This is a genomic window from Cupriavidus sp. 09_S30 (genome assembly GCF_056930435.1).
On record NZ_JBXOWI010000001.1, the window covers coordinates 3,025,424 to 3,138,528 of the forward strand.

Genomic DNA, 113,105 nt, shown 5'->3' on the forward strand with positions numbered 1-113,105 from the left:
GCCTGGGCTGCCAGCCGGGCTACGACACGCCGCCCCCCGCGGCGCTGCCGCTGGCGCAGGCGGTGGAACAGTTCGAACGCGCCCTGATCGCCGATGCGCTGCGCCGCCACGACGGCAGCCTGAGCCGCGCCAGCGAAGCGCTGGGCGTGGCCAAGACGACGCTGTTCGACAAGATCCGGAAGTACGGGCTGCAGCAGCAATAGAGGCGCCGACGCTGTACTCCGGCAAATTGCGGGCGGGTGCTGACTGGCGGCGGCGGGTTTCGCACCGCGCCGGTTTGCTCCCTTCTCCCGCTTGCGGGAGAGGGGCCGGGGGTGAGCGCAGGCGCTGGCAAACGGCGACGTGCTGGACAACACCGACGGCTTCGTCGTTGTCTCGGCGTGCTGGACCACACCGACGGCTTCGTCGTTGCCTCGGCGTGCTGGATCACACCGACGGCTTCGTTGTTCGTGGCGCCTTGCTAGACCACCCCTCACCCCGGCCCTCTCCCCATGAGGGGAGAGGGGGGTCAAGACACTATGCTTGGCGATTGGCGTTGGCGCATCCTGTTGGCTTCGGCTGGCACCATTGGCGTTGGCGCATCCTGCCGGCTTCGGCAAGCGCGTTGGGTTTCGCCCCGCGCCGGTGTGCTCCCCTCTCCCGCTTGCGGGAGAGGGGCCGGGGGAGAGGGCAGGCGCTGGCAAACGGCGACGTGCTGACAACACCGTCGGCTTCATCCTTGTCTCGGCGTGCTGGACAACACCGACGGCTTCGTTTGTACGTGGCGCCTTGCTAGACCACCCCTCTCCCCCGCCCTCTCCCCATGAGGGGAGAGGGAGCCAAGACCTCGTATTTTGCCAACGGCGTTGGCGCACCCTGTCGCGGCTTCACCTCGCGCGACGAGCTTGGCCCCGCGCTGGTTTGCTACTCTCTCCCTATGAGGGGAGAGGGAGCCAAAACACTATGCTTGGCGATTGGTGTTGGCGCATCCTGCCGACTTCGGCAAGCGCGTTGGGTTTCATTCCGCGCCGGTTTGCTCCCCTCTCCCGCTTGCGGGAGAGGGGCCGGGGGAGAGGGCAGGCGCTTGCAAACGGCGACGTGCTGGACCACACCGGCGGCTTCGTCCTTGTATCGGCGTGCAGTACCACACCGACGGCTTCGTTTGTACGTGGCGCCTTGCTAGACCACCCCTCTCCCCAACCCTCTCCCCATGAGGGGAGAGGGAGCCAAGACCTCGTGTTTTGCCAACGGCGTTGGCGCACCCTGTCGCGGCTTCGGCTCGCGCGACGAGCTTCGCGCCGCGCCGGTGTGCTCCCCTCTCCCGCTTGCGGGAGAGGGGCCGGGGGTGAGGGCGGGCGCTAGCAAACCACGTACGGGCGCACGCAATTCCCACGTCTTCCCGCCATTCCATGCACTACACTCGATAAACTGCGTCGCGCAAATCGCGCCGTCCATCACACGGCGTGCAGCAGGCCATCGTCATGGCAGACCCGACCGAGTGGAGGGCCAGATGAGACACGCACCAGCAATCCTGGGCATGTTGTTGATGGCAGTCGGACAAGCGCAGGCAGACGATGCCACGCGCACCATCGATGGCGCCATCGCCGAAGCCACCGTGCAAGGTGGCGCCGGCTATCGCGCGCCGACGTCCAGCCCGCCGGAGGCAACTTCGGCAAGCCTGCACACGCCGCCTCCCCTTTCCGACGAAGCCTGCACCAACCTGCGCGCGCAACTCGCACACAGCGGCGCCGCGCCACGCGGCACCGGGCCGTCGCTGCTGACGACTGACGGCCAGTCGCTGACCGACATGGCCAACCGGCAGGAGCGCGAGGAACTCGAGCGCACCGTGCAGACGCGCTGCCACTCCTGAGACGCGGGCCAGCCGCGGCGCCGACCGGCACCTCGGCAGACGTCCGCCAGCCGGCCCGGCCGCTCGGCGCCGCGTTCCCTGCGCGCAATCTATTCGCCTATACGACGATTCGCAGAATTGCTGCCCGGCGCGCCGTATCCATCCGTTTTGCCGCCGACGCCCGCGGATCCGAGCTATTACTTGCTAAGTTAAGTGTTATAATTTTTATAACAGAATCACCAAAACTGCCTCCTCACCACAGCACGGTGGGGCAAGAACAGCAGAACAGCAAGAAATCAAGGGGTCTCGCGCATACCCGGCGTCTGCGACGTCGGAACGAACGACAGAGGGAGAAGGGAGTGACAAAGGAAGATCTGGACGCGTATTTCGCGTCGTTCGTCGGCATGACGGGCAATGCCGCGGCCGCGGTGTGGTTTTGCGAGGAAGCCCCGCACAATCTGCCGCCATCTTTCGAGCCGCCCTACCGCGGGCCGCTGCACGCGCAGGTATGGGATGCGGAATTCCTGCAGCGGCACCGCGAGCGGGTGCCGCAATGGCAGAACCACCACAAGATCGCCCGCATCCTGGCGGCCGCCACCGAGATCGTGCGCAGGCTGCCGATCGGCATGATCGATCCCGTTGAATACCTGTTCGCGGACCTCTACGGGCAACGGGGCAACGCCTTCAATCTCAGCCTGTTCCCCTTGCCCGCGCGCGGCGATCACAAGGCGCTGTGGGCCGCCTATCAACAGCGCGTTCCCCTCGCCCCTCGCCAGCGCTACCGAGACCTCTGCAGCGACGGTGCGCGCTTCCGCTTCATTGCCGAGCTGCGGCGCAAGATGCGGCCCAAGCTGGTCGTGTGCACGGGATCGAAACGCAATACGTTGTTCCTGCAGGCCCTGGGCTTCGAGGGCGTTCCGGCCGTGGATGTCGTCATCCAGCCCGCCGACCAGCCGCGCAAGCTGCAGGTGTACCAGCACGATGGCACAACACTGGTGCTTGCCCCTCCGCTGGCGGGTGTAAGCGGCCTGAGCTCCAATGTATTGTTGGAAGCCATGGGCCGCTACCTGGCGCAGTGGCTGGATGCGTCTGACCTGCACCTGTCCGACGACCGGACCGCGCCTTTCCCCCAGGACTACGCGCTTCTGCTTAAGGCGGCCTGAAGACCACAGCACCCGCCGGCCAGGTTGATCAGCCTGGCCAGCCTCCCCAGGCCGGCATCCGCCTCGCCCGGGAGCTTGAGCAAGAAGCGTTGGCGACAAGCGCACGAACGCGCTTAGGTCTACGCGAGAGTTGACGATAACGCATAAGGGAAGAGAAGGCCGGCGCTACCCGCGCTCGCACCGGTTCCGGCCCGGCTACCCGCCGGTCGCCGGCGACACCAGCATTGCAGGAGACGGCACCATCGGCAGGCATGAACGAACCCGGGAATCGGCAAGCAGGCCCTAGAGCCGCGCCACACCCGGCTGCCGCACGGCGCGCAAGCTGCCGGCAATGCCTACCCCCGATGCCACCCGTTCGACGGCTGCGTTCACCGCATTGCCGGGCAGATCGCGGGCGGCCGCGGAGATCTACACGCATGCCGATGCCGCCGCGCATCCAGACATTGCAGACATGAGCGTCGCGCGCGAGCCGGATCGGAAAGCCGGCCCACGCACGACGCATCGACATGTGTCCGGCATGCACCCAGCAGTTTGCAGTGATGGTTGCCAATGAGGACGAAACTTTGACCCGGCCAGCAGACATCTACCTTCGCTTCCTGCAACTCGCGGAGACGCTGCGCAGCCTGCCCGCGCTGCCGGCGCTCGACCCTCTGGAAGAACGCATCCTCGCCCTGGTCGCGCGCGCCCGGCACTGCCGCCAGCGCCTTTGCGTGCGGGACATGATGGCCATCCAGGAACTAGGCTCGCCCGCCACGCTGCACGCGCGCCTCAAATCCATGCGCCAGAAAGGCTGGATCACCCTGAGCGATACCGAGCACGCGCGCCGCAAGCAGATCGAGCTCACGCAAGCCGCGCTGGTCTATTTCGACAAACTGTCCGCATGCCTGGTGGAAGCCGCCGGCCGGGACTCACCCGAATCCGGCGGCGGCACGCCCTTTCAGGCGGCCATGCAACGCTCCGACCTGGTCCTGCCGATCGCATCCGACGTCGCCATGGCCGACCTCAACGCACCAAGCGGCGCAATGTCAGTCACGCCCCGGCAAGAAGGGAAATCCGCCGCCCGCAGCCACTGCGACAGATAGGCACCCAGCGCATCGAGCAGCACGTCCGAACTCAAGCCCTGGGCGCCGCCGAAGGTGGGGCTCAGCACCAGCGTCGTACCCTCATGCTGGTAGACCTGGAGGCGCCGCGGCGTATCGGCCGGCTGGAGGATCGCCTCTTCGGGGACCACCCCCTCAAATCCGAAGGCCCGCAGATAGTCATCCGCGAAGCGCTCGCCCAGGCAGAGCAGCACGCGCGGCCGATACTGGCGACGCACCGCCCGCAGGAAACGGAAACGGGCGCCGTCCCGGCACAAGCTCAGGTAGGCAGGCTTGGAGCGCAGCTCGGGCTGCCCATTGAAGGCCTTGGTCCAGGGCAACGTCGGATCCGGGCGGTCCGGCAAGGGAAACAGGTTGAGCTTGAATTCCCAACCGCGCGGCGCATAGAGATAGTCATCGAAATACTCTTGCGCATCGATGGACGTGCGTCCCGCCGGCAATACCGCCTCCCGCGCCGCCGCCATCACCCGCGCGATGCGATAGTGCGTCTGCCAGCGCGACATCTCGCGCTCGTAGCGGTGACGGAACGCCGTATCCCACGCGCCCGGCGACCACTGCGGCTCGAACGCCGATTCCAGTGGCACACAACCAGGCGGTGGTGAGCCATCACACACCCACACGGCGGCATCCGGATTGCCGCCCTCCATTCCCGCATACGACGCAAACGCGTTGTCCAGCTCCCGCACGGCTGAACACCGGAATCTGATTCTTTTTCATGCGACTCGACCTCTTTTACGCATGACCCCAGATGGGGCGCTGTTGGTCAGCGCCTCCGACACTTTATTTTTTTTGTGTTCGCGTAGCCGCCTGCAAGGCGCCCGCGCGCGTACCCCGACAACAGCATCCGCACCCCAACTCTCCTTCCGGAAGGTGTGCGGCCAACATCATTGCGCAGACAAGCCGTGCGCACCATCACCCGCTTGGACTATGCCGGCGCCCGCTACCGGACTCCCGGGCGCCATCCATCCAAGCAGCCCAGCCCGCGCCGCGGCCGTGCCGCGAGGCAAGCATCACGCAAAGTAGGCCTTGGCATAGGCATGTACGCCCGCGTCGGCCAGCACCTCCTCCGGCGTCAGCCATCGAGACGCCGCATGTTGCATCAAGGGCAATTCCGCCCCACCTACCGGCCAGCGCAACGCATAGGCCAGCACCACATAGTGCGTACTGCTGCCGGCCTCATTGGAGAAATTGGTGTCATAGAAGTGCGCATGGACAGCGCGAAACACCGGCCCCCCCGGACCCGTGCTGCCGCCCTGCGCCCCTCCTTCCACCTCGCCCTCCGCCAGCGCCGCCCCCTCCGCCACCCCCTGTGTGGGCTCCAACCCCAACTCCTCACACATCAGGCGCCGCAGCGCCGCCGATATCCGCTCGTCCTTACGAATCCTGCCCCCAGGCCCGGACCACCAGCCCTGTATTGCTGCGTCTGCCCAGCAGGAAGCGGCCCTGGGCATCCTCAACAAGCAGGTCGATGGAAACCAGGGGGAGGCTGGCGATCGCCTCGCGAAACACCGATTCTGGCAACAGCGCCGGGCCGGGATCCGATGAACCGGAGCGCGTGTCGCTCGAGTGAATACCTATTTCCATGGGAAGCCATTTCCGCCCTTTTCCGACCGGCCTAGTACCACTCCGAAGCAGGGTAAAGAGCAGCGTGCATCACCGGCAAACTTATGCCTCCATCACAATCTTCTCCAGTTTCCGCACTGCAATGCAGCCCTCAAATGGGGGGACATCTGGATGTGGCCGATCCGTTCGCGCCGGCGTGCTTCACCCGTCTCACCCACGCGGCACGGCTCAGCCACTCGTGGCGTGAATGCATCGCCTCTGCGCCGGCAGGCGGCGGAACGCCTGGAGCCGCAGGTCGGCGGCTTGTTGACTGACAGCTGGAACGTAACAAGGCGCCGAGACCGCATGGGAAGAAACAATGTCTTCAGGCCGGCCTACACGTACGACGCCGAGCCACAGGAACAAGCCTAGCGGTACCCGCCGATGCCCGCGCTGGAAGGCTCTAAGACGCCTCGCGACCTCCATCAGCCCTGTCAAGACGGATGTCATTGGCGCGCCTCCCGACTGGGTAAGTGCTCAATACGGCTACCAAACTTCGCTTGCTCGCATTCTGTCTAGGCGATTCTTTAAAAAAATTACATCGCCACGGCCTCCGTCTCCCGCTCGCCCGGGAATCGTCTCGGCGCGCAGTTTTATCCACTTCACCCCCGCCCACGTTGCGCGTGGCCGCAACATCGGCTTCCACTCGCCTCATTGCGGTCAACGGCAATAGCGCCCCTAGCTCGACACGCCGTCGACCTGCCGCAACGACCTGCTACGCCTTCCCCAATTCCGTCAGAGCCCCCCGCGCCCGCGCGGGCTTGAGCCTGGCGGCGGCGACACGCCGCTTGCTACCGGGCACGCCGGGCCGCCTTGCTCGTGCAGACGTTTCGCCAAGACGCCCCCGAAAAACCCATGGGAAACCCGTCCAGTGGGGGGTAAAGGAAGGCAGTCCTCTGATTGCGTCTTCCTCCACCATTCACTATCATCCGAAATCTGATAAAAATGACATTCTTGCTGATTTCTGCGAAACGCGGAAATATAGCATCTTGGTCGGATAGATAATTTCTGATCTTTTTTCTAAACGGGGATCACTTGTGGCTGCCGCCGGGTCAAGCGGCAGCGAATTCGTTTAGGAGCCTGAAATGACTATTGAACTCGGCAATGTTGCGGCACAGACCACCGCCCGGGTTCCCTGCTGGCACCCACAACGCGTCTTGGCCTTTTCCAACGCGGATGTGGAGTGATGGCATGACTTATATGCTGATTTCGCGACTGATCAACCTGCCACGGCGCCAGAAGCTGGCACTGATGGTTGCCGCCGATATGATTGCGCTGCCGCTCTGCTTCGTGCTGGCGCTGGTCCTGCGCAAAGGCAACTTCGACCTCGTCCAGCAGTACGGCGCTGTTCCGCCGCTGCTGACCGCCGCCCTGACACTGCCCGTCTTCTACCTCAGTGGCCTCTACCGCTCGGTCGTGCGCTACATGGACCTGAAGGTACTCTGGGTAACGGGCGTCAGCTTGGCCGCGCTGCTGCTGAGCACCTACTGCCTGTCTTTCCTGATCCGCAACGAGGCCCTGCCGCGCACCGGCCTGTCGATCTACTGGTTCATCGCCTTCGCCTACGTGGTGGCCTCACGCTTGCTCGCGCGTTCGACGCTGCGCCTGCGCCCGCCCGGCAGCGATACCGATAGCCCCACCAAGCGGATCGCCATCTTCGGCGCCGGTGAGGCCGGCTTCCAACTGGCCATCGCAATGCGCGCGAGCAGCGACTTCACCCCGGTCTGCTTCTTCGACCACGACGCCAGCCTGAACAACAAGATCGTCGCCGGCCTGAAGGTGCATTTCGCCGACACGCTGGCCGAACAGATCGAACGACGCGGCGTTGATGAGGTTGTGCTGGCGCTGCCGTCCGCGTCCCCGGGCCGCCGCCGCCAGATCGTGGATTCGCTGCGCGCGCTCCACATTAAGGTACGCACGCTGCCCACGCTGCTCGACCTGGTGGACGGCCGCATTACCACCCAATCGATCCGCGACATCAAGGTCGAGGACCTGCTTGGCCGCGAGCCGGTGCCGCCCGAGCACCATCTGTTCGCCAAGTGCACGCATGGCAAGACTGTGATGGTCACCGGCGCGGGCGGCTCGATCGGCAGCGAACTCTGCCGCCAGATCGCCACCCAGGAGCCGCGCAAGCTGGTGGTGTTCGACCACTCCGAGTACGCCTTGTACTCCATCGAGCAGGAACTGCGCCAAAGCTTTCCCCACCTTCGCCTGGTCGCCAAGATCGGGTCCGTCTGCGACGCCGAAGCCGTGGAATCCACCGTGCAAGGCAACGGTGTGGACACCATTTACCACGCTGCGGCCTACAAGCACGTACCGCTGGTGGAAAGCAATATGGCCGAAGGCATCCGCAACAATGTGCTGGGCACCGCCATCGTTGCCGAAATCGCCGACCGCTACAGCGTAGAGACCTGCGTGCTGGTCTCCACCGACAAGGCCGTGCGCCCACCTAACGTGATGGGCGCCAGCAAGCGCATCGCCGAACTGGTGTTCCAGGCTGCCGCGGCCCGCAAGAACACCCGCACGGTGTTCTCGATGGTGCGCTTCGGCAATGTGCTGGGCTCATCCGGCTCGGTGGTGCCGCTGTTCCGCAAGCAGATCCAGTCCGGCGGCCCTGTCACGATCACCCACCCCGACGTGATCCGCTACTTCATGCTGATCCCGGAAGCCGCCCAGCTCGTCATCCAGGCCGGCGCAATGGCAAACGGCGGCGAAGTGTTCGTGCTGGACATGGGCGAACCGGTGCGCATCGTCGACCTGGCGCGCACCATGATCGAAATGTCCGGGCTGCGCGAGAAGACCACGAACAACCCGCACGGCGACATCGAGATCAAGGTAGTGGGCCTGCGCCCTGGCGAGAAGCTGTATGAAGAGCTGCTGATCGGCGGCGAGGTCACCCCTAGCGCCCACGAGCGCATCATGTGCTCTCGTGAACATCGCCTGCCGGAAGACGAATTGCACGACAAGCTGGCCAGCCTGTTCGCGGCTTGCGACAGCCGGGATCCGCTCAAGATTCAGACGATGGTGCAGGCGATTGTGCCGGAGTATTCGCCATACTCCTCACTGGAAGGGCGGGCATCCAAGCCGGCTCGAAGCAAGCCGCATGCGCTGGTACCGCTTCCGATCGGCCTGAATATATTCGACAGCAGCGCAAGTAATAGCCGCGCGGTCGGTCATGTTGAGGCGAACCGAGCAGCCTAGTCAGACTCGTCAATGTTTATAAGACCCTGAATTCCATTCGGCCGACATGCATATGTCGGCCGTTCTCATATTTGGGGCTAGCAGCGGAACCATATGCCCCGGCCGGTCTCTATGCTCCGAGACCCTCTGCTCCTAACAGGCTGGCACATCATGGACAAAAAACGACGCTCTACTCTCACAGCACTCGGTGGCATCGGACTGCTAAGTAGCACCAATGCTCGTCCGGCTGATCTAACCCACGCCCTCACCAGCACCACATTCCAGCAAGGCGCCCCAGGGGCCGTCGTACGAACAGTCCAGGAGAAGTTGCGTGATTTCGTGTCACAAGCCGACTTCGACTCTGGAGAACCCAATAAGGCGGTACCGATTCAGGCCGCCATTGACGCCGTCAAATCGCGCCAGACCCTGAAGCTCGAAAATACTTCAATGCGCTATGGTGGGCGCACCATCACCTTGGAACCTGGCGTCTATGATTTCTCGACGTCCTTGGTATTTGACGGCGACACTCGAATTGTCGCGAATGGCCCCCCTGGATCCGTAATTCTGAGATATAGCGGATCGGGAAGCGCCATCCTAGTGAACTCCCAGCAACTCCATCTCAATAGTGCGCCTAACAACACCCGTTCATTCGAGATGGAAAATATCGCCCTGCTCGCAGAATCGGCGAGCGAAGGCATACGCATCGGAGCAAATACCAATCTGAGCGTCACTCTGAAAGGATGTGAAATCTTCGGCGTCAAGGGACCCGCGATCAACTGCGGAGATGCAGTATATTTTCTCGGCCTCCAAAACTGCAAATTCCGCTTCTGCACCGCACCTCTTTATGTCGGACAGTATTGCGATCTACTGACAATTGACGATAGATGTCTATTCTCTTCCAACCCGAACGGATCGCTGCTATTGGAGTGCCCGACATTCCTGATCACCAACAGCGATTTCGAATTAGGGGGAGGCCTAGCAAATATTCTGATACAGAATTCCCCCAATGTCCCTGCGCAAAATCGGAATGGCTTGATCCTCAAGAACCGCTTTGGCCCCGAAACGTCCAACAACGCCCCCCCTGTCCAATATGACATTGCACTTATAGAGAAAAATGGACTGCCGGTTGGCTCAGGTATGAGTGGCATAAGGATCTGGGCCAATGACCACTTCTCCGGGGGGCGTTTCCCCAAAAAAACTTCCCCAATACTCATCAATGCAAGAATAAGGCACTGCGATTTCCGGGCGGCCTTCTTCATCCCAATGGCGTTCGAGAATCCCTATTTTCTGGCGACCACCGACCTGACAACCATCTACGCAACCGGTTCGGTCTGGGATTCGCGAATTGACGACCGGCATCAAGTCCAGCCGGAACTGCAAGGGCTATTTGCCGTCGGAGACGATACCACAAGGCGCCAGTGCATTGCTGGTGGTGATCTTGACGAATTCCAAGTCGTGTACGCAAGCGGCTTCAAGAATTCTGCGGCAGGCAGTGCACCAAGCATTCTGCCCCTAGGCGCGTCATCCTCGCGAGCGAATTACAATAAGGCACTCGGGATTACGACCTATGCGATGAGAGTCGGCCTACCTACTATCGTCTCAACCAACGGCGAATATGTACGCACGCGGCTTGATACGTCAGGCCATCGCTATTGGGACCCCGTCTATATGGATTCCCGCGGCCATCTCACGCTGACGGACCCAGGCTCACCTGCATCCCTCCGCATCGGGCGGGTCGCTACGACCGAGCGAAGCGGCATGGTCATGGTGGACATCAGCAAGATAGACTGAGGGCACCCTCCTCAGTCATGCCCATTTGCAGGCAGGCGGAGCACTCCTTGCCCGCCTCGGCAGCGCTGGGGCATGGGCTCCAATGACCGCAGCCTACTTTGCGTTGCGGTCTGCTTTCCTGGGCAGAGTGCCTGTGGCAATGTTGACACCTTCCCTTTCCCCATTCCCGATGATCACCCTATAGTGCAAGACAGAAACTCCTAGGATATCCCCTCCAATTGTCCATATCTTTCGCTCCAACAGCTGCAGATACCCACCTGCAATCGGTATGAGTAAGATGCTGGCCAGCATCAGGCCGAGTTTCCCGATAGGGAGCTCCCGCAGCGGGACGCGAAGACGCCAGACCCGTGTGTTCGCAAAGGCAATCCCCACACCGATGCAAGCCCCAAATGCGACCTCAGATACCGTATGGTAATCACAGATCACTAGGCCAAGAACAACCACAGCTGCCACGATACATCCTACGGCGAACCCAAGGTTCTTTATCCGAGCCCCCCAAGGTAGGCCGATCAATGCCAAAAGGGACGGATATACTGCTGCCGTCCGCATGGCATGCCCGCTTGCGCTATAGAATCCAAGACTTGGAATTGACCATCCGCCGAAATCGTAGCTAAATTTTACGAGCAGTAGAATTCCAACTCCGACAGCAAATGAAATCAACCACCTGACTGCATTTTTCGAAGATTCAATAAGGAGCAATCCGCCGGCAATAGAGAGCGCCAGGGGTAAACAATACCTTGAATCCCCAAAGAGGATCATCATTTGCATACACTGTATCAATGACCCCCCCCAAACTGTCTAAAGTTGGATCGCACTTAATTCCCCAAGGCTTTCCGCATGACTGTCCGAACCACATCCTGCGTCTTTTCGATTTCCGCAGAAGTCAGCGTCGGGTGTACCAACAGCATCAAACTTGTCTCGCCCAGCTGCCTCGCGTTCGGGAGCCGGACCGAAGGTCTCCAAACAGTGTTATCGAATGCCCTTTCAAGATACACCTCTGAACACGAACCCGAATAGCAAGGAACGCCTAGCGCGTTGACTTCCGCCATGATTCTATCGCGCGACCAGCCATCGGACAGAAGCTCCGGGCGCAAGAACATATAGAATTTATACCAGGCATGTTTGATATGTGAGGGTGGCAGCGGGATCCGCAGAGCCTCATGTTCCTTGAATGCATTCGCCAGTGCGAGTGCATTTCTAGTACGATTCTCGTTCCAATTGGACATCCGTTTCAATTGGATAAGACCGACCGCTGCCTGCATTTCAAGCATGCGCCAATTCGTGCCGAATGAATCATGCAGCCAGCGAAAACCGGGGGGGTGGTCCCGCTCATATACGGCTTCCCAACTCTTCCCATGATCCTTATACGACCACATCCGTGACCACAACTCCCGGTTATTGGTCGTGACCATGCCACCCTCCCCCCCAGTGCTCATGATCTTATCCTGACAGAACGACCAGGCCCCGATATCCCCGATGCTTCCTACCGCTCGTCCCTTGTAATAGGCACCATGTGCCTGCGCACAGTCCTCAATGATCTTCAATCCGAACTTTCTGCCCAGTTCGACGATCGCATCCATATCACACGGCCACCCGGAAAGGTGCACGCAGATGATCGCCTTCGTACGAGGGGTTATCACCTTCTCAATCGATTCGGCGGTGATGTTCTGACTATCACAATCTACGTCAGCGAACACCGGGATAGCTCCCGCCAGAATGATGCAGGAGACTGAGGCCAGGAAGGTTCGACTGGTAACAACGACCTCATCCCCGGGCCCGATCTCAAGGGCCTTCAGGGCAACGTCAAGCGCAAGCGTTCCATTTCCCAGCGCGATCGCGTACTCTACTCCAGTCCACCGTGCGAATTCCCGCTCGAACTCCCGACCGATTCCTCCCGTCCAATAATTGACTTTGTTGGACATCAGGACATTTCGAACCGCATCCCCCTCCTCTGCATCGAAACTCGGCCATGGTGAGAAAGATGTATTCAGCATTACGCGCGTGCCTCCATAATACGACCGGGATTGCCTACCACCGTTACCCCGGGCGGAATACTCTTCGTCACCACAGCCCCCATGCCGACAACAGCCCCCGCACCGATGACAACCGGGTTTGCTGCCGTCCCTTGGCGGATAACCGCGCCGGTTCCAATATAGGCATGATCCTCGATGTGCACGTTGCCGTTGCATTTCACGCCTGGCGCAAATGTAACGAAGTCACCAATTACACAATCGTGCGCGACGTATGAATAAATGTTCGCGTGGAATCCGCGCCCTACTCGGATATTGCCGGTCAAAGTGACAAATGGACAGAGCACCGCCCCTTCGCCGAGATGGGCATCATCAAGCACAACCACGTTTTCTGCTGTAACCTCGAAGGCAGCGACCCCATCCGCCAGCGCCTGATTCAACAGCCGCTCCCGCGTCCTGCTATCCGCAATTGCAACCGTCAGTTCCTTGATGCTAGCATCGCTCTGCAGAAAGGCCTCGTAGCTGAGCACACGATGTCCATTGATATGCTCCCCACTCAGAGCATCGTCAATGAAGACCGCCTCCGCCCTTCCAGCGCCATCGCCCTTAAGCATTCGCCGCACTAGAGGCATGACTTCTCGCCCGAAGCCACTTGCACCGTACACGCCAACTATTTTCATTCCCTTCCCTCCACATGGGTTCCAGCCCCAAAACGAGGCATTGTTGCATTACCTTCCGCGCTGATTCCTTCCCGTATTAGCACCTTCCTCACGGTCATCCAGAGTATCTGAATATCGAGCCAAATGCTCCGATTATCCACATACCATACATCCAACGCAAATTTCTCGTCCCAACTGAGTGCATTTCTCCCATTCACCTGCGCCCATCCCGTGATTCCGGGCCGGACCCCATGTCGCCTTGCTTGCTCTGGAGAATATAGTGGGAGATACTCCATCAGTAGCGGCCTTGGGCCAACCAAGCTCATATCGCCTTTCAGAACATTCCAGAACTCCGGCAACTCGTCAAGACTGGTCGATCGAAGCAGACGGCCAAATCTCGTCAGCCGCTGTTCATCCGAAAGCAGTTCTCCGTTTGCACCCCTGCTATCCGTCATCGACCTAAATTTGATCATCGTAAATGGCTTTCCTTCGCGACCAGGCCGCACTTGGCGGAAAAGAATCGGGCTACCGAGGCGGCGCTTGACCTGCCATGCCAAGACTGCGAGAGGCAATGCGAACAGCATCAGCGCAACAGCCGCCAGAGTCACATCCATTAAACGCTTCATCTTAACATCGCCCTCTTTCCAAGTTTCTCGAATATATCGGCAAACTTCCTAACACCTACATCAAGTGCCAGATGCTCGAGATAGAAACTCCGCGCCCGCTCCCCCATTTCTCGTAAGTCGTCGGTACTCAACGAAGCCAGCTTCTCCGCGGCAATACTGATCGAATAAGCATCACCGGATTTCGCGTTCACACCGCCACCGGAAGCCAGTACGAGATCTTCAGCATCACCGTCAACAGCCATTAAGAGCGGTTTCCCCACCGCCATATAGGCTTGCGTTTTAGATGGGATGGTGATTTGGAATAGGGGATCTTCCCGCAGATGAACCAACAGCGCATCGGCACCCTCCAGAATCGGTCCGACTTGATTCATTGGAACCGCTGGCAAAAAGGTCACATTGCCAAGGCTGAGTTCTGCCACCAACTCCTTCAGGCGTGCTACCTCAACACCTCCCCCGACAAGAACGAAACTCACCTTGGATCCCTTCTCCTGAAGGATCCTAGCTGCTTCAACGACCGTATTCAGCCCCTGCGCTTTACCCATATTTCCCGCAAACATGATTCGAAATCGATCATCTCCTGGAAAGGCAGCGGGAAGGACCCCAGCACCGGATCTAAGTTTACCTTCGTCGGCCCAATTATAGATAACCTCGATCTTCTCGACTGGAACCCCCCGCTCGATCAACAACCGCCTGAAGCCGGGGGACAGGACAACGATCTTTGTAACGCGGCGGTAGACCCAGTTGCAGACCGAACCGATTCTTGCAAGAATTCTCGGGTTGCCGATCATACCGGTTGCCCTGAGCGTATCAGGCCACATGTCCTGAATATCGCAGAGCACCGGAATCCTATGCAGAAGCCCAATCAGGCTCGCGCTGATCCCGACCGAGAGAGGGGGATGATATACATATATAACATCGAACCTTCTTGCAATCCAGGCGCCAAATATCAGCGAAGTGAATCCGAAGCTCGCATAATTGAGCAGGCGCTTCATTGCTGACTGATCATGGCTTGGATATAGCGGGATCCGATTAATCTTTACGCCATCGACCGTTTCCTCCTGCCACCAGCGCATCCGATACCCAGGATAGATTTTCCCTCCCGGGTAGTTTGGATATCCTGTCAGTACCTCGACGGAATACCCGAGTTCCACGAGTTTCCTCGCGAAGACCATACCCTTCGGGGTTGGTTCAGGGTCGAACCATTGCGTGAGCAGCAGGATACGGGTACTCATAAATCAGTGCTTCCTCCAGACGACACGATTCACATAATCGGTGTAACTGTGAATGATGCGAACCATTTTTTCCGAGACATTCGGCATGCTGTAGTCACCGACCCGACGCAAGAGCCTTTCTTCTCCGGTGGGCTGCGCCTCCAGGATAGACAGGCCTTGCATTACCCTTTCGACCTCGAGTCCCACCATCATCACAGCAGCCTCTTCCATCCCCTCGGGCCGCTCGTGTGCCTCGCGCAAGTTGAGCGCAGCAAAATTCAATATCGAAGACTCTTCGTTTATTGTTCCGCTGTCAGAAAGCACCGCCTTTGCTTCTAATTGAAGCTTGTTGTAATCCGTAAAGCTGAGTGGTTTCAGTAACCTAACCTCCGGCGCAAAGTTCACCCTCATTGCATCAACGCGCTTCTTCGTACGAGGGTGAGTGGATACGATTACCGGCAACTTGTAGGTTTCTGCCACCGAGTTAATTACCTTGACCAGCTTAAGGAAGCATCCATCTGGCTCAATATTCTCCTCACGATGGGCACTCACCACGAAGAACCCCTGCTTACTCAATCCCAGCTTATCGATCACGTCCGAAGCACCGATTGAGTCTCCATAGTGACTGAGCACTTCCATCATGGGACTCCCCGTCTTGATCACCATATCTGACGGCAGTCCTTCGCGTAACAGGTATTCTCTGGCGATGGAACTATAAGTAAGATTGATATCCGCGGTATGATCAACGATACGCCGATTGACTTCTTCGGGCACACGTTGATCGAAGCAACGATTTCCAGCCTCCATATGGAACGTCGGGATCTTACGACGTTTCGCTGGGAGAACGGCCATGCAACTGTTAGTATCGCCCAGAACGAGTACTGCATCCGGATTTTCGGCAGCCAAGACCTCATCAACTGCCATGATCACTTTGCCGATCGTCTGTGCAGCCCCTCCTCCCGCAGCTGCGAGAAAATAGTCCGGCTTCCGAATCTTGAGATCTTCAAAGAAGACTTCATTTAGCTCGTAGTCGTAGTTCTGACCTGTGTGTACCAGAACGTGATCACAGTACACATCAAGTTTTGCAATGACACGGGAAAGGCGGATGATTTCCGGCCGTGTGCCAACGACCGTCATGACCTTTAGCTTCTTCATACGCCTCCTTCCCCTAGCTGGGCTGCATACGTATCGGGGCTCCCCCTATCGAAGACCTCGCTCGCCCATAGAATTGCCATCATTTCGTCATCTCCGATATTCGTGATGTCGTGTGCCCAACCCGGAATGGTTTCTACAATCATAGGTCTTTCGCCGTCGACGTCGACGACATAGGATTCATCCGTTAATATCTCTCTAAACCGGAATCGTGCCTTTCCCTTAATCACCAGGAATTTTTCAACCTTCGTGTGGTGATAGTGTCCTCCCCGAGTGATCCCAGGCCGGGCCATTAGGAACGAGAATTGACCGGAATCAGTCGTCTTCAGCATCTCCACAAAGACACCTCGCGAGTCCGCATGCTTGGGAATTTCGTAAGTGAACTTCTCGCATGGGAGATAGCTAACATACGTCGCGTACAAAGCACGCCTCAGACCATCGCCTACTCGGTCGACTTCCATGGTAGAGCGCCCCGCACTGAAGCCCTCTATGGTCTTCGCCAGATCACCCAAGGTTATCTGATATTGCGGAGATATCGCAAAAAGGCCATCATGACGTTCCAATTCACTGGGATGGTTCATGGCCGTCAAGAAAGCTTTCACCACATCATCGACATAGACCAGATTGAGAAGCGCCTGTGGATCCCTGATCTCTATGGGCAGCCCTCTCGCGATGTTGTGGCAGAAGGTCGCCACGACCGAGTTGTAGTTGGGGCGGCACCACTTGCCGAAGACGTTCGGTAACCGGAAGATATAGGCCGGGTTACCCGCCTCCCGCGCGAGATTGCGAACCGCTTCCTCTGCCCGCCGCTTACTCTCCCCGTAGGGATTCTCTAGAGCCGCCTGCGTCGATGATGCTAGAACAACAGGCACATTTCTTTTGAGTGCGCGTAGCTCATCGCAGATCAGGCGAGTGAAGGCAGTATTTCCCGACTCAAACTGTGAGGGTTCGGTAGGCCGATTCACTCCTGCCAAGTGGAACACGAAGTCGGCCCGAGATAGCATATCCTTCAGATCTTCGGGCGCCGTCTCCCTAGTCACGCAAAGCAACTCCACTTCCGGCTGCTCACCAAGCATCGTGCGCAGATTCTTGCCAATGAAGCCATCCGCACCGGTAATAAGGATCTTCATACCTTACTCCTCCGCCGAGGCATGCTCACCGCCAGCAATTCTCTTCATGAACTCGAGCTTGAGCAGCAGGCGCTCCATCCCCTCGACGTTTAGCCTTTTTGTATTATTCGAGTTGTAGTCCTCACCGTGGGTGACCTTCGTCAGACGGAGCTCGCCTTTCTCAAAAAATTTCTCGTAGTTGAGATCCCGGCCATCCGGCGGAACGCGGAAATATTCCCCCATGTCAATTGCGCTCGCCATCTCCTCGCGGCTCAACAGCGCTTCATAGAGCTTTTCACCATGACGCGTGCCGATGATCTGAATCGGGTGATTCGGCTTGTCCATGACGTTCAAGATTGCTTCGGCAAGAACTCGGACCGTAGCTGCCGGTGCCTTTTGCACGAAAATATCGCCGTTTTGACCATTCTCAAATGCATAGAGAACGAGGTCGACCGCATCGGAGAGTGTCATCATGAACCTAGTCATCTCGGGGTCCGTGATGGTGATTGGGGCGCCGCGGAAGACCTGCTCGATGAACAGAGGTATAACAGACCCCCTCGAGGCCATTACGTTACCGTACCGAGTGCCGCAAATTGTGGTCTTCGTGCCATCGAGATTTCGGCTAGCCGCGATCATGACTTTTTCCATCATGGCCTTGCTAATACCCATTGCATTGATCGGATAAACGGCCTTATCCGTGCTTAAGCACACCAACTTCTCAACGCCAGCCTCGATGGCGGCACTCAGAACGTTTTCCGTACCCTCAATATTCGTGCGAACCGCCTGCATAGGGTGGAATTCGCAGGATGGCACTTGCTTCAGCGCCGCCGCATGAAAAACATAGTCCACACCACGCATCGCAGCTGCGATGCTTCTAGGATCTCTAACATCCCCGATATAGAACTTCAGCTTTTCGCTCTTATAGAGCTTCCGCATATCATCTTGCTTCTTCTCATCCCGACTAAAGATCCGAATCTCTCGAATATCAGTAGGCAAGAACCGCTTCAAGACGGCATTTCCGAACGAGCCAGTACCACCGGTAATAAGAAGAATCTTATCGTTGAACATAGTTCCACCCCAAATTAGTATTAGTATTAGACCAAGGCAAGCACTTAAGAGGGTTGCGCCAACAGACGTCTATTCATTTCAACAACCGCAGCATCCTTCAATCTTTCAGAGGCGAAGCGCCGACAACACTCCCGCATCCATTCTCTATTTTCGCCGGAGAGTCGATTGAGCGACTGGAAGGCCCGGATGAACTCGCCTTCTTTTGCGAGCGGAATATCCCAGCCAACCCCCTTCTCCTCCAAATTCCTCCACGGCGTTTGGTCACTCAGCAAAATCGGGACGCCAGCGCACAAGGCCTCCGCGAAAACATGCCCGAAATTTTCGCCTCGTGTTGGCACAAATAGCAGATCGTAGTTCGCAATAACTTCCCTGACCCGTTCATTCTCCACCGCCCCCCGATAGGAGGCTCTGACATTCCCTGGCAACGTGCCAATAAGCCTCTCACATTCGTCCCAATATGCTTGCGATTCTATCGGGCCATAGATGTCAAAAGAGACGCGGAAATCAAGCCCCGACAAGATCCGGATCGCGTAATCGAGATTCTTCTTGGGTGAGATTCTCGAGAGAAAGCAAACGCGCAAATCCTGGCCGTCGCGCCCCCGCCTTGGAAATCCGCTATCTATGGATGCGTTCACCAGATTCGGGGCGATCCGGACCTGTCCAGCCACACCACCCAGCGCGCGCTTGATATCCAATGCCTCCAACTCTGTCGAAGCATGCCAGATAACGTCGCGATAGAGTCCACAAGACGCCATCAAATACACAAATGGCTTTTTCTTCCATCCTTTCAGCAGGTAGGCACCTTCTGAAAACTCTCCACGCGGGGCGACTATGGTCTGCACCTGACGAATAAGTCGTGCCCGCCTGAGAAGCAACGGCTTTACTGCAAAAACCGGGCTAAAGAAACTATTTAAATAAAGGATGTCATAGTCGACACTGCGCAATACTTCCAATATTCCGCGGAGCTTGCGACGCGCCGGGCTCGCATAATAGACCAGGGCCTTGCCAACTTGATTCCAGGCATCCACTGCTACCGATTGATAGGGATCCTCGTCTCCGAGATCTCTGTCGGTCGTGAAGATTCTGAAGTCATATTCTTCTGACAGTGCCTCAACCATGTTCGAGATCGACCTAATCGGGCCACCACCCCGAAAGCCAGGGAGATACATGCTAACAAACACTACGACGACCGGTCTTCTTTTTTCCATCGTGGCATCCCTTTTCTTTAACGCTCAATTATGAGCCCCAAAGCATTATCGCGTCTTAAATCGGATCCGCAATAGCGTGGCAACAAGAAACGACGCAAGAAGCGCACTAATGGACTGAACGATTCGCAGATTTGTAAGATGAAAATTCAACACCAAAAACCCGTAAAGATAAAGATTCACGGGACTCAAATTTGATTTCCTGAAAGCAACATAGGCCTGCCTGACGACAAAACCTCGGACGAACATAAACATAATGACGCCAAGACTGCCAAAATTCATAAATCCACCCCCGAAGCTCTCGGGAGGCCACGAACTCTGGAACATCTGATCAAATGCCATTGGGGGAAAGACACTATACCCATCGGCCAAGCTGCGAACATAGACACCATCATCGATTGGCGGGCGTCCACCATGAAAAGAGTGAGGTGAGATCAAAACAAGCAGGTCGCCGAACGCCGCACCAAACCAATAATCATGAAATGAGAAATATTTCATGATAAAGATATACGTATCAAGATAACTAACGTTTGACACAATATCGGAAAGGCTCCGTGTCAACGATGAAAGCGCGCCTACTCCGACAAATCGACTGGCCTCACCATCCCCACTTCGGACGATGAGCATGAGCGCAAAATAGGATGCAGCAGCAATCGCCAGCGGAATGGCCAACCTTATAGGCCTGCGGATTGGGCCGACAAAATTGACCCATGCCATAATGGAAAAGAGCAAGAGATACAGCGTGGTCTTCCGCCCGCCAAAGACCGAAAAAAGTGCAGCAACCATAATGAAGAGCAGCACCAACCCCCCCTTCTTCATCACACCAACACCATAGCGGCATCCATAGATATAGATGAGGATCAGGAGGAAAAGTGTGGTGTCCATGATCAGCGCGTAGCCGCCGGAACCCGCAAGCAGCGCCCCTCGACTCGACAGGTTCCCCAGCAGATACCCCAGGCCACCTGCGTGTTGCACACGCAAATACCAGGCGGACACGCCGATCACGAAAAGAATCAGTGTGAGCCGCAGGGTATCGGGTTTTCGCAGATTCACATTCAGCTTCAACAGCAAACCGGAAAGGAATGCCGGAACACGAATATAAACCCCTGCCAAGTATGCGACGAAACCGATCCCCTGCAAGACCGAATACCACATTACCCAATCGCCGAAGGATCTATTTCCAATATACGTATAAACACTTGAAGCCGCAGGGTCAGCCGCAAGCAATAACATGTACGGGATACTGGTAATTATGCCAATCATCGCAGCGAACTTTCCTGGAGTGAATGCCCCTGCCCCTCGCCTTTCGATGATCCAAGGCAATATATAAAATGCAAGCAAAACGCAAGCAGCAACCAGAATCATTACATTACTTCCTCAGCAGACTCGCTTCGCTGCCCCCGATTTTTATCCAGCAGGAGTCTCGCCTCAGCACCGACAACTATCCCGTTGGGGGGAAGGTCCTTTGTCACGACGCAACCTGCGCCAACCAAAGAATTAAGCCCCACCTGCCGACAACCATGCATAATGATTGCACCAGCACCTATCCAAACACCTGCATCAATTTTCTTGGGAATCAAAATCGGCTTACTCCTTGGGTTGTCTCCATGAGAATGCGAGTAGACAATCACGCCTTCTGATAGGAATGCACCCTTCGCGATAACTACCCCACCACTAAAGTCGAGTTTGACGCCATCATTGATATTCACATCATCGTGGAGCACCAGTTCCGACGCCTCGGACTCGGCACCCATCAGTACATCCCTTCCGATTCGGACATTGCAACCTATCGAGATATTGTAAGGCTGCGACAGCCAGGTCCCCCGGCCGACTCTCGATCCGCGCCCGAACTCCTTACATACCAGCCGGTAATAAAAGGTGGTAAGCGCATCGAGACTCCGAACTCTCACCGCTCGGAGCAGGCGAATAGCTTGGTATAGTGTTTTACTTGCCATCGCATTTCCAGGTAATTAATAGCGCCGCGGAAAGGCAGAAGCGCAGCGCAAATCCACCGGCGAGAGTAAGTACTGCAGCCGTGTACTGGCTCGACAGCAGGTTTTTGAACAACAAACCTGCGAGCAAAACAGAAATCAGCAGAAATGTGGCCATCAGCGCCAATCTACGCCTGTCAGTGCATATCGCATATGCATTGGCCAGATACCCTCCCGAATACCAGAGGGATGCAACTAGAGGCACAGTAAAGAACAATGATTGGTCTTTCAGCACCCAATCGCCAAGAAAAAAGGCTATCCAAGTGGGTGGAGTCAATTTCAGTGCCATGGCCACTGCAACATTCAACATCACGATAAAAACTACGGCCTTGAAGCATAGTCGCAGGACCGCTCCCTTATCGCGCTCGAGCGCCCTCGCGGCCAAGCTCGGCATATCTGCCTGAAGCTTCGCACTGGCGGCAATTCCGACCAGAACGGCGATTTGTGTAAAGATGAGAAATCGTCCGACCTGTTCCAGCCCTGCTGAATGCTCGAGCGAATAGCGCGGCCAAGCTATCACCCACGACTCAGCCCCTGCAGCAAACCCTACCGGAAGCATCCGGAGTAGTAAGTCTTTTATACTCGTCCAACGATGTGGGTTGGACGGCTCAGTATTCTCCGGGGCCGGCCTGAATCGGTAGGAGGCCACGACCGTCACTGCTGCGACACTGCCAACCAGAGCCATATACTCCGTAAATGAAAAATCAAAAGCCCAACTGACAGCACATGCCAACAGGATCGGCACAATTCTTGCCGCCGAGAAGAACGAAAAATTGAGCCATCGCTGTGCATGCTGGGCACCCCAGCAGTTGATTTCCAAAAGCGAGTCGCACCCTCGCGCGAGTGACATCAACAAAATTACAATCGCAAATGCCAGATATTCTTCGCGAGAACTGATCGAGTACGCCAGATAGCCCACCGTTGCCAGCCCTATGACCGCGAGGCGCACCAGTTTATGCAGGTGGAGACCATCTCCGCCCGCGACGAGGATCTCAAACCGCTGGGAGGATGAGAGATAGGCGATAATCGGGGCATAGACACCCAAGATGAGGGCATATGTCCCCAGCGTCGCCGGGCCATAGGCTTTTGAAACCCAGGCGACTTGGATGAATTGCGCCCCTGCGTACAAGAAGCTCGCGATGGCTATATTCAAACCACTCATTGAAAACTCGCATCTTCTGCCGCAGAGCCAAAACTCAGGTTACCGCAGATTATTCAGGTCACATACATATAGCGAGACAAACGCCTCCCATCCCCATCCGATCAATCCCTGCGCATGAGATCGCGCGTGTAAACTCTCTCAGCCACATCGGCCAAGTCATCTTCAAACCGGTTTGCGACGATGACATCCGAGATTCGCTTGAACTCCGAAATATCATTGACAACGCGCGCCCCCATGAATTCAGCCTCAGCCAATGCCGGCTCATAGATAACGATTTCGCGAACCCGATCCTTCAATCTCGCCATGATCCCCTGAACGGATGATTCGCGGAAATTGTCAGAACCACTCTTCATGGTCAATCGATAGATTCCCACCACATTAGGTGTAAGCGCCCAAACACTCTGCGCAATAAAATCCTTTCGTATCTTGTTGGCCTCGACAATTGCACCGATCAAGGTTTGCGGCACATTCTCGAAATTCGCCAGTAGTTGCTTAGTGTCCTTCGGGAGACAATACCCGCCATATCCGAACGATGGATTGTTATAGTGATCGCCGATTCTCGAGTCCATGCACACACCCTCGATAATTTGCCGCGCGTCGAGCCCGTGTGTGGCGGCATACGTATCCAGCTCATTAAAATACGCAACCCTCATCGCGAGGAAAGTATTGGAGAAGAGCTTGACCGCTTCCGCTTCCGTGCTCCGGATAAAGAGGACCGGAATATCTTTCTTAACCGCGCCCTGACACAGCAACTCCGCGAAAGTATGCGCGCAGGGCGTGGTATCGCCAACCACGATTCGGGAGGGATGGAGGTTATCGTGCAGCGCCTTTCCCTCCCGCAGAAATTCCGGCGAGAAAAATATTGACTTTATTCCAAACTCTCTTTTCACCCTCTCGGTAAAGCCGACTGGAATTGTCGATTTGATCACGATGGTGGCATCCGGATTGACGACGAGGACGTCCCTGATCACTGCCTCGACCGAACGGGTGTCGAATGCATTTGTTGCTGGATCATAGTCAGTCGGCGTAGCCACGATGACAAAGCGCGCATCGGAATATGCTTCCAGTGCACTCAATGTCGCCCTGAGATTAAGATGCCGACCCTGCAGATAGTTCTCCACCTCCGAGTCAACGATCGTGCTGCGTCTCTGGTTGATCAAATCAACGCGATCCTTGCTGATATCCAATGCAACCACTTCATGATTCTGGGCCAACAAGATTGCATTGGACAGTCCAACATAACCGGTTCCCGCGACTGCTATTTTCATTTAAACCTCGTTAAACCCCGACTTTGTGATCATGAACGCACCGATCAATTAATCCAATCGCACAGAGATCCCTTATTTTCCGGCATCATTGTTGGCTGGGGCGTATCCATAGTACGCATAGCGGTAGCGACCATACTTTGACCCGTATCCATAGCGGTATGCATTGACATCCAGGCCGTTGAAGATGACGCCCTTGACGTCAATATTGCTTTGGCGCAATTGTTTCGCGGACTCCGAAATCTCGCCGATGGTAGTACGCTCAAAGCGTGACACGAGGAAGACCGTGCCACAGCGAGCGGCAAGAACACCCGTATCGGCGACCGCCAGAACTGGCGGGGTATCGATCAGGACAAGATCATATTGATCGCTAACAGTCTCCAGGAGATTCACCATTCTTTCATTCAGCAACAGCTCTGCCGGATTGGGAGGCAGCACACCTGTCGAGATAAAGTCGAGACCGGGCGCGACGTCACGAGAAATAGCCACCTCGAGGGACGTGCGGCCGGCGATCACTTCCGAAAGGCCCTGTTGCCGGTCGAGACCGAAATACTGATTCAAATAACCCTTTCGCAGGTCTGCGTCGATAAGCAGGACACGCTTCCCACCGGCGGCCATGATCGCTGCCAGGTTGGCCGAGACAAATGACTTCCCTACGCCCGGTGTCGGCCCTGTCAACAGAACACGGTTGTTTGGGGCATCCATTATCGCGAACTGCAGCGACGTTCTCAGGCTTCGCAGGCTTTCAATCGAAAGATCATGAGGCAGGCTCTGCGCCAGCAGATGCACGCCGGGTTTCCTCAGGCGCGCCTCTTCCGCAAGTGACAGTTGTGCAAGCGAGAGCGGAATGGTGGCGTAGACATTCAACCTGGTGTGCTGCTCGATATCCTGTGGATCCGTAATTCCCCCAAAAAGCGCATTGCGTAGGAACGACGCGATCACGCCCAGAACGACACCAATCATCCCGGACAAGATGATCACGAGTGCTTTGCGCGGTGCAACCGGTTCCTCGGGGACGGGTGCGTTGTCGATCAGGCGGACGTTACCCACCTTGCCAGCCTTCACGAGCTTCAACTGCTGCATGTTATTCAGCAGCCCGATAAAGAGATCGTTATTGACCTGTACATCTCGCATTAGACGAAGAGTGTCCTGCTCAACGTCCGGAAGTACCTTCATGCGCTTAGTGATACTTGAGGATTTCGCCGCCATCACGGCGATCTGCTCATCCAATGCCTGAATCGAGGGATGATCGGGGCGGAATCGTGTAATCAACTCGGCTCGTTTCTGCTTGAGTTCGAGCAGACTGGAGTCCGCACTGACGCTCTCCTGCAGATACGCTTTGCTCTCTTCACTTAGATCAAAGGTTCCGCGCTTGTTGCGCATGTCGTTGTACTTTGCCTCTGCACGCTCAAGGTCCTGCTTCAACTGCGGCAGGAGTCCGCCCAGGAACGCAAGGGATTTCTCGGCCTCGGCAGATTTCCGTCGGATATTCTGCGCAACGTACTCATTGCCGATCTCATTCAGGATGCTTGCTGTCAGACGCGGATCGTTGCCATCCAGAGAGGCACCGATAATTCCGCTTTGCTTGCCCCGCTCCGCAATATTGAGCTGATCCTGAAGATCCCCAATTGTCTTCAGGCGGGAACTACGCACGAGGTTGAACTTCACCCCCGGCTTTGCATTCAGCTCCGTGACGAGAAGGTAAAAGTCACCAAGGCTCTGGCGCGATTCAGTCAATTCACCAATCTGCCCCTCGATTGGCTTATCGAGATCACGGTGCTCTACTCGAAAACGACCATTACCCAGTGCCACAAGCGTGAACTTCTCGTCCTCCATTTCCTTTGGTACATCAAACTGACGGACCTTGATGGACTCACGCCCCCAGGCATAGCCACCGAAGCCAAGAAATCCCGGCTCGGACAATCCCTTCGACCGCCGCGCAAACCACTGGCCAATCAGGGGAAAGTACCTCGGCTTCGCATCAATATAAAGCTGCAGGTTGTCGACGGCCTTCTCGACTACCATCCGAGATCCGATGATCTCTATTTCAGATGCAGCCTGAGTCTTCACATCAAACAAGCTTGACACATCGCCAAGCAGGCTTTTGGCATCACCCGGAATATCTTCAACCTGAATGAGAATATCGGCACGATAAACAGGTCTCGCGAGAAATGCATACGCAGCGCCGAGCACCATTACCAGTGCCGCGATCGATGCGATTAGCCATCGATTCGCTATGATGACATCCAAGTATCGGACGAGGTCGATATCATCATCTTGCATAGAAGTTGCCACAGGAAACGATGGAGGATTCTGATTCATATTTATCACTGCAAATTCTATTAACCCAGGGCTCGAATGCGCGGCACCCACGCACTCACACCGCGTTGAATCAACTCCAACGATTGCTCGAAACGTTCCCGCGATAGTTTGTAAGGATCGGGAACATCAATTTTCTCGAGTTCGCCCAGCCGAAACACTTTGCCCGTGGTTACGGGATGGCGTCGCTGCACTTCATGCTTTTGTTCGCCATCCATGACAAGAATTAGATCCGCCTGACTTGCCAGCACATTGTTCAGTTGCTGAGCACGATGAGAATGAATGTCCACACCGACCCCATCCATCAGATCGATGGCTACGGAGTCAGCAGGTTTTCCAACAAGCGCGCCCAAACCTGCGGAGTAGACGTTCAGCTCGGGCATCGAATCACGCAGCAACCCCTCCGCCATCGGACTACGGCAGATGTTGCCAATGCAGACGATCATGACGTTCTTGATCATTTCATTACATTGGCAGTGGAAGTGAAAAAGCTGCCAATCGGCAATAGCTGATTGACCGTGCGGGCCCAACGGGTGACGCCGGCGGTATCGACATAGACGACATCCTTCGGGCGCATTTCGAAAGCCTCGGCAAGCGCCAGAGACACCGGTGACTTACCATCCAGGTGGAAGACCTGCGCCTGTCCATCAACCTCCTTGCGGATGACGTAAATCTCCTTGGCATCCGAAGTGTTGGGATTTACACCGCCCGCCTCACCCAGAGCTTCACTCAGCGTCAGATGGCCGTTACGTGGCAGTACCGTGACGGGCTTCATTACTTCGCCGGTGACGAACACCTTGCTGTCCTCGCGCTGCTCCACACGCACGATGTCGCCATGGCGCAGCAGGATGCGCGCGGGATCAACGCCCTTAGCCAGCAATGCCGGCAGACTCAAGTGGTAGATCTTGCCATTGCGTGAAAGGCGGATGCGGCTATTGTCGCCAGTCAGTACATTCACGCCACCGGCACGATTTATCGCCTCCACGAGTGTCATCGGCACATCATCGATGTTCTGCGGCCCCGGCGTCTTGACCTCACCATCGATATAGACGCGCTTGCTGCGATAGGCCAACACTCGCACGGTGACCTGAGGCATGGTGACGACCTTATCCAGCCTCTTGCTCAGATCGCCGCGGATCTCATCCGCCGTCTTGCCGACGACTTCCACCTTGCCGGCATACGGAAACTGAATCGTGCCGGCCGCGGTGACAACGTAGCCCGGCACATTGGCCGCGCCGCTGTAGTTGGGAATGTCGTAGGCGTTGCCGATGGAGTAGGTCTGCGTGGGGAAGACCAGTTCCGGGTGGTCCCAGACCACGATGGACAAGATGTCGCTGGGGCCGACGCGATAGGGTTGCGGCTCGGCGAACAGCTCTTCCACGCCCTGGTTGGCGGCAGGGCTGTTTGCCTTCATCGCGCGCACCAGGTCGAGGGTGATCGGCGTCACCTTCGGCGCGGAGTCGGGATCCTCGGGGTTCAGGGGCCGTTGCGGGTCGAACCGCATGCCGGGGGCAAAGGCGCAAGACGCCAACAGGGGAACCGCGATCAGAGCGATGAGTCCTTTGCGGGCGAGTAAGATTCTTGACAGCATGAATACGTCTTCAGAGTTGACATGACGCCGAGCACACGCAAAGCGGCACCCGGCCATCGGCCTGGCCGACGGCTGCCTGTGCTGCGTCTTCACGTGTTCCCTGCCGACAACCTGCCGGCCAACTCGGCAACCACACACCCCTGGAACCGGCGCAAGAGCCGGATTGACCGGCCTGCCTGCGCGTGGGGGCCGGCGTGTGCTTCTTGTTGTATCGCCATCGATTTGGCGAATTTTATAACTTGGCGATTTTAGCATTTCACTTTAGGGCTGACCACGCGCGGCCACATCACCCTGTGTGAAATCGTAACTTTTAGGCGGCAATCACGTCACTTCCCTTGCCCTGGCGCCAGTTGCGGAAAGGCCGGGCAGGCGAAATTGCTGGCTTTAAAAAACAACACCCGAGTGGGTTAAAAAAAACGCACATCAAGTGAGAAAAAACGAGATATGTATCTGAAATGGCATATTCGACATCCGGCCAATTCCGGCCGATTCCGGCCAGCCCGAAAGGTAGCAAGCAATGAGGGGTTGCCCCACCCCACACGCAGGGGGATGAACTCATCGGTCGGTTGTGATCGCCGCGGATGGCCCGCGTGTGCGGTCCGTGCTGTGTCGGAGGCAGGTTGAGCGCTGGGGTGCGGCGTGGTGCGCCGGTCAGGCTGTCCTTCTGCTAGGTGCATGCGCCAGAGGGGCAGCTTGATAGGGACATGGTAGGCCAGCAGTTGCGCAGCCTAAGGTGTGGATTTGGCAGCAGGATCGAAACGGTGCCGTGCTCTACGTTCAGGATGGAGGTGCGATGGGAACCGCCTGCCAGCGCACGGAGACGCCCTCTCCTCCCAACCCTCCTGACGCGGGGGTGCAAGGCCTTGGGGGGATTTCGATAATCATTCGCAGCACCGCATGAACGCAATCCGAAAGCCCTGACGCCATGAACAACACACTCATCTATCTGATTGCCATGATGGCCTTTGAACTGGCCTGGTTCCTGCCATTCCGGAGCGTGTTCAAGCAGGCCCACTTTCATCCGGGGTACGCGTATCTGTCGCTGGTGCCGATCCTTGGGCCGCTCGCCTGCATCTGGATTCTGGCAGCCAGGCGCTGGCCGCTGAAGAACAGGCTCGTAAAGACCTACAGCTAACCCCCACGTCACGCCGGCGCGCTAACGCTTTGCCAGCGCCCGCCCTGGGCACTTCCTGCCCGGGGCGGGCTGAGGGCGCAATCCGCTTGATTGCCCTACCCTCTCTTGAGATGGCCTGCCGCGCTTGCGGCCGCTCAATTCCTCCCGCCAACTGGCGCCACCTGACAAATGGGTGCCTCTCAACGCCAGCGGAACTCTTTCAGTTAGCCCAAGCACGCAGCGACGCAAAGCCGCCATAGCCTCCGCTCGCGCAACCCTGCCGAACTCACCAAAAAACACATTTGTGCCCTTTCGCACAGAAGTGCTCAACAGCACCCTGTAACAATTCGTAGCCAGACCTCGCTTTTTCCCAAGAAGATCGTATTATTCGGAGCAATTCCCCCCGTACGGGGGGTTGTGTCAAAGCAGGTACATACGAAGAGCATGCACCGAACAGGTGCGATCGAACTGGGGACAGGGAACCCCGCGCGATACATGCCATTGCTACTCCCGACCATCGCAACGCGTCATGCGGATCCCGTTGGATTCGTTGAAGCCGGAGATGGATTTGTTGGATTTGCTGGATTTCCAGGGGTGATATTTATGACAACGGATACTGATGTGGCTGAAAAGCCATATTACAGCACGCGAACGGCGGCCAAGCTGCTGAACGTTTCGCTGGGCACGGTCCAGAAGATGGTGGAGCGTGGCGAGCTGGGTGCTTGGAAGACCAATGGCGGTCACCGGCGCATTCACAAGGAAACCGTGCACAACCTGCTGGCCACCCGGGTTGGCAAGGAGACGCCGGCTTCCGTGCATGAACTGGATCTGGTTGTCTTCCACCCCAATCACCAGGAAGCGCAGAAGATCCACACGCAGCTCGACAAGTGGGGCTTGCCGCTTAAGAGCGTGGTGGTGGAAGACGTGATCGACACGATCATCACCTCGGTCAGCAGCCACCCGCGTGTGGTGCTTTACTACCTGGACGAAGTGAATCCGGCCGAGATGGCCCGGATCGAGAAGCTGCAGCAGTTCTTTGTGAGCCAGCGCGTGGTGTTTGCCGTCATCACCAGCCGGCGCAGTTTCGAGGGTGTCACGGATGCACTGCAGCATCGCGGCATCATGGTGTTCCTGAAGACGCCGACGCTGGATGAAGTCAAGGGATTCCTGCGCGCGCAACTGATGATGAACGGGCGCACCGGCGCCTGAGCGGACAGCCTGGGGCCGCTGTGCCCCGCTGCGCCTACGGGGGTGCCGCGCGCCGGCAAGGCGCCAGACTGGCCGGGCGTTGATCCACCCGGCCAGCCCGATGCCCCCGTTCCCACCCCACTAGTTCGTTCCCGCTTCCACGGCCTGTCCGCGGAGCGGCCCGCTGAACCCCAACCGGACCGCCCCGCTCAGGCCGCCATCGCCTGGCCTAGCCCGGCTGCGCTGAGCCCAGCCGCTGCCGCCGGCGCTTCCCCCTCCTCCGCCATCACCCATCCGTACAGGTCGCGCGGATCGGGCGCGTTGGCTACCAGTTCCACGTACCGGCCGATATGCAGGGCATGCGCCTTCGCATGCAGCCAGCGCAGGGCCGAGTAGTCTTCCAGCGCAAACCCGACGGAATCGAACAAGGTGACTTCGTCCGGGTTCGTGCGGCCGCGCGCCTGCCCGGCCACCAGTTGCCATAGCTCGGTCACCGGCGTGTCCGCCGGCAATTGCTGGATTTCTCCTTCGGTCCGTGTCTGCGGCGCGTATTCGACGACGATGCGCGCGTGCCGAAGAATGTCCGGATGCAGTTCAGTCTTGCCCGGGCAATCGCCACCGACTGCGTTCAGGTGCACGCCCGGCCGAACCATGTCCGGATGCAGGATGGTGGCGCGCGTCTTGTCTGCCGTGGCGGTGGTGATGATGTCGGCCCCGCGCACCGCATCGCGCGCCGAGGCTGCCGGCAGGATGGCCAGGCCCGGCACGCCGGCCAGGTTGCGCACCAGCTTGGCGGTGGCGGCCGGATCAACGTCATAGGCGTGGATGGTGTGCACGCCCAGCATGCCGTGGAAGGCCAGCGCCTGGAATTCGGCTTGCGCGCCATTGCCGATCAGGGCCATGGTGGCGGCGCCCGGCCGGGCCATCAGCTTGGCGGCCAGCGCCGAGGTGGCGGCTGTGCGCAGCGCGGTGCCCAGGGTCATGTCGGCCAGCAGCAGCGGGAAGCCGCTTTCCACTTCAGCCAGCACGCCGAAGGCCATCACCGTTGGCATGGCGTGGCGGGCGTTGCGCGGGTGGCCGTTTACATATTTGAAGGTGTACTGCACGCCGTCGGTCACCGGCATCAACTCGATCACCCCTTCAGGTGAGTGGCTGGCCAGGCGGGCCGATTTTTCGAAGGCATCCCAGCGGGAGAGGTCTTGCTGGATATAGCTGGCCATCTCGGCAATGGCCTGCCCGACGCCGACATGGCGCACCAGACGGCCGACGTCGCCGGCGTCCAGGAAGCGTGTCATGGCGGATTCCTTCATGTTGGTCTCCTGTGCGTTCCCTTCGTACTGTCCTTGTGTTCCGTTCGTGTTCCGTATGCTCGCCGGTAGCCGCTGCGCGCCGCGCCAACTGGCGCCACGCTCAGGCGGCCGCCTGCTCCCCCGTGCTCGTGTCCGCCACGCGGGTGGCGGCGCTGCTGCGGTCCAGCCGCAGCGTCATGCAGTAGGCACCGCCGCCGGACAGCATGAAGGGAGTCAGGTCCACTTCATGCAGCCGATAGCCGCGCTGGCCCAGCTCGCTGCGCAGGTGCGGGGTGGTGCGGGTCATCACCACCTGGTCGTGCAGGTTGACGGCGTTCACGCTGAAGTGGCGCAGGTCCGCCTCGGTGGCCTCGATGCGCTGGCTGAGCGGCACGCGCCGGCGCAGTTCGCGCAGCGAATCTTCCGAGAAGGCGGGCGGGTAATAGAGGATCTCGCCGCCCGACAGCGGGCAGAAGCAGACGTCCAGGTGGTAGCTGTGCTCGGTGGCCAGTTCCAGCGCCACCACGGGCCGGTCGAAATGGGCGGATACCGCGTCGGCCGCGACTCTCGTGGAGCGCGGGCCGAAGCCGGCCCAGAAGTGGCCGCGCGTGGCATCCCAGATGCAGTCGCCCGCCCCTTCCTGGTAACAGCCTTCGGGCAGCAGGCTCACGTCGGTCAGCAGGCCGCGCTCGCGCAGGCCTTCGAAGATTCGGGCGAACGGCGCTTCCTCGCCGCGGCGCTGCGGGTAGCGGAAGCGCGCCAGCAAGGCGCGGCCATCCAGTACCACGGCGGCGTTGGCCGGGAACACCATGTCCGGCTGGCCGGCGGTGCCCTGCGCCACCTCCACGGCAAACCCCGCGGCCTGCAGCGCCTCGCGCAGCGCGCCGAAGGCATCGACCGCGCTGCGGTGCATGCCTTGCGGGTCACTCGCCCACCGCGCTGGATCCATCCACGGATTGATGCTGTAGGAAACATCGTAGTGGGTCGGATCGACCAGCAGGATAGTGGCTTGGGTCATTGCGCGGCTCCTTTCGTTGTCAGTCAGGGGTCAGGTTGGGGGCTGGGGAGTCGTGTCCGGTCCCGCTTGGCCTGACTGAATTCTGGGAGATGACGGCGCTAACTAAAAGGGAGCAGAATGAGCAAAACGCGCTGCACATTTAGCAGATTGCTAGCGCCTTCTGGCACTTTGCCAAGTACCGTCTGAAACACACCGGAAGCCGGCTCCATGGACGACACCGACCGCCAATTGCTCTCCCTGCTGCGTGACAACGCACGCATGCCGGTGACCGCACTGGCCAAGGCGCTGCGCGTGTCGCGCGCCACCGTGCAGAACCGCATCGCCAAGCTGGAACAGGACGGCGTGATCGTGGGCTATACGGTGCGCCTGAAGCCCGAAGCCGAGCCGCACCGCATCCGCGCCTGGATGACGGTAGCGGTGGAAGGTAATAAATCGCGCGAGGTACTGCAGGCCCTGCGCGGCGAGCCGAACGTGCAGGCGCTGCACACAACCAATGGGCGCTGGGACATCATTGCCGAGCTGCGGGCGGATTCGCTGGAGGCCTTCGACCGGACGCTGGATAGGGTGCGGATGATTGAGGGGATTTCGGCGACTGAGACGAGCATTTTGCTCAGTACTTACAAGTTGTAAAGCTTTGCGGGGATTGCCTCGCTAAGCTGGGCGAGTCGCTGCATCCGCAGCGATGGGGTTTAGCAGCCCGACTGAAAAGGATGGACGATCGCCAAATGGCGGTATTCTTTCGTCCATCGCGCCCGCGCGCGTCCATGCTTCCCATGGGCGGGCCCTGGCGGGGGAGCCTCCGGGCTCGCCGGTCCTTTTCGCCGGTCTGCTAACCCTGCCTTGCGCCCGCCCACCCCGATTAGCAGCGGGGAGCGGCATTCGACCGCACGAAAAGGAGGCATTCCCATGCTTCGATCTTCGCTCGCCCTCATGGGGCTATCGGTACCACCACGGCAACCCACACCACAAAGCGCTCCCACGCCAACAAGGAGGGCCCGCCATGCGTGAACACAGCCACAGCAACGTCACCGTCAGCCACAGCGGCTCTGCCGTCTGCGTGACCACGTGGTACGCGCTGGAAACCCCGCTGGAAGTCGCCGCCGACAAGGCCGCGCAACTGCACAGCTTGCTGTTCTTCCTGCGCGACTACGCCGCCAGCAATGACAACTTCGGCGAGCTGTTGCCGGCCATGCACGAGGGGATTCTCTCTGTGGCGGTGGGGTTGGCGCTGGAGGCGCAGTTGTTGAGTGAGCTGGCTGGCATGGGGGAGGACGAAGGCTGAACCCAAATCGGCCGATCCTGACCATCGTCGCGCTCATCGTCGTCTGACACCGGTAGAAGGAGGCGTGTGAATCGCCAAAAAATGACCATTTTGACCACAATTGACCACTTTGGACCAGAGTAGTACGCTGTGATCATTGGCACGATGTTTGTGCCGGGGGAGGCCGTCGTAGAAACGACAACTCGTTTCGCGGGCTCCCCTGCTCCCGGTTGCCCAGGGAGCGGTCAGCAAGGAGATAGGAAATGACTCCAGCCCTCACGACCTTTAGCGCGAGGGACGCAAAGACCCGCTTCGGCGAGGTTCTGGATGAGGCACTCGGCCGCCCGGTTGCGATCACTCGGCATGAGCGTCTCACGGCTTACGTGGTGTCGAAGCGGGACTTTGACGCGCTCGTGAACCGCATCCAGGAACTCGAAGACCAGCTTTGGCTTGCCAGGGCAGAGATCGCTCGCAATGAGGGATACGCGAGCCCCGAAGAAGTCGGTGCGTTCCTGAGCGCCAACCGGAACGCTGACAATGCACCTGAAGATGACCAAGCAGGCGCTAAAGGCCTGCAGCAAACTTGACGCAAAGCAGTATCGCCAAGTTGTATCGGCCATCTTTGGGCTGATGAACAATCCCGAACCCCACGACAGCCAACCATTGCAAGGCGCCTCCCGCGGAGAGCGTCGTCTTGACGTCGGGGAATACCGCGTCATTTATGCGGTGGAAGGCGATGAGCTTGTTGATGTCGTGGTCGTGGGTAAGCGCAATGACGATGACGTGTACAAGCTCTGGGAACGCTTGAAGTAGCCCCACCTCAAGAGCAGCCGGCCGACTAGACATCATGCTCAGCCGCGTTCCGCTCCTGCACGTAGTCAAGCATGAAGTCACGCAGGAGCGGCACACCACTCCGGTGAACCCCATTCTGTGTCATCGCAATCGCGCGAAGCTTCGCCCCTCCAGGAATTTCAGCTGACGCTTTGAAGAAATCGCAAAGCGGAGGGCCGGGCGACGACCTTGAATAGACCCTGGTCGCTCGCGTTGCGACAATTCCCCACCGCCTTTCGGCCTCTCCTGATGGCTAGCACACGCACAGTAGATCAGTTTCGCGTGTGAGCACTTTGATGTGCCACTTAGCGAAACGAGGACCTATGGCGGAAAGATCTCTGCGCATCCGGAAAGGCTACGAGGGCATTCTCTCGATGGTTCGGGAGTGGATCCTATTTGTCGCGCTGGGCCTTGTCGCGCCGGTCTTGGCCACCTATCTCTATCTCGGACTGCTGGCGGGCCAATCTGGATCAGATGCTTTTGCATTCGTAGGGCCAAGCTGCCCCCGCACCGCTCCCGTCTGCATGATGCGCTGCATGCCAGCGACCTTGGTCGCCTTCGGATCCTTGAGTTTCTGCACATCCCGCTCAACAACCGGTTTGAACTGCTGCATAGGGACCGGGCCGGGCAGTACAGCATTCGGATCAACGAACAGTGGCGTATCTGCTTCCGGTTTGCCAGCTGTCATGCAAGCGACGTCGGGATCGTTGACCACCATTGACGACGCTGGAAGTCAGATCGACCCGGAACACTCTGAAGATGAGCACTGCCATGACCCGTCATATCCTGCTTGCTACCCCGGGCGAGATTCTCGCGCGGGATTGGCTCGGACCATTCGGCCTCTCCCACTACGCGCTGGCCAAGGCCATTGGCGTGCCCCTACGCCTCATCAATGAGATTGTGAGAGGCGAGCGCGCCATCACGGCTGACACCGCGGTACGCCTGGGCGCCTACTTCCGCACGGATCCGCAAAGCTGGATGCGCCTGCAGTCCCACTACGATATGGAACTAGCCAAAGAGAGCATTGGCGAAGATGTGCTGCGCAAGATTGAGCAACACGAATTCGCCAGAGCGACGTAATCGCATCTGCCGGCCGTGGGGCAAGGCTGATTGATCAAGCCACCCGGAACATGCAAAAGGAGTTCGGAGGCGTCATGGCATCTGCAACCTTGACATCAAGAGGACAGGTCACGATCCCCGTTGAAGTGCGCACCCACCTGGGCCTGTCCAGCGGGGACCGCATCGAATTCATCCTCAACGAGCAGACGGGACGGTATGAGGTAATTCCGGCGACCCGCTCGGTTACCGCACTCAAAGGCATCATCCGTAAGCCAACGAAACCGGTGTCGGTCGAAGAGATGAACGAAGCCATCGCGGAACGGGAAGCGTCGGCCCGATGGCTGCCTTGCGGCGCTTCGCTCCTGCCAGCGCTGCCCGCTACCCTCCCTCCACATAAGCCCGCAACCCCACCGCCAGCGCGTCAAGCGTCACCGCGCAACGCGCACTCCCGCGCAGGTCTTCGTGCATGGTGACCCAAGTGTCCAGGGTCGGCGCGAACTGGTCTGGCAGCAGGCGGGCCAGCTGCACGCGCCAGATTTCGTGGCGCTCATGAGTTACGCAGCAGCGAAGCGTGACGCTGGGCAGCTTGATGTTGTCGGCCGCGTGGGGGAAGTGGTTTGCATGATGCTATCGCTGCCGATCCACAGGGGGGAGCAGTTTCCTACTGTGGTGCCGCTGTGCTAGTGGAGTTACCGCTGGCCCGCGAGTTTGACGAGGAAGCGGAGTGGCGATGTTGAGCGTACGTATTCGTGGTTCCCGCTGATGAGGGATCTTCGTGGATCCCTTTGCTTCCTGCGGCGCTATACATCTGCAACCTATCGGCGTTCACGCCGGTGGCCGAATAGGGCTGCGTCTTGCGCGTACCGTACGCCCCTGCCCCCGCCATCCCTGCTGCGGTTGCTGCGTTGCCGTAGCCAACGCCTCCATACGACGTCGCGCCGCCATACTGCATTGCGCTGCCGAGTTGGCCACGGCCGCTCATTCCAAACGGTTGCCCAGCATGTGCGGAAGTTGCCAGTACGGCGGCGGCGAGAATGTAGAGGGATTTCATATCTTGGCTACTACGGTCAGTGAGGTCCGACCCGTGAATGGTAGATGGCCGGCGTGACAACAGAACGCGCGAGTGGATCGTTCCGGTTCCCCACGTAAGTCGTATGTTTCGCAGAAGGTGTCGCGGTGATGGCGATGACGCCGATGCGCACGCGGCGCGAGCTGGCGGTGGCGCTGATCGCCACGGTGGTGGTCAGCTTGTGCGGCGGCACTGCGGTGATTCAGCACTTCGGCCTGGCCGGCTGGATGGGCAGTCTCAACGGATCCGTGGCGCTCGGCGGGGTCTACTTCTCGTGTGGGCTGCCCGGCTGGGCCGTGGTCTGATGGCTGCTCAACTTCTTCGAGCGCCGGCGCGGCCGGGGCCTGGGTCGCAGGGCAAGCCTGCGAGCGGAGCTGTGATGCACTGACACCCGGCCGATAGGCAGAGCCTGACGGAAGAAAAAGAGGGTATAGGCGCGGGGACGTCTATACCCTCGATGAAGTTAGCAACGGGGTCATTAGTTGCTGCCTAGAATTATGCTGCGCAGCAGCAAACTTACATCCCTACGGATGCAGGGATTATCTCGAAGAGGGGTAAAGAAATCGGCATTGCGGTCGAAACGGGCGCCGTGTGAGGTGCCGGACGCGCCGGTGGCGGCTGACTATGACGCCTGCAGCCCCCCAGGCTCCAGGGAAAGACGTGCGCGGCATTCATTCGGGAAGCCGCACGCGCGGCTGCCGAGGCCACGCTGCGTGACCAGACGATCATCGCGGTAACCCCGAAGGCCTACGCGGCGTTCCTCGCTCGGCTCGATATGCCACCGCAACCCAATGACCGTTTGCGCAAGACTTTGCGTACGTCGGCGCCGTGGGACAAGGCTGATTGGTCAAGCCAGCTAAGGCGTATCGGACCGGCTGCGACATAGACAGTTGCCGCCCGGTCGGCCACCTGCGTGCCTTAGGCAGCAGCGATTAACCACCAGATCGCTTGGACTAGACTAGGGAGGATGTTCAAGACTCGCGCAAGACCGGATATCGAGTCGATGGGTCCGGATGCACAACGAGCACGTGAAACAAGCCGACCTTGGCCTGAACCTGAGCAACCGGCGCATACGTGGATGGCTTGGCCGAGCTTTCGAGTCGACCGATGCGTGCCGCGACGGCGAAGCGCTCACGGCCCCCGGCTCTCGGAGCCCAGAAATCCACACGCAGCGATTCCGCCATCCGCAGGGCGGCTAGCGAGACCAGCGCAAGGAGGCCGAAATCATGAGCAAATTGTTTGCTGCAGCATGGTCCCTGGGCGGCATTGCCAGGCGCCGACTGAACCTGAAATCCGCTTTTTTCGGCTTGGTCGCCGCTGCCACGGTCATATTGCAGGGGTGCTCGACTACACCGGAACGCCTGCCAGCAGTCCCCCCGGAACTAACGGCGAAAGCGGAAATTCCTGGCATGCCCGGGGTTCGCTACACGGCAGGGATTGATATTCCAGAATTGAAGGAAGCGGCTTTACAAGCACTGAAGCGAGAACGGGATTACCTTGTGCAGCAGGGGCACAAAGGCCCGATGCCACCGGCGGTGTATGTCGCGATTTCGGGTGGTGGCGACAACGGTGCATTCGCCGCTGGCCTACTGAATGCGTGGACGGCGACCGGGACGCGACCGGAGTTCAAGCTTGTTACCGGCATAAGCACTGGGGCTCTGATTGCGCCTTTCGCTTTTCTCGGGCCGAAATACGACGCGACGTTGAAAGAGGTCTACACGACCATCACCCCAAAAGACGTATTGAAGCCGCGTAGCCTTATTGCCGGCGTGCTGAGCGACGGGATGGCCGACAATGCGCCCTTGCTAGCGCTGACGCGAAAGTCTGTGACCAGCGACTTGCTCAGCGAGATTGCCGCGGAGTATGCGAAGGGCCGCATGCTGTTGGTTGCTACTGCCGACCTCGATGCACGGCGCGCAATCATATGGGACATGGGCAAGATCGCAAGCTATGGGGGGCCCAAGGCATTAGACCTCTTCATCAATGTCATGGTGGCGTCCGCGTCGATCCCGGGCGGCTTTCCACCGATGATGATTGACGTCGAAGCCAACGGAAAGCCCTATCAGGAAATGCATGTTGATGGGGGCATCGTGGCACAAGTGTTCGCCTATCCCGCCGGGATCCGCATTAGGGACGAGGCGGCTTCAGTCGGCGTCAATCGGGAGCGCAAACTCTATGTGATCCGCAACGCCAGACTCGATGCGGATTGGGCGCAGGTTGAGCGCTCCACGATGAGCATTGCTGCTCGCGCGGTCGCTTCGCTGATTCAAAGCCAGGGCATCGGCGACCTCTACCGCATCTATGCCACAGCAGAGCGTGACGGCGTTGATTTCAACCTTGCCTTCATTCCGGCCAGTTTCAAGGCGCCGCACAAGGAAGAGTTCGACAACGATTACATGCGAGCCCTCTATGCAACTGGCTACAACATGGAGTTGAACGGTAACCCTTGGGTTAAAGCGCCTCCTGGGTTCGCCTTGCCGGCCACTGCATCCGGGGGAAAATAGCCTCAGGGCCCGTTGGGAGATGCGCGTCGCACCTGCACAAGCGAGCGTCCAGTGTCTTGCAGCGAGCCTGTGCCCGCGAAACGACCCCTGGGTTGTGATCTGGCGCCCGCCTTGCGGGCAGGGTCTCGCCTTCGTGGGGACGACCGGTGGGTAGGCCAGCGACAGCAAGGCCATTTTCAGACGGGTTGTCAGTGCTTGCGGCAAGCAGACTCCTTACACTAAAGTAAGGAAGATGAAGATCTGGAGGCGCCATGGCATCCACAACCTTGACATCGAAAGGTCAGGTCACGATTCCCGTAGAGGTGCGGACCCATCTGGGCCTGTCCACCGGGGACCGCATTGAATTCATCCTCAACGAGCAATCGGGACGGTATGAGGTGGTCCCTGCCACCCACTCGGTTACCGCACTCAAAGGCATCATCCGCAAGCCCGCGAAGCCGGTGTCGATCGAGGAGATGAATGAAGCAATCGCTGAGCAGGGAAGGTCGGCCCGATGATCGGCCTGGACACGAATGTGCTTGTCCGGTACTTCGCGCAGGACGATCCGATCCAGTCAAAGAAGGCCACTGCACTGATCGAATCGCTAACGGCTGACAGCCCAGGCTACGTCACGCTGATCGCCCTGGTCGAAGTCGTGTGGGTACTTGGGCGCGCCTATGGTGCGGACCGCAGTGAAATCGCGCTGGTTGTCGAGACACTGCTTCGCACAAGGGAACTGGTAGTCGAAGCGGCGGACACAGTGTGGAAGGCATTGCGGCTGTATGCAGGATCGTCGGCCGATTTCGCTGACTGCCTGATCGAACGGGCGTGTCATGAAGCCCAGTGTGAATACACGGCAACGTTCGACACCAAGGCCGCCAAGATCGCCGGAATGCGGCTCGTGGCCTAACCAGGGGAACCGCTCCTCGTGGTCCTTTTATGGTGATCTCGAAGTGTGATCCGGCACGGCCACGCCACCATGGCCGGCCTGACCACCGCGCCGCCCGCTACCCTCCCTCCACATAAGCCCGCAACCCCGCCGCCAGCGCAGCAAACGTCACCGCGCAGCGCGCACTCTCGCGCAGGTCTTCGTGCATGGTGACCCAGGTATCCAGGGTGGGCGCGAACTGGTCCGGCAACAGGCGGACCAGCCGATTGTCCCGCGCCGCCAGCGCGACATGGCACACGCCGATACCAAAGCCGGCGCGCAGCGCCCCGAGCTGGGCCAGGTCGCTGTCGGCGCGGAAGGCCAGGCTGTCGCGCGAGAACACTGGGTATTGCTGTTGCACGCGGCGGATGAAGGCGGTTTCCCGGTCGAAGCCGATCAGGGTGTGACGGGTTAGTTCATCCATCGACTTTGGCGTGCCATGCGCCGCCAGGTAGCGTTGATGGGCATGCAGGCCGAGTTCGATGCCGCCCACTCGCTTTGCCACCAGCGCGCCCTGCTCAGGACGGAACATGCGCACGGCGATGTCGGCCTCGCGCCGCAGCAGGTCGTCTGCCCGGTTGGACAGCACGAGTTCGACGGTCAGTTCCGGATGCTGGCTGCGCAGTGCCGCTAGGATGGGCGGCAGCACCTCCACGCCGATGATCTCGCTCGCCGTCAGCCGCACCGTGCCCCGCACGCCGGCGCCGTGGCTGCTGGCCACGCGGCGCAGCGCGGCGGCGGTGGTGGCCAGGCTGGCGGCGTAGGGCTGCAGTTCGTGGGCCGCGTCGGTGGGGGCGAAGCCGTCGAAGGAGCGCGTGAAGAGCTTCAGGCCCAGCGCGGCCTCGAGGCTGTCGATGTGCCGGCCGACGGTGGGCTGCGTGAGGCCCATCGCCCGCCCGGCCGCGGACAGCGAGCCCGTTTCCAGCACCTGCAGGAAGGTGCGGTACCACTCCCAGTTGGGCTCGGCTTCGGCCATGGTATGCATTTTTCTATAGCTACAAGTCGATTCTAGCCAATTTCCTTTTTGCTGCCGCCGTCGCACACTGCGTTCATCCCTCTCACGCCTTCCTCCATCCCTGACCCGGGGAGCCTGGGCCGGAAGGCCAGCCAAACAGGAGAATCACCATGACCAAGGTTGCGCTGTTCGGTGCCGCAGGCGCCATCGGCCAAAGCGTTGCCGCCGCACTGCGCGGCCAGGGCCAGCCCTACCGTGTGGTCGGGCGCAGCGAGCGCAGCCTGCGCGAGGCCTTCGGCGCCGACCCGCTCGCCGAGATCGTCACTTGGAACCCTGACTCGCCGGCCTCGGTGCGCGCCGCGGCCGAGGGCGTGGAGACGCTGATCTATATGGTCGGCGTGAACTACTGGCAGTTCGAGCTGCATCCCGAGCTGATGCGCAAGACGCTGGAAGGCGCGGTGGCCGCCGGCGTCAGGCGGATCGTGCTGATCGGCACTGTCTACCCCTACGGCCACCCGCAGGCCAACCCGGTGCGCGAAGACCACCCGCGCGAGCCGCATACCTACAAGGGGCGCATGCGCCTGGCCCAGGAAGATCTGCTGATGCAGGCCCACGCGGCGGGCCGTAGCCAGGCGACCGTGCTGCGCCTGCCGGACTTCTACGGCCCCGGCGTGGAAACCAGCTTCCTGCACCGGGCCGCTCTGGCGGCGGTGAACGGCGGCACGGCCGATATGATCGGCCCCGTCGATCTGCCGCATGAGTTCGTCTTCGTGCCCGATGTGGGGCCGGTGGTGGTGCGGTTGGTGGAGACGCCGGCCGCCTACGGCAAGATCTGGCACCTTGCCGGGGCGGGCGTGGCGAGCCAGCGCGCATTGGTGGCGGAGATGGAACGTCAGACCGGCAAGCGACTGAAGCTGCGCGTGGCGGGCAAGACGATGCTGCGCCTGATCGGCATGTTCAATCCCCTCATGCGTGAACTGGTGGAGATGCACTACCTGCAGACGGATCCCGTGATCCTGGACGACACGGCGCTGCAGCGGCTGCTTGGGCCGATCCACAAGACGCCCTATGCGGAAGGCATCCGCCAGACGCTGGCGGCGGTGCCAAGGACCGGCGCGCTGGCGGCAGCGGCGGCCTGAGGGGGGATCGGTAAAAGGCAGCACGTCGTGGCTGCTGGCGCCTGCCCTCTCCCCCGGCCCCTCTCCCGCAAGCGGGAGAGGGGAGCAAACCGGCGCGGGGCGAAAGCCCAGCGCCAGCCGAAGCCGACAAGGTGCGCCTACGCCGTTGGCCAAGCATCGTGTGTTGGCTCCCTCTCCCCTCATGGGGAGAGTGTATGGACCGGGGACATAGGTAACGGGTGTTCGGAGACATAGGTAACACGTGATCTGCGCGCATCATGATGCGCGCAGATCAATTTCTCCGATCTCGAACCGACTGAACCACACACCGAAGCAGCCATCCTGCGCCTTGGGCCGCAAGGCAATGCGCTGGCCGATGAATGCCTTGCCGATCCGCAACCGTTGGCGGCCCACCTCGATGCGCGCGGACCTGTCGACTTTATAGACCTTGTCCGAGGACAAGTACTCCACCACAGGCAACGTTTCCGGATACACCACGACGCTGGCGCGATAGCGCTGCAGCGGCACGGCCATGCCCAGCGCCTGATGAGGGCGCTTGCCGTTGTACACCTCGCGATATTGATTGAAGGCACGCTGCGCCTGTGCGTTGTCGACAAAGCGCCGATGCTGCAGCAACTCGACCTTGAGCGTGCGGTGAAACCGCTCGTCCTTGCCCTGCGTCTGCGGGTGATACGGTCGCGAATGACTGACCCCGATGCCCAACTGCATCAGCCAGACCGTCAGCGCGGTATAGCCCAGCCCGTCGAGGTCCCCGCCCCAGGGTGGGCCATTGTCCATCGTCATGCGCCGTGGCAGGCCGTAGCGGCGGAACACGGCGATCAGGTGCGGCTTGACCGTGTCGCTGCGCTGGTCTGCGCAGGCGGCCAGGCACAGGTTGAAGCGCGAATGATCGTCGAGCACCGTGAGCGGATGGCAGCGCCCGTGCTCGTTGAGCACGTAGCCCTTGAAATCCATCTGCCACAAGGCATTGGGCGCATCATGCTCGAAGCGCTGGAACGGCCTCGGGCCGCCCGCTGCCCCTTCGCCAAGCCGCCCATGGCGGCGCAGGATCTCGTGCACCGTGCTCGGCGCCGGCACCGACGGCAATCCGGCGTTCTGCAGCAGCCGCGCCAGCTTGCGCGCGCCCCAATACGGATGCGCGTCGCGCAGCGCCAGCACCTGCTGCTCGACCTCGGTGCTCGTCTGCCGCGGACTCGCGGCCGGCCGCCGGCTCTGGTCCGCCAGCCCGTCAGCACCATCCTGCGCATACCGCTCCAGCCATTTGTAGAGCGTCTTGGCCGCGATGCCCCAGCGCCTGGCCAACTCCCGTCGGTTCGCGCCAGGCTGGCTCGCTAGCATCACCAATTCCCTGCGTTGTTCCATGCGTGACACCTCCTTCCATGGCATGGCAGGTCTCCTTAAAGGCACTGCCAACCAGTCTAGATGTGTTACCCATGTCTCCGAACAGGTGTCACCTATGTCCCCGGTCCATACACCCTCATGGGGAGAGGGCTGGGGAGAGGGGTGGTCTAGCAAGGCGCCACAACCAAACGAAGCCGTCGGTGTGGTCCAGCACGTCGCCGTTTGCCAGCGCCTGCCCTCTCCCCCGGCCCCTCTCCCGCAAGCGGGAGAGGGGAGCAAACCGGCGCGGGGCGAAAGCCCAGCGCCAGCCGAAGCCGACAAGGTGCGCCAACGCCGTTGGCCAAGCATGGTGTTTTCGCTCCCTCTCCCCTCATGGGGAGAGGGCTGGGGAGAGGGGTGGTCTAGCAAGGCGCCACAAGCAAACGAAGCCGTCGGTGTTGTCCAGCACGTCGCAGTTTGCCAGCGCCTGCCCTCTCCCCCGGCCCCTCTCCCGCAAGCGGGAGAGGGGAGCAAACCGGCGCGGCGCGAAAGCCCATCGCGTCAGCCGACGCCGAAGCCTGAGGCCGGCCCGACGTATTCCGTGCATTGATGGCCAGCACGTACCTTAGATCTCTTGTCTCCATTCCCGCATTCCCATTGGCTATGCCCTTATAGCCAATGCGACATTGTGGTGATGCCTGGCGTCTCACAGACTACGCCAGAGCCATCGCGCCGCGCTTCCCCGTCGAGTTCTCGCTTGGCCTGCCCGCGAGCGACGATCACGTTCCGACGCTAGGCGAGCACGGCGCACCGGCCATCACAACACGATAAAAAACGGAGACACCATGCTTTCTGGACCCAAGCACGGAACCGGCACGGCGATTGCGATAGCCGCTATGCTCGCGGCCGCATCCATGCCGGCAAATGCACAGGCGCAAAGTCAGGCCGAGACTACCGACCCGGTCAAGCTCGGTGTCATGCAAGGATTTCCGCCACCGCAGGACAAGCGCGTCACCAAGGCGAATGCCTTCCAGCTACCGAACCTGCGATGGGCATTCCGCCACACGCGCGAGACATCGCCCACCGCCGGCATTGCACGCGCGTCGTCGGCCCTTGCGCTGCCCTCGGGGCCGGTTGCGGATCTTGATGATGTGGCGTTCGATCTCGACGGGCGGCAGATCAAGCTGTCCAGTTACCTTCACGATACCTACACCGACGGCTTCATCGTTCTGCACAAGGGGAAGGTCGTTTACGAGCGCTACTTCGATTCGTTCGGGCCTCGGCAGCACCACATCTGGGCCTCGATGACGAAGTCCATCACTGGCTTGATTGCCGCCATGCTGATCGACGAAGGAAGACTGGATCCTCACGCAAAGCTGGCAACCTACGTGCCGGAACTTGCCGGCAATCCATTCGGCGAAGCTACGATTCAGCAGAACCTGGATATGGAGGTGGCGGTGAACTACCCGGCCAGCCTTCCGCCCGATCTTGGTCTGTTTGGCGCCGTTGGCATCGTTCCCCGCCGTGACGGGGCGCCCGACAATATCTACGACTTCCTGAAGGTCGCCCGCAGTCCGCAGGACACCGCGGGGACCGGCGTCTTCTACTATCAGAACGGCTCGCCAGAGGCCATTGCCTGGGCGCTGCGCAGGATTACCGGCCAGTCCTGGAGCACGCTGGTTTCTGAGCGGCTGTGGTCGAAGTTCGCGGAAGACGAGGCCTATATCCAGGTCGACCCGCTCGGGACTGAAATGGCCAGCGGCGGCATGAACAGCACCCTGCGCGACGCCGCCCGCTTCGCTGAAGTCATACGCAAGGCCAGTTCGGGAGAGAACCCGGACAGGCTCACCGCCAAAGCGGTTCGCATCGCCCTGAGCCCCGCCAACAACCAGGCGCTGTTCGCCAAGGGCAACCTGGCAGCCGGCAGAACCAACTACGGCTATCGGGACTATTGGTACCAGGTCAATGATGGCGACGGATCGATCGAGGCAAGTGGACGCTTTGGCCAGCGGATCTACATCAATCCGAAGCAGGCGCTGACCATCGTGAAGTTCTCATCCAATCCGGACTCCGCGCCGCGGCCCACCAGTGCCAACGCCACCACCGGCGGATCGGCGCAGCGCCGGTCAGTCGAATCCTCAGCGGCATTCGCCGGTGCCGTCAAAGCCATCCTTGCGGCGATCCCGCATTAGGCACGGCTGAATCACCCCAACCCCTGCAGCACAAGCAATGCCGGACCGCATGGATGCCGGCATTGCCCCCGCATTGCCGCTCGCGGCAAGCCCATGAATAAAAAGAATCGGAGACAAGCCGTGCAATCCAGGAAGACAAAGACGCAGAACACGCTTTACGCAACGCTGGCAATGGCCGCATTGGCGGCGGCGGGCGAAGAAGCCAAGGCTCAGTCGAGCGTGACGCTATACGGCGTGGCGGATGCCAACGTCGAGTACGTGACCAATATGTCCAGCACCACACCGCTTCAGCCAGGGTTCCCCGGCAAAGCCGGGAACAGGCTCGGCCTGACCTCCGGCGGGCTATCCGGGTCACGCTGGGGTCTGCGCGGCGTGGAGGATCTTGGGCGCGGCCTGAAAGCCGTGTACGTCATGGAGAGCGGCTTCAACCTGAATGATGGGAAACAGTCGCAAGGCGGCAGGCTGTTCGGCCGCCAGGCATTCGTTGGCCTGCAGAGCGATGGCATTGGCCGCTTCACCTTCGGCCGCCAGTACACCGCCATCTTCGACGCTTTCGCCGACTTTTCGCCCGCCCGCTATGGATCGCAGTACGAGCCCGTCGCGGCGCAACTCGGCCTGGATTTCCGTTCGGACAATACCGCCAAGTACACCGGCAACTTCGGGCCCGTCACCGCGACCGCGCACTGGTCTTTCGGCAATGGCGTCGCCGGCAGCGGCGAGATCCCCGGCCAGTTCCGGCGCGATACCGGCTATGGCGGGGCCGTGAACTACTCCGCCGGCGCATTCGGCGCGGCGCTGGCATATGGCCAGTTCAACCCCACGCTCAACGCGGCGGGCGGCACGGGTACGTTCAAGAAGGCAGGCGTGGCTGCCAGCTACGCAGCCGGGCCGGCAAAGATCATGGGCGGCTATCGTTGGGGCAAGAACAATGGCGCAGACGGCGCCACGCTGCTGCGCGACGACTATTACTGGATTGGCGCGAACTACGACGCTACCTCAGCGCTTGCCTTGACGCTGGCCTACTACTACGACAACGTAAAGAGCCAGGCCGGCGGCAACGTCAAGAACCCGTGGCAGCTTTCCTTCATCGCCAAGTACCAACTGTCCGCGCGAACCGATGTGTACCTGACCACGGCCTATGCCAAGAACGCCGGCCTGAATCTTGATACCTCGGCGATCAACTTTGCCAACGGCTACTTCCTCGGCGCCGGCAAGGACGACATGCTCGGCGTTGCCGTGGGCGTGCGCCACCGGTTCTGAGTGCTATCGCGTGCCAGGCGGCACGGAACGCTTCGGCAACGGCCTCCACTGCCGAAGCGGTGTCCATCAGAGCGACGAGAGCCGGCGTCTGGCTTTCGTCGCTTTCCTCGCTTTCGCCGAACAAACCGAAAGTGCCACTGGCAAGCGGCTGGGATTGATCAGCATGAGGTGAGCGCCTTCGTTCCGGCGAACGCCTCAATGTTGCCCATCAGCCGCTTTACCTGCCTACCCTCTACCCACATCACCAGTTTCCGCGTTCCGGCTCGGCCTTGGGTGTCATATTCGCCTCTTCACAAAGACCTTATATCGATTTTTCAGGTAGAAGCTACAAACTTTATCCGTTTGTCTCCTTAGACGGAAAGGTAATAACGTTATGCAAACTTTGCTACTCGACACGAAAATGCATAACACGCTTCTCAAAGGTAGAGTCCCCGGCCTGGCCCTGGTGATCGCCATCGCCATTCCCGCGATGATCCTTGGCGAGTACTTCCCCCTGCTCGGCGGCGCGGTGATGGGTATGCTGCTCGGCCTGGCCTGCCGCTTCTTCTACGTGCCGGGCGAGTCCTGCAAGCCGGGGCTCCAGTTCGCCTCGAAGCAGGTGCTGCAGTATTCGATCGTGGGCCTGGGCTTCAGCCTGCCTTTTCATGACGTTGTACACACCGGCCTGGCCTCGCTGCCGGTGTCGTTGGTCACGCTTGGGGTGGCCTTTGCGGTGGCGCTGCTCATGGGCAAGCTGCTGCGCATTCCGGAGAAGCTGAAGATCCTGATCGGCGCGGGCACGGCCATCTGCGGTGGCTCGGCGATCGCGGCCATCACGCCGGTGGTGAAACCGGACGACCACGACACGGCCTACGCGCTCTCGACCATCTTCCTGTTCAATATCGTGGCCGTGATGGTCTTCCCCTTCCTGGGCCGGCAACTGGGCATGTCGGACACCGGCTTCGGCCTGTGGGCGGGCACCGCCATCAACGACACCTCGTCCGTGGTGGCTGCCGGCTATGCCTGGAACAACTTCGCGGGGGAGTACGCCACCATCGTCAAGCTGACCCGCGCCATGATGATCGTGCCGGTTACCGTGGTCCTTGGCATGATCTTCAACCGCGGACAGCAGAACGTGCCGCTGTACAAGAACGTGCCCTGGTTCATCGTGCTGTTCGTGCTGGCGTCGGTGGTCAATGAATGGCTGCCGCCCGCGCTCACGAGCGCGATCCGCCACTTCGCGCCCTTCATGATCGTGCTGGCGCTGGCCGGCATCGGCCTGAGCACGGATGTGCAGCGGTTGCGGAGCGCCGGTTGGAAGCCCCTGGTGCTGGGCCTGGTGGTGTGGGTCAGCGTGGCATCGAGCAGCCTGCTCATCCAGCACCTGAGCGGATTGCTCTAAGCGGATGCTCTGAACGGAAGGCGCGGCCAGGCACACCGCGCCCCGCAATCCGCCATGCCCGTCTTGGGGGATGAGGTCCACTCGCAACACTCTCGCGCGAATCGCGCGAAATTCGCGAGATTGTAAGCAGATGTAACTATACGAGCGTATCATTAGTTACTTTTCGCGCCGTCAATTCCATCTGGATACAACCGGCGGATTGGCTGCGGCGCCGCCACGGTGCCAGCGATCTGCCGGGCGACCCACAAGAACAAGATCCCGCAGGATGCCAAGCTTGCCTCATCCTCAAGCCGTGCCGGCCATCCTGGCCGAGACGGCCTCCACCAAGCGATTCCGGCGTTTCAAGCGCTTCTTCTGGTCCCTGCTGACCGCCCTGCTTCTCTCATTCCTGATGCTGTGGGGCATGCCCAAGCTGGTGCCTTCCAGTGATGCCATCACCCATGTGACGGCGCGGCTGCAAAGCGCGCTGGTGGGCGCCTTCTATCCGGCGGCGCACCACGACGACGTCAGCGTGCTGCTGATCGACGACGCCTCGCTGGCGGAAGCGGGCCAGGGCTGGCCGGTGCCTTACCGCACGCATGCGCGCTGGCTGTCAGTGCTGGGGCAGGCCTACAAGCCGCGCGCCATCTTTCTGGACATCACCTTCACCCAGGCGCGCGACGATGCCACGCTGCCGTCGCTGGTGCAGGCGCTGTGCCGGCTGCGCGACCGCGGCGTGCCGGTCTTCCTGGCGGCCTTGCCCGGCCCGGACGGGAAGCTGGCGCTGCGCCCAGGGCTGGAGGCGCCTCCCGGGGAAGCGCCCTGCTTCCAAATGGTGGGCGTGGACTACGAGGCGGACCGCATCGACCGGCTGGTGTGGAACTACCCGCTGTGGCGCGAGGCGCCCGGCGCGCAGGAGGCGAGCCATGGCGGCGCCGGCCACGACAAACCCGCGCGCAGCGCAGCGCTGGCGATGGCCGAGGATGCGGCCGGCCTACGGCTTGCGCGTGAGGAAGAGCCGATGGCGCTGGTCTGGGGCGTGAAAAATGCCGACCTGCCGCGCTATGCGCAATGGTGCCGCCCCTACGACGGCCTGGCCGAAGTCTTGCCGCCGCCGCTGCGCGCGCAGTGGGAAGGCGATGAGGCGCTCAAGCCGATCTGCCCCTATAGCCGGGCGCTGACCATGCGCCAGCTCAAGCCTTCCACGGAAGCCGAGGAGCAGGCGCTGCGCGAGCGCATCGACGGGCGCTTCGTGCTGATTGGCACCTCGATGGCCGGCACTAACGACCTGGTGGCGTCGCCGGTACACGGCGCCATCCCGGGCGTGTTCATGCACGCGATGGCGCTGGACAACCTGCTCACCTACGGCAAGCGCTACAAGCGCGCACTGGAGTGGGAAATGCCGCCGCCCTGGCGACTGGGCGTGCTGGGCGCGATCGTGGTGATGCTTGCGCATGCGCTGCTGCACCGGCGCTACCTGTTCGCCAGCGAGGCCGCGCAGCGGGACGCGCAGCACAATGCCGAGCATGAGACGGGACAAGGCGCGGGACTCGAAGCGGGCCACGCCACCCGCCACGGCGCGCCGGCGCACAACGAGCCGCCGGCAGCGCTATGGCTGCTGCGCCTGGGCGAACGGGCGGCGCGCGCCTGCGGCGCGAGCCGGGACGGCGACGTGCGGCGCTACGCGGGCAAGGCCGGGCTGGCAGCCGGCCGCCTGGCGGACTTGTTCGCACGCCAGGCCTGGCGCATCGCCTATTCGACCGTGGCCGTGCTGTTGTTCATCCTGGCCGCGCAGTGGCTGCTCGACATCGGCACCCTGCCGGTGGTGGACCTTGCGGCCATGGCCCTGGCGGCCGAATGGCTGGGCTGGACCCGCACCATCACCGACGCCGCCCTGGGCGAAGACCCGGACCAATCCCTTCTTCCTGAATCGCACCACTCGGAGTAAGACCATGCGCCGCTTTGCCATCCGCCAAGCTGTCATTGCCGCAGCCTCGCTTTGCCTGTTGCCGGCCCTGCCCCTCGCCAGCGCCGGCAGCGCGCTGGCCGCCGCGCCGGCCAGCCTGGGCCAGGTGACCGCCGCGCTGCAGAAGCCGCTGCCGCTGTACGCGCGCCCCAGCGATGCCACCGTCGCGCAGACCGTGGCCCCGGACGGCCTGCCCTGGCCCATCCTGGACGCCAAGGATGAGTTCTACCGCGTGCACGTGGGCGGCAAGGACTACTGGGTCGACAGCATGACCGTGCGCGTGGCGCGCGACGCCAAGGCCAACTGCAACCCCACGGTGGTGGCGGGCAAGACCAATAACAGCCCGACCGGCTCCACGCCGGGCGCGGGCGAAAACGCCTGCCGCTGAGCGCCATGGGAGCCCAAGCGAAGCCGGCGCGGCGCGCCAACCGCACCGGCGGCACCGGCCGCACCGTGCGCGCCCTGGCGCTGGCCGCCGCCGCGGCCCTGCTGGCTGGCGGCTGCGCCACCCTGCCCGGCGGCGAGGCCTTCGTGGTCAAGACCGGCGAGCTGCCGCCCGCCCCCGCCGGCCGCACCTGGCCGGACCCCGCCCAGGACGCGCGCAACCAGCGCGCACGCGGCAACGGTCTGGTCGACATGCCTGAAATGCAGGCCTACCTGACGGGCTTGCTGGCCAGGATCAAGACGGCCGCCGGCGTGCCGGGCTGGCCGGGCGCGGTCTACATCACGCCCTCCAGCGACCTGGAGGCCTATTGCACCGGCGCCGGCAATATCTATGTGTCGCTCGGCTGGCTGTCTTCGGCCGAGTCGGAAGATGAGATCGTGGCGATCCTGTCGCACGAGTTCGGCCACGTCTATCTCGACTACCACCAGCTCGAAGGCGCCAGCAATACGGCGGACAAGCTGGCCATCTGGACCACGGTCGGCGTTTTGCTGGCACAGAAGGCGGGCAATGCCACCGGCTGGGGCCTGGGCGACAGCGTGCTGGCCGCCTACCTCCTGGGGAAGAGCATGCTGGTGCCGGCCTGGGGACGGCAGCAGGAAGAGAATGCTGACCGCTTCGGAGCCACCGTCAGCCTGCGCCTGGGCTATTCCTTCACTCAGGGCTTCAAGGCCTTCCTGGAGCGGCAGGACACCTGGGAGCAGAAGAACACCGTGCGGCGCGAGGCGCAGAAGGAGCGCATGCTGGAGCAGGTCAAGCAGGCCGCCGCCGACAATGCGCGCAAGAATAGCGCGGCCCAGGGCAATGACGCGGTGAACCAGACCGTGCGTGAGTTCCAGGCCTCGCTCGAGTCTGGCGGCGTCGGCATGTTGAAGAGCCTGGACACCGGCCTGGGCGATCTGTGGGGCCGGATCACCGTGGAGCACCCGTCGACGGCCTCGCGCCTGGATTCCCTGAGCGGGCAGGTGATGCCGCTGATGGCGGGCAAGCCCCGCCCCCGCCCGAGCGTGGAGCCGTGGACGCGCGCGCTGGCGCAGAAGCGCACCGCCGCCACGCTGAAGAACTACCAGCTTGCGGCCGATGCCCAGAGCGCGCTGCAAGGCCAGGACTACGCGCGGGCGCGCAAGCTGGCGCTGGACGCCAAGCTCGGGGCCCACGGCCCGCCAGGCCCTGCCGCTGCTGATGCTGAGCCTGGCCGAGATCGGCCCCGGCGGCAACGCGCAGGCCATGCAGCGCGCCGGCATGGTGCTGGATCGCAACTTGCAGTCCGAGCCGGACCGTGCCTGGACCGTCTACATGACGCGCGCCAACAACCTGCTGGGCGGCGGCCAGGGCCGCCAGGCGCAACAAGTGATGGACCAGGGCCTCAGCTACTTCAACGACGCCCCCGCCGCCTGGCCCGATGCCATCCGCTTCTACGGCCAGGCCGGCGACTGGAATCGCGCCAAGCAGCTCGCGGCCCAGTGTGCGACCCGCTTCCCGACCTATGCCACCCCCTGCAACAGGGCGGCCACCACCCCGGCCGAGAAGGCCGAGATGGATCGCCGCAACGAGCAGAAGGTCAAGAGCCTGATGGACCGGATCACGAAGAAGTAGCCGGCATCGAGTGGCGGTGTCAGGCCGCCGTCGAGGCCGCGGGGCGGGCGCTGCCGCCCGTGCCGCCCGGGCCGCGCAGCCGTTCGCGCTGCGTCTCCTCCAGCCAGAGGTGCCGGCTGGGCCGGAGCAGGTCGCGCAGCGAGACGATGCCGGTCAGGCGCATCGAGCCGGCGTCTTCCACCACGGCCAGGCGCCCCACGCCAAGCGCCGCCATGCGTCCTGCCGCGGCGCGCGCGGTTTCGCCGGGCAGCAGCACGGCCGGCACCGAGGCGCCGGTGAAGAGCTGGGCGCAATGCGCCGGCTCCTGCTCACGCCCGCGCAGCATGGCGCGATCGAGCATTCCCAGCACGCGGCCATCCTGCACCACCGGGTAGCCCCGGTGGGACTGGTGCTCGCCGAAATAGCGCTGCACGGCATCCGCCAGGGTGGTCGCGCCGTCGATGCTGATCACCTCGCGCGTCATCAGGTCGGCCACGTGCTGCCGCTCGAGCGGATCGACGCTGTACTCGCGGTAGATATGCAGGCCGCGGCGCGCGATCTTTTCAGTCATGATCGAACGCTTCATGGTCAGGGCCGAGAAGCCGTAGGCCACCGCTGTGGTCAGCAGCAAGGGCAGCAAGGCCTCGCTGTCATGGGTCAGCCCGAAGGCGAACACGATGGCGGTAAGCGGTGCCCCCAGCACGCTGCCGAGCACGCCGGCCATGCACACCAGCGCCCACAGCTGCGGCGTGCCGCCGGGCAGCCAGGGCGAGAGCACCACCCCCAGCCCGGCGCCGAGCATCAGCAGCGGCGCCAGCACGCCGCCCGAGGTGCCGGAACCGAGCGCGCAGACCCAGATCACGGCCTTGACCAGCAGCAGCGCCACCGCCACCTCCACCGCCAGGTGATTGTGCAGGAGGTCGCCGATCACGTCGTAGCCGACGCCGAGGGCGCGCGGCTCGAAGTAGCCGCCGATGCCCACCACCAGGCCGCCGAGCGCCGGCCACCACATCCAGTGCAGCGGCAGCTTGGCGAAGGCGTCCTCGACACGGTACAGCCCCAGGGTGAGCAAGGCGCCCAGGATGCCGCACAGCAGGCCGGCGATCACGCAGGAGCCGAGCGCGAGCGTGGACGCGGGTGCGGTCTGCAGCGGGAAGAGCGGGCCGGCCTCGAACAGCCACGGCCGCAGGAAACCCGCCACGCCGCAGGCCAGGGCCACGGGCAGCAGGCTGCGCGGCCGCAGCTCGAACAGCAGCAGCTCGATGCCCAACAGCACCGCCGCCACCGGCGTGCCGAAGATGGCCGTCATGCCGGCACAGGCGCCCGCCACCAGCAGCGTCTTGCGCTCGGCGGCGGTCAGGTGCAGGTACTGGGCCAGCAGCGAGGCGATGGAGCCGCCGGTCATGATGATCGGCCCCTCGGCGCCGAAGGGGCCGCCGCTGCCGATCACGATGCCCGAGGCCAGCGGCTTGAGCACCGCTACGCGTGGCGACATCTTGCTCTTGCCGAACAGCACGGCTTCGATGGCCTCAGGAATGCCGTGGCCGCGGATCTTGTCGCTGCCATAGCGCGCCAGCAGGCCGACGATCAGGCCGCCGACCACCGGCACGGCGATCACCCAGGGGCCCAGCGCATGGCCGGCGGGCGAGCGGTCGGCCAGCGACAGCGTCTGGTAGAAGAAGAGGTTGGTAAAGAAGCGGATCAGCTTGAGCAGCACGTCGGCCGCGACGGTGCTGACGGCGCCGATCAGCAGCGCGATGCCGGCCAGCAACAGCATGCGGCGGTCGACCATGTAGTCGCGCTTGTCGGAGTGCATTGGGGAAGACATGGGACCTGCCGGAGAAATGGATGCGGGAACGGGTACCCCGGGCAGCTCATCATCCCTCTGGCACAACGGAGGGACAGGCACCCAGGCTCAGGCGGAATATATCACGCCATGATATATTCGCACCTTTGTCCCAGCGCCCCATCGACGTACCATGCAGCAAGACTCCTCCATGACGCTTGCGTCACGCAGCACCACGGCGTGGCTGCGCGGCTTCCTGCCGATGCCGATCCCCGCCAGCCGCCGCGAGCGGATCAAGTCCTGCGTGGGCGCGCTGCTGGGGCTGTTCTGCACGGAATGGATCAGCCACCATCTGCTGGGCGGCTTCAACCCCTGGTTCGTGGCGCCGATGGGCGCGTCGGCCGTGCTGCTCTTTGCAGTGCCGTCCAGCCCGCTGGCGCAGCCCTGGTCCATCATCGGCGGCAACCTGGTGGCGGCGCTGATCGGCGTGGCCTGCGCACAGTGGATTCCTGAGCCCGGCCTGGCCGCCGGCGTGGCCGTGGCCCTGGCGATCGCCTTCATGTTCCAGTTGCGCTGCGTGCACCCGCCCAGCGGCGCCGTTGCCATCACCGCCGTCTTCGGCGGGCCGGCGGTGCACGCGCTGGGATTCGGCTTCGTGGTGGTGCCGGTACTGCTGAACTCGATGCTGCTGTTGCTGATGGCGCTGACCTTCAACAACCTGGCCCGCCGCCGCTACCCGCACCGCCCGCCCGAGCCGGCGCCGGGGCATGGCACGTCGGACCTGCCGCCCGCGCAGCGCACCGGTATCACGCGCGCCGACCTGGACCAGGCCCTGGCCGCCCGCGGCGAATTCCTCGACATCGAAGAGGATGACCTGGAGGCCATCCTGGTATCGGCCGAGCAGAACGCCTACCGGCGCCGCTTCGGCGAGGTGCGCTGCGCCGACATCATGTCGCGCGACGTGGTCGCGGTGCAACCGCAGCAAGCGCTCGACGACGCCTGGGACCTGCTCGCGCTCCACCGCATCAAGGCGCTGCCGGTGGTGGATGAACAGCGCCGGCTCAAAGGTATGCTGACGATGAGCGACCACTTCGCTGCACGCCATGCCACGGGCGGTGCCGGCGCCAAGGTCGCCGACCGGATGACGCCCGTCATCGTCACCGCACGGCCGGACCAGCCCATGGTGGAACTGGCCCAGGCCTTCTGCGACGGCGGCCTGCACCGCGTGCCGGTGGTGGACGCCACCGGCGTGCTGATCGGCATGGTGACGCAGTCCGACCTGCTGGCGGCCCTGCTGAAGGACAGCCTGCTTGGCGGCGGGCGGAACTAAGGTCGGAACTAAGGGCGGAACTAAGGGCGGCAGCCCACGGTGACGGGCGCCTCCCCGGCCCCTCTCGGCCCACTTTCCCGCAGGCGGTGTATAGAATAAATAGCGTACCGTCACCATCGGTACGCGCATCGCCTCCCGGGAATGGAACTGGCGCCTCCCGGCGGGCGCGGCGGCGCGCGGGCGCCGCGTGGTATAGCTGAACTGCCAGTGAGAGCCGACATGAAAGCCACGAGCCTAGTTGTTACGGCAGTGCTTGCGCTCATCGCCTCGCCGTACGTTGTCGCAGAAGGATGCATGAGCGACATGGAATGCAAGGGCGCGCGGATCTGTGAAAACGCGAGATGTGTGTATCCCCCGCGAGACGAGCCGGCCGCTACTGACAGCCAATCTCCCGCCGCCAGTACGGGGAGGTCGCAGCCGGTCCAGCTGGTGCCCCCGCCCCAACCCGAGGTTCAGGCCCAACCGCAGGTTCAGGCCTCACCCCAGGTTCAAGCCCCACCTCCGGCTCAACCCCATACCCAGCCCCTGCCTCCATCCAGGGCCAAGGCCAAGCCCCAGGCGACCTTCTCGGTCCCGCACTACTGCTGCACGTCTGCCGGCAGGCTGGGGCCAAGCCCGAATCCTGGCCCGAATGGAACGCTGATCAGGGTGGGTGAGCCGTGCAACAGCGTCACCCCCTTGGGCATCCCGGTGGGTGGTACGGCTTGCGATTAGCGTTTCCGCTTGGCCGCAGGGCCGCTATTCGACCACGATCTTGTGCTCGGCCGCGAGCCGTTTCCACTGGGCCATATCCTGCTTCATGCGGGCGGCAAACTCCGCCGGGCCGGCCGCCAGCGGCAGGGAGCCGTCCGGTTCCAGCACGGCCCGCATTTCAGGCGAGGCCGCTGTCTCGTTGACCTCACGGTTCAGCCGCTGCACCAGGGCCGCCGGCATGCCGGCGGGGGCCAGCACGCCGACCCAGATGTCCATCTCGTACCCCGGCACGGTGGCGCCCAGCGCCGGCAGGTCCGGAAACGCCGGGTTCGGGCGCTGCGAGGTCACGGCCAGCGCCCTGACCTTGCCCGAGCGGATCTGCGGCGCCATCGAGCTGTAGTTGGCCATCATCACGTCGATCTGCCCGGCGGAAAGGTCCAGCAGCGCGTTGGATGCCCCCTTGTAAGGCACATGCATCATCCGGGTCTTGGAGGCGTCGCACAGCAGCTCGGTCGCCATCTGCCCGAGCGAGCCGACGCCCGCCGAGCCATAGGTGATGGCGCCGGGCTTGGCCTTGGCGGCGGCCAGCAGTTCGGCCGGCGTGCGGAACGGCTTGGTAGCCGACACCGCCAGCAGCAACGGCCCGTTGGCAACCAGCGCGACGGGCGCGAAAGCGGTGAGCGGGTCGTACGGCGAATGCGGTTGGGTTGCTGCCGCGGTCAGGAAGGTCGACGAGGTCAGCAACAGCACCGAGCCGTCACGCGGCGCCCGCGCGACGAAGTCGGCCCCCATCGCGCCGGCCGCGCCCGGCCGGTTCTCCACGATCACATTGGTGCCCAGGCGCCGCGCCAGGCCGGGCGCCAGCGCGCGTGCGATGACGTCGTTGCTGGCGCCCGCCGAGAACGGCACCACGATCCGCACCAGCGGTGGGATGGGCGCGGCGCTCTCGGCCCGCGCGGATGCGATCAGTGGCGTGACCGGGCTCGCGATGGCGCACGCCGCGCCGATGCCCAGGGCGAACCGCGCCGCCTTCTGCAAAGCTGAACGGATAAGCATTGGCTATCTCCTTGGTCAGGTTGGCTTGGCGAGCCCCGTCATGCGGGGATGTCCAGGTCGAGCAGCGGCGCATATTGCTGCGCGCCGAAGATGTCGCCATCACCCGCGCTGCCGCTGGGCCGGTTGCGGTAGATCGTGAACTTGATAGCGAAGGCCGGATCGTATTCGACGAAATCCGAGATGCGCGCGTCAGGGATGCCGAACAGCGCGGCCATGCTTTGGCGCGAAATCGCGCGTGAGCGCTTCACGCGTTCGTATTCGGCGGCATCACGGAAGATGATGTCGAAGGTGATCTTGTTGACACCGGCATTCTTGCTGCGAATGGTCTTGGCCAGTTGATGCAGTTTCTGTGTGGTCATGGTTGTCTCCCTCAAATCCTCAAACGCCGGCTTCGGTCAGGTGCGTGGCGAACAGTGCCATGGGATCGGGCACCTCGATGGTATGGTTCAGCGTCCAGCGGTAGGCCGGGCTGGCGTGCAGCACTTCGTCGAGCGGGAAGGACACCGAACCCGCCGTTCCCTTCACGTCCGGCAGGCGCGCGTAGAACATCTGGCGCAGGCCGATCATCGCCACTTCCTCCGCCATCTCGGCGGTGGGCGCCACGCCTTGCACCATCACGCACAGCTCATGGCCGGGCTTGTCGCGCAGCGGCTCCAGTTCGCCCATCACGCCATCGCGCCCGTAGACGCTGTAGTGGAGCTGGTAGCCATCCGGGCCGAAGCGTGCACGCACCTGCTCGCGCGCCCAGGCGATCACACGGTCCACATTGGCGATGGTGTAGGGATCGCGGATGCCGCACAGGCCGACATAGCGCTCGCCCACCTTGCCCGCCCCTTCCAGCTTGACACGCACCACGGCGTCGTCGACGAAGCGGGCCCCGGTGATGCGGGTGGTGCGCGGATCCACCTGCTCGTAGCGGCAGTGCGTCATGTCGAGCCGGCCGCCGGCGACGAATTCCTCGAAGGGATTGGAGCGCTCGTACATGGCGTGGCCCGCCACCGACGCGACCGTGCAGCGTTGCTCAGGGTGCATCGCCGTAACGCGCACGTCGTCCTGCGAGATGCTGCCCATCACGGTCTCCTTGCCGCCATAGGGCTCCGCGCAGAAGGACGCGCATTCCAGCACCTTGCCGAGGTAGTAGGCGTGGTCGGCCGGGAAGCCGTGGTGCAGGGCCGGCGCGGCGAACAGCGCGGCATCCGAGCTGCGGCCGCCGATGATCACGTCCGCGCCCTGCTGCAGCAGCGCCAGGTAGGGATGCACGCCCGCCATGGCAACGATGCGGTCGGTGGCATCGAGCTCGGCGCGCGTGAGGTCGGCAAAGCCGTCCAGGCCCCGGATGGCCTGGCCACGATCGAGCGCGGCGCGCAAGGTGGCCTTGTCCACCTCGGAATAGAAATAGCCGAGCCGGAAGCGCTTCAACCCGTGCTTCTGCGCCAGTTCGCGGATGATGCGGACATAGAGGTCGACCCGGCTGTTGCTGCCGGTGTCGCCGGCAGAGCCGATGATCATCGGCACGCCCAGGCGGCGCGAGGCCAGCAGCATCTGCTCCAGGTCGTGCCGCTGCCACGCCTCCGGACTGGTCGAGGTGTCCGAGCCCAGCGGCACCGGTCCGACGTCGTCGCTGCCCGAATCGGCGGCAATGTAGTCGGGCCCGGCCGCCACCCCGAGTTCGAAGCTGGCCGTGCGCAGGGGCGCGAAGCCGAGATGGCCGTTGGGGCAGATGATCTTCAGCGACTGCATGGAGGAGGCTCCTGAGAAGCGCCGTATGGCGCGGATACCCAGATATGAGCAGGAGCCGTGCCAACCTCCGGCCAACGAAGCTTTCCTTTGGATTCAATGACTTACAACACCACCGCGCCGTGCCGCGTGAATTACACGCAAACACCTCACGCATTCGCGTGAAAATCACGCGTCGAGCATGCCTAGCTTGAGCATCTGGTGGCGCAGGGCATGGCGGCTCAGCCCGAGGCGCTGCGCGGCCACGGCGGCATTCTGGCCGCAGGCCTGCAAGGCCTCGCGGATCAGTTGCGCCTGGAAGCGTGCGGTGGCGGCGTGGTAGTCCTCGCCGGGCGCGCTGCCCAACTGCGCGGGCGCGGCGCGGGGCGGCGCCTCGACTTCCCGCAGGATGCGCGCCGGCAGGTGGCGGGCCTGCACGCAATCGCCCTCCTCCAGCAGGCAGATCCGCTCCAGCAGGTTTTCGAGCTCGCGCACGTTGCCGGGCCAGCCATAGGCGCGGAAGATCCGCTCGACCTCAGGCTCGAAGCGCGTCATGCGGCTGCCGTACTGCAGGTTGTAGCGGGCCAGTGCCTGCTGCGCGAGCAGGAAGATGTCGTCGCCGCGCTCGCGCAGCGGCGGGATGTTGATGGCGATGACCTGCAGGCGGTAGTACAGGTCCTCGCGGAACTTGCCGTCCTTGACCTCGCTGAGCAGGATCTTGTTGGTCGCGGCAATGAAGCGCACATCGACATGGATGGGCTTGACCGCGCCGACCCGGCGAAAACGGCGTGAATCGAGCAGGGTCAGGATCTTCGACTGCATCACCGGATCCAGTTCGCGCACCTCGTCAAGGAACACGGTGCCGCCGTTGGCGGCCTCGATCAGCCCCTCTTTCTTGCCGACCGCGCCGGTGAACGCGCCTCGTTCGTGGCCGAACAGTTCGGACTCGAGAAGTTGCGCGGGGATGGCCGCGCAGTTGATGTCAATGAACTCGCACGCGGCGCGGCCTGACTGTTCATGCAGGATCCGCGCGACCAGGCTCTTGCCGGTACCGGTCTCGCCATAGATCAGCACCGTGCGCGCATGGCTGCGCGCCACGCGCGCGACCATCTCGCGCAGGGCGACGATGGAAGGATGGCCGCCTACCAATTGCAGGCCGGGAAGTGCTGTCGTCATCGGAGGGGACAGGGATACCGGATTATGGATACCGGCGCCATCATAGCGCGCTGGTTCGGCCCTGGTTCTGCACTAGATAGCGACGGCGGAGGTTGCCCAGCGATGCACCAGGACTTCGGCCATGCAAGCCAAGCAAACCTGGCGGGCGAACTCCGGCTCAGCGAAACCCGCCTGGGCGGCATTGCTGCGCACGTGTTGCCGATATCGCCCGGGCATGGCGTAGGCCAGCCGACCTAGCAAACGCCCTAGCGCGTGCACAACGGGCAGGGGTAGCGCGGCAAACAGCCGCAAGACGGTGGGCAGTACGCTTCCAGGGAAATCGGATTGATTTTGCTTGGCCACGCAGTCCTCGAAGCGTACGTCGATATGCCGCGTCCCTGCCGCGCTACCGTAGCGCGATCCCCGAGACTCTTGAAGTCAAGCAGGCTAACGACGCACAAGCGAACTATCTATTGGGGGATTGCCAGGGTGCTCCCGGGGCAGCGGTTAGACGAGCAGGACGGGCGACCCTTCACATGGCGCGCAACCCGCCAGCCGGGCAATACCCTCACAGCCCCGCTATCGACTGCCCTGGAACCAGGCCGTTGATGATGTCTTCCGCTGCTTTCACCACCCCACGCCTCGCGGCGCCGATGTTTTCCCACGGCTCTCCCAAAACAGGAAAAACTCGTGACCGTTCCGTTCCTGGCTGGTGCCCTTCCGCGCAAATGACAACCGAGGCGTTGTAAGCGCGATCCGGGCGGCGCTCATGCCATTGTCGCGGCGGATCGTGACGATAGACCAACGGGTAAATATCGAATCCCTTGTATGTCGCACTCGGGGTGGATTCCATGAGGGGCTCCGAAAGGTCTGGTATCCCTCACTCTAACCGTTCCCGGGTGAATCAGGTCGATTTCGCATCCAAGGTACAGGAGATTGCATGACCCGCCGCCCCGGCTCGCTTACGCCTTGCGCCCGCGAAGATCATTGCGAAAGACGGTCACTCCATCTCGAACGGGATTTCCCCTGCATGCTATTTAACGCAGGTCGGCGAGCCGCGCAGCGCGCGATCCGGTTCAGATGCTGGGTGTCTGACCGCTTCAGCCCGGCAAGCGCTGCCGCGGGGCCTTTGCAGTATTGCCTGTCCCAACCGGCTTCAGTTCGCCCTCCCATGGCGACGCTTCCGGATCCAGCACAGCGTCCCCCTGGCTGGCCTTGTCGTAGAGATGATCGCGCACGACCTGGCCGATCGCGACCCGGCACAATGCCTCGGAACTCTGGGCGATCGCTCCCTGCAAGTCCCCGTCGCCGGTCAGCACGGCGAATGAACGCCTTCCCTCGCCAACAAAGCTGGTGAATCGAACGCTCGCCGGATGCTGGTTATCGCGAAAACTGACGGTGACGTGATAGGCCAAGCCCCCGCCATTAGCAGGTAAGGTGCAGAGGAAGCTGGACGGCGCGGCGGCACTTTGCATGGCGGGAACGGAGGGGAGGAATTGGGGGATACTGATCTTTCACATGGACTATGCCGACTCTACCCCAGTCGCACCGCCGGTAGCGGGTTTATTTCGTAACCGCGCAGAAACAAAAAGCCCCGCCAGATCTGCGGGGCTTTTTCATGCGAGGACTGTCGCGGGACTCAGATCGCTTCGATCTTGGTCGCTGCCGGGCCCTTCTTGCCTACGCCGGAGACAAAGCGCACTTTCTGGCCTTCCTGGAGCGACTTGAAGCCGTTGCCCTGAATTTCGGAGAAGTGAGCGAACAGGTCATTGCCGCCTGCGTCAGGCGTGATGAAGCCAAAACCCTTGGAGTCGTTGAACCACTTGACGGTACCGGTTTCCATGTACGGATTCCTTAAAAGATAGATTCTCGCCGAGCAGAAAACGCAGGCGAGGCATGACGATCAAGGAAGAAACATGGAGAAAAAGTGGCGCCGTGAGGGGCGAGCACCTAGTGCTTCGAGGTTGCTGCTTGAAAATCCTGCCGGGCAATTTATACATAGATGCCGCGCGGGTGTCAACGAACGTCTCGGGGGGATCGATGCGCAGCGGCCCTTGGGCTACATATGCACTGCAAATCGCCTCGGGGCCGAAAGCTGCGGGCTGATCAGCGACGCGTGCTACAGTGGGCGTCCTTCAACGCGAGAGGCCGGCATGTCACTCTGCGCAAACTGTCTCACGCTGACGCGCGGCACATCCGGTGCCCCCGGTCATCTTGCGCTGCGCATCGTTGATACCCAGCGGCGCAGGACTCCCCAATCGGTCACCGCCACTATCAGTACATTCCGCTGTTCGGACTGCGGCGCAACGTGGCTCTACCGCGAAGCGAAGGACGAAGGCCCGCAAGGCTGGTCGCTTTTGCCGATCGGATCGGCATAGGAAGGCCGCTGATCGCCAGGCTCGCCGCCGCGCTGTTCTGATCAATGTCTTTCGTCGCTGCCATAGCGATGGCCTGCGCAAAACGCGCCCGCCAGCAGCGAATCAGCAAAGATGGTAGAATACTCAGTCATTCGTCGGCACCTGTCGACGGCAATGCGCCGACCGCTAGACATCATCATTAGAAGAACATCAGCGGTCTGTCGGGTGTACACCCGAATCCTTCAGGGCGACAGTCAAGGCGACAGTCGCCCACAACCACATCCGACCAGCGGCACGTCCGCTCCGCAACAGTCGCGCATGTACTAGGCGCGCCGGCTTGCGCAAGCACGGTCCATCTCACACCAGTTTTTCCGCTTGCGCCAATGCGCGAGAGGCAACACTGACTTTTGCAATGGCGACCGGTCGCCAGGCAAGCGCGCACCTTATGTACTTGGGGGTGCTAGACGCTGCCTCGCGGCTCGAGCGCTTCCCTACAGGCAAAGGCAACAATTTGAAGCACAGCATCAATCCGTTCACCGTCTCGGTGCACCCCATCCAGCAAGAGCCAGGCGTCTGGTTTGCGAACTACATGATCGCCGAGTACAGGAACGGCGCCGAACGCATCGTCGCGAACGTCTCGATGCGTCATGCCACGCATGGCACCGAAGCCGAGGCGAAGCGGGCCGCCCGTTGCGCGGGTGAGAACGCCGCCGCTCGCATGTACCTGCGGCAATTTCCGCATCGGCACGCATAGTCGACCCAACCTACCGCGTAGCACCCTCTGCTACGAAAGGAGCATCCTTGGCTAAAGAAGAACTGGTGGAATTTGGCGGCAAGGTATCGGAAGTCCTTCCGGACAACCGCTTCCGCGTCATTCTGGAGAACGGCTTCGAGGTCTGGGCCTATTCGTCGGGGCGGCTGAAGAAGAATCGCATACGGGTTCTCGCGGGTGACCGCGTCACGCTCGAAATGTCGCCATATGACCTCACCAAGGGCCGCATCAACTACCGCCACAAGGCGTGAGCGGCCACAACGCCGCAGCGCTGCCTCATTCAGGCACCAGCGCTGCATGCCACCCAATCTGACTACAGGAGAGAAAGGAAGAAATGCCGAACAGCGAAGAATGGCAAGAATTGCATCTGACCCCGACCGGCTGGATTGCCGGCACTTACCGGCGCACTCCGTGGCCGGTGGTGAATGTGACGCCGCCTGAGACTCGTGTTCTGACAATCCGCCGCCACGTGACGGCAATCTACTGCGGCCCGTCGCGTGTCGTCGAAGACCGTACTCCGCAAACGGAGGACATGGAGCAGATCGAGTCCTTGCTGGCTCATTATGGCGAGCCTGAGTTCAGCGTCTAAAAGACAGGTCTGCAGGGCGTTTGCTTCGCGCGGCGGCGATGTCGTAGCGCGGTTGAATGGGAAGGCTGACGCCGCACAGATGAAGGACACGATGCTGCCGCGTCACGCGACATTGGCAATGGGCGGCACATCGTGGCTGCGAGCGCCCGCCCTCTCCCCCGCCCCTCTCCCGCAAGCGGGAGAGGGGAGACAACAGGCGGCGCACGAAGGCATGCGCGAGATGTGAAGGCGTATGCGAGATGTGAAGGCATACGCGCAATGCGATCACGTATGCGAGATGCGAATACCTGTCCAAGCCCGGCGGTTTGCTCCCCTCTCCCGCTTGCGGGAGAGGGGCTGGGGGAGAGGGCGGGCGCTCGCGAAGCGAATGCTTTCATTCCCGCGAGCGCTTACAGAAGGGGGGAGACAACAGCCCCCGCCCCCCCACCTCTTACAGGATCCGACCTGCGTTCAACGCATCCGCAGGATCGAGCGTCTGCTTCAGCGCGCGCATCACCCCCAACTCCGTCTCGCTGCGGCTCAGGTGCAGGAATGGCTTCTTGATGCGGCCGATGCCGTGCTCGGCGGAGATGCTGCCGCCTACCTCGGCCACCAGTTCGTAGACGATGTTGTCCACGGCGAGCTGGTCGGCTTCGCTGGCGTGCGGACCGCTGACGATGTGCAGGTTGCCGTCGCCTAGATGGCCGAAGAAGAGATGCGAGGCTTGCGGGTAGGCCGCCTGCAGCCGCGCGCGTGCCTTCTCCACGTAGTCCGCGGTGACGCGCAGCGGAATGCCGACGTCAAAGGAGACGAAGGGCGAAAGCTGCTTGAGCAGTTCGCCGATGGCATCCCGGAAGTCCCACAGCGACTGCGCTTGCTCCTGCGTCTGCGCCACGATGACATCGGCCGCCACGCCCTCTTCCAGCATCTCGCCGAGGAAGCCCTCGAAGATCTCCTGCATCTGCGGCGCCGTGCTGCCTTCGGCCTCGATCAGCACGTAGATGGGATGGGCGCCGCCCAGCGGCGTCTCGCGACCCAGCGCGCGGGCTGCGGCGACCAGGTATTCCTGCCACATCACCTCGAACGACGACAGCCCGGGCAGGCGGCCGCGCGCCTGCTTGAGCAGCTGCGCCACCTGCGCGAACGAGCCGACCGCGCACAGCGCGCTGCGGCGCACCGCCGGACGGGGGAAGAGCCGCAGCACCACGCGCGTAACGATGCCGAAGGTACCTTCGGTGCCGATGAACAGGTGCTTCAGGTCCGGACCGGTGTTGTTCTTCACGACGCGGTTCATCATCGGCATCACCGTGCCATCGGCGAGCACCACTTCCATACCCAGCACCAGGTCGCGCATCGGACCGTAGCGCAGCACGCGGTTGCCGCCGGCATTGGTGGAGACATTGCCGCCGATCTGGCAGCTGCCGCGTGCGCCGATGTCGAGCGGGAAATACCAGTCCTTGGCTTCGACGATCTCCGCCAGGCGGGCCAGCGGCACGCCGGCCTGCACGGTGATGGTGCCGCCGATCTCGTCGAAGTCCTCGACCTGGTTCAGCCGCTCCAGCGAGATCACCACATCGCCTTCGTCGGGGGCTGCGCCGCCGGCCAGACCCGTGAGGCCGCCCTGCACCGTGATGCGTGCGCCCTGCGCGCGGCAGCTGCGCACGATCTCGGCCACCTCGGCCGTGCTGCCGGGACGGTAGACCACGGCGGGCACGCCACCCTTGAGACCGCTCCAGTCTCCGCGGTATTTCTCCAGGTCGACAGGTTCCAGCAGGGTGCCGGGGAGGTCGATCAGGTCGACGTGCTTGGTTTCGTCACGCTTGGTTTCGTTCAACGCACTCTCCTCGTATTCTCGCATTCTCGAATTCGCTCGGGCGGCACCGCGGGCTGGCGCGCGCCACATTCTCTCTGCAGCGGATTATCCCCCCGCCCGCGCCGGCATTCCAGCGAGATCGTGCACGCGCGGCCTGCCCCTGCGCGCCACCGCTGCGGCTAGAATAGAACGCCGCCGGCCCGCCCGGCCCGCGCATCCACGCCTTGCCGGATGCCTCGCTTCACTCGATCCCACCCATGCCTACCCGCTCACCAGACTCCGACGACACCACCAAGCGCACCAGCGCCAGCCAGACCCTGTTCCGCGGCCTGGAGATCGTCGAAACCGTCGCCAAGGGCTTCAGCTCACTGCCGGAAATCGTCAAGCACACCGGCCTGTCCTCCAGCACCGCGCACCGGCTCGCCTCGGCGCTGGTCGAGGCACGCTACCTGCAGCACGAGCCCCGCCGCGGCTATAGCCTGGGCAGCAAGCTGATCGAACTCGGTTTCCAGGCGCAGCGCGAGTCCGGCGTACTCGCCAGCGCCAGGCCCTTCCTGGAGCAGCTCGCCGCGCAGACGCGCGACACCGTTCATCTCGCAGCGCTGGTCGACGATGAGGTGATCTACCTCGACAAGCTGCCCGGGCAGCGCGCGGTGGAGATCAGCTCGCGCATCGGCGGCCGCAATCCCATCACGACCACCGGCGTGGGCAAGGCGCTGGTGCTCGACCGCGACGAGGACGAATGGCGCCGCATCCGCGCGCGCGAGGCTGCCGCTGGCAGGCTGGTGCCATCTGAAGAGGAATGGCTGCGCCTGATGCGGGGCTATGCTGCGCGTGACAGCGCCTTCGACCTGGGTGAAGACGAGCCATCGATCCGCTGTGTGGCTGCGCCTGTGCGTGATGCCACTGGGCGCATCGTTGCCGCCATCAGTGTGACCAGTGCGGTGCAGTACATGGAGCCGGAGAGGATGGAGGCGCTGGTGGGGGTGGTGAAGGAGGCGGCGGGGGGGATTAGTCGGCAGCTGGGGGGACGGAAGCGATGAACGCAGTAACGCGCGGGTCTTCGCTTTGACTTGGGCGGTGTTGGTTGTTTAGGCCAACAGCCTGTTTCGACTCCCCCTGCGGGGGAGCCGAAACGGGCTTTTGCCTCGCAGACCGATTCCGCCTGAGCCACGATCGGCTCCCCCGCAGGGGGAGCCGAAACAGGCCGTTGGCTCAAACAACCCACACCGCCGGCCAAGCAAGCAAAAACCTATCGCGTCAGATCCAACGCCACGTCGACGATCATATCCTCCTGCCCGCCAACCATCCGCCGCTTACCCAGCTCAACCAGAATATCCACCGTCGGCACACCATACTTAGCCGAAGCCGTCTCCGCATGCCGCAGGAAGCTGGAGTAGACACCGGCATAACCCAAAGCCAACGTCTCACGATCCACCCGCACAGGCCGATCCTGCAACGGCCGCACCAGGTCATCCGCAGCATCCATCAGCGCACGCACATCGCAGCCATGGTTCCAGCCCATGCGGTCAGCCACAGCAATGAAGACTTCCAGCGGCGCATTGCCAGCGCCGGCGCCCATGCCGGCAAGGCTGGCGTCAACGCGATTGCAGCCCTCTTCCACGGCAACCACCGAGTTGGCTACGCCCAGGCTCAGGTTGTGGTGGGCGTGAACGCCAATCTCGGTCTCCGCCTTCAACGTATCGCGCAGCGCGCGCACACGGTCACGCGCGTCGTTCATGGTCAGCGCGCCGCCCGAGTCCACCACATAGACGCAGGTGGCCCCGTAGCCCTCCATCAGCTTGGCCTGCTCGGCCAGCTTCTGCGGCGTGGTCATGTGGCTCATCATCAGGAAGCCCACCGTGTCCATGCCCAGCTTGCGCGCGCATTCGATGTGCTGGCGCGAGACGTCGGCCTCGGTGCAGTGAGTGGCCACGCGCACCACGCGTGCGCCGGCATCGTAGGCGGCGTGCAGGTCGTGCACGGTGCCGATGCCGGGCAGCAGCAGCGTGGCGATCTTGGCGCGCTTGACGCTTTGCGCGGCGGCGCTGATCCACTCCAGGTCGGTGTGCGCGCCGAAGCCGTAGTTGAAGCTGGAGCCGGACAGGCCGTCGCCGTGCGCGACCTCGATGGAGTCGACGCCGGCCGCGTCCAGCGCGGCGGCGATGGCCTTGACGTGCTCGACGCTGTACTGGTGGCGGATGGCGTGGCTGCCGTCGCGCAGCGTGACGTCGGAGATATAGAGTTTGCTGTTGCTCATGTCGGCTCCTTTCAGGCGGCGCAAAGCTGGGTTTCTGCCATGCGCTCGGCACAGGCCAGCGCGGCCGAGGTCATGATGTCGAGATTGCCCGCGTAGGCCGGCAGGTAGTGGGCGGCGCCCTCCACCTCCAGGTAGACCGAGGTCTTCAGGCCCGCAGTGCGGCCGATGCCCGGCACGTTGGGGGCGTTGTCCGCGTCGAAGCGGTCGAACTGCACCGCCTGCTTGAGGCGGTAGCCGGGCACGTAGCGCTGCACCTTCTCCACCATGGCATGCACGCTGTCTTCGATGCGCGACTGCTCGGCCACGTCCGACAGCACAAACACGGTGTCGCGCATGATCAGCGGCGGCTCGGCCGGGTTGAGCACGATGATGGCCTTGCCGCGCTTGGCGCCGCCCAGCACCTCGATGGCGCGCGAGGTGGTCTCGGTGAACTCGTCGATATTGGCGCGCGTGCCGGGGCCGGCCGACTTGCTGGAGATGGATGCCACGATCTCGGCGTAGTGGACCGTCGCCACCTGCGACACCGCCGCCACGATGGGAATGGTGGCCTGGCCGCCGCAGGTGACCATATTGATGTTGGTGGCCTCGAGCTGCTGGTCCAGATTGATGGCCGGGATCACGTAGGGGCCGATGGCGGCCGGCGTCAGGTCAATCACGCGCACGCCGCGTTCCTGCAGCTTGGCGTTGTGGTGCTCGTGGGCACCGGCGGAGGTGGCGTCGAACACGATGCGGATGTCCTCGAAGCCCGGCAGCGCGAGCAGGCCGTCGATGCCTTCCGCGGTGGTGGGCACGTCGAGGCGCGCGGCGCGCGCCAGGCCGTCGGAAGCGGGGTCGATGCCGACCATCGCGCCCATCTCCAGATGCCGGCCGTGGCGCAGCACCTTGATCATCAGGTCGGTGCCGATATTGCCCGAACCGATGATCGCAACCTTGACCTTGTCTCCTGTCGTCATCAGAGCACTCCTAAGTGGCGGTGAATGTCTGCCGCGGCGGCGCCCGGCATAACTTGGTGACGTCATCCTAGGCGCCAGCCCTTTTAGTGTCAACATATAATATTCACTCCCATATATTGGCATTAAATGGCTTTGCGAAAACCGGGAAAGTTGCGAAGAAGCCGCTCCACGTGTGCTCGGGCTCTCGCTCCGGGCAGTCCGCACACCCTGGCCGCGAACAAAGTGGCGCCGGCGTGGTCTGAGGCATGATCTGCCGCCTTGGGCGCCAGATCCGCCATTTCTGGAACGGAAACGGTTTTCCGATATATTTACGTTCCAATCGTCACACCGGCAGCAAGGGAGCTTCACCAATGAATTCCGGCCAATTGATCGAGAGGCTTGCCGCCGTATTCGCACTGATCGTGCTGATCGGCGGCTCGCTGCTGGTGCTCGCGCCGTTCACCACCGCGCTGCTGTGGGGCGCGATCCTGGCCTACAGCTCCTGGTATCCGTACACGGTGCTGTCGCGCTGGCTCGGCAACCGGCGCGGCGTGGCGGCGCTGATCTTTGTACTGCTGGCCTTCGTGGTGGTGCTGGGGCCGTTCGTCTATGCCGGCACCAGCGTGTCGGCGCACTTCGACCAGATGTCCGCGCTGGTCGACCGCTACGTTCAGAACGGCCTGCCGCCGCTGCCCGACTGGCTGACCAGCCTGCCCTTTGTCGGCGGCTACCTGCAGTCGTCCTGGGACCAGCTGATCCACGCCGACTCGGAGATGCTGGCCAACCTGCGCAAGCTGCTGGGGCCGGTGGGCCATGCGCTGCTCGGCGCCGGCCTGTCGATCGGCGCGGGGCTGGGCCAGCTCGCGCTGTCCATCGTGCTGGCCTACTTCTTCTACACCGGCGGGGATTTCGCCGTGGCCTGGCTGCGCGCGGGCATGCGCCGCATCGCCGGCGAGCGCGCCGACCACCTGCTTTCCCTGGCCGGCAACACCGTCAAGGGCGTGGTCTACGGCGTGCTCGGCACCGCCTTCGTGCAGGCCGTGCTGGTTGGCATCGGCTTCTGGATCGCCGGCGTGCCGGCACCCGCGCTGCTCGGCCTCGTCACCTTCTTCCTCTCGGTGATCCCGGTGGGCCCGCCGCTGGTGTGGATCCCGGCCGCGCTGTGGCTCTACCACGCCGGCTCGCTGGGCTGGGCCATCTTCATCGTGGTCTGGGGCGTGGCGGTGGTGGGCATGGCCGACAACGTGATCAAGCCGCTGCTGATCAGCAAGGGCACCGACATGCCGCTGATCTGGATCATGCTCGGCGTGCTCGGCGGCGCGCTGGCCTTCGGCTTCCTCGGCGTCTTCATCGGGCCGACCGTGCTGGCGGTGGCCTACGCGCTGCTGCGCGACTGGACGGTGGGTGCGGTCACCAAGGATGCCGCGCCGGCACCCGCCGCGCAGAAGGACGCACCCTGAGCACCCCCATGGACTCCCATCCGGCAGCGCCCTCTTCCGACACCCCCGCTGGCCGGCCGGCGGCGGAGGCCGCGCCCGCCACGCACGCGCTGTCCGCCGAAGACCTGGCCGCGCTGTCCGCCGACGGCACCACCGACCGCCTGATCGCCTGCCACCACTGCGACGCCGTCTACCGCCGCACCGCCCTCGGCCCCGGCGAGCGCGCGAGCTGCCTGCGCTGCGGCGGGCAGCTCTATCGTGACAGCAGCAAGGCCTACCGCCGCCAGCTCCCGCTGACGCTGACCGCGCTGATCCTGTTCGCGATCTCCAACGCCTATCCGATCGTGGCGATGGACCTGCAGGGCGTGCGTACGGAGACCACGCTGTGGGGCGCGGTGCAGGCGCTGTATGCCGACCAGCAGCCGCTGGTGGCCTTCGCCGTATTCGCCACCACCATCCTGTTCCCGCTCACCGAGCTGCTGATGATGTGCTACCTGCTGGTCCCGATGACGCAGCACCGCATGCCGGCGGGATTCGAGCGCATCGTGCGCGGCATCTGCCAGACCCGTCCGTGGGGCATGATCGAGGTCTTCATGATCGGCGTGCTGGTGACGCTGGTGAAGCTCTCGACCATGGCCGAGGTGCTGCCCGGCGTCGCGCTGTGGTCCTTCGGCGCGCTCGTGGTGGTGCTGGCGACGCTGCTGTCCTTCGATCCGCGCGACCTGTGGCAGAACCTGGAGGAGGCCTCCAAGCCATGAAGCCCGCATCCGGCACCCGCTCCCGGCTGCAGCGCTCGCGCAAGATCGCGGCCGACGTGGTGGCCGACATCACCGACGACGATGAACGCACCCCGCTGGCCCAGGTGCCCACTGCGCGCGCGCTCGGCCTGCTGTCCTGCCATTCCTGCACGGGCGTGAGCCCGATCGCCCTGGAGGGGCAGCCCTGCCCGCGTTGCGGCGCCAGGCTGCACCAGCGCAAGCCCGAAAGCCTGCTGCGCGCCTGGGCCTTCCTGCTGGCGGCCTACATCCTCTACATTCCGGCCAACCTGCTGCCGGTGATGGTCACCCAGACCCTGCTCGGCACGCAGCGCGACACCATCTACTCCGGTGTGGTCTATCTCTGGCTGTCCGGCTCCCACCTGCTGGCCATGGTGGTGCTGACCGCCAGCATCGTGGTGCCGATGCTGAAGATGGTGATCCTGACCTTCCTGCTGCTGTCGGTGCATTTGCGCTCCACCTGGCGCATCCGGCAGCGGACCAAGCTGTTTGCACTGGTGGAAGTGATCGGCCGCTGGTCCATGCTCGACGTATTCGTGGTCGCGCTGCTCGCCTCGCTGGTGCGGGCCGGCGCGCTGGCCACCATCATTCCCGGCGGTGGCGCCCTGGCCTTCGCCTCGGTGGTGGTGCTGACGATGCTGGCTTCGCTCAGCTTCGACCCCCGCCTGTTGTGGGATTCGCTGGAAAACAAAGATGCCTGACGACAAGGAACACACGCCCCCTACCCCGCCGGGTCCGCCGGGCCTGCCCGAACCCGCGCGCAAGCGCCGCACACGCTGGCTGCCCTCGCTGGTCTGGCTGATCCCCATCGTGGCCGCCGTGGTCGGCATCACGCTGCTGGTGCATACGCTGACCTCGCGCGGGCCGGAGATCGCCGTCACCTTCCGCACCGCGGAGGGACTGACGCCGGGCAAGACCGCCGTGCGCTACAAGGACGTCGACATCGGCCTGCTCAAGTCGGTGCGCCTGGCCTCCGACCGCTCGCACGTCATCGCCGACATCGAGCTGACCAAGGATGCGGAGAACTTCGCCGTCAAGGACACGCGCTTCTGGGTGGTGCGGCCGCGCTTCGCCATCAGCGGCGTCTCGGGGCTCGAAACGCTGCTGTCCGGTGCCTATATCGGCGTGGATGCCGGCAAGTCCGAAGAGCAAGTGCGCCGGTTCACCGGCCTGGAGGCCCCGCCCGTGGTCACCACTGACTCATCCGGCAAGCAGTTCGTGCTGCGCGCCGCCGACCTGGGCTCGCTGGACATCGGTTCGCCGGTCTATTACCGGCGCGTGCAGGTGGGCCAGGTGGTGGCATTCCAGCTGGCCCCCAGCGGCCGCGACATCACGCTGCGCGTCTTCGTCAACAAACCCTATGACAAGTTCGTCACCGCCGACACGCGCTTCTGGCACGCCAGCGGCGTCGACCTGAAGCTGGATGCCAACGGCCTGAAGCTGTCCACGCAATCGCTGGTGACCGTGCTGCTGGGCGGCGTGGCCTTCCAGGAACCCGAGCATTCTCCAGCCACCCAGCCGGCGGCGGAGAACACCCAGTTCCTGCTCTCCGCCGACCAGTCCGAGGCGATGAAGGAGCCCGAGGACCTGGCGCCCACGCTGGCTGTGCTGAACTTTGACCAGTCGGTGCGCGGGCTGGCCCCGGGCGCGCCGGTCGACTTCCGCGGCGTGGTGGTGGGCCAGGTGCGCTCGATCGGCATCGAGTACCTGCGCGAGAAGAAGGCCTTCCGCCTGCCGGTGGTGGTGGAGTTCTACCCCTCGCGCATGGGCTTCCGCCAGCGCGACCTGCGCGACGACAAGATCTCGCAGGACATCGTCAAGGGCCTGGTCAAGCGCGGCCTGCGCGCCCAGCTGCGCACCGGCAACCTGCTGACCGGCCAGCTCTACGTGGCGCTGGACTTCTTCCCCAAGGCGCCGCCGGCCGTGTTCGATGCGAACGCCACCATGCCCGAGCTGCCCACCACGGCGGGCACCTTCGATGAGCTGCAGGCCCAGATCGGTGACATCGTCGCCAAGATCGACAAGATCCCGTTCGAGCAGATCGGCAAGGACCTGCGCACCACCATGGCCTCGCTGAACAAGATGATGGACAACGCCGACAAGCTGGTGGCACAGCTCAACGGCGACGTGGCGCCGCAGGTCACCGCCGCGCTGCAGGATGCGCGCAAGACGCTGAACTCCGCCAACAGCGCGCTCGCCTCCGATGCGCCGTTGCAGCAGGACACGCGCCGCATGCTGCAGGAGCTGACCCGCACCGCGGCGTCGCTGCGCGCGCTGACCGACTACCTCGAACGCCACCCTGAAGCGCTGCTGCGCGGCAAATCGGAGAATCCGTGATGATCCGCCTTCCTACCGTCGCAACCCGCCGGGGCCTGCTGGCCGCCGGCGCCGCCTTGGCCGCCGCGGCCCTGCTGGCAGGCTGCGCGTCGTCGTCGGAACCGCGCTACTACACACTGGCACCGGGAGCAGACGATAGCGCCGCCGCAACCGCTCCGCAGGCATCCGTGCCCGCAAGCGCGCCTGTCTGGATCGAGGTGTCCCCGGTGCGGGTGCCTGAACGGCTGAACCGCGTCGAGCTGGTGGTGGGCGACGACGGCACGGGCAGCGGCGACAGCCGCCTGCGCCGGCTGGATCAGGCGCGCTGGTCGGCCCCGCTGCCGGACGAGCTGCGCGATGCGCTGTCGCAGCGGCTGCAGGCCGCACTGGGCGCGCAGGACACCTACCGGCAGGGCCTCTCGGGCGTGGAGCCGGTCTATCGCGTCACCACCGACGTGGTGCGCCTGGACGCGGCGCCCGGCGGCCAGGCCAGCGCCGTGATCAACTGGTCGGTGCGGCGCCTGCCCGACGGCAAGCTGGCCACCGGCCAGACCCGCGCCGACCTGCCCGCAGGCAGCGGCGTGGACGGTGTGGTGGCAGCCTACCGGCAGATCCTGTCCACCGCCGCGGCGGACATTGCCGGCGGCGTGCGTACGCTGCAGCGCTGAGGCCGGGACGCGCCTAGCCGGCCGCGCTGGCCGAGGGGGAGGAGGAGGAAGATGAAGCGGCGGCGGCCCGCGCGATGGCCTGCAGGCATTCGCGCGCGCCCCCCTGCACCATGCGCGCGGCGCACGCCAGCATCAGGTTCTTGCCCAGGCCGAAGTCTTCCACCACATAGCCGCGCGCATCGAGGCCGCGGCCCTGCGCGTCGGTCACCACTGCCACCCGGTCCAGCAGCGTGCCGGGATCGGTGCTGTAGCCCCACACCGGCTTGCCGAGCGCGACCGCATAACCCACTTCGAAGGCAGTCCCGGCATCGGGCTCGCCCGGGCCGCGGAAATCGTCCAGGTTCGCCATCACCATGTCTGCGCGCTCGATCAGGGCGAGGTTCTGCTGATAGATCCATTGCGCCGCCGCAGGCCCCGACAGGCCCGCTGGCAAGGCGTTGTCGAGCGGATACAGGCCTTCGCATCCGTAAGTGGCGCACAGCGCCTTGAGCGCTTCGCCGTGGGCGACGGCGTCGCGGCGGAAGACGTCGAAGCCGGCGAGATAGATTGTTGGCATCTTGCGGTTCCCTGGCATCCAGGTGGAAGGGCGTGGTCTGCGCCGCCCCACGGCGGCGCGCTATGGCACTGCCCGGCGCTCAGGCCTGGCGGCTCTTGCCGCTGCGCCAGACTCGGCGCCCCTTGCTGACCGGCGCGGTCAGCGCGGCGGTGCAGTAGTCCGCCAGGTCGGCCACGGGCGGCTGGGCCGGTGCGCCATCCGATTGCTGGCACCACTGCGCCAGCGCATACACCACGCTCTGATTGAACCACTGCTGGCGATGCTGCAGCACCTTGCGCGGGATATCCGGCAGCGCGTCGGCAATCAGGCGCCGCGCCCGCTTAAAGCCCGAAATGGCGTCGGGATCGATCATCTCGTTGTTGAGCAGGCTCGGACTGAAGGTGGCCTGTGCCAGCACCTTTACATAACGCGCGCCCCAGGGCGTATCGCAGATGGTGTCCGCCAGCGCGCTGATCGAGGCCTCGACGATGGTGCGCACATCGCCGCCCAGGCCGGCCGCCTCGACCTCATCGAGATAGCGGTTGCGCAGCGCGTTGACATGGCCGAGGCGCAGGTTCAGCAGATGGCTGACCAGCGCCTCGCGCGAGCCGAAGTGATAGTGCAGCGCAGAGCGGTTGCGCTGGCCGGCCTCGACCACGATCTGGCGCAGCGGCACCAGTTCTACACCATGCTCGGCGAACAGGCGCTCGGCGATCTCCAGCATGCGCCGCGCGGTTTCGTTCTCGAGCGGATTGCCACCCGCCGAGCCTCCCTGGCTGCCGGGCTCACCGGCCTGCGCGGATGGCACGCTCTCCAGGGCGGCCCTGCGTACGGCCGGCTTGTCCAGCACGGACGCATCGGCCAGCACCGAGGCGATGGAACGGTTGCGGACACGGCTCATCTGCGAATACCCCATAAGCTAATACGGCGGATTATGGTGGCAAGGTCCTCATGCAATCAAGTCAGCACATGCAAGTCAGCACAAGCGCCAGTGCGGGCAGCCAGCCATGGCTCAGCCGCGCAAGCGCCGGATGGTCCGCTCCGGATGCTGGCCGATCAGGCCGATCACGCAACCGGCCACCATCACCACGCCGCATACGGCGAAGCCTAGTTCGAAGCCATGGGCCGGGCCAGCATGAGCCTGGGCCTGTACCAGCCGGCCCATCACCACCGGCGCAATGGCGCCGGCGCTGGTGGCCACCGCCGTGCTCAGCGCGATGATGGCGCTGCGCTGGGCATCGGGCACGATCTCGCCGAGAATCGCCGGCCCCAGGGCAAAGGCGATCGGCGGCAGCGTCGCAGACACGGCCAGCAAGGCGACCTTGCCTGCCGGCGGCAGTGGCAGCACCGGCAACAGCAACAGCACCACGCCCCCGATTCCCACGCACACGCAGCCGAACACCACGCGCGCAGTGCGCGACGATGCCCCGCGGCGCAGCATCCGTTGCGAACACCAGCTCAAGCCCATGCTGACCGGCACCCCTGCCGCCACGATGATGGCGAACATGCGCCCGGCGGCGGCGGCGTCGAAGCCCAACCCCCGCTCCAGGTAGGACGGCAGCCACGTCAGCGCGAGCGCCAGGCCCCAGTAGGCGGCGAAGCCGGTGAGGAAGCCGCACAGCACGGTGGCATCGGTCAGCAGCTTGCGATACGGCACGCGCCGCGGCGCCAGCGCAGGCTCGCCGCCGGCCTTGGGCGGCTCGGTGCGCAGCGTGCCCTCGCGCCCGCAAAGCAGCCAGCCGAGGGCCCACAGCAAGGACGTCGCGCCCAGCACGACGAAGTTGGCGCGCCAACCCCAATGGCGGGTGATCAGCGGCACCATCAGGCCCGCCAGCAGCAGGCCGATAGTGGCGCCCTGGTTGATCAGCGAGACGGGCAGGTTGCGCTTCTCGTGCGGAAACCACTTGTACAGCGCATGGACCGACACCGGGAAGCCAGGTCCCTCGCCGGCACCGAGGATCACGCGCGACAGCAGCAGCGCCGTCGCGCTGGTGGCCAGCGCCACCGGCATCTGCACCACCGACCACAGCAGCGCCATCGCCAGCAGCAGCCAGCGCGCCGGCACTCTGTTGCCGATGAAGCCGACCACCGCCGCCGACAGCGAGAACAGCCAGAAGAAGCTGCCCGCGACGACACCGAACTCGGTGGGGGTGAGCTGCAGGTCGTGCATCAGGGGCACGGCGACCATGCCCAGCACCACCTTGTCGAGGAAGTTGATGGCCGATAGGGCCGTCAGCCAGCTGGCGATGGCCCAGGCCTTGCGCGGCTGGTAGACGCCCTCGGCGGCGGCCGGTGCGCCATGCGCATCGGCCCGTGTGATGCCTTGCGGCGGTGAAGTCGTCAGCGTGTCTGCCATCTTCCTGCACTCCCTGATCCGTGCTGCCGGCAGCGATGCCGGCGGTCCGCCCGCCGCGCGTGTTGCCGCGGGCGCCTGCCTGCTGCTGCTCCCCTGCCTGTTCCCATCCGGTGGCGACATGACTGGCCTTCGCCGCCACATGTGGAATTAATCTCAGGGATTAGCTAATCGACTGTAGAACCTCGCCCTCGTTACGCACACTGGGGTTTTCCCCGGCATCGGCCGGGCACCCTCGGCAGGACGGGGGCCGGCGGGCGGAGCGGTCCGCCGCGCACTCCCGCCACGCCGCCATCGTGCTTGACAATGCAAGCCCATCCATTAAATTAATCCCAATGCTTAATCTAATGTATTAAAAATCAGGAGACAAAGGATGGCAGGAGAGATGGCAGACGGACGCAATGAAGGCGGGCGCAAGGCAGCCAAGGAACGCACTCCGCTGGAGAGCGGCAGCGGCATCGAGGTGGTAGCGGACGGCGTCTGGCTGCTGCGGGGCCAGGGACAGAGCTTCGTGGCCGAGATCGACGAGGGGCTGGTGGTGGTGGACGCCGGCCCGGGCGGCCGCGTCACGGCGGGCATGATCGAGCACCTGCGCGAGGTCAGCACGCGGCCGGTGGTGGCGCTGTGCTACAGCCACGGCCACGTGGGCTACAACGCGGGCGTGCCGCTGTGGCTGGAAGATGCCGCACAGCGCGGCCATGCGCGGCCGCGTCTTATCGCCCATGCCAACGTGCCTGCCCGCTACGCGCGCTACCGCAAGACCGAGGGCCTGCAGAACCGCATCAATGCCCTGCAGTTCCGCCGCAATCCGGACCAGACCGCCGGCATGCTGCGCCTGCACGATCCCGACCAGACCTATGCCGAGCAGCTCGTGCTCGGCAGCGGCGCGCGCCGCGTCCACCTGCTGTGGGCGCCGTCCGAGACCGATGACGTGACCGCGCTCTGGGTACCAGCTGCGCGTGTGCTCTACGGCAGTGCGGCGGTGATCGACTCCATTCCCAATATCGGCACGCCCTTCCGCACCATGCGCGACACGCTGCGCTGGGCCGGCACGCTGGAACGGCTGGCGGACCTGCGCCCGCTCAAGGTCGTGCGCGAGTTCGGCCCGCTGATCGAGGGCGAGGACGAGGTGCAGCGCGTGCTGGGTCATACCGCCGGCGCGCTGCGCTGGCTGCACGCCGAGGTGCTGCGCCTGATGAACGAGGGCCGCGGCGAACGCGAGCTGCTGGCCGAGATCACCTTCCCGCCCGAATGGTTCGACGTGCCCTGGATGCGCCCGACCTACGGCGATCCCTCCTATATCGTGCGCGACATCTACCGTTCGGAAAACGGCTGGTGGGACCGCAACCCGACCAGCCTGCACCCGGCGCCGCCCGATGCCGCCGCTGCGGCGCTGGCCGCCGCCATCACGGACAAGGCCGCGCTGATCCGCCATGCCGAGGCGCTCGCCGCGCGCGGCAAGCACCAGCTCGCGCTGCATGTGATCGACGCGCTGGCCACCGCGCCCGGCGACTCTCCGGAGCTGGCGCAGGCGCGCCGCCTCAAGGCTGCCTGGCTGCGCGAACGCGCCGCCCAGGTGCGCAGCTATGTGTCGCGCAGCATCTACCTGGGCTGCGCCGACCGCATCGAAGACGGCAGCGCCGCCGCTTTCGGCATGCGCTGAGCGGCCGCCGCTGTGGAGCGGGTGCGCCTGCGCGTGCCCGGCCCGCTGCCTCCCTGCTTCCCTGCTTCCTGACCCGAAACGGCGCCGCCCCCCGCCGACACCCGATGACCGACAACACCACCCCTGCCTCCCTCGACAGCTTCTTCTCGCCGCGCAGCATCGCCATCGTCGGCGCCTCGGCCACGCCCGGCAAGATCGGCGCGATCCCGCTGCGCTACCAGCTCGAATGCGGCTACCAGGGCAAGGTCTACCCCATCAACCCCGCCCGCGCCGAAGTGCAGGGCGTGCCCACCTGGCCCGCGCTGGGCGCGGTGGACGCGCCCATCGACCTGGCCGTCTTCGCCGTGCCGTCCGCCCAGGTGGACGGCGCACTGGACGACGCCATCGCCGCGGACGTTCGCAATATCGTGCTGTTCTCCGCCGGCTATGCCGAGGTGGGCGCCGGCGGCGCGGCCATGCAGCAGCGGCTGGCCGACAAGGCGCGCGCGGCCGGCATCCGCCTGCTCGGGCCGAACTGCCTGGGCTTTATGAACGTGGCCCAGGACGTCTACGCCACCTTCTCGCCGGTGGTGGGCGCCGGCAAGGCGCGCGCCGGCGGCATCGCCATCGTCAGCCAGAGCGGCGCCTTCGGCGCCTATGCCTATGCACTGGCGCGCGAGCGCGGCCTGGGGCTGTCGTGGTGGGCCACCACCGGCAACGAGGCCGACATCCAGGTGGCCGACTGCATAGCATGGCTGGCCACCGACCCGGCCACGCGCGTGATCCTGGCCTATCTCGAAGGCTGCCGCGATGGCGAGCGGCTCAAGGCGGCGCTGGCGCTGGCGCGCGCGCATGGCAAGCCGGTGGTGGCGGTGAAGGTGGGGCGGACCAGCCTGGGCGCCGCTGCCGCGGCCTCGCACACGGCCTCGCTGGCGGGCGACGACGCTGTCTACGATGCCTTGTTCCGCCAGTACGGCGTGTGGCGCGCGCACAGCATCGAGGAATTCTTCAGCATCGGCTACGCGCTCTCCGTGGGCCGGCTGCCGCCCAACGACAAGCTCGGCCTGCTGACCGTCTCCGGTGGCGTGGGCGCGCTGATGGCGGACGATGCCGCCGATGCCGGCCTGGACGTGGCGCCCATGCCCGAGGCGGCGCAGCGCTGGCTGACCGAGCGCGTGCCCTTCGCGGCGCCGCGCAACCCGGTCGACGTGACCGGCCAGGTCACGTCCGATCCCAGCCTGCTCGACGACACCGCGCAGGTGATGCTGCGCGATGGCGGCTACGGCAGCTTGCTGGTCTTTCTCGCCGCCGGCGGCCTGGCGCCGTCGATGGCGCCGGTGCAGACCCGGATTGCAGCTGCGCTGCGCGCGGCCTGGCCGGACCGGCTGATCGTCTTCAGTACCTTGTCCCATGCGCCGCTGCGCGCCGAACTGGATGCGCTGGGCTGCCCCAGCTTCGAGGAGCCCGGCCGCGCGGTGCGCGTGGTGGCCGCGCTCAACCATTTCCGCCGCGTGCTGGACGGCGACATTCCGGCCGCCCCCGCAGCCGACGATGCCTTGCCAGCACTGGCCCTGCCACCCGGCACACTCAACGAGGCCGACTCGATGGCGCTGCTGCGCGCGCACGACATCCCCTGCGCGCCCTCCCGCGTAGCGGGCGATGCCGACGCCGCCGTGGCCGCGGCGCAGGCGCTGGGCTATCCGGTGGTGCTCAAGGTGCTGTCGCGCGACGTCCTGCACAAGAGCGACATCGGCGGCGTGGCGCTGGCGCTGGCCGACGACGAGGCCGTGCGCGCCGCCTGCGCGCGGCTGCAGGAGAACCTAGCGCGCCACGCGCCGCAGGCCGCGCGCGAGGGCTTCCTGGTGGCGCGCATGGCCGCGCGCGGCGGCGTCGAATGCATCCTCGGCGCGCACCGTGACCCGGTGCTCGGGCCGGTGGTGATGTTCGGGCTCGGCGGCGTCAACGTGGAAGTATTCAAGGACGTCAGCTTCCGCCTGGCGCCGGTGGACCGCGCCGGCGCGCGCGCGATGATCGACTCTCTGCGGGCGGCGCCGCTGCTGCATGGTTACCGCGGCCAGCCGCCGGCCGACCTCGATGCGCTGGCCGACACCATCTCCGCGCTGTCGCGCCTGGCCGCGGCGGCGGACGGCTCGCTAGCGTCGATCGACGTCAATCCGCTGGTGGTCTATCCGCAGGGCCAGGGCGTGCTCGCGCTCGACGCGGTGGTGACCGGCACGGCGCCGCCCGCCTGAGCACGCACAGGCGGATCGGCACGGCACGGTCCCGCTGGGACCGCCGCGCCGGGGCGATCCGCCGTCCCCGGCCCCCTACCACGCAGCCGGCGATACAGCCGGCACGTCCATTCCAGAGGAGACAAGCATGCACGCCCGACCCGAACCAATGCACCCCGCGCGCCGCGGCCGCCGCACCCTGCTTGCCGCCAGCGCGGCGCTCACGCTGGCTGCGGTGCTTTGCAGCGGCAGCGCCGCCGCCGACGAAGCCTGGCCCACGCGCCCGATCCGCCTGGTGGTGGCCTCCGGCGCCGGCAGCGGCACCGACATCTTCGCGCGCCTGTTCGCCGAGCACCTGGGCAAGGTGCTCAAGCAGCCGCTGGTGGTCGACAACAAACCCGGCGCCACCGGGATCATCGGCAACACCGCAGTCGCCAAGGCCAAGCCGGACGGCTACACCCTGCTGTTCACCTACGCCGCCTCGGTGGTGATCAACGCCACCTTGCAGCCGACGATGCCCTATGACGCGCTCAAGGACCTGACCCCGGTGGCGCAGGTCGGCTCGGGCGGCAACCTGCTGGTGGTATCGCCGAACCTGCCCGTGCATGACATCAAGGAACTGGTCGCCTACGTGCGCGGCCAGCCCGATGGCCTCGACTATGCGTCCTGGGGCGTGGGCTCGGGCGGCCACCTGACCATGGAAGCCCTGAAGGCCCAGTCCGGCATGAAGCTGCGCCACGTGCCCTACAAGACCGTGTCGCAGATTCTCACCGACTTGCAGGGCGGCGTGATCCGCATCGCCTTTGTCGACACCAGCTCGCCGCTGCCGATGATCCAGGCCGGCAAGCTGCGCCCCATCGCGGTGAGCGGCACGCGGCGTGCGCCGGCGCTGCCGACCCTACCCACCATGACCGAGCAGGGCTATCCCTTCCACGCTGATAGCTGGTACGGGCTGTTCGCGCCGGCCGGCACGCCGGCGCCCATCGTGCAGCGCCTGAATGCCGAGATCAACCAGGCCATGTCCTCGCCGGCGCTGCGCGAACGCTTCCTCAGCTACAACATGGGCACGCCGCCGCTCAAGACACCCCAGCAGTTCGCCGACACCGTGCGCGCCGACGTGCGCATGTGGGGCGACGTGATCCGCACGGCCAACGTCAAGCCCGAGTGATTTTGCATCCTTCACCGCTCCACTCCATTACCCGACACGAGGTGTACCCATGAGCGACAACTCCACCCTGCACGCACGCATCCGCGATGCGCTGGTCTACAGCTTCCCCGTCCACGACGTGGCCCAGACGCGCTGGCAATTCACGCAGAATCCGGACAACCACACGCAGCGCGGCGCGCCGCCCAATGTGCTGCACCACAATCGCAGGCTGCTGAACCACCGGGCACGCACGGTCACCATGCCCAACAACGACACGCTGTACTCGATCGCCTGGCTGGACCTGTCCGGCGGGCCGCTGCTGCTGTCGCTGCCCGAGATGCACGACCGCTACTACAGCTTCGCCTTCCTCGACATCTTCACCAACAACGCCGCCTGCATCGGCCGGCGCACCACCGGCACGGCGGCCGTCACCTTCCTGCTGGCCGGGCCCGGCTGGCAGGGCGAGGCCCCCGCCGGCACCCGGCTGCTGCGCTTGCCGAGCCATGACATCTGGATGCTGGGCCGCGTGCTGGTCGACGGCGAAGACGACCTGCCCACCGTGCACGCGCTGCAGGATGCGATGTGCCTCGCCCCGCTGGACGCCGGCAGCGCGCCCAGGCTGCTGCAGACGCAGCCCGACGAGCGTTCGCCCGAGCGCTACCTGGAGCTGGTCAACGAGGTGATGGGCCGCAACCCCGTGCCCGCGCACGAACAGGCGCTGGTGGCCAGCTACGCCGACCTCGGCCTGCGCCCCGGCGTGCGCGGCGCCTGGCAGGCGCTGGACCCCGCCGTGCGCCAGGCCTGGACGGAGACGCACGCCGCCAACCTGCATGACCTGCGCAAGGCCCCGCCGGGCACGTCCTACCGCAGCGGCCGCGGCGGCAGCTGGTCCGCGGGCGTAGACCACCTCGGCAACTTCGGCAACGACTACGCCTATCGCGCCTTCGTCTCGCTAGTGGGCCTGGGCGCGCTGGAGCGCGAGGAAGCCATCTATTTCACGGCACTGACCGATGGCAAGGGCGAGCCGCTCGACGGCGCGCACCGCTACCGGCTGGCGATCCCCGCCGACATGCAGGTGGATGCCTTCTGGTCGCTGACGATGTACGAGTTCGCTCCCGACGGCCGGCGCTTCTTCACCGACAATTCGCTGCAACGCTATGCGCTCGGCGACCGCACGCCCGGCCTGGTGCGCCGTGCCGACGGCGCCTTCGACATCTGGCTGCAGCAGAACGCGCCGGACAGCGCCGAAGAACGCGCCAACTGGCTGCCGGCGCCGGCCGGGCGCTTCTCCCTGGCGCTGCGCTTCTACCAGCCGCGGCGCGCGCTGTTGGACCGCAGCTTTGATATGCCGGAGGTGGAGCGGTTGGACTGAGGGGGAAGATGGCGGGCAGGCTGGTGCTTCCATGCCGGGTGACGGCGTTGGCAGGCACAACACGCCGACGCCTGCGTGCTTTCGCGCGTGGTGCGTGGCATCGCGCCTGCACAGGCCTGCCCTCTCCCCCGGCCCCTCTCCCGCAAGCGGGAGAGGGGAGCAAACCGGCGTGGCGGCGAAACCCAGCGTGCCAGCCGAAGCCGAAGCCGAAGCCGAAGCCGAAGCCGAAGCCGAAGCCGAAGCCGAAGCCGAAGCCGAAGCCGAAGCCGAAGCCAACAGGATGCGCCAACACCAATCGCCAAACATAGTGTCTTGGCTCCCTCTCCCCTCATGGGGAGAGGGTTGGGGAGAGGGGTGGTCTAGCAAGGCGCCACGCACAACGAAGCCGTCGGTGTGATCCAGCATGACGAGGCCGCGACGAAGCCATCGGTGCTGTCCAGCGCGTCGCCAGCGCTCCCCCGCGCGCGAAAAAGAAGAGAACGCACACGGCAGGCCCGCGCATTCACCCAGCACCCACCATCCATGTAGAATGCCGCATGGCGTTCTTCCACGCCTCCCGTCCGCGGAAAGGGCTGCGCCCAGGTTTCAGATCACCGCGCATTCACATGCGACTCCCGGCCAAGCAGCGGACACGGCCGACGCAGGAGATCGTATGCCCGGCAATTCCCGCCCCTCGGCCCGTCACGGCCATATCAACCTCGAGCAGCAACGCAAGCGCAGCAAGGAATTGCTGGCGCGACTGAAAGACGGTTCCGCCCCTGCGGAGCGCGCCATCCTCGAGCGCCAGACCACCTTCTCCGGCACGCCCCGGCTGGCGGACGCACAGTGGCTGATCGCGCGCGAGCTTGGCTTCGCGAGTTGGCCGAAACTCAAGGCGCATGTCGATGCCGTCGACTTCGCCGCCTGCCACCCCCGCTTTACCGCCGACGACGAAGCCAGCACCCGGCACTGGCGCTGCGGCAACGACATCGCGCACAGCCTGCGCCTCGCCGGCTTCCGGGGCGAGTTCCACATGTTCGCGGACCCGCTGTGCATGGGACCGGTGCCGGACCTGCCCGAGGCGGAGTTCATCGAGGTGCGCAGCCGCTTCGTCAGCAGGACCTTCGACATTGCGCTCGGCGACGCCCGCGCCCGCATGCAGGGCGAGTACGGGGACCTGGCCCGGCTGTCCCAGGCTGCGCGCGCTGTGCTCTGGTGCGATGCCGATGCCTACGACCAGCTCTTCCTGATCGCCGTGCTGGCACGGCTGGAGACACCGCCCGAGGTCCTGGAGCTGATCGAGGTCGGCGGTGTGCCGGGCGTCGAACGCTTCGTCGGCATCGGCCAGTTCGCGCCCGAGGTGCTCGCCTGGCTGTGGCCGCAGCGGCGACGCCTGGGGGCGGATGCGCTGGCACTCGCGCGCGAGGCGTGGCAGGCCTATCGTGCCGCCTCGCCGCAGGCCTGGGCCGCGCTTGCCTTCAGCGAAACCCGCGCGCTGCCCTTCCTGGCACCGGCGTTGCGCCGCCAGTTGCAGGAACTGCCTTCCCTGCGCGACGGCCTGTCCCTGAGCGAGCGTCTGCTGCTGCAGATCACCAGCGAACTGGAGCAGCCCACCTTGGGCCAGGTCTTTGCCGAACTGACGCAGCGCCGCGAGCCGCTGCCCTTCCTGGGCGACGGGATGTTCCACGCGCTGGCGCGCGCACTGATCGATGCGCCGAAGCCGCTGATACGGGAGACCGATACCCAGCCCGACTGGCCGCGCCGGCCGCTGGAGCTGACCGCGCTCGGGCGCCAGGTGCTCGAAGGCAAAGCCTACTGGCTCGACCACGCTGGTGCCGAACGCTGGGTCGGTGGCGTCCATCTCGTCCCAGGCCAGCCGCATTGGGCCCTCGATGACCAGTTCGTGCCGCACTGGCGGCGCTAGGCCGCCTGCGCGCGGCAGGCATCTGCGCTACCATTTCCTGCCGCAGCGCGGCCGTCACCGGGTGGCGGCCATCCGCTGGTTCCACCCCGGCATCCACTTCTTTCGCTGATCTCCCATGTCCAACAACGCCATCCTCCAGGTCGGCCCGCTGGCGCCGCAACTCAACGAACAACTGCAGCAGAAACATCACGCCACCGCGTTGTGGCAGCAGGCCGACGCCCAGGCATGGCTGCGCGAGCACGGCCAGGCGGTGCGTGTGGTGGTGACCTCGGCGCGCCACGGCTGCGGCGCCGAGCTGATCGCGGCGCTGCCGCGGCTGGAAGCCATCGTCAGCTTCGGCGTGGGCTACGACACCATCGCGGTGGATGCGGCGCGTGCACGTGGCATCGTGGTCAGCAATACGCCCGATGTGCTCAACGACTGCGTGGCGGACCTGGCTTTCGGCCTGCTGCTGGACACGGCGCGCGGCATCGCTCACGGCGACCGGTTCGTGCGCGCCGGCAACTGGCTGCAGGGTGCCTTCCCGCTGACCAGGCGCGTGTCCGGCAAGAAGCTGGGCATCCTCGGCCTGGGCCGCATCGGCGAGAAGGTGGCGCAGCGCGGCGCCGGCTTCGACATGGAGATCGCGTACCACAACCGCAGCCCGCGCGCCGGCGCGCCGTGGCGCTTCGAGCCAGACCTGCTGGCGCTGGCGGAGTGGGCGGATTTCCTGGCCGTCACCTGCGTGGGCGGCCCGCAGACGGAGGGATTGGTGTCGCGCGCGGTGATCGAGGCGCTGGGCCCCAAGGGCATCCTCGTCAATGTCGCGCGCGGCAGCGTGGTGGATGAAGCCGCGCTGGTGGACGCGCTGCGCGCGGGCCGGCTCGGCGGCGCGGGGCTCGACGTGTTCCGCGACGAACCCCGTGTTCCGGAGGCCCTGCTGGGCCTCCACAATGTGGTGCTGGCTCCGCACATGGCCAGCGGCACGCATGAGACACGCGCCGCCATGTCGGCTCTGGTGCTGGAAAACCTGGCCGCATTCCTGGCCACCGGCAAGCTGGTGACGCCGGTCGCCTGAGCGGCACGCGGGCCCACGCCCCGCCCTATACTGGATTAGCCGCCGGCCGCCAGGGCCGGCGCGCATCCAACGCCAGTCTTGCAGGAGGAGCCGAATCCGCGGATGCCGCGCAGCCGGCCTCCGCGCCGGGGCCGCCCGGCCCCGTCCCGACAAACCATGCGCGCCAGGAGGCAACCATGGGACGCAAGTACATCGACTGCCGCGAGTTTCCCAGCGAATCCAAGTGCACCGTCGCGCTCAGCGCCGACACCGAGGATGAACTGCTGGAGGCCGCGGTACAGCATGCGGTGCAGGTCCACCAGCACCAGGACACGCCTGAACTGCGCAGCCAGCTCAAGGCCTGCTTCAAGGACGGCACGCCGCCGGCTTGAATGGCGGTGGCCAGACTCACGTGGCGCCGCGGGGCCGGCAGGCCCGGCACCGCGGATGCCTCCGCGCTCCGCTCAGGGCGCCAGCGCGGGATGCCGCAGCGCGTGCGCGGCCTCGGCCAGGTGGGAGCGGAAGCTGCGTTCATCGCGCGCCAGCCCCAGCTCGCCATCGCGGTAGGCCATGGCCAGCGCCTGGATCGATTCCGGATGTTCGCGCTCGGCCGCTTCCTCGTACCAGGCCAGCGCTTGCGCGGGATCGCGCGGCACGCCGGCGCCTTCGCGATAGGCATTGCCCAGCATGAACATGGCGTGCGCCACGCCACCCTTGGCCGCCACCGTGAACCATCGCGCCGCCAGCGCGGGATCGGCCTCGCGGCCGTAGCCGCCGCGGTACAGCAACCCCAGGTAGTAGGCAGCGCCGGCATCTCCTGCGTCGGCGGCAATGCGCAGGTGCGACCAGGCCTGCGCCGCGTCCGTGCCGGCACCGGCCGGCACGCCGAGCAGCGCCGCCTTGCCCAGCAGGAAGTGCGCCCGTACATCACCGGCGGCCGCCGCCTGCTGCAGCCAGCGGCGCCCTTCGGCAAGGGCGGACGGGTCGGCGCTGTCCACACGGTCCCATAGGGCCTCGCCCAGCGTAGTCTGCGCGGCGGTCTCGCCGCGCCCGGCGGCGTCGCGCAAGGCCGCCAGCGCCTGCGCGTCGCCGGCCGGACCGGCCAGCGTGCGCAGCTCGGCGAGCTGCACGCGCCGTGCATCCTGCCGCGCCTCCTGGTGGCGGTGCCAGGCCTCGGCCCCGACCACGCCGGCGGCGGCAACCGCCACCGCCGCCAGCACGGCGGCCATCAGCGGATGCCGCCAACCGGTACCGCGCCGGGACAAGCCCGGCGCGGCGCCTGCCGGCACGAAGCCGGCGCGCAGGCTGCGCTCAGCCATTGCTGAGGTCCACCACGTAGCGCGACAGGTTCTTGCCCGAACCGTCATCGGCCTGGTCCAGCGAGATATTGCCCAGGCCGGCGGCCTGCGCCTGCGCGAGCTGGCCCGGTGCCGAGCTGAACACCACCTTGCCGGCCGTGGTCACCTTGGTGAAGCGCCAGCTGCGGGCGCTGCCGTTGGTCGCACGCGTGATCGAACCGGCCTTCTTGATGTAGGAGATCAGCACGTCGCGGTTGGCGTCCGGCGAGGCGTAGACAGTCTTGCTGCCGTCCAGTCCGGGGAAGTTGCCGCCGCCGCTGGCGCGGTAGTTGTTGGTGGCCACGATGAACTGCTGGCTGGCCGTCAACGGCGCGCCCTTGTAGGTCAGGTTCTTGATGCGGCTGCCCACCGGCTGGGTCACGTCGATCTCGTACTGCAGATCGGGCGTGGTGAACATGTCGAAGTTATAGCCGGGGAAGCTGCTGATCAGCTGCTGGTCGGCAGTGGCGGTGGTGCTGATCTGGTTGAAGCGCTTGGCGGCGGTCTCCAGCCAGGCCTTGACGTCATCGCCGTTGACCTTCACCGCGTAGACGGTGTTCGGGTACAGGTAGAGGTCGGCAGCATTGTTGATGGCCAGGTTGCCGGCCTGCACGTCGGTGTAGTCGTTGCCGCCGCCGAAGCCGCTCTTGAACGGCGCGGACACCGACAGCACGGGCAGCGAGGCCAGCGCCGGCAGGTTGGCGGCGATGTAGTCCTTCACGTAGGCGGCCTGCGCCTGGTTGACGATCTGGATCGCGCCCGGATCGCCGACATCCGCGAAGTAGCTGTTCATGCGGTAGTCGGTGGTGCCGATCGGCGTCTTCACGTAGGTGATGGTGGCCTGGTGCTCGGCCTCCACCTTGGCAGCGACGGCGGCGTCGGCGGCCACATAGGTCTTGTCCGCATTCTGGGTCGAACGTGCCTCGACCTTGGTGGCGCTGGTGTCCACCACCCAGCGCGTGCCGTTGTGGGCCATCTGCAGCTTGATCACGCCGAGGTGCTTGCCCCAGTAGTTGGCCATCACCGTTGGCACGCCGTTGACCGTGCCCTTGACCTTGTCCACGCCCGGCAGGTTGAACTGCGGCACGGTGCTGTTGGCATCCGGGAAGATCTGGTGCGAGTGGCCGATCAGCATGGCATCGACGCCGGCCACCTTGGACAGGTGCCAGCTGCCGTTCTCCATGTCGGGCGCATAGGCCGAGGAATCGAGGCCGCCGTGCGAGATCACCACCACCAGGTCGGCACCCTTGGCGCGCATCTCGGGCACGAACTGCTCGGCCGCTTCCTTGACGCCGACGGTGTACACCTTGCCATCCAGCCAGCGCTTGTCCCAGCTCATGATGGCCGGCGGCGCGAAGCCGATGATGCCGATCTTGACCGGCACGTTGACGGCCTTGCCATCCGGGCCGGTGGCGCTGACCTGCTTGGTGATGATGGTGTACGGATTGAACAGCGGCTTGCGCGTCTTGACGCTGTAGACGTTGGCCAGCACCTGCGGGAATTTCGGGCCAGCGCAGGCGGTCTGCGAGGCTGGATCGGGCAGGCCTTCGACGTTGAACTTGTTGCCGGTGACCTGGTTCAGATAGGCCAGGCCGTAGTTGAACTCATGGTTGCCGATGCCGCCGCCGTCGAAGCCGGCGTCGTTCATGACCTTGTACATGGCCAGCGTGTCGCCGCACTTGATCGGGTTGACCTGGGCCTGGTAGTCGGCCAGCGCGGTGCCCTGGATGGTGTCGCCGTTGTCCAGCAGCACGGTATTGGGAAACTCGGCGCGCGCCTGCTTGATCAGTGTGGAGACCCGCTCAAAGCCGAGCGAGCTGTCGTCAGCCAGCTTGAAGTAGTCGTAGCTGCGCACATTGGTGTGCAGGTCGGTGGTCTCCAGCAGGGCCAGCGTGGCCTTGGTGCCGGAGGCCACGGCAGGCTGGCTGCCGCCCCCGTTGCCGCCGTTGCCGCCGCCGTTGCCTGCGTTGGCGGGGCTGTCATCGGAGCCGCAGGCCGCGAGCGTGGCCGCGGCCGCCGCCAGCACCGCGAGGCGGACGAACTTGTACTGAACATCGGACATCTAAGAGCTCCCTTCTTTGTTTTGTGCTCGGAGCCCCGCATTCTGGGCAGCGCCTGTGGCAGACGTTTTGCAATCCGATGACATGACCATGACGGCGGGGGGTCAGCTTGTCATGTCGAGGCGACAGGCAGAGGGGATGTGCGAGTCAGCCTTTTTCCTGCTCTTTTCCTGCCTCATTGCCGCCGCGTGATGCCGGTCTTGTGCCGCGCCGGATGGACGCCCGCCGCCCCCAGCCTTACCATTGACCTACGTTATATACGGCTATATATTGCGCCTGAGACGCCGCTTTTCTTGTCGGCGGCCTGCCCTTCGCCCAGCCCTCCGAAACGACACATGTCTATCCGCCTGTCCCGCCCCGCCCGCCGTCCGCTGCGCGCCGCCTGCGTCGCGGCGCTGTCCGCCCTCGCCGTTGCCGCCGCGCCTGCGCAGGCCGCGGACTTGGTGGTCTCGGCCGCGGCCAGCCTGACCAACGCCTTCAAGACGCTGGCCGAGTCCTATGAGCGCGCCCATCCGGACACCAAGGTGCTGCTCAACTTCGGGGCCTCCGATGTGCTGATGCAGCAGATCATCAAGGGCGCGCCGGCCGATGTGTTCGCCTCGGCCGACCAGACCGCCATGGACAAGGCCGAGGCCGAGCGCGTGGTGCAGGCCGGCACGCGCCGCGACTTCGCCGCCAACCACGTGGTGATGATCGTGCCGGCCGACAGCAAGCTGAAGCTGGAGACGCTGCAGGACCTGGCCCGTCCGGAGGTCAAGCGCGTCGCCTTCGGCAATCCGGCCTCGGTGCCGGTGGGCCGCTACACCAAGGGGGCGCTGGAGGCCGCGGGCCTGTGGGACGCCGTCTCGGCCAAGGGCGTGCTGGCGCAGAACGTGCGCCAGAGCCTGGACTACGTCGCGCGCGGCGAGGTCGAGGCGGGCTTCGTCTTCGCCACCGACGCCGCGATCCTGCCCGACAAGGTGAAGGTGGCGCTGCGCGTGCCCTCGCGCACACCGGTCACTTATCCGATCGCTGTCACCGCGCAGACGAAGCAGCCGGCGCAAGCCGCAGCGTTCGTCGACTATGTGCTGTCGCCGGCGGGCCAGGCGGTGCTGGCCAAGTACGGCTTTCACAAACCCTGACCCGACTGACGGGTCGCCGAACGACCGGACTTGATGATGGACGCAGTTTGGGTGCCGCTCGCCCTCTCGCTCAAGGTGGCGGGATGGGCCACCGCGCTGAACGCGGTGCTCGGCGTGGGCGCCGCCTTCGCGCTGGCGCGCTGGCGCTCGGGCGCGCGCGACGTGGTCGACGCGCTGCTGACGCTGCCGCTGGTGCTGCCGCCTACTGTGCTGGGCTATTACCTGCTGGTGCTGGTGGGCCGGCGCGGCGTGTTCGGTGAGTGGCTGGCCGGCGCCGGCGTCGAACTGGTGTTCACCTGGCAGGGCGCGGTGCTGGCCTCCACCATTGTGGCCTTCCCGTTGGTGCTCAAGTCCGCGCGCGCCGCTTTCGAGGGGGTGGACCATCAACTGGAGAATGCCGCGCGCGTGCTCGGCATCTCGGAAACGGGCATCTTCTTCCGTGTCACGCTGCCGATGGCGATGCGGGGCATCGCTGCCGGTGTACTGCTGGCATTCGCCCGCGCGCTGGGCGAGTTCGGCGCCACGCTGATGATCGCCGGCAACCTGCCCGGCCGCACGCAGACGCTGTCGGTGGCGATCTACGAAGCGGTACAGGCCGGCGACGACAATACCGCCAACCTGCTGGTGCTGGTAACCTCGCTCACCTGCGTGGTGCTGCTGGTGGTGGCCGGCCGGCTGGTACCCGCCAGCGCGCGCAATCCTGTCCGCTGAGCCACCCAGGAACCAGCCATGAGCCTGCAAGTCAGCATCCAGAAGCGCATGGTCTCGGCCGAGCGGCACTTTGCGCTGGATATCGCCTTCGACTCGGCCAGCCGGCGCATCGCGCTGTTCGGCCCTTCGGGCGCGGGCAAGAGCCTGACGCTGCGTGCCATCGCCGGCCTGCTGAGGCCGGACAGCGGCCGTATCGCGCTGGGCGGGCGCGTGCTGTTCGATGCCGCCGCCGGCGTCAACGTGCCGCCGCAACAGCGGGGCGTGGCCTACCTGTTCCAGGACTACGCGCTCTTTCCGCACCTGACGGTCGGGCAGAACATCGCCTTCGGCCTGGCCAAGGGCTGGCGCAATCCGAGCCGCAAGGCGCAACACCCCGAGGCCCAGCGGTGGATCGAGGCCTTCGGCCTGCGCGAGATCGTCAGCCACTTTCCGGCGGAGATCTCAGGCGGACAGAAGCAGCGGGTGGCGCTGGCGCGTGCGCTGGTGGCGCGGCCCGACATCATCCTCCTCGATGAGCCTTTCTCCGCGCTGGATCCGGCGCTGCGTGCATCGCTGCGCGCCGAGCTGCGCGCGCTGCAAGCCAGCCTGGACGTGCCCATGGTGCTGATCTCCCACGACCCCGCCGACGTCGAGGTGCTGGGCGACCACGTGCTGGAGGTCCGCGACGGGCGCATTCATGCCGGCGCACCGCAGCGCGGCCCCGTGCAGGTCTACGCGGCGGCCGATGCTCGCGTGGCCTGAGCCGCGCTCAATCGCGCTCAGCCGCGCTCAGCCGCGCAGCAGCTTGAACGCCAAGCCCCACATGGTGACGCCGATCACCACTTCCAGTACCTGCCAGGCGCGCGGCCGCGCAAACACGGGGCGCAGCACGCCCGCACCGTAGCCAAGCGCGAAGAAGAACACCAGCGAGGCGCTCATCGCGCCCGCGGCGAAGGCGCGGTTCTCACCCGGGAACTGCGTCGACACCGAGCCGATCAGCATGACGGTGTCGAGGTACACATGGGGATTGAGCCAGGTGAAGGCAAGGCAGATCGCCAGCGTCGCGCCCAGCGGGCGCGGCCCGGCCTCGCTGGGTACCAGCGCCGCCGAGGAACGCAGCGCCGTCCACAGGCTGCGCGCGCCGTAGACGAACAGGAAGACTGCACCCGCATAGCGCATGGCGTCGCCCAGCCACGGCAGGTGGCGCATGGCCACCGCGAAGCCGGACACGCCAAGCAGGATCAGCACCGCATCCGATACGGCGCAGGTCAGGCAGACCCAGAACACATGCTCGCTGCGCAGGCCCTGGCGCAGCACGAACGCATTCTGCGAGCCGATGGCGAGGATCAGGGACAGCCCCAGGCTGAACCCGGCGATGGCGGCCTCCATGCTCAGCCCTCCGCCTGCGCGCGGGCCCGGCCTGCGGCGGGCGGCATTCCTGGCGGGAACGGCAGGAATGACGGGAGCGGCAATGGCTTGGGCATCGAGGGCAGCGGCATCGGCAAAGAAGCGAGGAGCAAGGGCAATGGCAGGTGGAGGAAAGCGGAAAGCGCCGCGCGACACAGTGGCAGGCAGCGGCATGCAGGCATCCACCTTGCACGCCGACGCAGCGCACGGTCACGCGCGGCACGCCAAACCTGACATTATGCCGCCTGCGCCGCACGCAGGCAGCCCCCCTCAGCCCATCGTCCCGAGGATCACGCTGGAGGCCTTGAAGATGGCCAGCGCGGGCACGCCCGGCGCCAGCCCGAGTTCGCTCGCGCTGGCATGGGTGACGATGGCCGCCACGGTGCCGCCACCGTCGAGTTCGAGCACGATCTCGGTGTTGACCGCACCCGGCACCACTCTTGAGACCACGCCGGGCAGCTGGTTGCGCGCCGACAGCCGCATGCCCGGCTCGGGCAGGCCTACCAGCACGGACGAGGCCTTGACCAGCGCGAACGCCTCCACGCCCGGCGCCAGGGCGAGCGATTCGACGCTCTCGTGGGTGATGGTGGCGACGATCTGCTGGCCGCCGGCCAGCGCCAGCGTGACTTCATCGTTGACGGCGCCGCCGCGGATCTGCGCAACTTTGCCAAAGAGCTTGTTGCGGGCACTGGTCTTGACCATGAATCGCTGCATCAGGTGCAAATCGTCGGCCGCTGCCTCGCCCAGGCGCCCCAGGTGGGCGACGAAGCGGCGGTGTTCTTCCTCCAGCGCGCGGTAGGTGCGGATCAGCCGCTCGGCGCGCGCCGTGAGCCGCGTGCCGCCGCCGCCCTTGCCGCCGGCCGCGCGCACCACCAGGGGCTCGCCGGCGCTGTTGTTCATGGCGTCGATGGCATCCCAGGCCGCCTTGTAGCTCAGGCCGACGGCCTTGGCCGCCGCGGTGATCGAGCCGTGCTCGCCGATCGCGGCCAGCAGGGCGATGCGATCGTGCCCGCCCCAGTCGCGTGAGCCGGAGCGAAACCAGATCGCCCCTTCGAGTTCGAGCATGGATGCCATGGCAAGGCGGCGCCGTTGCGTGCGGCGCCGGAAAGCGGTGAAGGAACGCTATGGTAACGCCGGTAACGCCGGCCGCGCGACGGTGGACTGCGGACGGCGGCGGCTCAGTCCTGGTGAGCCGGGATATACCAGTGCATCCTGCTGCCGTCGAAGTACTGGCGGTCGAAGCGGCGCAGCAGGTGCCAGGCCTCGAAGACATCGACGTCGAGGTCGACGAAGGCCCAGGGATGGTCGGCATCGCCTTCGCGCACGATTTCCACCGACTTGACGTCTGCATAGGGCGACAATTTGTCGCGCAGCTTCTGCTCAGTCACATCGCGATGAAGACCGCGGATCAGTACCTGCATTTGGCTATCCCTCCCCATTGGTGCGAGATGCCGGGCGTGCGGCGGAGGCGCGCTTGCGTGCGGCGCCGGCGGCCCGCTTGGCCTTGGGCGCTGCTGCAGCGGTGGGCCGCTCGGCACCGTCCTTGCCGTCCTTGCCTACTGCGCCCTCCTCGGTGCCCGCCCCTGCGCTGTCGGCGGCCGCCGCAACGCCCGCCGTGGCCACGTGCCCGCCGCTGGTGGCAGGTGCCGCCTGCTTGTGGTCCGTGCCCAGCACGTGCGCCACCGCGCGGTAGCGTTCCAGGCGGCGGTCCTGCAATGGGCCGGCTACAGTCAGCACGCGGTGTATCGCCACCATCAGCAGCGGGCGCAGCGCCGTATCCGGCACCAGTGCCGGCAGCGTTTCCAACGCGCGCCGCTCATCCAGCGAGACCAGGAAGGTCTGCTGCCGCGAGGCCCGCTTCAGGTCGTTCAGCGAGGCCTGCTCCTGCAGGTGCTCGCGCGCCATCTTGCGCATCAGGTTGAAGGGCCGCTCCTCGATGGAAGCGTAGTCGTCCAGCACATAGGCGAGGATGCGCACGAAGGCATCGACCAGGCTGCCCTTGTCGAATTCGGACTCGGCGTCGCGGATGCGGCGCGCGGTCAATTCGCGGCGCAGTGCGTCGATGGCCGGCGGCGGCGCCTGCCTGCGAGCGTCGTCCCCGCCCATGCCGACCAGCGCCTCCATCAGCGGCGATCGGTACAGAGTTTCGAAGGTGTGCTCGTACCAGGCATCGCGCACGTCGCGGAACTGGTTCAGCGCGGCCACGATCCATGCGGAGGCGGCATGCTCCAGCGCCAGGAAGGGATTGTCCGGCGCCACCGGCCGGCGGTGCTCTCGCATGAAGGGCGCCAGCATGCCGACCCAGCCCATCCAGGGATTGGCGTCCGACTGCAGGGTGCGCTCCAGCCGCGAGGGCTGAAGCTGCCGCATCGCGTGCGCGCTGGCCTCGGTGGACAGCGCGCGCACCGCGGGCGAGACGAAGGTGTCATAGCAGCGCTGGTTGACCTCCGCCACTCTCCGCACGACGCGGAAGGCGCGCTCGTCGTCGCGTCCGTCGTCCAGCGCCAGGATGTCGTCGATGGTGCGCCGCGCGAAGCGCATCAGGTAGCGTCCCTCGATCAGTTCGGTATGCGGCGTGCCCGGCGCAATGTCCTCGATGACGGCCTCGTAGAGGCCAGGCGGCAGGACATCGATCAGGTCGAGCGCGGAGAACAGCTCGGTGTGCTCGCGGTTGGCAACGCCCGAGGAAACGAAGATGCCGAGGTGGCCGACCGAGTCATGCAGGCAGTACACGATGACCTGCTCGTTGGCGATGATCTCGTCGACGTCGGCATAGAGATCGGGAATCCAGTTCAAGGCCTGCTGCGGCGGCGTGATGTTGTCGCCCCAGGAGGCGAACACCACGATGGGCGAGCGCACATTGCGCAGGTCGATCACCGATTTGCCGTCGGGGCTGTGCAGCTCGCCCGAGGTCAGCCGGTTGCCGACGAACAGGTTCTGCACGATCCAGTCGATCTCGGCACGGTTGAGCTGGTAGTGGCCGCCCCACCAGCGCTCGAAGCCGAGGAAGCGCTGGCCCTCGGTATCGGCGCTGGCATAGACGTTGTAGAGCTTCTCCCACAGCGAGTTGGCCGGGTTGAGCTGCTCGAAGTTCTGCACCAGGTAGGCGCCGTCGAAATGGCCGTTGCCGAGATCGGCAGCGAATGACGACGCCCACGAGCCGCCCAGCAGGCCGCCGCTGTAGCGCATCGGGTTGCGCCCGCGCACGCCGGACCAGTAGGCCAGCGGAGAGCCGGCCAGCAGGATGGGGCCGACCAGGTCGGGATTGCCGGCGGCCAGCAGCATCAGTGCCCAGCCGCCCTGGCAATTGCCGATCACGAAGGGCTTCTCGGTGGCGTGCGGGTGGCGCTCCGCCACCACCTGCATAAAGACGGCCTCGGCGCGCGTGACCGACTCGATGGTCTGCCCCGGGCAGGGATCGGGATAGAAGGAAACCAGGTAGCAGGGATGGCCGCCGCGCAGTGCGACGCCGATCTCGCTGTCGATCTTGAAACCGCCGATGCCCGGTCCGTGGCCGGCGCGCGGGTCGATCACCACGAAGGGACGCTTGCTTTCGTCGGTGATGTCACCCTCGGGCGCAACGATGCGCAGCAGGGCGTAGTTGACGGGGTCGGCCAGCGTACGCCCGTCCATCACCACCTCGTAGTCGAACACCAGCACGGGGGGCATGCCCTCGCGCTCATGCTCCAGGGTCTGGTTGCCGCGTTCGCGCAGGATGTCGAGCAGCAGCACCATGCGCTGGAAGGCATCGACACCGTATTCCCAGGCAGCCTGCGGCCAGGCCGGCATCGATTGCGCCGAAGGCACCGCCGGCGCCGACTCGGCCGGGCGGTTGGCTGGTACACGTGCGTTCACTCGCTTCCCTCCTTGATCCAGCGCACGAGCGCGGCCATCGGCCGCTGCTATCGTTACGCTGACTTTGGTTTCGCTGTCATTGCGTGACACATTGGCATGACAGTTGCGTGACGGTCCTGCGAAGCTGGATGCGCGATGCTGCCGCGCAGCAAACCCAATCTACCAGCATGCCTATGCACTGGCAACCAGGAATCGGCCGCATCTTGCGGGATTGCAGTGACAGCGTGCAGCGGAACCCACTCTATGTCGCCTATACTGAGCCTGCTTTTTGCGCAATGCAGTATGGCGCCCCGGCAGGCATGACGAATCCGTGAGACACCCATGAGCACGCATCCCGACAAGTACGCCGCGCTGCTGGCCCGCTGCGCTGGCCAGCCCGCCATTCCCACGGCGGTAGCCCACCCCTGCGACGCCGCCTCGCTCGGCGGCGCGCTCGAAGCGGCCCGCCTCGGGCTGATCCGCCCCCTGCTGGTCGGACCGTCCGCGCGCATCCGCCAGGTGGCCGCCGACCACGACCTCGACCTCGACCTGGGCGGCGCCGACATCATCGATACGCCGCACAGCCACGCTTCCGCGGCGCGCGCGGTGGAAGCGGTGCGCGCCGGCGAGGCCGAGCTGCTGATGAAGGGCAGCCTGCATACCGACGAGCTGCTGCACGAGGTCACCGCCGCCACCGGCGGCCTGCGCACCGAGCGGCGCCTGTCGCATGTGTTCGCGATGGACGTGCCCAGTTATCACAAGCCGCTCTTCATCACCGACGCCGCCGTCAATATCTTTCCCACGCTCAACGACAAGGCCGACATCTGCCGCAATGCCATCGACCTGGTGCGCGTGCTCGGCATCGACCGGCCCAAGGTGGCGATCCTGTCCGCGGTGGAGACCGTGACCGACAAGATCCCCTCCACCATCGACGCGGCCGCGCTGTGCATGATGAACCGGCGCAAGCAGATCGAAGGCGGCATCCTCGACGGTCCGCTTGCTTTCGACAACGCCATCAGCCGGGCCGCCGCCGAGGCCAAGGGCATCGACTCCGAAGTGGCCGGCGATCCCGACATCCTGCTGGTGCCCGACCTGGAGGCCGGCAACATCCTCGCCAAGCAGCTCACCTTCCTCTCGGGCGCCGAGGCCGCCGGCATCGTGCTGGGCGCGCGCGTGCCCATCGTGCTGACCAGCCGTGCCGACAGCGTGCGCGCGCGCATCGCCAGCTGCGCGGTGGCGGTGCTGCTCGCACACGCCCGCCGCGCCGCCGTGGCCACGGCACGCGTCTGAGGCCGCCGGCACCCCGAACGCCCACCCGCCACCGACAGGAGATCCCGCAGCATGAACCACCCTTCTCCCACCATCCTCGTCGTCAACGCCGGTTCGTCCAGCGTCAAGGTCTCCGTCTACACGGTGCCCGAGGCCGCCCATGCGGATGGCGACGTCAATCCGGAACTGAGCGCCCATGGCCAGATCGAGGGCATCGGCGTCGCGCCCAGGCTGACCGTGCGCATGGCCGACGGCCGCCACGTGGCCGACGAGCGCTTCCCCGTGGCCCAGGTGGCCGACCACGATGCGGCCTTCCGCCTGATCCGGCTGGTGCTCAGCGTCGGCCTGCGCGACACCCCGCCGGTGGCGATCGGCCATCGCGTCGTGCATGGCGGCACCGATTTCACGCAGGCCGTGCGCATCGACGACGACGTCATCGCCAAGCTGGAGGCGCTGGTGCCGCTGGCGCCCCTGCACCAGCCGCACAACCTGACCGCCATCCGCGCCGTGCGCGAAGCAGCGCCGGACCTGCTGCAGGTGGCCTGCTTCGACACCGCCTTCCATGCGGGCCACGACACGCTGGCGCAACTGCTTGGCCTGCCCTACCACTACTTCGAGCAAGGCATCCGGCGCTACGGCTTCCATGGCCTGTCCTACGAGTACATCGCGCGGCGCCTGCGCCAGGTGGCGCCCGACCTGGCCGAGGGGAGAGTGATCGTGGCCCACCTGGGCAACGGCGCCAGCCTGTGCGCGCTGCGCGACGGACGCAGTGTCGAAAGCACCATGGGACTGACCGCGCTCGACGGCATGCCGATGGGCACGCGCTGCGGCTCGGTGGATCCGGGCGCAGTACTGTGGCTGGCACAGCAGGGCATGCACGCCGACGACATCCAGGCCATGCTGTACCAGGAGTCCGGACTCAAGGGCCTGTCGGGGGTCAGCAGCGATATGCGCGCCCTGCTCGCCAGCGGCGAACCACGCGCACAGCTGGCAATCGACTTCTACGCCTACCGCGCCGCGCAGGAGGTGGGCAAGCTCGCGGTCACGCTCGGCGGCCTCGACGCGCTGGTCTTCACTGCCGGCGTCGGCGCCAACTCGCCGGAAGTGCGCGCGCGCATCTGCGCACACCTGACCGACCTGTTCGGCATCGAACTCGACCCCGGTGCCAACGAAGACAACCGGCAACGCATCACGCACGACGGCAGCCGCATCCCGGTGCTGGTACTGCCCACCGACGAAGAAGGCATCGTCGCGCTCAGCACAGCGCGCATCATGCGCGAAGCCGCGGCACAGAAGGCAGCCGGCGAGGGAGTGCGGAAAACGGCGTGACCGGCAGGACGCTGCCAACGCCGTCGGCCAAGCCTAGTGTCTTGGCTCCCTCTCCCCTCATGGGGAGAGGGTTGGTCTAGCAAGGCACCACGTACAGACGAAGCCGTCGGTGTTGTCCAGCGCGTCGACGCAAAGACGAAGTCGATGGTGTGATCCAGCACGCCGCCGATCGCAAGCGCCTGCCCTCTCCCCCGGCCCCTCTCCCGCAAGCGGGAGAGGGGAGCACACCAGCGCGGGGCGAAACCCAGCGCGCTTGCCGAAGCCGGCAGGATGCGCCAAGATCAATCGCCAAGCATAGTGTCTTGGCTCCCTCTCCCCTCATGGGGAGAGGGTTGGGGAGAGGGGTGGTCTAGCAAGGCACCACGTACAGACGAAGCCGTCGGTGTTGTCCAGCACGCCGACGCAAAGACAAAGTCGTCGGTGTTATCCAGCACGCCGCCGTTCGCAAGCGCCTGCCCTCTCCCCCGGCCCCTTGTATGTCTCAAAATTGAGCCTGGAAGCTTCAGATCGATGGCCCCAAGCCCTGATCCCAGTGGTCAAGTTCGAGGGAGAGCGAGGATCGAAGCTTCCACTCTTGAGCGCGTTTGGTTTAAGCCCGAACGGTTGGATGGCAACATGCCGCATGGAACACAAGGGTGGGATAAGCCGAATGGAACTCAAAGTTGTAGGAATCGACGTCAGCAAGATCGCACTGGACCTGAATCTGCAGCCTGAAGGCGAGGCCCGTCAGTTTGCGAATGACGAAGCGGGTATCGCTGCGCTGCTGGCCTATCTGGCTGGGCATAACAGTCAAGGCCAGATTGACCGGGTCGTGCTGGAAGCGACCGGCGGGTATGAGACAGCGGTGAGCATCGCGCTGGCTGGCGCGGGACTGCCGGTGGTGGTGGTCAATCCCAAGCAAGTACGCGACTTTGCCAAAGCCTGCGGAATTCTGGCCAAGACCGATCAGCTGGATGCGCAGGTATTGGCGCGGTTTGCCCGGCAAATCCGTCCACCGGTACGCCCCTTGCCAGACGAGGAACAGCGCGAATTTGCTGATCTGCTGGACCGGCGCAGCCAACTGGTGGTCATGCGCGCGCAGGAGAAGGCGCGCCTGGTTACGGCTGCGCCGCTAGCCATCAAGAGTTTGAAGGAACACATCCAATGGCTGGACGCCCGGATCAAGTCGCTGGACATCGACATGACCCACAAGCTGCGCACCAGCGAGGTGTGGAAAAACAAGGTGGAGTTGCTCGACAGCATGCCGGGCATCGGCAAGGTGAGTATCTTCACGCTGCTTGGGCGGCTGCCAGAGCTGGGCAAGCTCAATCGCCAGCAGATCGCTGCGCTGGTCGGTGTGGCGCCGTTCAACGACGACAGCGGCAAGCGGCGCGGGCAGCGCTACATCCGCGGAGGTCGGGCAGAGGTACGCAACGTGCTGTACATGGCCACAGTGACGGCCATTCGCCACAACCCGGTTATCCGCGCCTTCTATGAGCGGTTGAGCGCAGCTGGCAAGCCGTTCAAGCTTGCCGCTACAGCGTGCATGCGCAAATTGCTGACCATCCTCAATGCGATGGTCAAAACCGGCCAACCGTGGCAAGACAAAACTCTCGCTTGACACGGTTGCTCTCCCGCAAGCGGGAGAGGGGAGCACACCAGCGCGGGGCGAAACCCAGCGCGCTTGCCGAAGCCGGCAGGATGCGCCAAGATCAATCGCCAAGCATAGTGTCTTGGCTCCCTCTCCCCTCATGGGGAGAGGGTTGGGGAGAGGGGTGGTCTAGCAAGGCACCACGTACAGACGAAGCCGTCGGTGTTGTCCAGCACGCCGACGCAAAGACAAAGTCGTCGGTGTTGTCCAGCACGCCGCCGTTCGCAAGCGCCTGCCCTCTCCCCCGGCCCCTCTCCCGCAAGCGGGAGAGGGGAGCACACCGACGCAGCCGTGAGAGCCTTCGCTCGAACCATGCCGCCCCCCTACCCCTCCAGATAGTGCTCGCGCAGCCGCTCCGCCTCCACGCCAAGCGATTCGTGCAGATAGCGCGGCACGCTGCCCCACGACTCCTCGATCGCCTGCAACGAAGCCCTCAGGTACTCGGCCTTGACCTCCAGCAGCGGCATCATGACGTCGGCGGCAATGCCCATCGGCGACATCCTGGCCAGCGCCTCGCGTATGAAGCCGGCATTCCAGCGGTTGGATTCCAGGTAGTTGGCCAGGATGACGTCCGGCGCCACGCCCAGGGCCGACAACAGCAGCAGCGTGGCGAAGCCGGTGCGGTCCTTGCCTGCGGTGCAGTGGTACAGCATGGTGCGGCCCGCCTCGGCCTCCTTCATGAAGCCGCCGAAGGCCTCGCAGTACTTCAGCGGGAAGTCGCGATAGACCTGCAGCATGAAGGCATCCATTTCCTGCGCAGAGGCAGAGCGCAGGCGCGGCAGCAGTTCTCCCATGGCCATGCTGCCCTCCAGCACCGGCGTGGAAACCCAGTTGAACTCCTGGCCGAAGCCGTTTTCCTCGGTCGACTTCTCCCCGGTCGAGCGGAAGTCGATCACCAGGTCCAGCCCCATCGCCCGCAGCCGCACGATGTCGGCGGGGCTGGCGAGGCCGGGATTGCCGCTGCGCAACAGGCGGCCGGCGCGCAGGCGCCGTCCACCCGCGCCGGGCAGGCCGCCGAGGTCGCGCGCGTTGGCGACCCTGTCGAACACCAGCGGTGTATCAGTGGGCAGCGCTTCCGCGCCGCCGGGCATGATGGCTGGCGCCATGCGCGCCAGCCAGGATTCGAACCAGTCAAACATAGTCTCGGCCAGGATAAGACGGTTGATCGGACTGCGCGGAACGCCCCGTGCATGCGGCTAGCGGACTAGCGGACTAGCGCCGCATCACGCCGCGCCTGTGCTCCACGGGTATCGCATCCGCGCCGCGGGACGCAGACGCCCCGTGCGAAAACATTCATCACCAACTGCAATTATTTCAGATCACCACGCCGCGCTGTAATTCGCACAACTTTCGCGCCGCCGCGCCTTGCGCGCGCGCAAAGGTCGGCCGGATCGGCCTCGACAGCGACATGATGTGGACCAGATAATTTTCACCATGCCGGGCAAGGCACATTCGCCTCGCTGCGGCCGGCGCTTGCCTCTCCCTGCCGCACCCGACTGCAGCCCGCAACTCCGGCCTTCCGGCGCGTCTCATTATCGCAAGGAGTCCCATGCCCGATCCGAGCCCCCAACCCGCGCTGCAGCAACCGAAAGGGCCAATGCAGGCAACCCCGGCCAAACCACTGCCCTGGGGCCTCTACGCCGCCGTCGTCGTGCTGCTCGCCGTGCTGGCGTTGCCGCTGCCGGCCGACCTGCCCGTGGCCGGCCACCGCATGCTCGCCATTCTCGCTTTCGCCGTGGTCGTGTGGATCACTGAAGCCGTGTCGTACGAGGCCAGCGCCATCATGATCACCTCGCTGATCGCCGGCCTGATCGGCTTCGCGCCGAACGTGGCCGCGCCCGGGCAACTCTACGGCACCGGCAAGGCGCTCGGCATGGCGCTGGCCGGTTTCTCCAACACCGCGCTGGCACTGGTGGCCGCCGCGCTGTTCATCGCCGCGGCGATGACGGTGACCGGCCTGGACCGCCGCATCGCACTGGTGACACTGTCTGCCATCGGCACCAGCACGCGGCGCATCCTGATCGGCACCATCGCCGTCACCATCGCGCTCAGCCTGGTGGTGCCCAGCGCTACCGCGCGCAGCGCCTGCGTGGTGCCCATCATGATGGGCGTGATCTCGGCCTTCGGCGTCGACAAGAAGTCAAACATCGCCGCCGGCATCATGATCACGGTGGCGCAGGCCACCAGCGTGTGGAATGTGGGCATCCAGACCGCGGCCGCGCAGAACCTGCTGACGGTCGGCTTCATGGACAAGCTGCTGGGCGAGCGTGTGACCTGGCTGCAATGGCTGATCGCCGGCGCACCCTGGGCCATCGTGATGTCGGTCGTGCTGTATTTCCTGGTGCGCGCGCTGCTGCCCGCCGAGACCGACGCCATTCCCGGTGGCAAGGAGGCCGTGCAGCAGGAGCTGGCGGCGCTCGGGCCGATGAGTGCACCGCAGAAGCGCCTGGCCGCGGTGTCGATCGGGCTGCTGCTGTTCTGGGCCACCGAAGGCAAGCTGCATGACTTCGACACCGCCACGATCACCTTCGTCGGCCTGGTGATCCTGATGCTGCCGCGCCTGGGCGTGATGGATTGGAAGACCATGCAGCAGCGCACGCCCTGGGGCACGTTGATCGTGTTCGGCGTCGGCATCAGCCTGGGCACTGCCCTGCTCAGCACGCAGGCCGGCCAGTGGCTCGGCAAGTTCGTCGTGCAGAACTCCGGCCTGTCGGGCCAGGGTCCGATCTTCATCTTCGCCGTGCTGGCCGCCTTCCTGATCGTGATCCACCTGGGCTTCGCCAGCGCCACGGCGCTGACCGCGGCGCTGCTGCCCATCCTGATCGCGGTGCTGCAGACCCTGCCCGGCGACGTCCACCAGGTCGGCCTGACGATGCTGCTCGGCTTTACCGTGAGCTTCGGCTTCATCCTGCCGATCAACGCGCCGCAGAACATGGTCTGCCTGGGCACCGACACCTTCAACGGGCGGCAGTTCGCCAAGATCGGCATTCCGATGACGGTGATCGGTTACCTGCTGATGCTGCTGTTCGCCGCCACCTACTGGCGCTGGCTGGGCTGGCTGTAGCGTCACTGTAGCCACACGAGGCCACTCGACGGCGCGGGCACGCGGCTGCCACACGCGCGGCACGATCCGGGCCGCGCGCGGAGGCTGGCACAATATGCGCCATGAAACTCTGGTCGACTTTCCTGAAGCTGGTGGCGATGCTGGTGCTGGCCGCGGCGCTGCTCGGCGTGCTGGCCGTCGTCGTCGCCAGCCGGCAGCTGCCCTCGCTGGACGCGCTTTACGCCTTCCGGCACACGCCCGCCTACGTGCCCATCGCCGACATTCCGCCCACGCTGACGCAGGCCGTGGTGGCAATCGAGGACGATCGCTTCTACCTGCACGACGGCATCGACTACATCGGCGTGATCCGCGCCGGCGTGGCCAATCTCTCGGATGACCTGTCCCAGGGCGCCTCCACCATCACGATGCAGGTGGCGCGCAACTTCTTCCTGTCGCGCCAGAAGACCTACACGCGCAAGCTCTACGAGGCGCTGCTCGCCAATCGCATCGAGCACGCCTTCGGCAAGGACGAGATCCTGGAGCTGTATATGAACAAGGTCTACCTGGGCCAGGGCGCCTACGGCTTCGCCGAGGCCGCGCAGGTCTACTTCGGCAAGGAGGTCGGCCAGCTCACGCTGGCCGAGTGCGCGATGCTGGCCGGGCTGCCCAAGGCGCCATCGGCCAACAACCCGGTGGTCAACCCGCGCCGCGCGCGCCAGCGGCAGGCCTACATCCTGCAGCGCATGCTGGAGCTTGGCAAGATCACGCGCGGCGAATACGACAGCGCCCTGCTGGAGCCGCTGCGGCTGCGGTAGGAGGCACCGCGCAGCGTGCGCGGCGTTCCCCCTGCGATATGCCTCCGCCCTCGGGCGAGGCGCGCCCCGCCTTACTGCGGCCCGGCAGGCCCGGCCTCCAAACGGTTCCACAAAATAGAACCGTTGGCCCCGTATGCGGAACATCCTTAAGATTGGCGGATCCCGGCGAGACCACCGGAGACGAGGGAGACGCCATGATCCGACGACGCTGCCTGTTTACACTCGGCACCCTGCTGCTGAGCGCCATGCCGCTGTGCCAGATGCCCGCCTTTGCCCAGGCGGCCTGGCCCGCGCGCCCGATCCGCATGGTCATTCCCTTCCCGCCGGGTGGCTCTTCCGATACGCTCGGGCGGCTGCTCGCCGAGCGCATGGCCAGGCGGCTGGACGCCACGATCGTCGTCGAGGACAAGCCCGGCGGCACCACGCAGATCGGCACCGAGTTCGTCGCCAACGCGGCGCCCGATGGCTACACCATGCTGCTGGGCGCGGCATCCAGCTTCACCGTCCTGCCCAATCTGCGCAAGCTGCCCTATACGCTGGACAGCTTCGTTGCGGTGGGCGGCGTGGCCGACTACGTGGCGGTGATGGCGGTCAGGAAGGACCTGCCGGTCAACACGCTGCAGGACTTCATCGCCTACGCGCGCCAGCATCCCGACAAGCTGACCTTCGGCTCGGCCGGCGAGGCCTCGGCCGGCCACGTCTACGGCGGCACCCTGTCGCACGAACTGGGCCTGAAGTTGCTGCACGTGCCGTTCCGCGGCTCCGCGGATGCGGTCAACGCAGCGGTAGCCGGCGACGTGGACTTCGTCATCGATGGCGCGGCCACCACGATGATCAAGGCAGGCCGGCTCAAGCCGCTCGCCACCTTCTACCGCGTGCGCCACCCCGAATTGCCCGAGGTGCCCACGCTGCAGGAAGCCGGGGTGCGCCTCACCACCGCGCAGGGCGCCGGCTGGGGCGTGCTGGTGCCGAAGGGCACGCCACAGCCGATCGTGGACAAGCTGGCCCAGGCGCTGCAGCAGACCCTGGCTGAGCCCGAGATGCAGACCGCGCTGCGCCGCGCCAACTCGATCGCCTCCTGGCAGTCGCCGGAGACCTTCCGCAGCGGCCTGGCCGCGGACCGCAAGTTCTACGGGCAGCTGCTGCCGGAGATCGGTATCCGGCGCGATTGAGGGGGTCGGTCCAGGGGGCAGGCAAAAGCGGCAAGCGGAGGCGGCGGCTGTGCCGGCGCGCCGTTCGCCGCCGCTACCAGCCCGCGCGGTACCGCGCCACCGCTTCGCGCACGATCTCGTCCAGGCTCTGCGCTTCGCCCTTGTCCAGCGCCTGCAGCAGCGCCTCGCGCATGCGTGGCGCCCAGAAGCGCTTGATGTGGCCGGCGATATCGGCCAGTGCTTCTTCCCGGTCCGGCATGGCTTCGAAGAAGCCGCCGATCTGGTTGGCCATCTTGATCAGGTTGTCGACGTTCATGGCAATGACGATGCAGGCAGAGCGGCCGGCGCCGTGTGGCGCAGCCGCTGTGCGTGAGTGTAGATGACATGGCCACCCTCGCGCACGAAGCCGGCCAGGGTCACGCCGGCATCCTGTGCGACGCGCACGGCCAGCGCGGTAGGAGCGGAGACGGCGGCGAGCAGGCCGATGCCGGCGCTGGCGGTCTTCTGCACCATTTCATAGCTGGCGCGGCTGGTGACCAGTACGGCGCCGGTGGCCAGGTCTTCGCCGCTGCGCGCCAGCGCGCCGATCAGCTTGTCCAGGGCATTGTGCCGGCCCACGTCTTCGCGCAGGGGCCCCAGCGTGCCATCCGCGCGCAGCCAGGCGGCAGCATGCGTGCTGCCGGTGCGGCGCTGCAGGCGCTGGCGTGCCTGCATCTGGGCGAAGCCGGCCAGCAGCACCTGCGCGTCGAAGCAGGCCGTGCTGGCCACCGGCGCCGGCAGGCGCAGCGCCTGTTCGAGCGATTCCGTGCCGCACAGGCCGCAGCCGGTGCGGCCCGCCAGTGTGCGGCGGCGCGCCTTGAGGCCGGCGAAGGCTTCGGCGGCGATGCGCAGCCGCACCGTGATGCCATGCGCATCGCGCGCGCACGCCGGCATCCCATCGACGCCGTCGCCTGCGTCATCCGCCTCGGAGCCGCCGATGTCGATGCCATAGACATCACGCGTGCTTGCCACCAGGCCCTCGCTGAGGCTGAAGCCCAGCGCGAAATCCTCCAGGTCGGCCGGCGTGGCCAGCATCACCGCATGCGAGATGCCGTTGTACTCCAGCGCGACCGGCACCTCCTCGGCAAGCTCGTCGCTATCCAGCGCCAGTGCGCCGTCAGCACGGCGCCAGCGCGTGACGGCAAGACGCGTGTGCGTGGCGGACAGTCCCGCCCCGTCCAGCGCCGCCGCATCGCTCGCGCCCACCTCAGCCGGCCTCCGCGCCGGCCGCCTGCAGCAGCTGGAGCTGGCGCTCGTTGAAATCGCGGTACTGCTGCTGCCAGGCCGAGGGCTGCGCCACTGGCATCACCTGCACCGCCGTGACCTTGTACTCCGGGCAGTTGGTGGCCCAGTCCGAGTTGTCGGTGGTGATCACGTTGGCGCCGGACTCGGGGAAGTGGAAGGTGGTGTAGACCACGCCAGGCTGCATGCGCTCGCTGACCAGCGCGCGCAGCACGGTCTCGCCCGCGCGGCTCTGCACGCCGACCCAGCCGCCGTCCTGGATGCCGCGCTCCTGCGCATCGTGCGGGTGGATCTCGAGCCGGTCCTCGTCATGCCAGCGCACGTTGTCCGTGCGCCGCGTCTGTGCGCCGACGTTGTACTGCGAGAGGATGCGGCCGGTGGTCAGGATAAGCGGGTACTTGCGGTTGACGCGCTCGCTGGTGGCCACGTAGCGGGTGATGATGAACTTGCCCTGGCCGCGCACGAAGCGGTCCACGTGCATGGTGGGCGTGCCCTGCGGCGCGTCCTCGTTGCAGGGCCACTGGATGCTGCCCAGCTCCTCCAGCCGCTGATAGCTGACGCCGCGGAAGGTGGGCGTGAGCCGCGCGATCTCGTCCATGATCTCCGACGGATGCTTGTAGTCCATCGGGTAGCCGAGCGCATTGGACAGCAGCATGGTGGCTTCCCAGTCGGCATAGCCGGCACGCGGACGCATCACGCGGCGCACGCGCGAGATGCGGCGCTCGGCGTTGGTGAAGGTGCCGTCCTTCTCCAGGAAGGAGGAGCCCGGCAGGAAGACGTGGGCGTACTTGGCCGTCTCGTTGAGGAAGATGTCCTGCACCACGATGCACTCCATCGCCGACAGCGCCGCCGCCACGTGCTGGGTGTTGGGATCGGACTGCACGATGTCCTCGCCCTGGCAATACAGGCCCTTGAAGCTGCCGGCCAGCGCCGCCTCGAACATGTTCGGGATGCGCAGGCCCGGCTCGGGCTGGATGTCGACGTTCCAGGCAGCCTCGAACTGGCCGCGCGTGGTGGCGTCCGACACGTGGCGGTAGCCCGGCAGCTCGTGCGGGAAGGAGCCCATGTCGCAGGAGCCCTGCACATTGTTCTGGCCGCGCAACGGGTTCACGCCCACGCCCTCGCGGCCCACGTTGCCGGTGGCCATGGCCAGGTTGGCGATGGCCATCACCGAGGTGGAGCCCTGCGCGTGCTCGGTCACGCCCAGGCCGTAGTAGATGGCGGCGTTGCCGCCGGTGGCATACAGCCGTGCGGCGCCGCGCAGCTCGGCCGCCGGCACGCCGAGCACCTCGGCCATAGCCTCGGGGGAGTTCTCCGGCAGGCTGACGAACTCGCGCCATTGCTGGAAGGCACGGTCCTCGCAACGCTCGGCGATATAGGCCTCGTCCATCAGGCCCTCGGTGGCGATCACGTGCGCCAGCGCGGTCAGCAGCGCCACATTGGTGCCGGGACGCAGCTGCAGATGGAAGGCGGCGCGCACATGCGGCGACTCGACCAGGTCGATGCGGCGCGGATCCACCACGATCAGCTTGGCGCCGGCGCGCAGGCGCTTCTTCAGGCGCGAGCCGAACACCGGGTGGCCATCGGTGGGGTTGGCGCCGATCACCATGACCACGTCGGCCTTCTCCACCGAGCGGAAGGTCTGCGTGCCGGCCGACTCGCCCAGCGTCTGCTTCAGGCCGTAGCCGGTCGGCGAGTGGCAGACGCGCGCACAGGTGTCGACGTTGTTGTTGCCGAAGGCCGCGCGTACGAGCTTCTGCACCAGGTAGCCTTCCTCGTTGGTGCAGCGCGAGGAGACGATGCCGCCGATGGCATCGCGGCCGTGCTCGGCCTGGATGCGCTTGAACTGGCCGGCGGCGTAGGCGATGGCCTCTTCCCACGACACCTCGCGCCAGGGATCGGTGATGCGCGCGCGGATCATCGGCTTGAGCATGCGGTCCTGGTGGGTGGCGTAGCCCCAGGCGAAGCGGCCCTTGACGCAGGCATGGCCCTCATTGGCCTGGCCGTCCTTGTAGGGCACCATGCGCACCACTTCCTCGCCCTTGGTCTCGGCCTTGAAGGCGCAGCCCACGCCGCAGTAGGCGCAGGTGGTGACGGTGCTGCGCTCGGCCTGGCCCATGCGTACCAGCGAGGTCTCAGTCAGCGTGGCGGTCGGGCAGGCCTGCACGCAGGCGCCGCAGGACACGCAGTCCGACTCCATGAAGTTGCCGCCGGTACCCGCCGTCACGCGCGATTCGAAGCCGCGTCCGCTGATGGTCAGTGCGAAGGTGCCCTGCGTTTCCTCGCAGGCACGCACGCAGCGATTGCAGACGATGCACTTGGACGGGTCGTAGGTGAAGTAGGGATTGGACTCGTCCTTCGCTATCGCCGTGTGGCTGGCGCCGTCGAAGCCGTAGCGCACCTCGCGCAGGCCCACCGCGCCGGCCATGTCCTGCAGCTCGCAGTTGCCGTTGGTGGGACAGGTCAGGCAATCGAGCGGATGATCGGAGATATACAGCTCCATCACGCCGCGGCGCAGCTCGGCCAGCTTGGGGCTGTGCGTGCGCACCTTCATGCCGGCTTCGGCCGGCGTGGTGCAGGAGGCCGGATAGCCGCGCCGGCCTTCGATCTCCACCAGGCACAGGCGGCAGGAGCCGAAGGGCTCCAGGCTGTCGGTGGCGCACAGCTTGGGCACCTGGGTGCCGGCTTCCATCGCGGCGCGCATCACCGAGGTGCCTGCGGGCACGGTGACGGCGACACCGTCGATTTCCAGGGTGACGTCCTGCGCAGCCTCGCGCCGCGGGGTGCCGTAATCGATGTCGTTGAGCGTGTTCATGCGGGGTCTCCCGTTCCGTTCTCTTCGGCGGCCCGCTTCAGGCCGCGCGCTGCGCTTCGGCAGCGAGGCCGAAGTCTTCGGGGAAGGCGTCCAGCGCCGACAGCACCGGGTACGGCGTCATGCCGCCCATGGCGCACAGCGAACCGTTGAGCATGGTGTCGCACAGGTCGCGCAGCAGCACGACCTGCTCGCGCTGGCCGGCCACGATCTTGTCGATGACCTCGACACCGCGTGTGGAGCCGATCCGGCACGGCGTGCACTTGCCGCACGACTCGATCGCGCAGAACTCCATCGCGTAGCGCGCCTGGCGGGCCATGTCGACGGTATCGTCAAACACCACCACGCCGCCATGGCCTAGCACGCCGCCGAAGGCGGCATAGGCCTCGTAGTCGAGCGGCTCGTCGAAGCGCGCCTCGTGCAGGTAGGCGCCAAGCGGCCCGCCCACCTGCACGGCGCGGATGGCGCGGCCGCTGCGCGTGCCGCCACCGTAGTCCTCCAGCAGTTCGCGCAGGGTCAGGCCGAAGGCCTTCTCGACCAGGCCGCCATAGCGCACATTGCCCGCCAGCTGGAACGGCAGCGTGCCGCGCGAGCGGCCCATGCCGAAGTCGCGGTAGAAAGCGGCGCCGCGCGCCAGGATGACCGGCACGGTGGCCAGCGAGATCACGTTGTTGATCAGCGTGGGCTGGCCAAACAGGCCTTGCAGCGCCGGCAGCGGCGGCTTGGCGCGCACCACGCCGCGCTTGCCTTCCAGGCTCTCCAGCAGCGCCGTTTCCTCACCGCACACATAGGCGCCAGCGCCCTTGCGCACTTCCAGGCGGAAGCGCCGGCCCGAGCCGCGGATGTCGTCGCCCAGCCAGCCGGCCTGCGCGGCAATCGCGATGGCCGCCTCGAGCATGGCGATGGCGTGCGGGTATTCGGAGCGCACGTAGATATAGCCCTGCTCCGCGCCGACCGCGAGGCCGGCGATAGTCATGCCTTCGATCAGCAGGAAGGGATCGCCCTCCATCACCATGCGATCGGAGAAGGTGCCGGAATCGCCCTCGTCGGCATTGCACACCACGTACTTCACCGGCGAGGCCGCACCCAGCACAGTGTTCCATTTGATGCCGGTGGGAAAGGCCGCGCCGCCGCGGCCGCGCAGGCCGGAATCGGTCACGGCCTGCACGATGTCGCGCGGCGCCATCGCCAGTGCGCGCTCCAGTCCGGCATAGCCTTCGTGGGCGCAGTAGTCTTCGAGCGACAGCGGGTCGGTGATGCCCATGCGGGCAAAGGTGAGACGCTCCTGCTTCTTCAGGAAAGGGATCTCGTCGGTCTTCCCATGCGCCAGCGGATGCGCGCCACCTTGCAGGAAGCCGGCATCGAACAGGGCCGGCACGTCGGACGCCGAGACCGGGCCGTAGGCCATGCGGCCTTGCACGGTCTGCACCTCGACCAGCGGCTCGAGCCAGAACATGCCGCGCGAGCCATTGCGCACGATGCGCACCGGCTCGCCGCGCGCGGACGCCTCACGGGCAATGGCGCGCGCCACGTCGTCGGCGCCGAGCGCCAGCGCGGCGGAGTCGCGCGGCACGAACACCGTGACGGCGGCGCGGTCTGCCAGGATCGGATCGGCTTGCGTCATGCTGCGCCCTCCTCGGCTTGCTGCTCCGTCTGCGCATCCGCCTGCGCCGCACGCGCGGCCGCGACCAGCGCATCAAAGCGCACCGCATCGACTCTGCCGTGCAATTGCTCGCCGAGCATCAGCGCCGGACCGCTCGCGCACAGGCCGAGGCAGTAGACCGGCTCCAGCGTGAAGGCACCGTCGGCGCTGGGCTGGTGGAAACCACAGCCCAGCGCGCGCTGCGCATGTTCGGCCAGCACCTCGGCGCCGACCGCCTGGCAGGCCTCGGCGCGGCACAGCTGCAGCACCTGGCCGGCCGGCGGCTGCTGGCGGAAGTGGTGGTAGTAGGTGATCACGCCATGCACCTCGGCGCGCGAGAGATTGAGCGCGCGCGCCAGCAGCGGCACGGCCTCGGCCGGCACGTGGGCAAAGCGGTCCTGCAGCGCATGCAGCATGGGCAGCAGCGCGCCCGGCAGATGCCGGTGCGCCTCGATGATGCGGGCGATCTCCGCGGCGCGTCCGCCCTCGCTGGCGGGCTGGGGCGCGAGCGGAGCCGGGGTCGAAGCTGGCAAGGCTGGCGAGGCGATGTCTGGCATGGGCATTTGTGGGGGTGCGCAAGCCGCGCCTGGGCGGCGAATCCGCCGCCAGCCCGGCCGAAAGCTGGGTGGCTGCGGGTTAATATGCTATTTTTTTCATATTGCCCATTCAATTGGAACGGACAAACACTGTGCATGCGACTATAGGCACGCAACTGTGCACTATCAATAGGCTATTTATTTCATAACTGCACCATGCTCCGCATCTCCATCCAGCCACACTTGCAGGTCCGCGAGGAACACGGCGGCGCACAGGCGCCGCTGGACATCTCCCGGCTGGTCAGCCTTCTCGACGCCATCGAAGCGAGCGGCAGCATCCGCAGCTCGGCCGAGGCGGTGGACCTGTCCTACCGCTACGCCTGGGGCATCCTGCGTGACGCGGAGGCCCTGTTCGGCGGCGCGCTGATCGACAAGACACGGGGGCGCGGCAGCGCGCTGACGCCGCTGGCACAGCAACTGGTGTGGGCCAGCAAGCGGATCGCCGCGCGGCTGTCGCCGACGCTGGAGAGCCTGGCCTCGGAACTGGAGATCGAGCTGGACAAGCTGGTGCGCGCGGCCGACCCGGCGGTGCGGCTGCACGCCAGCCATGGCTTCGCCGTGGCGGCGCTGCGCGACTTCCTCGACGAGCACCAGGTACGCCATGACCTGAAGTACTGCGGCAGCCTGGAAGCGGTCGCGGCGCTGGCCGCCGGCGCTTGCGACATCGCCGGCTTCCATGTGCCCATGGGCGAGTTCGAGGCACCGATGCTGGCGCGCTTCCTGGCCTGGCTGCGCCCGGATACGCATTGCCTGGTACACCTGGCGGTGCGCACGCAGGGCCTGTTCGTCGG

Annotated in this window: 100 protein-coding genes and 4 pseudogenes (2 of these 104 running past the window's edge); 54 read left to right on the forward strand and 50 right to left on the reverse strand. The window is 64.7% G+C overall.

Features of this window, described 5'->3' with window-relative positions:
- From AC1Z3O_RS14215 to AC1Z3O_RS14230, 4 genes and pseudogenes are all read left to right on the forward strand, one after another.
- Positions 1–203 carry the 3' portion of a sigma-54-dependent transcriptional regulator gene (locus tag AC1Z3O_RS14215; RefSeq protein WP_483516352.1) on the forward strand. It extends 1,135 nt beyond the left edge of the window, so 203 of the gene's 1,338 nt are visible here — the last part of the coding sequence; the start codon falls outside the window, past its left edge; the stop codon is at positions 201–203.
- Between the two features lie 1,286 nt (positions 204–1,489).
- The gene (locus AC1Z3O_RS14220; RefSeq protein WP_483516353.1) at positions 1,490–1,849 is read left to right on the forward strand and encodes a hypothetical protein; all 360 of its coding nucleotides are present in this window, start codon (positions 1,490–1,492) and stop codon (positions 1,847–1,849) included.
- A 245-nt stretch (positions 1,850–2,094) separates the two neighbouring features.
- Positions 2,095–2,991, forward strand: a complete 897-nt coding sequence (locus AC1Z3O_RS14225; RefSeq protein WP_483516354.1) for a transcriptional regulator — start codon at positions 2,095–2,097, stop codon at positions 2,989–2,991.
- 539 nt (positions 2,992–3,530) lie between these two features.
- Positions 3,531–3,887 (forward strand): annotated as a pseudogene (locus AC1Z3O_RS14230) (winged helix-turn-helix domain-containing protein); the annotation flags it as partial.
- A 41-nt stretch (positions 3,888–3,928) separates the two neighbouring features.
- Here the strand turns inward: AC1Z3O_RS14230 and AC1Z3O_RS14235 are convergent.
- From AC1Z3O_RS14235 to AC1Z3O_RS14245, 3 genes are all read right to left on the reverse strand, one after another.
- A complete protein-coding gene (locus tag AC1Z3O_RS14235; protein WP_483516355.1) occupies positions 3,929–4,777 on the reverse strand; it encodes a transcriptional regulator in 849 nt (282 codons plus the stop codon).
- A gap of 324 nt (positions 4,778–5,101) precedes the next feature.
- The gene (locus AC1Z3O_RS14240) at positions 5,102–5,542 is read right to left on the reverse strand and encodes an NUDIX domain-containing protein (protein WP_483516356.1); all 441 of its coding nucleotides are present in this window, start codon (positions 5,540–5,542) and stop codon (positions 5,102–5,104) included.
- Positions 5,466–5,675: a hypothetical protein gene (locus tag AC1Z3O_RS14245; RefSeq protein ID WP_483517672.1), complete on the reverse strand. Its 210-nt coding sequence runs from the start codon at positions 5,673–5,675 to the stop codon at positions 5,466–5,468. Before AC1Z3O_RS14245 ends, AC1Z3O_RS14240 begins: the two co-directional genes overlap by 77 nt.
- 1,209 nt (positions 5,676–6,884) lie before the next feature.
- On the opposite strand from AC1Z3O_RS14245, the gene AC1Z3O_RS14250 reads away from it, so the two are divergent.
- A complete protein-coding gene (locus AC1Z3O_RS14250) occupies positions 6,885–8,894 on the forward strand; it encodes a polysaccharide biosynthesis protein (protein WP_483516357.1) in 2,010 nt (669 codons plus the stop codon).
- 150 nt (positions 8,895–9,044) lie between these two features.
- Positions 9,045–10,664, forward strand: a complete 1,620-nt coding sequence (locus tag AC1Z3O_RS14255) for a hypothetical protein (protein WP_483516358.1) — start codon at positions 9,045–9,047, stop codon at positions 10,662–10,664.
- Positions 10,665–10,757: 93 nt separating this feature from the next.
- On the opposite strand, the gene AC1Z3O_RS14260 is transcribed toward AC1Z3O_RS14255, so the two are convergent.
- From AC1Z3O_RS14260 to AC1Z3O_RS14335, 16 genes are all read right to left on the reverse strand, one after another.
- Positions 10,758–11,432 (reverse strand): hypothetical protein, encoded by a 675-nt coding sequence (locus AC1Z3O_RS14260; RefSeq protein WP_483516359.1) that lies wholly within the window; start codon positions 11,430–11,432, stop codon positions 10,758–10,760.
- Positions 11,433–11,479: 47 nt separating this feature from the next.
- Positions 11,480–12,658 (reverse strand): DegT/DnrJ/EryC1/StrS family aminotransferase, encoded by a 1,179-nt coding sequence (locus AC1Z3O_RS14265; RefSeq protein ID WP_483516360.1) that lies wholly within the window; start codon positions 12,656–12,658, stop codon positions 11,480–11,482.
- Entirely contained in the window at positions 12,658–13,314 is a 657-nt protein-coding gene (locus AC1Z3O_RS14270; protein ID WP_483516361.1) for a NeuD/PglB/VioB family sugar acetyltransferase, read from the reverse strand. Before AC1Z3O_RS14270 ends, AC1Z3O_RS14265 begins: the two co-directional genes overlap by 1 nt.
- The gene (locus AC1Z3O_RS14275; protein WP_483516362.1) at positions 13,311–13,919 is read right to left on the reverse strand and encodes a sugar transferase; all 609 of its coding nucleotides are present in this window, start codon (positions 13,917–13,919) and stop codon (positions 13,311–13,313) included. The genes AC1Z3O_RS14270 and AC1Z3O_RS14275 overlap by 4 nt, the downstream gene beginning before the upstream one ends.
- Positions 13,916–15,151, reverse strand: a complete 1,236-nt coding sequence (locus tag AC1Z3O_RS14280; protein WP_483516363.1) for a glycosyltransferase family 4 protein — start codon at positions 15,149–15,151, stop codon at positions 13,916–13,918. Before AC1Z3O_RS14280 ends, AC1Z3O_RS14275 begins: the two co-directional genes overlap by 4 nt.
- 3 nt (positions 15,152–15,154) lie before the next feature.
- On the reverse strand, positions 15,155–16,285 hold the full coding sequence (wecB, locus tag AC1Z3O_RS14285; protein ID WP_483516364.1) for a non-hydrolyzing UDP-N-acetylglucosamine 2-epimerase: 1,131 nt from the start codon (positions 16,283–16,285) through the stop codon (positions 15,155–15,157).
- Positions 16,282–17,412: a UDP-2-acetamido-2,6-beta-L-arabino-hexul-4-ose reductase gene (gene wbjC / locus AC1Z3O_RS14290; protein WP_483516365.1), complete on the reverse strand. Its 1,131-nt coding sequence runs from the start codon at positions 17,410–17,412 to the stop codon at positions 16,282–16,284. The genes wecB and wbjC overlap by 4 nt, the downstream gene beginning before the upstream one ends.
- Positions 17,413–17,415: 3 nt before the next feature.
- Complete coding sequence (locus AC1Z3O_RS14295) at positions 17,416–18,459, reverse strand: polysaccharide biosynthesis protein (RefSeq protein ID WP_483516366.1); 1,044 nt, start codon at positions 18,457–18,459, stop codon at positions 17,416–17,418.
- A gap of 44 nt (positions 18,460–18,503) precedes the next feature.
- Entirely contained in the window at positions 18,504–19,577 is a 1,074-nt protein-coding gene (locus tag AC1Z3O_RS14300; protein WP_483516367.1) for a glycosyltransferase family 4 protein, read from the reverse strand.
- Between the two features lie 135 nt (positions 19,578–19,712).
- Positions 19,713–21,029, reverse strand: coding sequence for a hypothetical protein (locus AC1Z3O_RS14305; protein ID WP_483516368.1), 1,317 nt, complete (start codon positions 21,027–21,029; stop codon positions 19,713–19,715).
- Entirely contained in the window at positions 21,029–21,418 is a 390-nt protein-coding gene (locus AC1Z3O_RS14310; RefSeq protein ID WP_483516369.1) for an acyltransferase, read from the reverse strand. The genes AC1Z3O_RS14305 and AC1Z3O_RS14310 overlap by 1 nt, the downstream gene beginning before the upstream one ends.
- A 190-nt stretch (positions 21,419–21,608) precedes the next feature.
- Positions 21,609–22,817, reverse strand: a complete 1,209-nt coding sequence (locus AC1Z3O_RS14315; protein ID WP_483516370.1) for a hypothetical protein — start codon at positions 22,815–22,817, stop codon at positions 21,609–21,611.
- Between the two features lie 101 nt (positions 22,818–22,918).
- Positions 22,919–24,085, reverse strand: a complete 1,167-nt coding sequence (locus AC1Z3O_RS14320) for a nucleotide sugar dehydrogenase (protein ID WP_483516371.1) — start codon at positions 24,083–24,085, stop codon at positions 22,919–22,921.
- A gap of 72 nt (positions 24,086–24,157) precedes the next feature.
- A complete protein-coding gene (locus tag AC1Z3O_RS14325; protein ID WP_483516372.1) occupies positions 24,158–26,404 on the reverse strand; it encodes a polysaccharide biosynthesis tyrosine autokinase in 2,247 nt (748 codons plus the stop codon).
- A gap of 20 nt (positions 26,405–26,424) precedes the next feature.
- Positions 26,425–26,862, reverse strand: coding sequence for a low molecular weight protein-tyrosine-phosphatase (locus AC1Z3O_RS14330; protein ID WP_483516373.1), 438 nt, complete (start codon positions 26,860–26,862; stop codon positions 26,425–26,427).
- Entirely contained in the window at positions 26,859–27,992 is a 1,134-nt protein-coding gene (locus AC1Z3O_RS14335; RefSeq protein ID WP_483516374.1) for a polysaccharide biosynthesis/export family protein, read from the reverse strand. Before AC1Z3O_RS14335 ends, AC1Z3O_RS14330 begins: the two co-directional genes overlap by 4 nt.
- A gap of 925 nt (positions 27,993–28,917) precedes the next feature.
- Here AC1Z3O_RS14335 and AC1Z3O_RS14340 point away from each other — a divergent pair.
- The gene (locus tag AC1Z3O_RS14340) at positions 28,918–29,127 is read left to right on the forward strand and encodes a hypothetical protein (RefSeq protein ID WP_483516375.1); all 210 of its coding nucleotides are present in this window, start codon (positions 28,918–28,920) and stop codon (positions 29,125–29,127) included.
- Between the two features lie 582 nt (positions 29,128–29,709).
- Entirely contained in the window at positions 29,710–30,315 is a 606-nt protein-coding gene (locus AC1Z3O_RS14345) for a helix-turn-helix domain-containing protein (RefSeq protein WP_483516376.1), read from the forward strand.
- 188 nt (positions 30,316–30,503) lie between these two features.
- On the opposite strand, the gene AC1Z3O_RS14350 is transcribed toward AC1Z3O_RS14345, so the two are convergent.
- Together AC1Z3O_RS14350 and AC1Z3O_RS14355 are read right to left on the reverse strand one after the other, a co-directional pair.
- Positions 30,504–31,604, reverse strand: a complete 1,101-nt coding sequence (locus AC1Z3O_RS14350; RefSeq protein ID WP_483516377.1) for an ornithine cyclodeaminase — start codon at positions 31,602–31,604, stop codon at positions 30,504–30,506.
- A gap of 100 nt (positions 31,605–31,704) precedes the next feature.
- Complete coding sequence (locus AC1Z3O_RS14355) at positions 31,705–32,601, reverse strand: dimethylarginine dimethylaminohydrolase family protein (RefSeq protein ID WP_483516378.1); 897 nt, start codon at positions 32,599–32,601, stop codon at positions 31,705–31,707.
- Positions 32,602–32,808: 207 nt separating this feature from the next.
- Here AC1Z3O_RS14355 and AC1Z3O_RS14360 point away from each other — a divergent pair, with 207 nt between their 5' ends.
- The 7 genes and pseudogenes from AC1Z3O_RS14360 to AC1Z3O_RS14390 form a co-directional block, all read left to right on the forward strand.
- Positions 32,809–33,231: an Lrp/AsnC family transcriptional regulator gene (locus AC1Z3O_RS14360; protein ID WP_483516379.1), complete on the forward strand. Its 423-nt coding sequence runs from the start codon at positions 32,809–32,811 to the stop codon at positions 33,229–33,231.
- 370 nt (positions 33,232–33,601) lie between these two features.
- Positions 33,602–33,883, forward strand: coding sequence for a hypothetical protein (locus AC1Z3O_RS14365; RefSeq protein WP_483516380.1), 282 nt, complete (start codon positions 33,602–33,604; stop codon positions 33,881–33,883).
- 242 nt (positions 33,884–34,125) lie between these two features.
- The gene (locus AC1Z3O_RS14370) at positions 34,126–34,449 is read left to right on the forward strand and encodes a type II toxin-antitoxin system Phd/YefM family antitoxin (protein ID WP_483516381.1); all 324 of its coding nucleotides are present in this window, start codon (positions 34,126–34,128) and stop codon (positions 34,447–34,449) included.
- Positions 34,412–34,675 (forward strand): type II toxin-antitoxin system RelE family toxin, encoded by a 264-nt coding sequence (locus tag AC1Z3O_RS14375; protein ID WP_483516382.1) that lies wholly within the window; start codon positions 34,412–34,414, stop codon positions 34,673–34,675. Before AC1Z3O_RS14370 ends, AC1Z3O_RS14375 begins: the two co-directional genes overlap by 38 nt.
- Before the next feature lie 403 nt (positions 34,676–35,078).
- Positions 35,079–35,414, forward strand: a complete 336-nt coding sequence (locus tag AC1Z3O_RS14380; RefSeq protein ID WP_483517606.1) for a type II toxin-antitoxin system RelE/ParE family toxin — start codon at positions 35,079–35,081, stop codon at positions 35,412–35,414.
- Positions 35,415–35,464: 50 nt separating this feature from the next.
- Entirely contained in the window at positions 35,465–35,773 is a 309-nt protein-coding gene (locus AC1Z3O_RS14385; RefSeq protein ID WP_483516383.1) for a HigA family addiction module antitoxin, read from the forward strand.
- Positions 35,774–35,847: 74 nt separating this feature from the next.
- Positions 35,848–36,090: pseudogene (locus tag AC1Z3O_RS14390) on the forward strand (AbrB/MazE/SpoVT family DNA-binding domain-containing protein); the annotation flags it as partial.
- Positions 36,091–36,130: 40 nt separating this feature from the next.
- Here AC1Z3O_RS14390 and AC1Z3O_RS14395 read toward each other — a convergent pair.
- Positions 36,131–36,274, reverse strand: a pseudogene (locus tag AC1Z3O_RS14395) (LysR family transcriptional regulator); the annotation flags it as partial.
- A gap of 657 nt (positions 36,275–36,931) precedes the next feature.
- Here AC1Z3O_RS14395 and AC1Z3O_RS14400 point away from each other — a divergent pair.
- From AC1Z3O_RS14400 to AC1Z3O_RS14420, 5 genes are all read left to right on the forward strand, one after another.
- Positions 36,932–37,126 (forward strand): hypothetical protein, encoded by a 195-nt coding sequence (locus AC1Z3O_RS14400; RefSeq protein WP_483516384.1) that lies wholly within the window; start codon positions 36,932–36,934, stop codon positions 37,124–37,126.
- Positions 37,127–37,452: 326 nt separating this feature from the next.
- Positions 37,453–37,707, forward strand: coding sequence for a type II toxin-antitoxin system TacA family antitoxin (locus tag AC1Z3O_RS14405; protein ID WP_483517607.1), 255 nt, complete (start codon positions 37,453–37,455; stop codon positions 37,705–37,707).
- A 340-nt stretch (positions 37,708–38,047) separates the two neighbouring features.
- Entirely contained in the window at positions 38,048–39,325 is a 1,278-nt protein-coding gene (locus tag AC1Z3O_RS14410; protein WP_483516385.1) for a patatin-like phospholipase family protein, read from the forward strand.
- A 251-nt stretch (positions 39,326–39,576) separates the two neighbouring features.
- Entirely contained in the window at positions 39,577–39,822 is a 246-nt protein-coding gene (locus AC1Z3O_RS14415) for an AbrB/MazE/SpoVT family DNA-binding domain-containing protein (RefSeq protein ID WP_483516386.1), read from the forward strand.
- The gene (locus AC1Z3O_RS14420; protein ID WP_483516387.1) at positions 39,819–40,214 is read left to right on the forward strand and encodes a PIN domain-containing protein; all 396 of its coding nucleotides are present in this window, start codon (positions 39,819–39,821) and stop codon (positions 40,212–40,214) included. Before AC1Z3O_RS14415 ends, AC1Z3O_RS14420 begins: the two co-directional genes overlap by 4 nt.
- Positions 40,215–40,311: 97 nt before the next feature.
- On the opposite strand, the gene AC1Z3O_RS14425 is transcribed toward AC1Z3O_RS14420, so the two are convergent.
- Positions 40,312–41,208: a LysR family transcriptional regulator gene (locus AC1Z3O_RS14425; protein ID WP_483516388.1), complete on the reverse strand. Its 897-nt coding sequence runs from the start codon at positions 41,206–41,208 to the stop codon at positions 40,312–40,314.
- Positions 41,209–41,357: 149 nt separating this feature from the next.
- Here AC1Z3O_RS14425 and AC1Z3O_RS14430 point away from each other — a divergent pair, with 149 nt between their 5' ends.
- The gene (locus AC1Z3O_RS14430) at positions 41,358–42,326 is read left to right on the forward strand and encodes an NAD-dependent epimerase/dehydratase family protein (protein ID WP_483516389.1); all 969 of its coding nucleotides are present in this window, start codon (positions 41,358–41,360) and stop codon (positions 42,324–42,326) included.
- Positions 42,327–42,581: 255 nt separating this feature from the next.
- Here AC1Z3O_RS14430 and AC1Z3O_RS14435 read toward each other — a convergent pair whose 3' ends face one another.
- Positions 42,582–43,712: an IS481 family transposase gene (locus AC1Z3O_RS14435; protein ID WP_483516390.1), complete on the reverse strand. Its 1,131-nt coding sequence runs from the start codon at positions 43,710–43,712 to the stop codon at positions 42,582–42,584.
- Between the two features lie 779 nt (positions 43,713–44,491).
- Here AC1Z3O_RS14435 and AC1Z3O_RS14440 point away from each other — a divergent pair.
- The 6 genes and pseudogenes from AC1Z3O_RS14440 to AC1Z3O_RS14465 all read left to right on the forward strand — a co-directional run.
- Positions 44,492–45,838: a serine hydrolase domain-containing protein gene (locus AC1Z3O_RS14440; RefSeq protein ID WP_483516391.1), complete on the forward strand. Its 1,347-nt coding sequence runs from the start codon at positions 44,492–44,494 to the stop codon at positions 45,836–45,838.
- A 171-nt stretch (positions 45,839–46,009) separates the two neighbouring features.
- On the forward strand, positions 46,010–47,098 hold the full coding sequence (locus AC1Z3O_RS14445; RefSeq protein ID WP_483517608.1) for a porin: 1,089 nt from the start codon (positions 46,010–46,012) through the stop codon (positions 47,096–47,098).
- Between the two features lie 400 nt (positions 47,099–47,498).
- Complete coding sequence (locus tag AC1Z3O_RS14450) at positions 47,499–48,479, forward strand: YeiH family protein (protein WP_483516392.1); 981 nt, start codon at positions 47,499–47,501, stop codon at positions 48,477–48,479.
- 274 nt (positions 48,480–48,753) lie between these two features.
- Entirely contained in the window at positions 48,754–50,406 is a 1,653-nt protein-coding gene (locus AC1Z3O_RS14455) for a CHASE2 domain-containing protein (RefSeq protein WP_483516393.1), read from the forward strand.
- Between the two features lie 4 nt (positions 50,407–50,410).
- Positions 50,411–50,812, forward strand: coding sequence for a hypothetical protein (locus AC1Z3O_RS14460; RefSeq protein ID WP_483516394.1), 402 nt, complete (start codon positions 50,411–50,413; stop codon positions 50,810–50,812).
- A gap of 257 nt (positions 50,813–51,069) precedes the next feature.
- Positions 51,070–51,768, forward strand: a pseudogene (locus AC1Z3O_RS14465) (M48 family metalloprotease); the annotation flags it as partial.
- Between the two features lie 713 nt (positions 51,769–52,481).
- Here AC1Z3O_RS14465 and AC1Z3O_RS14470 read toward each other — a convergent pair.
- Positions 52,482–54,269, reverse strand: a complete 1,788-nt coding sequence (locus AC1Z3O_RS14470; protein ID WP_483516395.1) for a chloride channel protein — start codon at positions 54,267–54,269, stop codon at positions 52,482–52,484.
- 151 nt (positions 54,270–54,420) lie between these two features.
- Here AC1Z3O_RS14470 and AC1Z3O_RS14475 point away from each other — a divergent pair, with 151 nt between their 5' ends.
- Positions 54,421–55,557, forward strand: a complete 1,137-nt coding sequence (locus tag AC1Z3O_RS14475; RefSeq protein WP_483516396.1) for an HPP family protein — start codon at positions 54,421–54,423, stop codon at positions 55,555–55,557.
- Positions 55,558–56,295: 738 nt separating this feature from the next.
- Here the strand turns inward: AC1Z3O_RS14475 and AC1Z3O_RS14480 are convergent.
- From AC1Z3O_RS14480 to AC1Z3O_RS14510, 7 genes are all read right to left on the reverse strand, one after another.
- Complete coding sequence (locus AC1Z3O_RS14480) at positions 56,296–57,306, reverse strand: tripartite tricarboxylate transporter substrate-binding protein (protein ID WP_483516397.1); 1,011 nt, start codon at positions 57,304–57,306, stop codon at positions 56,296–56,298.
- Positions 57,307–57,344: 38 nt separating this feature from the next.
- Entirely contained in the window at positions 57,345–57,665 is a 321-nt protein-coding gene (locus tag AC1Z3O_RS14485) for a DUF4387 domain-containing protein (protein WP_483516398.1), read from the reverse strand.
- 19 nt (positions 57,666–57,684) lie between these two features.
- Positions 57,685–59,046: an acyclic terpene utilization AtuA family protein gene (locus AC1Z3O_RS14490; RefSeq protein WP_483516399.1), complete on the reverse strand. Its 1,362-nt coding sequence runs from the start codon at positions 59,044–59,046 to the stop codon at positions 57,685–57,687.
- A 165-nt stretch (positions 59,047–59,211) separates the two neighbouring features.
- Positions 59,212–60,198, reverse strand: a complete 987-nt coding sequence (locus AC1Z3O_RS14495) for a sigma-54 interaction domain-containing protein (protein WP_483516400.1) — start codon at positions 60,196–60,198, stop codon at positions 59,212–59,214.
- Positions 60,199–60,745: 547 nt separating this feature from the next.
- Positions 60,746–61,030 (reverse strand): hypothetical protein, encoded by a 285-nt coding sequence (locus AC1Z3O_RS14500; protein ID WP_483516401.1) that lies wholly within the window; start codon positions 61,028–61,030, stop codon positions 60,746–60,748.
- 247 nt (positions 61,031–61,277) lie between these two features.
- Entirely contained in the window at positions 61,278–61,652 is a 375-nt protein-coding gene (locus AC1Z3O_RS14505; protein ID WP_483516402.1) for a hypothetical protein, read from the reverse strand.
- A 164-nt stretch (positions 61,653–61,816) separates the two neighbouring features.
- The gene (locus tag AC1Z3O_RS14510; RefSeq protein WP_483516403.1) at positions 61,817–62,020 is read right to left on the reverse strand and encodes a cold-shock protein; all 204 of its coding nucleotides are present in this window, start codon (positions 62,018–62,020) and stop codon (positions 61,817–61,819) included.
- Positions 62,021–63,045: 1,025 nt separating this feature from the next.
- Between AC1Z3O_RS14510 and AC1Z3O_RS14515 the strand changes: the two genes are divergently transcribed.
- From AC1Z3O_RS14515 to AC1Z3O_RS14525, 3 genes are all read left to right on the forward strand, one after another.
- Positions 63,046–63,288 (forward strand): isochorismatase, encoded by a 243-nt coding sequence (locus AC1Z3O_RS14515; protein WP_483516404.1) that lies wholly within the window; start codon positions 63,046–63,048, stop codon positions 63,286–63,288.
- Between the two features lie 47 nt (positions 63,289–63,335).
- Complete coding sequence (gene infA, locus AC1Z3O_RS14520) at positions 63,336–63,557, forward strand: translation initiation factor IF-1 (protein WP_019447801.1); 222 nt, start codon at positions 63,336–63,338, stop codon at positions 63,555–63,557.
- 83 nt (positions 63,558–63,640) lie between these two features.
- Positions 63,641–63,895, forward strand: coding sequence for a translation initiation factor 1 (locus AC1Z3O_RS14525; protein ID WP_483516405.1), 255 nt, complete (start codon positions 63,641–63,643; stop codon positions 63,893–63,895).
- Positions 63,896–64,325: 430 nt separating this feature from the next.
- On the opposite strand, the gene AC1Z3O_RS14530 is transcribed toward AC1Z3O_RS14525, so the two are convergent.
- On the reverse strand, positions 64,326–65,708 hold the full coding sequence (locus tag AC1Z3O_RS14530; protein ID WP_483516406.1) for an FAD-binding oxidoreductase: 1,383 nt from the start codon (positions 65,706–65,708) through the stop codon (positions 64,326–64,328).
- 236 nt (positions 65,709–65,944) lie between these two features.
- Between AC1Z3O_RS14530 and AC1Z3O_RS14535 the strand changes: the two genes are divergently transcribed.
- Positions 65,945–66,730, forward strand: coding sequence for an IclR family transcriptional regulator (locus AC1Z3O_RS14535; protein WP_483516407.1), 786 nt, complete (start codon positions 65,945–65,947; stop codon positions 66,728–66,730).
- A 209-nt stretch (positions 66,731–66,939) separates the two neighbouring features.
- Here AC1Z3O_RS14535 and dmpG read toward each other — a convergent pair whose 3' ends face one another.
- Entirely contained in the window at positions 66,940–67,947 is a 1,008-nt protein-coding gene (gene dmpG, locus AC1Z3O_RS14540) for a 4-hydroxy-2-oxovalerate aldolase (protein ID WP_483516408.1), read from the reverse strand.
- Between the two features lie 11 nt (positions 67,948–67,958).
- Positions 67,959–68,900 carry an acetaldehyde dehydrogenase (acetylating) gene (locus AC1Z3O_RS14545; protein ID WP_483516409.1) on the reverse strand — a complete coding sequence of 314 codons (942 nt, stop codon included), beginning with the start codon at positions 68,898–68,900 and terminating at the stop codon, positions 67,959–67,961.
- A gap of 350 nt (positions 68,901–69,250) precedes the next feature.
- Here AC1Z3O_RS14545 and AC1Z3O_RS14550 point away from each other — a divergent pair, with 350 nt between their 5' ends.
- From AC1Z3O_RS14550 to AC1Z3O_RS14570, 5 genes are read left to right on the forward strand one after another with little or no spacing between them, the layout of a single operon-like run.
- Positions 69,251–70,339, forward strand: a complete 1,089-nt coding sequence (locus AC1Z3O_RS14550) for an AI-2E family transporter (protein ID WP_483516410.1) — start codon at positions 69,251–69,253, stop codon at positions 70,337–70,339.
- A gap of 8 nt (positions 70,340–70,347) precedes the next feature.
- Positions 70,348–71,076 (forward strand): paraquat-inducible protein A, encoded by a 729-nt coding sequence (locus AC1Z3O_RS14555; protein ID WP_483516411.1) that lies wholly within the window; start codon positions 70,348–70,350, stop codon positions 71,074–71,076.
- Complete coding sequence (locus tag AC1Z3O_RS14560) at positions 71,073–71,795, forward strand: paraquat-inducible protein A (RefSeq protein ID WP_483516412.1); 723 nt, start codon at positions 71,073–71,075, stop codon at positions 71,793–71,795. Before AC1Z3O_RS14555 ends, AC1Z3O_RS14560 begins: the two co-directional genes overlap by 4 nt.
- Positions 71,788–73,431: a PqiB family protein gene (locus tag AC1Z3O_RS14565; protein ID WP_483516413.1), complete on the forward strand. Its 1,644-nt coding sequence runs from the start codon at positions 71,788–71,790 to the stop codon at positions 73,429–73,431. Before AC1Z3O_RS14560 ends, AC1Z3O_RS14565 begins: the two co-directional genes overlap by 8 nt.
- Positions 73,431–74,078, forward strand: a complete 648-nt coding sequence (locus AC1Z3O_RS14570; RefSeq protein WP_483516414.1) for a PqiC family protein — start codon at positions 73,431–73,433, stop codon at positions 74,076–74,078. Before AC1Z3O_RS14565 ends, AC1Z3O_RS14570 begins: the two co-directional genes overlap by 1 nt.
- 13 nt (positions 74,079–74,091) lie before the next feature.
- Here the strand turns inward: AC1Z3O_RS14570 and AC1Z3O_RS14575 are convergent, their stop codons facing one another.
- The 3 genes from AC1Z3O_RS14575 to AC1Z3O_RS14585 all read right to left on the reverse strand — a co-directional run bounded on the left by AC1Z3O_RS14575 (position 74,092) and on the right by AC1Z3O_RS14585 (position 76,969).
- Complete coding sequence (locus AC1Z3O_RS14575) at positions 74,092–74,634, reverse strand: nucleoside 2-deoxyribosyltransferase (RefSeq protein WP_483516415.1); 543 nt, start codon at positions 74,632–74,634, stop codon at positions 74,092–74,094.
- Positions 74,635–74,713: 79 nt separating this feature from the next.
- The gene (locus AC1Z3O_RS14580; protein WP_483516416.1) at positions 74,714–75,514 is read right to left on the reverse strand and encodes a TetR/AcrR family transcriptional regulator; all 801 of its coding nucleotides are present in this window, start codon (positions 75,512–75,514) and stop codon (positions 74,714–74,716) included.
- 111 nt (positions 75,515–75,625) lie between these two features.
- On the reverse strand, positions 75,626–76,969 hold the full coding sequence (locus tag AC1Z3O_RS14585) for an MFS transporter (RefSeq protein ID WP_483516417.1): 1,344 nt from the start codon (positions 76,967–76,969) through the stop codon (positions 75,626–75,628).
- A gap of 382 nt (positions 76,970–77,351) precedes the next feature.
- Between AC1Z3O_RS14585 and AC1Z3O_RS14590 the strand changes: the two genes are divergently transcribed.
- From AC1Z3O_RS14590 to AC1Z3O_RS14620, 7 genes are all read left to right on the forward strand, one after another.
- Positions 77,352–78,629: an alkyl sulfatase dimerization domain-containing protein gene (locus AC1Z3O_RS14590; protein WP_483517609.1), complete on the forward strand. Its 1,278-nt coding sequence runs from the start codon at positions 77,352–77,354 to the stop codon at positions 78,627–78,629.
- Positions 78,630–78,733: 104 nt separating this feature from the next.
- The gene (locus tag AC1Z3O_RS14595; RefSeq protein ID WP_483516418.1) at positions 78,734–80,860 is read left to right on the forward strand and encodes an acetate--CoA ligase family protein; all 2,127 of its coding nucleotides are present in this window, start codon (positions 78,734–78,736) and stop codon (positions 80,858–80,860) included.
- A gap of 127 nt (positions 80,861–80,987) precedes the next feature.
- A complete protein-coding gene (locus tag AC1Z3O_RS14600) occupies positions 80,988–82,007 on the forward strand; it encodes a Bug family tripartite tricarboxylate transporter substrate binding protein (RefSeq protein WP_483516419.1) in 1,020 nt (339 codons plus the stop codon).
- 49 nt (positions 82,008–82,056) lie between these two features.
- The gene (locus AC1Z3O_RS14605) at positions 82,057–83,358 is read left to right on the forward strand and encodes a DUF1254 domain-containing protein (RefSeq protein WP_483516420.1); all 1,302 of its coding nucleotides are present in this window, start codon (positions 82,057–82,059) and stop codon (positions 83,356–83,358) included.
- 652 nt (positions 83,359–84,010) lie between these two features.
- The gene (locus AC1Z3O_RS14610; protein WP_483516421.1) at positions 84,011–85,261 is read left to right on the forward strand and encodes a DUF1835 domain-containing protein; all 1,251 of its coding nucleotides are present in this window, start codon (positions 84,011–84,013) and stop codon (positions 85,259–85,261) included.
- 115 nt (positions 85,262–85,376) lie between these two features.
- Positions 85,377–86,318: a 2-hydroxyacid dehydrogenase gene (locus AC1Z3O_RS14615; RefSeq protein ID WP_483516422.1), complete on the forward strand. Its 942-nt coding sequence runs from the start codon at positions 85,377–85,379 to the stop codon at positions 86,316–86,318.
- Between the two features lie 176 nt (positions 86,319–86,494).
- Entirely contained in the window at positions 86,495–86,689 is a 195-nt protein-coding gene (locus AC1Z3O_RS14620; RefSeq protein WP_483516423.1) for a DUF1059 domain-containing protein, read from the forward strand.
- A 72-nt stretch (positions 86,690–86,761) separates the two neighbouring features.
- Here the strand turns inward: AC1Z3O_RS14620 and AC1Z3O_RS14625 are convergent, their stop codons facing one another.
- Together AC1Z3O_RS14625 and AC1Z3O_RS14630 are read right to left on the reverse strand one after the other, a co-directional pair.
- Positions 86,762–87,616: a tetratricopeptide repeat protein gene (locus tag AC1Z3O_RS14625; protein WP_483516424.1), complete on the reverse strand. Its 855-nt coding sequence runs from the start codon at positions 87,614–87,616 to the stop codon at positions 86,762–86,764.
- Complete coding sequence (locus AC1Z3O_RS14630) at positions 87,609–89,696, reverse strand: bifunctional 2',3'-cyclic-nucleotide 2'-phosphodiesterase/3'-nucleotidase (protein ID WP_483516425.1); 2,088 nt, start codon at positions 89,694–89,696, stop codon at positions 87,609–87,611. The genes AC1Z3O_RS14625 and AC1Z3O_RS14630 overlap by 8 nt, the downstream gene beginning before the upstream one ends.
- Positions 89,697–90,029: 333 nt before the next feature.
- Here AC1Z3O_RS14630 and modA point away from each other — a divergent pair, with 333 nt between their 5' ends.
- From modA to AC1Z3O_RS14645, 3 genes are read left to right on the forward strand one after another with little or no spacing between them, the layout of a single operon-like run.
- Positions 90,030–90,815, forward strand: coding sequence for a molybdate ABC transporter substrate-binding protein (gene modA, locus AC1Z3O_RS14635; protein ID WP_483516426.1), 786 nt, complete (start codon positions 90,030–90,032; stop codon positions 90,813–90,815).
- A 36-nt stretch (positions 90,816–90,851) separates the two neighbouring features.
- Positions 90,852–91,526: a molybdate ABC transporter permease subunit gene (gene modB, locus AC1Z3O_RS14640; RefSeq protein ID WP_483517610.1), complete on the forward strand. Its 675-nt coding sequence runs from the start codon at positions 90,852–90,854 to the stop codon at positions 91,524–91,526.
- Between the two features lie 18 nt (positions 91,527–91,544).
- A complete protein-coding gene (locus tag AC1Z3O_RS14645) occupies positions 91,545–92,267 on the forward strand; it encodes a sulfate/molybdate ABC transporter ATP-binding protein (RefSeq protein ID WP_483516427.1) in 723 nt (240 codons plus the stop codon).
- A gap of 27 nt (positions 92,268–92,294) precedes the next feature.
- Here AC1Z3O_RS14645 and AC1Z3O_RS14650 read toward each other — a convergent pair whose 3' ends face one another.
- The 4 genes from AC1Z3O_RS14650 to AC1Z3O_RS14665 all read right to left on the reverse strand — a co-directional run bounded on the left by AC1Z3O_RS14650 (position 92,295) and on the right by AC1Z3O_RS14665 (position 96,767).
- Positions 92,295–92,894, reverse strand: coding sequence for a LysE/ArgO family amino acid transporter (locus AC1Z3O_RS14650; RefSeq protein ID WP_483516428.1), 600 nt, complete (start codon positions 92,892–92,894; stop codon positions 92,295–92,297).
- Positions 92,895–93,182: 288 nt separating this feature from the next.
- Positions 93,183–93,977: a TOBE domain-containing protein gene (locus tag AC1Z3O_RS14655; RefSeq protein WP_483517611.1), complete on the reverse strand. Its 795-nt coding sequence runs from the start codon at positions 93,975–93,977 to the stop codon at positions 93,183–93,185.
- Between the two features lie 113 nt (positions 93,978–94,090).
- Positions 94,091–94,333, reverse strand: coding sequence for an RNA-binding protein (locus tag AC1Z3O_RS14660; protein WP_483516429.1), 243 nt, complete (start codon positions 94,331–94,333; stop codon positions 94,091–94,093).
- A 4-nt stretch (positions 94,334–94,337) separates the two neighbouring features.
- A complete protein-coding gene (locus tag AC1Z3O_RS14665) occupies positions 94,338–96,767 on the reverse strand; it encodes a DUF3141 domain-containing protein (protein WP_483516430.1) in 2,430 nt (809 codons plus the stop codon).
- 321 nt (positions 96,768–97,088) lie between these two features.
- Here AC1Z3O_RS14665 and AC1Z3O_RS14670 point away from each other — a divergent pair, with 321 nt between their 5' ends.
- From AC1Z3O_RS14670 to AC1Z3O_RS14680, 3 genes are all read left to right on the forward strand, one after another.
- Positions 97,089–98,036, forward strand: a complete 948-nt coding sequence (locus tag AC1Z3O_RS14670; protein ID WP_483516431.1) for a phosphate acetyltransferase — start codon at positions 97,089–97,091, stop codon at positions 98,034–98,036.
- Between the two features lie 51 nt (positions 98,037–98,087).
- Positions 98,088–99,344: an acetate/propionate family kinase gene (locus AC1Z3O_RS14675; RefSeq protein WP_483516432.1), complete on the forward strand. Its 1,257-nt coding sequence runs from the start codon at positions 98,088–98,090 to the stop codon at positions 99,342–99,344.
- Positions 99,345–99,993: 649 nt separating this feature from the next.
- Positions 99,994–100,944: an IS110 family transposase gene (locus AC1Z3O_RS14680; RefSeq protein ID WP_483513615.1), complete on the forward strand. Its 951-nt coding sequence runs from the start codon at positions 99,994–99,996 to the stop codon at positions 100,942–100,944.
- A gap of 353 nt (positions 100,945–101,297) precedes the next feature.
- On the opposite strand, the gene AC1Z3O_RS14685 is transcribed toward AC1Z3O_RS14680, so the two are convergent.
- Positions 101,298–102,080, reverse strand: a complete 783-nt coding sequence (locus tag AC1Z3O_RS14685; RefSeq protein ID WP_483517612.1) for a tyrosine-protein phosphatase — start codon at positions 102,078–102,080, stop codon at positions 101,298–101,300.
- Between the two features lie 491 nt (positions 102,081–102,571).
- Here AC1Z3O_RS14685 and AC1Z3O_RS14690 point away from each other — a divergent pair, with 491 nt between their 5' ends.
- From AC1Z3O_RS14690 to AC1Z3O_RS14700, 3 genes are all read left to right on the forward strand, one after another.
- Positions 102,572–104,038 (forward strand): DASS family sodium-coupled anion symporter, encoded by a 1,467-nt coding sequence (locus AC1Z3O_RS14690; protein WP_483516433.1) that lies wholly within the window; start codon positions 102,572–102,574, stop codon positions 104,036–104,038.
- Between the two features lie 101 nt (positions 104,039–104,139).
- Positions 104,140–104,832, forward strand: a complete 693-nt coding sequence (locus AC1Z3O_RS14695) for a transglycosylase domain-containing protein (protein WP_483516434.1) — start codon at positions 104,140–104,142, stop codon at positions 104,830–104,832.
- A gap of 194 nt (positions 104,833–105,026) precedes the next feature.
- A complete protein-coding gene (locus AC1Z3O_RS14700; protein ID WP_483516435.1) occupies positions 105,027–106,004 on the forward strand; it encodes a Bug family tripartite tricarboxylate transporter substrate binding protein in 978 nt (325 codons plus the stop codon).
- 73 nt (positions 106,005–106,077) lie between these two features.
- Here the strand turns inward: AC1Z3O_RS14700 and AC1Z3O_RS14705 are convergent, their stop codons facing one another.
- The 5 genes from AC1Z3O_RS14705 to AC1Z3O_RS14725 are packed head-to-tail and all read right to left on the reverse strand — an operon-like array spanning position 106,078 to position 112,275.
- Positions 106,078–106,299 carry a formate dehydrogenase subunit delta gene (locus AC1Z3O_RS14705; protein ID WP_483516436.1) on the reverse strand — a complete coding sequence of 74 codons (222 nt, stop codon included), beginning with the start codon at positions 106,297–106,299 and terminating at the stop codon, positions 106,078–106,080.
- Positions 106,296–107,228 (reverse strand): formate dehydrogenase accessory sulfurtransferase FdhD, encoded by a 933-nt coding sequence (fdhD, locus tag AC1Z3O_RS14710; protein ID WP_483516437.1) that lies wholly within the window; start codon positions 107,226–107,228, stop codon positions 106,296–106,298. The genes AC1Z3O_RS14705 and fdhD overlap by 4 nt, the downstream gene beginning before the upstream one ends.
- Position 107,229: 1 nt before the next feature.
- The gene (gene fdhF / locus AC1Z3O_RS14715; RefSeq protein WP_483516438.1) at positions 107,230–110,079 is read right to left on the reverse strand and encodes a formate dehydrogenase subunit alpha; all 2,850 of its coding nucleotides are present in this window, start codon (positions 110,077–110,079) and stop codon (positions 107,230–107,232) included.
- 37 nt (positions 110,080–110,116) lie between these two features.
- Complete coding sequence (locus AC1Z3O_RS14720) at positions 110,117–111,700, reverse strand: formate dehydrogenase beta subunit (RefSeq protein WP_483516439.1); 1,584 nt, start codon at positions 111,698–111,700, stop codon at positions 110,117–110,119.
- Complete coding sequence (locus AC1Z3O_RS14725) at positions 111,697–112,275, reverse strand: formate dehydrogenase subunit gamma (RefSeq protein WP_483516440.1); 579 nt, start codon at positions 112,273–112,275, stop codon at positions 111,697–111,699. Before AC1Z3O_RS14725 ends, AC1Z3O_RS14720 begins: the two co-directional genes overlap by 4 nt.
- A gap of 195 nt (positions 112,276–112,470) precedes the next feature.
- Here AC1Z3O_RS14725 and AC1Z3O_RS14730 point away from each other — a divergent pair, with 195 nt between their 5' ends.
- Positions 112,471–113,105: the 5' portion of a substrate-binding domain-containing protein gene (locus AC1Z3O_RS14730; RefSeq protein WP_483516441.1), read on the forward strand. Its footprint extends 463 nt past the window's final position; only the first 635 of its 1,098 coding nucleotides appear in the window; the start codon lies at positions 112,471–112,473; its stop codon lies beyond the right edge, outside the window.

Coding starts and splice junctions, on each gene's coding strand:
- AC1Z3O_RS14425 (WP_483516388.1), bottom strand. CDS start 41,208: ATGGCCGAAGCCGAGCCCAACTGGGAGTGGTACCGCACCTTCCTGCAG.
- AC1Z3O_RS14305 (WP_483516368.1), bottom strand. CDS start 21,029: ATGATTCTGGTTGCTGCTTGCGTTTTGCTTGCATTTTATATATTGCCT.
- AC1Z3O_RS14725 (WP_483516440.1), bottom strand. CDS start 112,275: ATGCCAGACATCGCCTCGCCAGCCTTGCCAGCTTCGACCCCGGCTCCG.
- AC1Z3O_RS14260 (WP_483516359.1), bottom strand. CDS start 11,432: ATGCAAATGATGATCCTCTTTGGGGATTCAAGGTATTGTTTACCCCTG.
- AC1Z3O_RS14550 (WP_483516410.1), top strand. CDS start 69,251: ATGAATTCCGGCCAATTGATCGAGAGGCTTGCCGCCGTATTCGCACTG.
- fdhF (WP_483516438.1), bottom strand. CDS start 110,079: ATGAACACGCTCAACGACATCGATTACGGCACCCCGCGGCGCGAGGCT.
- AC1Z3O_RS14310 (WP_483516369.1), bottom strand. CDS start 21,418: ATGGGTGCCGAGTCCGAGGCGTCGGAACTGGTGCTCCACGATGATGTG.
- AC1Z3O_RS14505 (WP_483516402.1), bottom strand. CDS start 61,652: ATGCAAAGTGCCGCCGCGCCGTCCAGCTTCCTCTGCACCTTACCTGCT.
- AC1Z3O_RS14650 (WP_483516428.1), bottom strand. CDS start 92,894: ATGGAGGCCGCCATCGCCGGGTTCAGCCTGGGGCTGTCCCTGATCCTC.
- AC1Z3O_RS14705 (WP_483516436.1), bottom strand. CDS start 106,299: ATGAACGTCGACAACCTGATCAAGATGGCCAACCAGATCGGCGGCTTC.
- AC1Z3O_RS14485 (WP_483516398.1), bottom strand. CDS start 57,665: ATGACCACACAGAAACTGCATCAACTGGCCAAGACCATTCGCAGCAAG.
- AC1Z3O_RS14420 (WP_483516387.1), top strand. CDS start 39,819: ATGATCGGCCTGGACACGAATGTGCTTGTCCGGTACTTCGCGCAGGAC.
- AC1Z3O_RS14495 (WP_483516400.1), bottom strand. CDS start 60,198: ATGACGACAGCACTTCCCGGCCTGCAATTGGTAGGCGGCCATCCTTCC.
- AC1Z3O_RS14460 (WP_483516394.1), top strand. CDS start 50,411: ATGCGCCGCTTTGCCATCCGCCAAGCTGTCATTGCCGCAGCCTCGCTT.
- AC1Z3O_RS14535 (WP_483516407.1), top strand. CDS start 65,945: ATGCCTACCCGCTCACCAGACTCCGACGACACCACCAAGCGCACCAGC.
- AC1Z3O_RS14325 (WP_483516372.1), bottom strand. CDS start 26,404: ATGAATCAGAATCCTCCATCGTTTCCTGTGGCAACTTCTATGCAAGAT.
- AC1Z3O_RS14680 (WP_483513615.1), top strand. CDS start 99,994: ATGGAACTCAAAGTTGTAGGAATCGACGTCAGCAAGATCGCACTGGAC.
- AC1Z3O_RS14690 (WP_483516433.1), top strand. CDS start 102,572: ATGCAGGCAACCCCGGCCAAACCACTGCCCTGGGGCCTCTACGCCGCC.
- AC1Z3O_RS14660 (WP_483516429.1), bottom strand. CDS start 94,333: ATGCAGGTACTGATCCGCGGTCTTCATCGCGATGTGACTGAGCAGAAG.
- AC1Z3O_RS14220 (WP_483516353.1), top strand. CDS start 1,490: ATGAGACACGCACCAGCAATCCTGGGCATGTTGTTGATGGCAGTCGGA.
- AC1Z3O_RS14440 (WP_483516391.1), top strand. CDS start 44,492: ATGCTTTCTGGACCCAAGCACGGAACCGGCACGGCGATTGCGATAGCC.
- AC1Z3O_RS14400 (WP_483516384.1), top strand. CDS start 36,932: ATGGCGATGACGCCGATGCGCACGCGGCGCGAGCTGGCGGTGGCGCTG.
- AC1Z3O_RS14315 (WP_483516370.1), bottom strand. CDS start 22,817: ATGAGTGGTTTGAATATAGCCATCGCGAGCTTCTTGTACGCAGGGGCG.
- AC1Z3O_RS14435 (WP_483516390.1), bottom strand. CDS start 43,712: ATGCCATGGAAGGAGGTGTCACGCATGGAACAACGCAGGGAATTGGTG.
- AC1Z3O_RS14300 (WP_483516367.1), bottom strand. CDS start 19,577: ATGGTTGAGGCACTGTCAGAAGAATATGACTTCAGAATCTTCACGACC.
- AC1Z3O_RS14295 (WP_483516366.1), bottom strand. CDS start 18,459: ATGTTCAACGATAAGATTCTTCTTATTACCGGTGGTACTGGCTCGTTC.
- AC1Z3O_RS14610 (WP_483516421.1), top strand. CDS start 84,011: ATGCCCGGCAATTCCCGCCCCTCGGCCCGTCACGGCCATATCAACCTC.
- AC1Z3O_RS14685 (WP_483517612.1), bottom strand. CDS start 102,080: ATGGCGCCAGCCATCATGCCCGGCGGCGCGGAAGCGCTGCCCACTGAT.
- AC1Z3O_RS14570 (WP_483516414.1), top strand. CDS start 73,431: ATGATCCGCCTTCCTACCGTCGCAACCCGCCGGGGCCTGCTGGCCGCC.
- AC1Z3O_RS14575 (WP_483516415.1), bottom strand. CDS start 74,634: ATGCCAACAATCTATCTCGCCGGCTTCGACGTCTTCCGCCGCGACGCC.
- AC1Z3O_RS14375 (WP_483516382.1), top strand. CDS start 34,412: ATGACCAAGCAGGCGCTAAAGGCCTGCAGCAAACTTGACGCAAAGCAG.
- AC1Z3O_RS14365 (WP_483516380.1), top strand. CDS start 33,602: ATGCGTGAACACAGCCACAGCAACGTCACCGTCAGCCACAGCGGCTCT.
- AC1Z3O_RS14700 (WP_483516435.1), top strand. CDS start 105,027: ATGATCCGACGACGCTGCCTGTTTACACTCGGCACCCTGCTGCTGAGC.
- AC1Z3O_RS14720 (WP_483516439.1), bottom strand. CDS start 111,700: ATGACGCAAGCCGATCCGATCCTGGCAGACCGCGCCGCCGTCACGGTG.
- AC1Z3O_RS14340 (WP_483516375.1), top strand. CDS start 28,918: ATGAACAACACACTCATCTATCTGATTGCCATGATGGCCTTTGAACTG.
- AC1Z3O_RS14525 (WP_483516405.1), top strand. CDS start 63,641: ATGCCGAACAGCGAAGAATGGCAAGAATTGCATCTGACCCCGACCGGC.
- AC1Z3O_RS14555 (WP_483516411.1), top strand. CDS start 70,348: ATGGACTCCCATCCGGCAGCGCCCTCTTCCGACACCCCCGCTGGCCGG.
- AC1Z3O_RS14245 (WP_483517672.1), bottom strand. CDS start 5,675: ATGGAAATAGGTATTCACTCGAGCGACACGCGCTCCGGTTCATCGGAT.
- AC1Z3O_RS14600 (WP_483516419.1), top strand. CDS start 80,988: ATGCACGCCCGACCCGAACCAATGCACCCCGCGCGCCGCGGCCGCCGC.
- AC1Z3O_RS14630 (WP_483516425.1), bottom strand. CDS start 89,696: ATGTCCGATGTTCAGTACAAGTTCGTCCGCCTCGCGGTGCTGGCGGCG.
- AC1Z3O_RS14655 (WP_483517611.1), bottom strand. CDS start 93,977: ATGCTCGAACTCGAAGGGGCGATCTGGTTTCGCTCCGGCTCACGCGAC.
- AC1Z3O_RS14275 (WP_483516362.1), bottom strand. CDS start 13,919: ATGAAGCGTTTAATGGATGTGACTCTGGCGGCTGTTGCGCTGATGCTG.
- AC1Z3O_RS14240 (WP_483516356.1), bottom strand. CDS start 5,542: ATGCCCAGGGCCGCTTCCTGCTGGGCAGACGCAGCAATACAGGGCTGG.
- AC1Z3O_RS14475 (WP_483516396.1), top strand. CDS start 54,421: ATGCAGCAAGACTCCTCCATGACGCTTGCGTCACGCAGCACCACGGCG.
- AC1Z3O_RS14470 (WP_483516395.1), bottom strand. CDS start 54,269: ATGTCTTCCCCAATGCACTCCGACAAGCGCGACTACATGGTCGACCGC.
- AC1Z3O_RS14265 (WP_483516360.1), bottom strand. CDS start 12,658: ATGCTGAATACATCTTTCTCACCATGGCCGAGTTTCGATGCAGAGGAG.
- AC1Z3O_RS14360 (WP_483516379.1), top strand. CDS start 32,809: ATGGACGACACCGACCGCCAATTGCTCTCCCTGCTGCGTGACAACGCA.
- AC1Z3O_RS14615 (WP_483516422.1), top strand. CDS start 85,377: ATGTCCAACAACGCCATCCTCCAGGTCGGCCCGCTGGCGCCGCAACTC.
- modB (WP_483517610.1), top strand. CDS start 90,852: ATGGACGCAGTTTGGGTGCCGCTCGCCCTCTCGCTCAAGGTGGCGGGA.
- AC1Z3O_RS14545 (WP_483516409.1), bottom strand. CDS start 68,900: ATGACGACAGGAGACAAGGTCAAGGTTGCGATCATCGGTTCGGGCAAT.
- AC1Z3O_RS14385 (WP_483516383.1), top strand. CDS start 35,465: ATGACCCGTCATATCCTGCTTGCTACCCCGGGCGAGATTCTCGCGCGG.
- AC1Z3O_RS14580 (WP_483516416.1), bottom strand. CDS start 75,514: ATGAGCCGTGTCCGCAACCGTTCCATCGCCTCGGTGCTGGCCGATGCG.
- AC1Z3O_RS14510 (WP_483516403.1), bottom strand. CDS start 62,020: ATGGAAACCGGTACCGTCAAGTGGTTCAACGACTCCAAGGGTTTTGGC.
- AC1Z3O_RS14430 (WP_483516389.1), top strand. CDS start 41,358: ATGACCAAGGTTGCGCTGTTCGGTGCCGCAGGCGCCATCGGCCAAAGC.
- modA (WP_483516426.1), top strand. CDS start 90,030: ATGTCTATCCGCCTGTCCCGCCCCGCCCGCCGTCCGCTGCGCGCCGCC.
- AC1Z3O_RS14480 (WP_483516397.1), bottom strand. CDS start 57,306: ATGCTTATCCGTTCAGCTTTGCAGAAGGCGGCGCGGTTCGCCCTGGGC.
- AC1Z3O_RS14645 (WP_483516427.1), top strand. CDS start 91,545: ATGAGCCTGCAAGTCAGCATCCAGAAGCGCATGGTCTCGGCCGAGCGG.
- AC1Z3O_RS14335 (WP_483516374.1), bottom strand. CDS start 27,992: ATGCTGTCAAGAATCTTACTCGCCCGCAAAGGACTCATCGCTCTGATC.
- AC1Z3O_RS14620 (WP_483516423.1), top strand. CDS start 86,495: ATGGGACGCAAGTACATCGACTGCCGCGAGTTTCCCAGCGAATCCAAG.
- AC1Z3O_RS14450 (WP_483516392.1), top strand. CDS start 47,499: ATGCATAACACGCTTCTCAAAGGTAGAGTCCCCGGCCTGGCCCTGGTG.
- AC1Z3O_RS14595 (WP_483516418.1), top strand. CDS start 78,734: ATGACCGACAACACCACCCCTGCCTCCCTCGACAGCTTCTTCTCGCCG.
- AC1Z3O_RS14445 (WP_483517608.1), top strand. CDS start 46,010: ATGGCCGCATTGGCGGCGGCGGGCGAAGAAGCCAAGGCTCAGTCGAGC.
- AC1Z3O_RS14565 (WP_483516413.1), top strand. CDS start 71,788: ATGCCTGACGACAAGGAACACACGCCCCCTACCCCGCCGGGTCCGCCG.
- AC1Z3O_RS14585 (WP_483516417.1), bottom strand. CDS start 76,969: ATGGCAGACACGCTGACGACTTCACCGCCGCAAGGCATCACACGGGCC.
- AC1Z3O_RS14250 (WP_483516357.1), top strand. CDS start 6,885: ATGACTTATATGCTGATTTCGCGACTGATCAACCTGCCACGGCGCCAG.
- AC1Z3O_RS14415 (WP_483516386.1), top strand. CDS start 39,577: ATGGCATCCACAACCTTGACATCGAAAGGTCAGGTCACGATTCCCGTA.
- AC1Z3O_RS14695 (WP_483516434.1), top strand. CDS start 104,140: ATGAAACTCTGGTCGACTTTCCTGAAGCTGGTGGCGATGCTGGTGCTG.
- AC1Z3O_RS14670 (WP_483516431.1), top strand. CDS start 97,089: ATGAGCACGCATCCCGACAAGTACGCCGCGCTGCTGGCCCGCTGCGCT.
- AC1Z3O_RS14320 (WP_483516371.1), bottom strand. CDS start 24,085: ATGAAAATAGCAGTCGCGGGAACCGGTTATGTTGGACTGTCCAATGCA.
- AC1Z3O_RS14330 (WP_483516373.1), bottom strand. CDS start 26,862: ATGATCAAGAACGTCATGATCGTCTGCATTGGCAACATCTGCCGTAGT.
- AC1Z3O_RS14280 (WP_483516363.1), bottom strand. CDS start 15,151: ATGAGTACCCGTATCCTGCTGCTCACGCAATGGTTCGACCCTGAACCA.
- AC1Z3O_RS14355 (WP_483516378.1), bottom strand. CDS start 32,601: ATGACCCAAGCCACTATCCTGCTGGTCGATCCGACCCACTACGATGTT.
- wbjC (WP_483516365.1), bottom strand. CDS start 17,412: ATGAAGATCCTTATTACCGGTGCGGATGGCTTCATTGGCAAGAATCTG.
- AC1Z3O_RS14345 (WP_483516376.1), top strand. CDS start 29,710: ATGACAACGGATACTGATGTGGCTGAAAAGCCATATTACAGCACGCGA.
- AC1Z3O_RS14675 (WP_483516432.1), top strand. CDS start 98,088: ATGAACCACCCTTCTCCCACCATCCTCGTCGTCAACGCCGGTTCGTCC.
- wecB (WP_483516364.1), bottom strand. CDS start 16,285: ATGAAGAAGCTAAAGGTCATGACGGTCGTTGGCACACGGCCGGAAATC.
- AC1Z3O_RS14270 (WP_483516361.1), bottom strand. CDS start 13,314: ATGAAAATAGTTGGCGTGTACGGTGCAAGTGGCTTCGGGCGAGAAGTC.
- AC1Z3O_RS14490 (WP_483516399.1), bottom strand. CDS start 59,046: ATGCAGTCGCTGAAGATCATCTGCCCCAACGGCCATCTCGGCTTCGCG.
- AC1Z3O_RS14590 (WP_483517609.1), top strand. CDS start 77,352: ATGGCAGACGGACGCAATGAAGGCGGGCGCAAGGCAGCCAAGGAACGC.
- dmpG (WP_483516408.1), bottom strand. CDS start 67,947: ATGAGCAACAGCAAACTCTATATCTCCGACGTCACGCTGCGCGACGGC.
- AC1Z3O_RS14255 (WP_483516358.1), top strand. CDS start 9,045: ATGGACAAAAAACGACGCTCTACTCTCACAGCACTCGGTGGCATCGGA.
- AC1Z3O_RS14560 (WP_483516412.1), top strand. CDS start 71,073: ATGAAGCCCGCATCCGGCACCCGCTCCCGGCTGCAGCGCTCGCGCAAG.
- AC1Z3O_RS14370 (WP_483516381.1), top strand. CDS start 34,126: ATGACTCCAGCCCTCACGACCTTTAGCGCGAGGGACGCAAAGACCCGC.
- AC1Z3O_RS14605 (WP_483516420.1), top strand. CDS start 82,057: ATGAGCGACAACTCCACCCTGCACGCACGCATCCGCGATGCGCTGGTC.
- AC1Z3O_RS14625 (WP_483516424.1), bottom strand. CDS start 87,616: ATGGCTGAGCGCAGCCTGCGCGCCGGCTTCGTGCCGGCAGGCGCCGCG.
- AC1Z3O_RS14410 (WP_483516385.1), top strand. CDS start 38,048: ATGAGCAAATTGTTTGCTGCAGCATGGTCCCTGGGCGGCATTGCCAGG.
- AC1Z3O_RS14500 (WP_483516401.1), bottom strand. CDS start 61,030: ATGGAATCCACCCCGAGTGCGACATACAAGGGATTCGATATTTACCCG.
- AC1Z3O_RS14350 (WP_483516377.1), bottom strand. CDS start 31,604: ATGAAGGAATCCGCCATGACACGCTTCCTGGACGCCGGCGACGTCGGC.